The 115,343-nt window shown below is 39.1% G+C and carries 122 protein-coding genes, 3 pseudogenes and 1 riboswitch (1 of these 126 running past the window's edge); of the genes and pseudogenes, 94 read left to right on the forward strand and 31 right to left on the reverse strand.

The annotated features are described in order from the left end of the window. Positions 1–107 precede the first annotated feature (107 nt). Together CVD27_RS15565 and CVD27_RS15570 are read left to right on the forward strand one after the other, a co-directional pair. Positions 108–995: an NAD-dependent epimerase/dehydratase family protein gene (locus tag CVD27_RS15565; RefSeq protein ID WP_101648818.1), complete on the forward strand. Its 888-nt coding sequence runs from the start codon at positions 108–110 to the stop codon at positions 993–995. Next, entirely contained in the window at positions 996–1,976 is a 981-nt protein-coding gene (locus CVD27_RS15570) for a hypothetical protein (RefSeq protein ID WP_101648819.1), read from the forward strand. It abuts the gene before it with no gap. A gap of 133 nt (positions 1,977–2,109) precedes the next feature. On the opposite strand, the gene CVD27_RS15575 is transcribed toward CVD27_RS15570, so the two are convergent. The 7 genes from CVD27_RS15575 to CVD27_RS15605 all read right to left on the reverse strand — a co-directional run bounded on the left by CVD27_RS15575 (position 2,110) and on the right by CVD27_RS15605 (position 8,883). Further along, positions 2,110–2,589 carry a GyrI-like domain-containing protein gene (locus CVD27_RS15575; protein ID WP_101648820.1) on the reverse strand — a complete coding sequence of 160 codons (480 nt, stop codon included), beginning with the start codon at positions 2,587–2,589 and terminating at the stop codon, positions 2,110–2,112. Positions 2,590–2,685: 96 nt separating this feature from the next. Further along, the gene (locus CVD27_RS15580; protein ID WP_101648821.1) at positions 2,686–3,336 is read right to left on the reverse strand and encodes a TetR/AcrR family transcriptional regulator; all 651 of its coding nucleotides are present in this window, start codon (positions 3,334–3,336) and stop codon (positions 2,686–2,688) included. Positions 3,337–3,347: 11 nt separating this feature from the next. Beyond that, positions 3,348–4,454 carry an ABC transporter permease gene (locus CVD27_RS15585; protein ID WP_101648822.1) on the reverse strand — a complete coding sequence of 369 codons (1,107 nt, stop codon included), beginning with the start codon at positions 4,452–4,454 and terminating at the stop codon, positions 3,348–3,350. Further along, a complete protein-coding gene (locus CVD27_RS15590; RefSeq protein ID WP_101648823.1) occupies positions 4,451–5,173 on the reverse strand; it encodes an ABC transporter ATP-binding protein in 723 nt (240 codons plus the stop codon). The genes CVD27_RS15585 and CVD27_RS15590 overlap by 4 nt, the downstream gene beginning before the upstream one ends. A 159-nt stretch (positions 5,174–5,332) precedes the next feature. Then, a complete protein-coding gene (locus CVD27_RS15595) occupies positions 5,333–7,207 on the reverse strand; it encodes a PTS fructose transporter subunit IIABC (RefSeq protein ID WP_101648824.1) in 1,875 nt (624 codons plus the stop codon). Between the two features lie 12 nt (positions 7,208–7,219). Continuing rightward, positions 7,220–8,137 (reverse strand): 1-phosphofructokinase, encoded by a 918-nt coding sequence (pfkB, locus tag CVD27_RS15600; protein ID WP_101648825.1) that lies wholly within the window; start codon positions 8,135–8,137, stop codon positions 7,220–7,222. Next, the gene (locus CVD27_RS15605) at positions 8,134–8,883 is read right to left on the reverse strand and encodes a DeoR/GlpR family DNA-binding transcription regulator (RefSeq protein ID WP_101648826.1); all 750 of its coding nucleotides are present in this window, start codon (positions 8,881–8,883) and stop codon (positions 8,134–8,136) included. The genes pfkB and CVD27_RS15605 overlap by 4 nt, the downstream gene beginning before the upstream one ends. 306 nt (positions 8,884–9,189) lie before the next feature. Between CVD27_RS15605 and CVD27_RS15610 the strand changes: the two genes are divergently transcribed. The 4 genes from CVD27_RS15610 to CVD27_RS15625 all read left to right on the forward strand — a co-directional run bounded on the left by CVD27_RS15610 (position 9,190) and on the right by CVD27_RS15625 (position 12,486). Continuing rightward, entirely contained in the window at positions 9,190–9,810 is a 621-nt protein-coding gene (locus tag CVD27_RS15610; RefSeq protein ID WP_101648827.1) for a hypothetical protein, read from the forward strand. A gap of 531 nt (positions 9,811–10,341) precedes the next feature. Further along, positions 10,342–11,184 carry a pentapeptide repeat-containing protein gene (locus CVD27_RS15615; RefSeq protein ID WP_101648828.1) on the forward strand — a complete coding sequence of 281 codons (843 nt, stop codon included), beginning with the start codon at positions 10,342–10,344 and terminating at the stop codon, positions 11,182–11,184. A 105-nt stretch (positions 11,185–11,289) separates the two neighbouring features. Next, positions 11,290–11,781 carry an HIT family protein gene (locus CVD27_RS15620; RefSeq protein ID WP_101648829.1) on the forward strand — a complete coding sequence of 164 codons (492 nt, stop codon included), beginning with the start codon at positions 11,290–11,292 and terminating at the stop codon, positions 11,779–11,781. Between the two features lie 3 nt (positions 11,782–11,784). Next, a complete protein-coding gene (locus tag CVD27_RS15625) occupies positions 11,785–12,486 on the forward strand; it encodes an MOSC domain-containing protein (RefSeq protein ID WP_101648830.1) in 702 nt (233 codons plus the stop codon). A 119-nt stretch (positions 12,487–12,605) separates the two neighbouring features. Here CVD27_RS15625 and CVD27_RS15630 read toward each other — a convergent pair whose 3' ends face one another. Beyond that, on the reverse strand, positions 12,606–12,899 hold the full coding sequence (locus CVD27_RS15630; protein WP_257984395.1) for a YqzG/YhdC family protein: 294 nt from the start codon (positions 12,897–12,899) through the stop codon (positions 12,606–12,608). Between the two features lie 128 nt (positions 12,900–13,027). On the opposite strand from CVD27_RS15630, the gene CVD27_RS15635 reads away from it, so the two are divergent. The 14 genes from CVD27_RS15635 to CVD27_RS15700 all read left to right on the forward strand — a co-directional run bounded on the left by CVD27_RS15635 (position 13,028) and on the right by CVD27_RS15700 (position 24,351). Next, positions 13,028–13,705, forward strand: coding sequence for an alpha/beta family hydrolase (locus CVD27_RS15635; RefSeq protein ID WP_101648831.1), 678 nt, complete (start codon positions 13,028–13,030; stop codon positions 13,703–13,705). A gap of 1 nt (position 13,706) precedes the next feature. Then, positions 13,707–14,240: a GNAT family N-acetyltransferase gene (locus CVD27_RS15640; RefSeq protein WP_101648832.1), complete on the forward strand. Its 534-nt coding sequence runs from the start codon at positions 13,707–13,709 to the stop codon at positions 14,238–14,240. Between the two features lie 147 nt (positions 14,241–14,387). Next, positions 14,388–14,570: a hypothetical protein gene (locus tag CVD27_RS15645; RefSeq protein ID WP_101648833.1), complete on the forward strand. Its 183-nt coding sequence runs from the start codon at positions 14,388–14,390 to the stop codon at positions 14,568–14,570. Positions 14,571–14,834: 264 nt separating this feature from the next. After that, complete coding sequence (locus CVD27_RS15650) at positions 14,835–16,082, forward strand: MFS transporter (RefSeq protein WP_101648834.1); 1,248 nt, start codon at positions 14,835–14,837, stop codon at positions 16,080–16,082. Between the two features lie 85 nt (positions 16,083–16,167). Then, positions 16,168–16,707: an HD domain-containing protein gene (locus CVD27_RS15655; RefSeq protein ID WP_101648835.1), complete on the forward strand. Its 540-nt coding sequence runs from the start codon at positions 16,168–16,170 to the stop codon at positions 16,705–16,707. Between the two features lie 71 nt (positions 16,708–16,778). Continuing rightward, complete coding sequence (locus CVD27_RS15660; protein ID WP_101648836.1) at positions 16,779–17,234, forward strand: DUF2269 family protein; 456 nt, start codon at positions 16,779–16,781, stop codon at positions 17,232–17,234. 329 nt (positions 17,235–17,563) lie between these two features. Then, positions 17,564–17,998 carry a DUF4395 domain-containing protein gene (locus tag CVD27_RS15665; RefSeq protein WP_101648837.1) on the forward strand — a complete coding sequence of 145 codons (435 nt, stop codon included), beginning with the start codon at positions 17,564–17,566 and terminating at the stop codon, positions 17,996–17,998. Between the two features lie 147 nt (positions 17,999–18,145). Next, a complete protein-coding gene (locus CVD27_RS15670; RefSeq protein ID WP_101648838.1) occupies positions 18,146–19,144 on the forward strand; it encodes a glutathione S-transferase family protein in 999 nt (332 codons plus the stop codon). A 14-nt stretch (positions 19,145–19,158) separates the two neighbouring features. After that, positions 19,159–19,671, forward strand: a complete 513-nt coding sequence (locus CVD27_RS15675; protein ID WP_101648839.1) for a GNAT family N-acetyltransferase — start codon at positions 19,159–19,161, stop codon at positions 19,669–19,671. Between the two features lie 331 nt (positions 19,672–20,002). Beyond that, positions 20,003–20,173, forward strand: a complete 171-nt coding sequence (locus tag CVD27_RS15680) for a YezD family protein (RefSeq protein ID WP_180960312.1) — start codon at positions 20,003–20,005, stop codon at positions 20,171–20,173. Positions 20,174–20,312: 139 nt separating this feature from the next. Further along, positions 20,313–21,395 carry a sulfate ABC transporter substrate-binding protein gene (locus CVD27_RS15685; protein ID WP_101648840.1) on the forward strand — a complete coding sequence of 361 codons (1,083 nt, stop codon included), beginning with the start codon at positions 20,313–20,315 and terminating at the stop codon, positions 21,393–21,395. A 158-nt stretch (positions 21,396–21,553) separates the two neighbouring features. Beyond that, positions 21,554–22,375, forward strand: coding sequence for a sulfate ABC transporter permease subunit CysT (gene cysT, locus CVD27_RS15690; protein WP_101648841.1), 822 nt, complete (start codon positions 21,554–21,556; stop codon positions 22,373–22,375). 16 nt (positions 22,376–22,391) lie between these two features. Continuing rightward, positions 22,392–23,279, forward strand: a complete 888-nt coding sequence (cysW, locus tag CVD27_RS15695) for a sulfate ABC transporter permease subunit CysW (RefSeq protein WP_101648842.1) — start codon at positions 22,392–22,394, stop codon at positions 23,277–23,279. Position 23,280: 1 nt separating this feature from the next. Further along, the gene (locus CVD27_RS15700; RefSeq protein WP_101648843.1) at positions 23,281–24,351 is read left to right on the forward strand and encodes a sulfate/molybdate ABC transporter ATP-binding protein; all 1,071 of its coding nucleotides are present in this window, start codon (positions 23,281–23,283) and stop codon (positions 24,349–24,351) included. Between the two features lie 70 nt (positions 24,352–24,421). Here the strand turns inward: CVD27_RS15700 and CVD27_RS15705 are convergent, their stop codons facing one another. Further along, entirely contained in the window at positions 24,422–25,198 is a 777-nt protein-coding gene (locus tag CVD27_RS15705; RefSeq protein ID WP_101648844.1) for an alpha/beta hydrolase, read from the reverse strand. A gap of 239 nt (positions 25,199–25,437) precedes the next feature. On the opposite strand from CVD27_RS15705, the gene CVD27_RS15710 reads away from it, so the two are divergent. Beyond that, entirely contained in the window at positions 25,438–26,046 is a 609-nt protein-coding gene (locus CVD27_RS15710) for a flavin reductase family protein (protein WP_101648845.1), read from the forward strand. Positions 26,047–26,105: 59 nt separating this feature from the next. Here CVD27_RS15710 and CVD27_RS15715 read toward each other — a convergent pair whose 3' ends face one another. Continuing rightward, complete coding sequence (locus CVD27_RS15715; protein ID WP_101648846.1) at positions 26,106–27,617, reverse strand: ATP-binding protein; 1,512 nt, start codon at positions 27,615–27,617, stop codon at positions 26,106–26,108. 272 nt (positions 27,618–27,889) lie between these two features. Between CVD27_RS15715 and CVD27_RS28520 the strand changes: the two genes are divergently transcribed. From CVD27_RS28520 to CVD27_RS15775, 11 genes are all read left to right on the forward strand, one after another. Next, complete coding sequence (locus CVD27_RS28520) at positions 27,890–28,186, forward strand: phospholipase (protein WP_101648847.1); 297 nt, start codon at positions 27,890–27,892, stop codon at positions 28,184–28,186. A gap of 554 nt (positions 28,187–28,740) precedes the next feature. Next, the gene (locus CVD27_RS15730; RefSeq protein ID WP_101648849.1) at positions 28,741–30,384 is read left to right on the forward strand and encodes a M4 family metallopeptidase; all 1,644 of its coding nucleotides are present in this window, start codon (positions 28,741–28,743) and stop codon (positions 30,382–30,384) included. Positions 30,385–30,617: 233 nt separating this feature from the next. Then, a complete protein-coding gene (lepB, locus tag CVD27_RS15735) occupies positions 30,618–31,160 on the forward strand; it encodes a signal peptidase I (protein ID WP_101648850.1) in 543 nt (180 codons plus the stop codon). Between the two features lie 45 nt (positions 31,161–31,205). After that, positions 31,206–31,673 (forward strand): DinB family protein, encoded by a 468-nt coding sequence (locus tag CVD27_RS15740; RefSeq protein WP_101648851.1) that lies wholly within the window; start codon positions 31,206–31,208, stop codon positions 31,671–31,673. A gap of 331 nt (positions 31,674–32,004) precedes the next feature. Beyond that, complete coding sequence (locus CVD27_RS15745) at positions 32,005–32,289, forward strand: hypothetical protein (RefSeq protein ID WP_101648852.1); 285 nt, start codon at positions 32,005–32,007, stop codon at positions 32,287–32,289. Between the two features lie 197 nt (positions 32,290–32,486). Continuing rightward, positions 32,487–32,708 (forward strand): hypothetical protein, encoded by a 222-nt coding sequence (locus CVD27_RS15750; RefSeq protein ID WP_101648853.1) that lies wholly within the window; start codon positions 32,487–32,489, stop codon positions 32,706–32,708. A gap of 163 nt (positions 32,709–32,871) precedes the next feature. After that, a complete protein-coding gene (locus CVD27_RS15755) occupies positions 32,872–33,579 on the forward strand; it encodes an MBL fold metallo-hydrolase (RefSeq protein WP_101648854.1) in 708 nt (235 codons plus the stop codon). Between the two features lie 14 nt (positions 33,580–33,593). Continuing rightward, entirely contained in the window at positions 33,594–34,163 is a 570-nt protein-coding gene (locus tag CVD27_RS15760; RefSeq protein ID WP_101648855.1) for a TetR/AcrR family transcriptional regulator, read from the forward strand. Positions 34,164–34,284: 121 nt separating this feature from the next. Beyond that, positions 34,285–34,731 (forward strand): Rrf2 family transcriptional regulator, encoded by a 447-nt coding sequence (locus tag CVD27_RS15765; RefSeq protein ID WP_101648856.1) that lies wholly within the window; start codon positions 34,285–34,287, stop codon positions 34,729–34,731. Positions 34,732–34,859: 128 nt separating this feature from the next. Then, positions 34,860–35,468 carry an exonuclease domain-containing protein gene (locus CVD27_RS15770; protein ID WP_101648857.1) on the forward strand — a complete coding sequence of 203 codons (609 nt, stop codon included), beginning with the start codon at positions 34,860–34,862 and terminating at the stop codon, positions 35,466–35,468. Positions 35,469–35,668: 200 nt separating this feature from the next. Beyond that, complete coding sequence (locus CVD27_RS15775; protein ID WP_101648858.1) at positions 35,669–36,466, forward strand: endonuclease/exonuclease/phosphatase family protein; 798 nt, start codon at positions 35,669–35,671, stop codon at positions 36,464–36,466. Positions 36,467–36,635: 169 nt separating this feature from the next. Here the strand turns inward: CVD27_RS15775 and CVD27_RS15780 are convergent, their stop codons facing one another. From CVD27_RS15780 to CVD27_RS15795, 4 genes are all read right to left on the reverse strand, one after another. Then, on the reverse strand, positions 36,636–37,061 hold the full coding sequence (locus tag CVD27_RS15780) for a VOC family protein (RefSeq protein WP_101648859.1): 426 nt from the start codon (positions 37,059–37,061) through the stop codon (positions 36,636–36,638). Between the two features lie 246 nt (positions 37,062–37,307). Next, positions 37,308–37,820: a DinB family protein gene (locus tag CVD27_RS15785; RefSeq protein WP_101648860.1), complete on the reverse strand. Its 513-nt coding sequence runs from the start codon at positions 37,818–37,820 to the stop codon at positions 37,308–37,310. 55 nt (positions 37,821–37,875) lie between these two features. Next, a complete protein-coding gene (locus tag CVD27_RS15790; protein ID WP_101648861.1) occupies positions 37,876–38,322 on the reverse strand; it encodes a VOC family protein in 447 nt (148 codons plus the stop codon). Between the two features lie 155 nt (positions 38,323–38,477). Next, positions 38,478–39,017, reverse strand: coding sequence for a QueT transporter family protein (locus CVD27_RS15795; RefSeq protein ID WP_101648862.1), 540 nt, complete (start codon positions 39,015–39,017; stop codon positions 38,478–38,480). 6 nt (positions 39,018–39,023) lie between these two features. Beyond that, positions 39,024–39,068: riboswitch (PreQ1 riboswitch) on the reverse strand. A 145-nt stretch (positions 39,069–39,213) separates the two neighbouring features. Between CVD27_RS15795 and CVD27_RS15800 the strand changes: the two genes are divergently transcribed. The 9 genes and pseudogenes from CVD27_RS15800 (at position 39,214) to CVD27_RS15835 (ending at position 47,123) form a co-directional block, all read left to right on the forward strand. Then, positions 39,214–39,702 (forward strand): hypothetical protein, encoded by a 489-nt coding sequence (locus CVD27_RS15800; RefSeq protein WP_101648863.1) that lies wholly within the window; start codon positions 39,214–39,216, stop codon positions 39,700–39,702. A 183-nt stretch (positions 39,703–39,885) separates the two neighbouring features. Further along, entirely contained in the window at positions 39,886–40,719 is an 834-nt protein-coding gene (licT, locus tag CVD27_RS15805; RefSeq protein WP_101648864.1) for a BglG family transcription antiterminator LicT, read from the forward strand. A 353-nt stretch (positions 40,720–41,072) separates the two neighbouring features. After that, the gene (locus tag CVD27_RS15810; protein ID WP_101648865.1) at positions 41,073–42,938 is read left to right on the forward strand and encodes a beta-glucoside-specific PTS transporter subunit IIABC; all 1,866 of its coding nucleotides are present in this window, start codon (positions 41,073–41,075) and stop codon (positions 42,936–42,938) included. An 85-nt stretch (positions 42,939–43,023) separates the two neighbouring features. Then, positions 43,024–44,457: a glycoside hydrolase family 1 protein gene (locus CVD27_RS15815; RefSeq protein WP_101648866.1), complete on the forward strand. Its 1,434-nt coding sequence runs from the start codon at positions 43,024–43,026 to the stop codon at positions 44,455–44,457. A gap of 100 nt (positions 44,458–44,557) precedes the next feature. After that, positions 44,558–44,764, forward strand: coding sequence for a family 1 glycosylhydrolase (locus CVD27_RS29150; RefSeq protein ID WP_445375984.1), 207 nt, complete (start codon positions 44,558–44,560; stop codon positions 44,762–44,764). Further along, a pseudogene (locus CVD27_RS29155) lies at positions 44,730–45,026 on the forward strand (family 1 glycosylhydrolase); the annotation flags it as partial. The gene CVD27_RS29150 and the pseudogene CVD27_RS29155, both read left to right, overlap by 35 nt. A gap of 287 nt (positions 45,027–45,313) precedes the next feature. Further along, on the forward strand, positions 45,314–45,652 hold the full coding sequence (locus tag CVD27_RS15825) for a DUF5655 domain-containing protein (RefSeq protein WP_101648867.1): 339 nt from the start codon (positions 45,314–45,316) through the stop codon (positions 45,650–45,652). Positions 45,653–45,676: 24 nt separating this feature from the next. Then, positions 45,677–45,865 (forward strand): hypothetical protein, encoded by a 189-nt coding sequence (locus tag CVD27_RS15830; protein WP_101648868.1) that lies wholly within the window; start codon positions 45,677–45,679, stop codon positions 45,863–45,865. 160 nt (positions 45,866–46,025) lie between these two features. Continuing rightward, on the forward strand, positions 46,026–47,123 hold the full coding sequence (locus tag CVD27_RS15835; protein ID WP_101648869.1) for an L-dopachrome tautomerase-related protein: 1,098 nt from the start codon (positions 46,026–46,028) through the stop codon (positions 47,121–47,123). 153 nt (positions 47,124–47,276) lie between these two features. Here the strand turns inward: CVD27_RS15835 and CVD27_RS15840 are convergent, their stop codons facing one another. The 6 genes from CVD27_RS15840 to CVD27_RS28205 form a co-directional block, all read right to left on the reverse strand. Beyond that, complete coding sequence (locus CVD27_RS15840) at positions 47,277–47,576, reverse strand: spore coat protein (protein ID WP_101648870.1); 300 nt, start codon at positions 47,574–47,576, stop codon at positions 47,277–47,279. Positions 47,577–47,594: 18 nt separating this feature from the next. Beyond that, complete coding sequence (locus CVD27_RS15845) at positions 47,595–47,789, reverse strand: hypothetical protein (protein ID WP_007083743.1); 195 nt, start codon at positions 47,787–47,789, stop codon at positions 47,595–47,597. Between the two features lie 17 nt (positions 47,790–47,806). Next, positions 47,807–48,943: a zinc-dependent alcohol dehydrogenase gene (locus tag CVD27_RS15850; protein WP_101648871.1), complete on the reverse strand. Its 1,137-nt coding sequence runs from the start codon at positions 48,941–48,943 to the stop codon at positions 47,807–47,809. Positions 48,944–48,961: 18 nt separating this feature from the next. Continuing rightward, positions 48,962–49,330, reverse strand: a complete 369-nt coding sequence (locus CVD27_RS15855) for a spore coat protein (protein ID WP_101648872.1) — start codon at positions 49,328–49,330, stop codon at positions 48,962–48,964. 16 nt (positions 49,331–49,346) lie between these two features. Next, positions 49,347–49,592, reverse strand: a complete 246-nt coding sequence (locus CVD27_RS15860; RefSeq protein WP_101648873.1) for a spore gernimation protein GerQ — start codon at positions 49,590–49,592, stop codon at positions 49,347–49,349. 127 nt (positions 49,593–49,719) lie between these two features. After that, a complete protein-coding gene (locus CVD27_RS28205) occupies positions 49,720–49,866 on the reverse strand; it encodes a hypothetical protein (RefSeq protein ID WP_180960314.1) in 147 nt (48 codons plus the stop codon). 328 nt (positions 49,867–50,194) lie between these two features. Between CVD27_RS28205 and CVD27_RS29095 the strand changes: the two genes are divergently transcribed. From CVD27_RS29095 to tnpB, 15 genes are all read left to right on the forward strand, one after another. Next, positions 50,195–50,305 carry a 3,4-dihydroxy-2-butanone-4-phosphate synthase gene (locus CVD27_RS29095; RefSeq protein WP_101648991.1) on the forward strand — a complete coding sequence of 37 codons (111 nt, stop codon included), beginning with the start codon at positions 50,195–50,197 and terminating at the stop codon, positions 50,303–50,305. A 167-nt stretch (positions 50,306–50,472) separates the two neighbouring features. Beyond that, positions 50,473–50,964 (forward strand): riboflavin kinase, encoded by a 492-nt coding sequence (locus CVD27_RS15875; protein ID WP_101648874.1) that lies wholly within the window; start codon positions 50,473–50,475, stop codon positions 50,962–50,964. Between the two features lie 738 nt (positions 50,965–51,702). After that, positions 51,703–52,350, forward strand: a complete 648-nt coding sequence (locus CVD27_RS15880) for a GntR family transcriptional regulator (protein ID WP_257984396.1) — start codon at positions 51,703–51,705, stop codon at positions 52,348–52,350. 4 nt (positions 52,351–52,354) lie between these two features. Continuing rightward, positions 52,355–53,659: an MFS transporter gene (locus CVD27_RS15885; RefSeq protein WP_101648876.1), complete on the forward strand. Its 1,305-nt coding sequence runs from the start codon at positions 52,355–52,357 to the stop codon at positions 53,657–53,659. A gap of 105 nt (positions 53,660–53,764) precedes the next feature. Then, entirely contained in the window at positions 53,765–54,964 is a 1,200-nt protein-coding gene (locus tag CVD27_RS15890; protein ID WP_257984384.1) for a CaiB/BaiF CoA transferase family protein, read from the forward strand. Positions 54,965–54,992: 28 nt separating this feature from the next. Then, entirely contained in the window at positions 54,993–56,255 is a 1,263-nt protein-coding gene (locus CVD27_RS15895) for a 3-isopropylmalate dehydratase large subunit (RefSeq protein ID WP_219621317.1), read from the forward strand. Beyond that, positions 56,256–56,753: a LeuD/DmdB family oxidoreductase small subunit gene (locus tag CVD27_RS15900; protein ID WP_101648879.1), complete on the forward strand. Its 498-nt coding sequence runs from the start codon at positions 56,256–56,258 to the stop codon at positions 56,751–56,753. It abuts the gene before it with no gap. A 24-nt stretch (positions 56,754–56,777) separates the two neighbouring features. Continuing rightward, a complete protein-coding gene (locus CVD27_RS15905; protein ID WP_101648880.1) occupies positions 56,778–57,680 on the forward strand; it encodes a hydroxymethylglutaryl-CoA lyase in 903 nt (300 codons plus the stop codon). Between the two features lie 26 nt (positions 57,681–57,706). Beyond that, positions 57,707–58,462: a maleate cis-trans isomerase family protein gene (locus CVD27_RS15910; RefSeq protein WP_101648881.1), complete on the forward strand. Its 756-nt coding sequence runs from the start codon at positions 57,707–57,709 to the stop codon at positions 58,460–58,462. 96 nt (positions 58,463–58,558) lie between these two features. After that, positions 58,559–59,638 (forward strand): tartrate dehydrogenase, encoded by a 1,080-nt coding sequence (locus tag CVD27_RS15915; protein WP_101648882.1) that lies wholly within the window; start codon positions 58,559–58,561, stop codon positions 59,636–59,638. A 285-nt stretch (positions 59,639–59,923) separates the two neighbouring features. Then, complete coding sequence (locus tag CVD27_RS15920; RefSeq protein WP_101648883.1) at positions 59,924–60,220, forward strand: putative quinol monooxygenase; 297 nt, start codon at positions 59,924–59,926, stop codon at positions 60,218–60,220. A 208-nt stretch (positions 60,221–60,428) separates the two neighbouring features. Then, positions 60,429–60,542, forward strand: coding sequence for a hypothetical protein (locus tag CVD27_RS28790; protein ID WP_257984385.1), 114 nt, complete (start codon positions 60,429–60,431; stop codon positions 60,540–60,542). Between the two features lie 62 nt (positions 60,543–60,604). Next, on the forward strand, positions 60,605–60,739 hold the full coding sequence (locus CVD27_RS28795) for an aldehyde dehydrogenase family protein (RefSeq protein ID WP_257984386.1): 135 nt from the start codon (positions 60,605–60,607) through the stop codon (positions 60,737–60,739). Between the two features lie 537 nt (positions 60,740–61,276). Further along, entirely contained in the window at positions 61,277–61,468 is a 192-nt protein-coding gene (locus CVD27_RS15930) for a hypothetical protein (protein ID WP_101648884.1), read from the forward strand. 253 nt (positions 61,469–61,721) lie between these two features. After that, positions 61,722–61,859, forward strand: a complete 138-nt coding sequence (tnpB, locus tag CVD27_RS29100; protein WP_142384110.1) for an IS66 family insertion sequence element accessory protein TnpB — start codon at positions 61,722–61,724, stop codon at positions 61,857–61,859. A 154-nt stretch (positions 61,860–62,013) separates the two neighbouring features. Here the strand turns inward: tnpB and CVD27_RS15940 are convergent, their stop codons facing one another. Further along, on the reverse strand, positions 62,014–64,587 hold the full coding sequence (locus CVD27_RS15940; RefSeq protein ID WP_101648885.1) for a substrate-binding domain-containing protein: 2,574 nt from the start codon (positions 64,585–64,587) through the stop codon (positions 62,014–62,016). Positions 64,588–64,842: 255 nt separating this feature from the next. On the opposite strand from CVD27_RS15940, the gene CVD27_RS15945 reads away from it, so the two are divergent. From CVD27_RS15945 to CVD27_RS15990, 10 genes are all read left to right on the forward strand, one after another. Next, complete coding sequence (locus tag CVD27_RS15945) at positions 64,843–65,556, forward strand: LytR/AlgR family response regulator transcription factor (RefSeq protein WP_101648886.1); 714 nt, start codon at positions 64,843–64,845, stop codon at positions 65,554–65,556. Positions 65,557–65,685: 129 nt separating this feature from the next. Further along, positions 65,686–66,630 carry a substrate-binding domain-containing protein gene (locus tag CVD27_RS15950; protein WP_257984387.1) on the forward strand — a complete coding sequence of 315 codons (945 nt, stop codon included), beginning with the start codon at positions 65,686–65,688 and terminating at the stop codon, positions 66,628–66,630. 198 nt (positions 66,631–66,828) lie between these two features. Then, positions 66,829–67,998, forward strand: a complete 1,170-nt coding sequence (locus tag CVD27_RS15955) for a substrate-binding domain-containing protein (protein ID WP_101648888.1) — start codon at positions 66,829–66,831, stop codon at positions 67,996–67,998. A gap of 65 nt (positions 67,999–68,063) precedes the next feature. Further along, a complete protein-coding gene (locus tag CVD27_RS15960) occupies positions 68,064–69,560 on the forward strand; it encodes a sugar ABC transporter ATP-binding protein (RefSeq protein WP_101648889.1) in 1,497 nt (498 codons plus the stop codon). Beyond that, positions 69,541–70,521: an ABC transporter permease gene (locus CVD27_RS15965; RefSeq protein ID WP_101648890.1), complete on the forward strand. Its 981-nt coding sequence runs from the start codon at positions 69,541–69,543 to the stop codon at positions 70,519–70,521. Before CVD27_RS15960 ends, CVD27_RS15965 begins: the two co-directional genes overlap by 20 nt. A 210-nt stretch (positions 70,522–70,731) precedes the next feature. Further along, positions 70,732–71,949 carry a Gfo/Idh/MocA family protein gene (locus CVD27_RS15970; protein ID WP_101648891.1) on the forward strand — a complete coding sequence of 406 codons (1,218 nt, stop codon included), beginning with the start codon at positions 70,732–70,734 and terminating at the stop codon, positions 71,947–71,949. A 52-nt stretch (positions 71,950–72,001) separates the two neighbouring features. Further along, a complete protein-coding gene (locus CVD27_RS15975) occupies positions 72,002–73,036 on the forward strand; it encodes a zinc-dependent alcohol dehydrogenase family protein (protein WP_257984388.1) in 1,035 nt (344 codons plus the stop codon). Positions 73,037–73,188: 152 nt separating this feature from the next. After that, positions 73,189–74,034: a sugar phosphate isomerase/epimerase family protein gene (locus CVD27_RS15980; RefSeq protein WP_101648892.1), complete on the forward strand. Its 846-nt coding sequence runs from the start codon at positions 73,189–73,191 to the stop codon at positions 74,032–74,034. A 116-nt stretch (positions 74,035–74,150) separates the two neighbouring features. Continuing rightward, entirely contained in the window at positions 74,151–74,966 is an 816-nt protein-coding gene (locus tag CVD27_RS15985; RefSeq protein ID WP_101648893.1) for an AraC family transcriptional regulator, read from the forward strand. 290 nt (positions 74,967–75,256) lie between these two features. Then, positions 75,257–76,432, forward strand: coding sequence for a substrate-binding domain-containing protein (locus tag CVD27_RS15990; protein ID WP_101648894.1), 1,176 nt, complete (start codon positions 75,257–75,259; stop codon positions 76,430–76,432). 450 nt (positions 76,433–76,882) lie between these two features. On the opposite strand, the gene CVD27_RS15995 is transcribed toward CVD27_RS15990, so the two are convergent. Further along, positions 76,883–77,692: an AraC family transcriptional regulator gene (locus CVD27_RS15995; protein WP_101648895.1), complete on the reverse strand. Its 810-nt coding sequence runs from the start codon at positions 77,690–77,692 to the stop codon at positions 76,883–76,885. A 220-nt stretch (positions 77,693–77,912) separates the two neighbouring features. Between CVD27_RS15995 and CVD27_RS16000 the strand changes: the two genes are divergently transcribed. From CVD27_RS16000 to CVD27_RS16045, 10 genes are all read left to right on the forward strand, one after another. Then, positions 77,913–79,430, forward strand: a complete 1,518-nt coding sequence (locus tag CVD27_RS16000; protein ID WP_101648896.1) for a sugar ABC transporter ATP-binding protein — start codon at positions 77,913–77,915, stop codon at positions 79,428–79,430. A 293-nt stretch (positions 79,431–79,723) separates the two neighbouring features. Next, on the forward strand, positions 79,724–81,226 hold the full coding sequence (locus tag CVD27_RS16005) for a sugar ABC transporter ATP-binding protein (protein ID WP_101648897.1): 1,503 nt from the start codon (positions 79,724–79,726) through the stop codon (positions 81,224–81,226). Positions 81,227–81,228: 2 nt separating this feature from the next. After that, a complete protein-coding gene (locus CVD27_RS16010) occupies positions 81,229–82,254 on the forward strand; it encodes an ABC transporter permease (protein WP_101648898.1) in 1,026 nt (341 codons plus the stop codon). A gap of 81 nt (positions 82,255–82,335) precedes the next feature. Beyond that, positions 82,336–83,385 carry a substrate-binding domain-containing protein gene (locus CVD27_RS16015; RefSeq protein WP_101648899.1) on the forward strand — a complete coding sequence of 350 codons (1,050 nt, stop codon included), beginning with the start codon at positions 82,336–82,338 and terminating at the stop codon, positions 83,383–83,385. Positions 83,386–83,410: 25 nt separating this feature from the next. Then, positions 83,411–84,280, forward strand: a complete 870-nt coding sequence (locus tag CVD27_RS16020; protein WP_101648900.1) for a sugar phosphate isomerase/epimerase family protein — start codon at positions 83,411–83,413, stop codon at positions 84,278–84,280. Between the two features lie 91 nt (positions 84,281–84,371). Further along, a complete protein-coding gene (locus CVD27_RS16025) occupies positions 84,372–84,797 on the forward strand; it encodes a cupin domain-containing protein (RefSeq protein ID WP_101648901.1) in 426 nt (141 codons plus the stop codon). Between the two features lie 27 nt (positions 84,798–84,824). Next, positions 84,825–86,069, forward strand: coding sequence for a Tm-1-like ATP-binding domain-containing protein (locus CVD27_RS16030; RefSeq protein WP_101648902.1), 1,245 nt, complete (start codon positions 84,825–84,827; stop codon positions 86,067–86,069). Then, positions 86,062–86,898 (forward strand): phosphoenolpyruvate hydrolase family protein, encoded by an 837-nt coding sequence (locus CVD27_RS16035; RefSeq protein ID WP_101648903.1) that lies wholly within the window; start codon positions 86,062–86,064, stop codon positions 86,896–86,898. Before CVD27_RS16030 ends, CVD27_RS16035 begins: the two co-directional genes overlap by 8 nt. Before the next feature lie 84 nt (positions 86,899–86,982). Beyond that, positions 86,983–87,570: a gluconate 2-dehydrogenase subunit 3 family protein gene (locus CVD27_RS16040; RefSeq protein WP_180960315.1), complete on the forward strand. Its 588-nt coding sequence runs from the start codon at positions 86,983–86,985 to the stop codon at positions 87,568–87,570. Further along, positions 87,567–89,309 (forward strand): GMC family oxidoreductase, encoded by a 1,743-nt coding sequence (locus tag CVD27_RS16045; RefSeq protein ID WP_101648905.1) that lies wholly within the window; start codon positions 87,567–87,569, stop codon positions 89,307–89,309. Before CVD27_RS16040 ends, CVD27_RS16045 begins: the two co-directional genes overlap by 4 nt. Positions 89,310–89,465: 156 nt before the next feature. Here CVD27_RS16045 and CVD27_RS16055 read toward each other — a convergent pair. Further along, positions 89,466–90,391 (reverse strand): annotated as a pseudogene (locus CVD27_RS16055) (IS3 family transposase). After that, positions 90,292–90,855: a helix-turn-helix domain-containing protein gene (locus CVD27_RS16060; protein WP_101648907.1), complete on the reverse strand. Its 564-nt coding sequence runs from the start codon at positions 90,853–90,855 to the stop codon at positions 90,292–90,294. The pseudogene CVD27_RS16055 and the gene CVD27_RS16060 overlap by 100 nt, the downstream one beginning before the upstream one ends. A gap of 73 nt (positions 90,856–90,928) precedes the next feature. On the opposite strand from CVD27_RS16060, the gene CVD27_RS28210 reads away from it, so the two are divergent. The 15 genes and pseudogenes from CVD27_RS28210 to CVD27_RS16140 form a co-directional block, all read left to right on the forward strand. Continuing rightward, a complete protein-coding gene (locus CVD27_RS28210; RefSeq protein ID WP_101648908.1) occupies positions 90,929–91,153 on the forward strand; it encodes a hypothetical protein in 225 nt (74 codons plus the stop codon). Between the two features lie 544 nt (positions 91,154–91,697). Then, positions 91,698–92,705: a LacI family DNA-binding transcriptional regulator gene (locus CVD27_RS16075; RefSeq protein ID WP_101648910.1), complete on the forward strand. Its 1,008-nt coding sequence runs from the start codon at positions 91,698–91,700 to the stop codon at positions 92,703–92,705. A gap of 403 nt (positions 92,706–93,108) precedes the next feature. Next, the gene (locus CVD27_RS16080) at positions 93,109–94,344 is read left to right on the forward strand and encodes a Gfo/Idh/MocA family protein (protein ID WP_142384109.1); all 1,236 of its coding nucleotides are present in this window, start codon (positions 93,109–93,111) and stop codon (positions 94,342–94,344) included. Next, the gene (locus CVD27_RS16085) at positions 94,341–95,312 is read left to right on the forward strand and encodes a sugar phosphate isomerase/epimerase family protein (protein WP_101648912.1); all 972 of its coding nucleotides are present in this window, start codon (positions 94,341–94,343) and stop codon (positions 95,310–95,312) included. The genes CVD27_RS16080 and CVD27_RS16085 overlap by 4 nt, the downstream gene beginning before the upstream one ends. An 86-nt stretch (positions 95,313–95,398) precedes the next feature. Then, entirely contained in the window at positions 95,399–96,676 is a 1,278-nt protein-coding gene (locus CVD27_RS16090) for an MFS transporter (protein ID WP_101648913.1), read from the forward strand. 39 nt (positions 96,677–96,715) lie between these two features. After that, a complete protein-coding gene (locus tag CVD27_RS16095) occupies positions 96,716–97,009 on the forward strand; it encodes a putative quinol monooxygenase (RefSeq protein WP_098530977.1) in 294 nt (97 codons plus the stop codon). Between the two features lie 108 nt (positions 97,010–97,117). Next, a complete protein-coding gene (locus CVD27_RS16100; RefSeq protein WP_180960316.1) occupies positions 97,118–97,918 on the forward strand; it encodes an SDR family NAD(P)-dependent oxidoreductase in 801 nt (266 codons plus the stop codon). 1 nt (position 97,919) lies between these two features. Then, positions 97,920–98,603, forward strand: a complete 684-nt coding sequence (locus CVD27_RS16105) for an ATP-binding protein (protein ID WP_180960317.1) — start codon at positions 97,920–97,922, stop codon at positions 98,601–98,603. A 354-nt stretch (positions 98,604–98,957) separates the two neighbouring features. Beyond that, on the forward strand, positions 98,958–99,779 hold the full coding sequence (locus CVD27_RS16110) for a sugar phosphate isomerase/epimerase family protein (RefSeq protein WP_101648916.1): 822 nt from the start codon (positions 98,958–98,960) through the stop codon (positions 99,777–99,779). Between the two features lie 65 nt (positions 99,780–99,844). Then, positions 99,845–101,032: a Gfo/Idh/MocA family protein gene (locus CVD27_RS16115; protein WP_101648917.1), complete on the forward strand. Its 1,188-nt coding sequence runs from the start codon at positions 99,845–99,847 to the stop codon at positions 101,030–101,032. A gap of 148 nt (positions 101,033–101,180) precedes the next feature. Next, the gene (locus CVD27_RS16120) at positions 101,181–102,164 is read left to right on the forward strand and encodes an ROK family glucokinase (RefSeq protein WP_101648994.1); all 984 of its coding nucleotides are present in this window, start codon (positions 101,181–101,183) and stop codon (positions 102,162–102,164) included. Between the two features lie 279 nt (positions 102,165–102,443). Beyond that, on the forward strand, positions 102,444–104,309 hold the full coding sequence (locus tag CVD27_RS16125; RefSeq protein ID WP_101648918.1) for a sigma-54-dependent Fis family transcriptional regulator: 1,866 nt from the start codon (positions 102,444–102,446) through the stop codon (positions 104,307–104,309). A 233-nt stretch (positions 104,310–104,542) separates the two neighbouring features. Continuing rightward, a complete protein-coding gene (locus CVD27_RS16130) occupies positions 104,543–104,911 on the forward strand; it encodes a hypothetical protein (RefSeq protein WP_180960318.1) in 369 nt (122 codons plus the stop codon). A gap of 15 nt (positions 104,912–104,926) precedes the next feature. After that, on the forward strand, positions 104,927–105,796 hold the full coding sequence (locus CVD27_RS16135; protein WP_101648920.1) for an alpha/beta fold hydrolase: 870 nt from the start codon (positions 104,927–104,929) through the stop codon (positions 105,794–105,796). An 85-nt stretch (positions 105,797–105,881) separates the two neighbouring features. Beyond that, positions 105,882–106,076 (forward strand): annotated as a pseudogene (locus tag CVD27_RS16140) (aldehyde dehydrogenase family protein); the annotation flags it as partial. 896 nt (positions 106,077–106,972) lie between these two features. Here CVD27_RS16140 and CVD27_RS16145 read toward each other — a convergent pair. Further along, positions 106,973–107,755 (reverse strand): SDR family NAD(P)-dependent oxidoreductase, encoded by a 783-nt coding sequence (locus CVD27_RS16145; protein ID WP_101648922.1) that lies wholly within the window; start codon positions 107,753–107,755, stop codon positions 106,973–106,975. A 335-nt stretch (positions 107,756–108,090) separates the two neighbouring features. Further along, on the reverse strand, positions 108,091–108,222 hold the full coding sequence (locus CVD27_RS28800) for a hypothetical protein (protein ID WP_257984389.1): 132 nt from the start codon (positions 108,220–108,222) through the stop codon (positions 108,091–108,093). A 429-nt stretch (positions 108,223–108,651) separates the two neighbouring features. Here CVD27_RS28800 and mgrA point away from each other — a divergent pair, with 429 nt between their 5' ends. Next, positions 108,652–109,641 (forward strand): L-glyceraldehyde 3-phosphate reductase, encoded by a 990-nt coding sequence (gene mgrA / locus CVD27_RS16150; RefSeq protein ID WP_101648923.1) that lies wholly within the window; start codon positions 108,652–108,654, stop codon positions 109,639–109,641. A gap of 37 nt (positions 109,642–109,678) precedes the next feature. Here mgrA and CVD27_RS16155 read toward each other — a convergent pair whose 3' ends face one another. Both CVD27_RS16155 and CVD27_RS16160 read right to left on the reverse strand, forming a co-directional pair. Beyond that, a complete protein-coding gene (locus CVD27_RS16155) occupies positions 109,679–109,993 on the reverse strand; it encodes a DMT family transporter (protein ID WP_101648924.1) in 315 nt (104 codons plus the stop codon). 1 nt (position 109,994) lies between these two features. After that, entirely contained in the window at positions 109,995–110,342 is a 348-nt protein-coding gene (locus tag CVD27_RS16160; protein ID WP_101648925.1) for a DMT family transporter, read from the reverse strand. A 138-nt stretch (positions 110,343–110,480) separates the two neighbouring features. Here CVD27_RS16160 and CVD27_RS16165 point away from each other — a divergent pair, with 138 nt between their 5' ends. Next, positions 110,481–110,873: a globin domain-containing protein gene (locus tag CVD27_RS16165; RefSeq protein WP_101648926.1), complete on the forward strand. Its 393-nt coding sequence runs from the start codon at positions 110,481–110,483 to the stop codon at positions 110,871–110,873. Positions 110,874–110,924: 51 nt separating this feature from the next. Here CVD27_RS16165 and CVD27_RS16170 read toward each other — a convergent pair whose 3' ends face one another. From CVD27_RS16170 to CVD27_RS16180, 3 genes are all read right to left on the reverse strand, one after another. Further along, on the reverse strand, positions 110,925–112,223 hold the full coding sequence (locus CVD27_RS16170) for an ABC transporter substrate-binding protein (RefSeq protein ID WP_101648927.1): 1,299 nt from the start codon (positions 112,221–112,223) through the stop codon (positions 110,925–110,927). A 239-nt stretch (positions 112,224–112,462) separates the two neighbouring features. After that, complete coding sequence (locus CVD27_RS16175) at positions 112,463–113,290, reverse strand: carbohydrate ABC transporter permease (protein WP_101648928.1); 828 nt, start codon at positions 113,288–113,290, stop codon at positions 112,463–112,465. Further along, positions 113,290–114,249: a carbohydrate ABC transporter permease gene (locus tag CVD27_RS16180; RefSeq protein WP_101648929.1), complete on the reverse strand. Its 960-nt coding sequence runs from the start codon at positions 114,247–114,249 to the stop codon at positions 113,290–113,292. The genes CVD27_RS16175 and CVD27_RS16180 overlap by 1 nt, the downstream gene beginning before the upstream one ends. A gap of 217 nt (positions 114,250–114,466) precedes the next feature. Here CVD27_RS16180 and CVD27_RS16185 point away from each other — a divergent pair, with 217 nt between their 5' ends. Continuing rightward, positions 114,467–115,343, forward strand: the beginning of a protein-coding gene (locus CVD27_RS16185) for a cache domain-containing sensor histidine kinase (RefSeq protein ID WP_101648930.1). Its footprint extends 941 nt past the window's final position; the window shows 877 of its 1,818 coding nt (coding positions 1–877); the start codon lies at positions 114,467–114,469; its stop codon lies beyond the right edge, outside the window.

Here is a 115,343-nt window from a genome sequence, read left to right on the forward strand (position 1 = left end):
AAGTCGCCTTGAGAACAAAATACAAGAAGGAAATCCAAAAAGTGTCTTCAAAAAGGTTCTTGGAGGACAAAACAAATAAAAGAGCTAAAAATAAGGAGGGGAATGCGATGAAATCAGCCTTAATCCTCGGAGGTACCCAGTTTGTCGGAAAAAGATTGGTTCAGCTGCTCTTAGACCAAGGTATTGAAGTGACGATTGCAACCAGAGGAAAAACTCCTGATCCCTTTGGAAACCAGATTACTAGACTGAAAATAAACCGTGAAGATGCAGGTTCCCTGGATCATGCCTTTCGGGGCCAAAAATGGGATGTTATCTTTGATCAAACCTGTTATTCCTCACAGGAAGCGCTAGCTGCCCTTAAGGCATTAGAAGGGAAAGCCGGGCAATACGTGTTTACCTCCAGCCAGGCAGTCTATGACTTTGGCACAAACCATAAGGAAGGAAACTTTAACCCATTAAATTTCACTCCCAAGCTAAAACACAGAGCAGAGTATATGGGGTATGTCGGCTATCAGGAAGCCAAGCGGTCGGCAGAAGCCATACTTTTTCAAAAAGCACCAATCACTGTGGCCGCCATCCGCTTTCCCATTATTATTGGCAAGGATGACTATACGAATCGCTTAAAATTCCATGTCGACCATGTGAATAGTGGAGAGGCGATGTACATCGCAAATCCAGAATTGCGATATAGTTTTATAGATTCAACAGAAGCAGCAAAGTTTTTGTTGGATATTGCGACTTCTGGTTACCATGGGGCAATAAATCCAGGCTCTAGCAAGGATTTAAGTTTAAGAGAATTAGTAACGCTAATTGAGGAAATGACAGGTAAAAAGGCAAAATTAGATGTTGATGGTGCTCCATCACCCTACAATCTCCCAGGACCATGGTCGGTTAATACCAATTTAGCACAAGCCTTAGGCTACTCCTTCACACCTTTGGATAAATTGCTAAACCAATTAATCCATTTTTACATAGAGCAGGAGGTGGTTGGATAAATGATCGGCGGAATTATAATTGCTGGTATTATGTTGGCGGGGTTAGCTGCAGGAGTGATTACTCTCGTGGTAAAAAATCAACCCAAACTATCAAAAGAAAATATCCCTTCTCGGCTGGGAATTCTTGACCATGTCCCGTTTGAGCCTGTACTTAATAAATTAAATGCATCATTGGATGAGGACTATATTCAACAAGTAAAAGGGCGGTTTCTTCAGGAGAACCCTAAACTAACGGAACATGACTTTGAATGGTGGTTGTTTGAATTAAAACGCTATTTCTTGTTATCCAATATCTTAAAGATAACTCCGATGTTTAGCAAAGAGGTTGATGAGGTCTGGCATACGATGATTCTTTTTACGCAAAAATATCAAATCTTTTCCGAGCGGTTTCTCGGACAGATGCTTCATCATACACCGAACATTCATCCCGAACCTGCACCACAAGAACGGGCATTTTTTGACTGGGCATTTTCGCAATTGTTTCAAGTAACCAAGTTCAGCTGGAAAACATGGGGGAGTTTTTTCAAATATCCAGTTGATACTAAACTGTTAAAAGAATTTAACGAAAGTTCGATTGAAGCTTTGAAGGAAAAATATTTCAAGGTAAACGAGGATAACAAGGAATTAATTGAATATCTGGTTTCGAAAATGAAAAAACAATTGAGTGAAGCCGAAGTGATGTATCAAGTTGATAAAAAGGGCAGGTTTACCAGAATTTCAACATATGGTGAAATGACCTCTCTTTCCCTTGTGATGGTCTTTTTCTCTTACTATTATTTTGATGAATATTGGAACTACGCCAAGCTATATGCCTTTGCAAATCCAGGTCATTACACAAGCGGCTGTACAACCGCTGTTTTTTGCGGGAGTTCCTCTACGGACCATCATCATGGTGATGGGGGAAGCAGTCACTCAAGCTGCTCAAGCTCTAGTTGCTCTAGTTCAAACTGTTCGAGTTGTGGCAGCGGTTGTTCGTCCTAATTTTATTAGATATTCTTATGGGAATTGTTTACTATAGGGCAAAGAAAGTAGAATTAAAACAATTTTGGAAAAAGGTATAAGTATGGATGAAAAAAGCGATGCACTTAGGCGGCATCGCATTATATAGATCGATTTATTTTAGCGGTATCCATATTTCAGAGTAATAGTCTGAGCTCCAAGGATCGCCTGCTGGATAAACTTCTAATTCAGGTCCTGCGGCATGTTCATAATGGCTAGATGGAAACCATTCCGAGAAGATTTGTTTCCAGGCATTCTGCATGGAGTCGGGCATGGCGCCGTGGACTTCAAATACCCCCCATTTCGATGCCGGAATATCAAGTATCTCTACGCCTTCTGGCTGGGGACCTTCGTATTCTGCTGCAATCCAGTAATCCATTAAGCCAGGCTGCTGGGAACGTTTGTCTACACAGACGCCTACCACTCCGTTAATTTTTCCATTATTAAGCTCAACTAATAAGTCATTCGTGCCATCAGCATGAACATCGTCCCACATTTTAGGAATTTCTTTTAGATTTTCGCCATTCATGCAGGAAAACTCACGCTTGATGCCGGCTACTTGAAAACTTCCCCGTTCGACAATTCTATAATTCATCAGATCTACTCCTTGGGTTAAGATAATTGGATTTTACCATCTTTCCCCATAAAAATAACCTGTATCTGTTCGACACGATACAGGTTAATTCATGAATTACTCTCTTTTTCCCAGCCCATTCATAATAAATTGAATCGTGCGCTCTGTTTCCAATTCATCATCCCATAGGGCATCCGGAAACAGAATATACCGAGAAAACAAGTAGCCCATGACACTGGTAATCATGAGACGAGCGACACTTGCGGGTGGAATATCAATAATCTGCCCTTTTTTTTGGTAGTCTTCAATGATATTGGATACACGGCCAAACAAGTTTTTGGCGATTAGGTCAATAAACTGTTCTCTTAATTCCGGTTGAAAGGGGATCTCTTGAAGCATAATCTTAACAACCGGGAGAAGTTTCTTTATTACATTTCTTCGGTTATCGATGGCGGCTCTGAGAAAATCTTCAATCCGGTCATACTGTTGGTTTAGGACCTTATCAAAATCATTTACGATATATGGGCCAATCACCTTTGCCATAATTGGGGTAACAATGGCCATTAATAAATCCTTTTTTGTTTTATAATGGCGAAAAATAGTCCCTTCGGCAACACCTGCTTTTTTAGCTATTTCACTAGTCGAGGTAGAGGCGTATCCTTTTTCGGAAAAGGATTCTATTGCTGCAAGGAGTATTTTCCCTTGCTTTTCCGTTAGTTTTTCCTCATCAAACAACTGCTGAATCAGCATTTCTTCTTGTTCAAACATGGTAAGCTCCTTTAAATTTTTCGATACTTCTTCAAAGCTACTATATTAAGAATGATAAAAACAAGAGCAAATCCTAACAAGACAAGAAGGTCCTTCGTAATATCACTGAAACCTAACCCTTTATACATAACCGAAACTAAAGCATCCCCCCCATAATAGAGGGGCATGATTTTTGCAATTACTTGCATCCAATCTGCCATCCCTTCAAACGGGAAAATACCTGCAAAAAAGACCTGAGGAACTATCGCAATCGGAATAAATTGCATCATTTGGAATTCGGAATTGGCAAAAGCCGATAAAAGAATCCCAAGCGATAAGGCTACGAGTGCTAAGCACAGATTGATAAGGACCACAATCCAAAAAGAGCCAACAAGCATAATATCTAATACTTTGACCGCATAAATGACAACAATTAGTGTTTGAATGATGGCAAATAAACCGTAGCCAGATAGATAACCAAAAACAATGTCTCTTCTTTGAATCGGTGTCGCTAATAATCGGTCCAGTGTTCCTGTTGTCCGTTCCCGAAGCAAAGCAATGCCTGAAATGAGAAAAACAAAGAAGAAGACAAAGAAACCAACTAAAATAGGGCTTAATTGATCAAAAAAGATCGTATCCTCATCACCATAAATATAGGTTGTATGGATGTTTGGTGCCTTAGCCTGCTCGATGTTTAATGGTGCCCCTTGAAGTTTCTTCTGAACCTCTTGAAGGAATTGGGTCATTTTAGCAGATTGCTTTTTGGCATTTTCCGCAGAGACCGACTGTTGAACCTTGATTAACAATGCCTTAGTGGCGGAAGGCTGGTCATTTACCAGCGTTATATTAATTTCATTCTCTTGAACTTGAAGAATGGCATCTAAGTCGTCTGTATCGATGACTTTACTCCAGTTGGAACGATCCTGGTATTCTATAACCTCGATATCCTTACTTTTCAATTGCTTTACAAGGGAAGCGTCGGCTCCAGTAACCCCAAGCCTTGGGTCAACGGTATTACTTCCTAGCAGATAATGAAGCAGGGTAAGGATTAATAAGGGTGCGACCATCATTAGGGCAAGTGCGCGCCTGTCGCGGAGCATTTGATGGATAATCCGTTTAACTAAGGCAAGAATCCTCATTTTTTACCGCCCCCAGCCTTTAAAAATACTTCTTCTAATGTTGCTATTCCGTACTGTTTCTTTAGTTCCTGCGGTGAGCCGCTTGTGATGATTTCTCCATCACGGACCATGGCTAAATAGTCACACTTTTCTGCCTCGTCCATGACGTGGGTCGTGATTAAAATCGTTTTTCCGGTCAGCTTTAACCGCTGGATTTCAGCCCAGATGGAAAGCCGGAGCTCCGGGTCAATCCCAACTGTAGGTTCATCTAATACTAAAACTTGCGGGTCCTGAATAAGGGCTACTGCTAGTGACAGTCTTCGTTTCATTCCACCAGAGTAATCTTGAACTTTCTTTTTTAAATCGGAAGTGAGATTAACTAAATTAGCCGCATAGGCAATTCGTTCTTTTTGAACATTCTTTTTTAGCTTAAAAAGAGAAGCGAAGAAGGCTAAATTTTCCTCTCCAGTCAAGTCAGTGTATAGAGCGTCCGCTTGGGCCATATAGCCAATTTTCTGCAAGAGGTTTAAGTTTGGAACCTTTGTATCCAAGACTTGTACATCACCTTTGGTGGGGCGGTCCATACCTACGATGATTTTGACCATGGTTGTTTTTCCAGAGCCTGAGGGACCAATGAGGCCATAGATTTGTCCAGGTTCGACTGATAAATTGACATGATGCAAAACTTCCTTTTTTCTAAAACTTTTACTAACATCTTTTAAGACGATGGAAGCTGACATAAATAAACCCCCTTTTGGGAATAAAAGTGAGTGATTACTCACTTTTATTATATAGCGGCTTAAGGAAAATCGTCAATTTAGTTTTGAAAAATTTCAATAATTGAACGGTGGATATGAAAAAAGCCCGATTTCCAATGTGGAAATCGGGCTTTGAAACTTTTACTCAGTTACAGGCTTTTTTAAGATTCCAAGTAGGACAGCTGAAACAATTGCTCCAATGACAACCGATAAAAGGTACAATAACCAGTTGCCGCTAACAAGTGGCATGACGAATACTCCGCCGTGAGGAGCGCGCAGGCCGATATGGAACATCATTGAAAGTGCACCAGCTACAGCTGAACCAGCCATTACAGAAGGGATCACACGAAGCGGGTCTGCTGCTGCAAACGGAATCGCACCTTCAGTGATAAAAGATAATCCCATAATGTAGTTTACTTTTCCAGCTTCACGCTCTTGCTGGCTGAATTTCTTTTTAAATAAAGTTGTTGCGATGGCGATACCTAGTGGAGGAACCATTCCAGCAGCCATAATCGCAGCCATTGGCTCATACACACCATTTGCTAACAATCCAGTACCGAATACATATGCTGCTTTATTGATTGGTCCACCCATATCAAAGGACATCATCGCACCTAAGATAATTCCAAGTAACACGGCATTTCCAGTTCCAAGATTTGATAACCAGTGCGAAATTCCATGGTTCAAGGCACCAACAGGTTTATTGACAACGAATAACATGATGAATCCAGTTAATGCAATACCTAATAGTGGGTATAAAAGAATCGTTTTAATACCTTCAAGAGATGCCGGCATAAACGTTAATACTTTTTTCAGACCTACTACTAAATAACCAGCAAGGAAACCAGCGATCAGTCCGCCTAGGAAACCAGCGCCGCCGGCATTAGCAAGCATTCCGCCAACCATACCTGCAGCAAATCCAGGACGGTCTGCAATACTCATCGCGATGAAACCAGCAAGTACAGGAACCATTAGAGCAAAGGCATTACCGCCGCCGATGGTCATTAGGGCTTCAGCAATCGGATTATACGTTGGATCATCCGGTTTGAAGGCATTAAAACCAAACATGAAACAGATTGCGATTAAGATACCACCGCCGACAACGAATGGAAGCATATTGGATACACCATTCATTAAGTGCTTGTATATCGTTGCACCAACGCCTCTGCCTTGTTTTCCGTTATCATTGCTGCCAGCAGCGCTAGTACCATGATAAATTGGAGCATCCTGATTTAGGGCTTTTTCAATTAATTCCTTTGGCTTGCGGATTCCGTTCGCTACCGCTGTTTCAATCACGTGCTTTCCGTTAAAACGGGCCATTTCTACCGTTTTATCAGCAGCGACGATAACTGCCACAGCGTTTTCAATTTCTTCCGCTGTCAGAACGTTTTTCGCTCCTCCGGAACCATTGGTTTCGACTTTAATGTCAACACCCATTTCCTTCGCTTTCGCCTTTAAGGAATCAGCTGCCATATAAGTATGGGCGATTCCAGTTGGGCATGCAGTAACCGCAACAATAAACTGACTCTTCCCAGCCATAGATTGTGTTTCTTCTTTATCTTCTTGATCATACTTGTTGATGATTGCTAAGACTTCATCTTCCGTTTTCGCTGAAAGAAGCTGTTTGCGGACATCTTCATTTAATAAAATCGTTGATAATCTTGACAACGCTTCAAGGTGAGTGTTGTTCGCACCTTCTGTAGCTGCAATCATAAAGAAAAGATGAGCAGGCTGGCCATCAAGAGATTCATAGTTTACACCGTCTATTGATCTTCCAAAAGCAATAGCTGCTTCTTTAACAGCTTTTGTTTTGGCATGGGGAATAGCAATTCCTTCGCCGATACCAGTTGTGCTTTGCTCTTCTCTTGCTATAATTGCTTTTTTATATTCAGCTTTATCAGCTAATTTACCTGCATTATCTAAAACAGTAACTAACTCTTCTACTACATCTAATTTTTGTGTGCCGTTTATGTTTAGCTTGATTGTATTTTTGGTTAAAAGCTCTGTTATCTTCATAGACCTTCTCCTTTAGAATAATTTCGTTTCGAGCTTTACTTGCGGTAGTAAACCTTCAATTTTTTCAGGTGTACATAGGCCGATTGAAAAAGCAGTTGCACTTCCTGAGGCAACACTGAAGCGGAAAGCCTCTTCAATGGATTGTGTTTTTTCATAGGTTGCTAGAAAACCTGCTACCATTGAATCCCCGGCACCAACAGAGCTTTTTACTTCTCCTTTTGGAACGGTGGCAATGATGGCTTGATCTTTGTTAATAAGGACTGCACCTTCACCTGCAAGTGAGACAATTACATTTTGTGCACCTTGTTTAATAAGTTCTCTTCCATATGGAATAACTTCTTCACAAGTGGAGAGGGTTGTATCAAATAAGTCACCAAGTTCATGATGATTAGGCTTGATTAAGAAAGGCTGCAATGGGATTACTTTTTTTAACAAGTCTCCCTCGGCATCAACAACAAATTTAATACCTTTTTCTTTACATATTTGAGCGAGCTGCTCGTATGTTGTTGTTGGCATAGTAGAAGGAATACTTCCAGCGAGAACAAGCGTATCTTCGCTAGTTAGATCATAAATTTTTTGTTTCAATGCTTCGAAGTCTTCTTTCGTAAGGTTAGGACCGGATGCATTGATTTCCGTTTCTGAATCAGACTTTACTTTTACATTGATTCTGGTATCACCATCAACCTTGACAAAATCAGTGTTAATTTCAAGTGACATTAAGTAGCTATCAAGATAATCACCTGTAAATCCGCCGATAAATCCAAGGGCTTTGTTAGTAATGTCAAGTCTCTTTAAGACTTGGGATACGTTAATCCCTTTCCCACCAGGCAATTTAGTCTCTTTTTTCGTTCTGTTTAATCCACCTAATGTGACTTGTTCTAGCTCTACGATATAATCGAGTGATGGATTTAGTGTTAATGTATAAATCATGAGGTAACCACCTTTATTTTTGTCTTACTCGAATACTGCTCCTTTGTTTCGAGGTCTAACTCATTTGTTAGGATCGTCGCTTCGTGAAGGTCCGCTATTTTTGCAAATGCGATCTCTGAGAATTTAGTTTCATCTGCTAAAACATAGACTTCACGAGATAGATTAATAGCGCTCTGTTTAATCATAGCCTCTTCTTGGTCCGGAGTTGTATACCCCAATTGGGTGTGAATCCCATTTACGCCCATAAAGCATTTATCAAAACGATACTGTTCGAGGCTCTCAAGTGCACCGCGGCCGATCATGGCTTTGGTGGTTGACTTAATCTGGCCTCCAAGTAAAAATGTTTTTATATTTTTGTCGAGAAGCTCGTTTGTGTGCATAAGTCCGTTTGTTACAACGACAATATTAGCAGGAAGGAAAGGAATCATTTCAAATATGGTGGAACCTGCATCTAAATAGATGCAATCTCCTTCTTCCACTATGCTTCCGGCATATTGAGCGATTTCTCGTTTAGCTTGAAGGTTTTTGGATGATTTCTCGGACATGCTTGGTTCTTGCAACTTTCCTTGAAGTCTAGCTGCACCGCCATGGACCCGTTTTAGAAATTTCCCTTCTTCTAACTGAGTGAGATCCCTGCGAATCGTTGATTCTGATGAATTCGTAAGCTCTACTAGTTCTTGCAGCTTAACAGTATTCTTTTTCTTTAATGCTTCTAAAATAATTTGATGGCGTTCAGGCTCTAACATGGTAACCGCCTCCTAAAAACGCTTTCATAATTTACCTGGTGCTTTTATCATACTTATTTTTTTTATAAAAATCAACCATAAACTATCATAAACATTCCGTAACAATCAAAAACGGTCACATGCCATTCATATTTTTTGGCTATAGTATTGTAGAAAAATAACGATTAATACAGTCCCATTGTTATTAATCTGATATAATAAACTTAATATTGGTAATTTTTACTTGGAGTTTGATGACTGTTTCTTTACTAGTTTTACCTGTTTTTTAAAATAAAATTATAGGTATTTTGGAAAGGAGTCATTGGAGTGTTATCTTTTGAGGAAAAAAAGGCTATTTTTCAATCATTTAAGTTAAAGGAAAAGCAATATGGTAATGGAAAGGTGAGCTTTGTTTATCCTGAAAGCATTCAAAAAGGGCAGGTTTTGGCCACCCAATTACATCCAAGTGGAAATGGGTACGTGATCGGGAAGTATATGTCAGACGAAACGATAAGGAAGCACGGTTATCAGGTGGATCCGCGCGGTTGGATTTCTATTAAGGTTTTCTCAAAAGAAGAAATCGCGAAGGTGATAACAGAGGCGATAAATTCGATGTCTGGCGGGGAAATTGAGGCGTTGCTTCCAGTTATTGAAACTGAAGAAAAGATAGTTCCTCAAGCAGTTAATGAAGAAATGGTTTCAAAGGTAGATGAAGAGTCATTGGAGGTAGAGTCTTCGGAGATTCTTGAAAAGGATGGATCTGAAAAAGCTAAAAATGCGGAGGAGCCTGCCAAACAAGGTACATATGAGTTTTACCCTGGTTCCTATCTATCTGCCTGGATGGGTCTGACGTTATCGACCATGGAGTATGGATATTTGGTATGGAGGAAGGCTTTTAGGAAATATGTTGGTTTTGTGCCTTCGGATGTGCAGAAAAATGAGAAGTAACTGAGTGAATACACAAGTTTAGCTTGTGTATTTTTGTTTGAAAGGCTATTAAGCTGCTTGGAGGATGAAGTGTGGTTTGGATTATTAGGGGCAGAATTATGAAGGACAAATTAGAAGAGGAAAATGTCTTTAATAGGGGTTCTTGAAGACAAAAGTGCCTCTGAAAAGGAGAAAATTGTCTTTAATAAGGGTTCTTGAAGACAAAAGTGTAGCTGAAAAGGAGAAAATTGTCTTCAATAGGGGTTCTTGAAGACAAAAGTGTAGCTGAAAAGGAGAAAATTGTCTTCAATAGGGGTTCTTGAAGACAAAAGTGCAGCTGAAAAGGAGAAAATTGTCTTCAATAGGGGTTCTTGAAGACAAAAGTCCTTCTGAAAGGAAGAAAAGTGTCTTCAACTAAGAAATCACTATTTAGAAGTACTCCAATTTCTATTCAAAGCTCCTTTATTTTCGACAAGGACCCAAAGAATAACCCCCCTCCCATACCGTTCCAAATTGTTTTATAGTAATAGATATAGAAAGGAAGTGAAATGAATGCCTACTCAGTTGGATTTATCCCACGATGACCGCAGTCGGGAGCATTTTCGTCCGAAGTGTGAAGATTGCTTTGGTTTGTGCTGTGTTGCCCTTCCGTTCGCAGCTTCAGCAGATTTTGCAATAAACAAAGATGGTGGCACACCTTGCCCGAATCTACAATTAGACTTTCGCTGTGGAATCCATCAGAAGCTTAGACAAAAAGGTTTTAAAGGCTGTACCGTCTATGAATGCTTTGGGGCCGGACAAAAAGTTTCACAAGTCACGTTCAACGGAAAAGATTGGCGTCAACATCCCCACTCAGCGAAAGAAATGTTTGCCGTATTCCCGATTATCCAGCAACTCCATGAGATGCTCTGGTATTTAACAGAAGCTCTTTCCTTACAAGCGACAGAATCCATTCATGCTGACCTCCGTGAGACAATCGAACAAACTGAAAAGCTGACACTGCTCCCTTCCGATAAACTCAAGGAACTTGATGTTCCGGCACACAGAGCAGAAGTTAATACGTTACTTTTAAAAACAAGCGAATTAGTGCGTGCTGGATCACAGCCAAAGCAAAAGAAAGGCCGTCACGCTGACCTTATCGGAGCCAAATTAAAAAAAGCCAACCTGAAAGGAGCTAATCTCAGAGGGGCGTATCTGATTGCGGCAGACCTAAGGGAAGCGGATCTTAGAAACGCCGATTTTATTGGAGCTGACCTCAGGGATGCCAATCTTAGTGGAGCCGACTTAACAGGAAGTATTTTTCTCACTCAAGCTCAGATCAATGCCGCAAAGGGAGACGCCAGTACACAGCTGCCCCCATTACTTTCACATCCAGCTCACTGGGCCGCCGAATAGTCCATCAAAAAAGAGCTGGTTGCAGGTCCTTTTATTTACCTATTTATTCCTTTTTATCTTTATTCTTTACTAAAAAAAGAGAGCTGACAGCAAAGGGGAAAAGCAATGCGGAAAATAACATTATCTAACGGAACAATGGTTGAGGTTGAATGTTTAAGCTGTGCTTTAACGAGTGGAATGGTTGAACCAGATGGGGGAGTGGTGGTTGAGACGGAGCACTTCCACGCGCATCAGGATGTGGCCTACCCAATAAAGGGGCTAATTATTTTAGCCTCGAAGCGGCATATCTATTGTTTTGATGAATTAACAGAAGAAGAAAAAATAGATTATATTAACCTGTTAACGAAGATCAGGAAAGCGCAACGTGAGGTTCTAGGAATCGAGCACGTTTATTATTTTTATAATGAAGATACCACTCATCATTTTCACATGTGGATGGTTCCCCGCTATGACTGGATGAATGAGTTTGGCCGCTCCGTTGAATCCCTAAGACCGGTTTTGCGCCATGCTAGGAATCAAATGAGTGACAAAGAGAATGTGAAAGAAGTATTGGATGCCATAAACAGGCTGAAAAATGCTTTTCGGGAGGCAAGATAAGAGATGTTATTAAAAAAGGTTTACGCAGGCTTGCCAAAAACAGTCGGTACAAAGGACGCGAAACAGCCAATGGATCGTGAATGGACTAGTGCCATATTTAAAGAGTCAGTAGAAGGACCAGTTTGGGTTGGTAAAATCGGTTTAACTGGTGATGGGCAATTTGACCAGGAAAATCACGGTGGTCCGGAGAAGGCTGTCTTCGCATATTCATCTGAGCATTATACATATTGGAAAAATGAATATGATATTACTGATATTTCAATCGGCGGTATGGGTGAGAATTTCGTTTTGGAGCAGTTAACTGAAGACATGGTCTCGATAGGAGATACCTTTCAAATTGGCGATTGCGTTGTCCAGGTGTCCCAGCCAAGGAAGCCATGCTGGAAACCTGCCCGCCGTTTTAAAACGAAAAACCTTGCGTTATTAATACAAAGCACTGGGCGCACTGGCTGGTATTTTCGTGTCTTAAAAGAAGGCCTAGTAGAGGAAGGTCAAGCGTTAACCTTGTTGGAGAGACCTTATCCACAGTGGACTATTCAAAAATGCAATGAAATCATTCATGGCCAAAAACAAGATTTTGGGGAAATGAAGGAACTGGCAGCCTGCGAGCTTCTGGCTCCAAGTATGAAAGAATCTTTATTGCAAAGGGCAATGAAACAAGAAAAGCCAGACATTCAAAACCGAGTGCTTGGACCGAATGATTGACCGATTGGGCAGATGGTGATTGAGAGCGGGTCCTAAATCAAGTCATTGAACTATCATGACCTTGCATATATTTGTGAATGCAGAACAATTAAGGAGGACATATACAATGCCCTCCTTTGTTACCTAGTTGTTTCTCTAAAGGTAATGTTAATGACTTGGTTGGTGGCTGGGTTAAATTCTATATCTACAAAAACCCCGAACTCTTTCTGGGCACTTTTTAACCAAAGTTTGAATTTTTCAGTGGTGGATTTTGGACCTGTCACTCGCCCAATATGAAGATAATCGATTATGTTAGCATTGGGATACCTTTCTTTGGTTTTTTCCATAGCCATAGTACCCCATTTCGCATACGGAGGAACAGGTTTCTGCTGTGCAGCAGTCTCATCAGGAAACTGTAAGAGACCTATATTCAAATTAACGAACGTAAAAATTAAGCTGAATAAAAGTTTTTTCACAACATGACCTCCACTTGCTTTTAAGTTTAGCATTGCATACCAAGTCATAACTTATGTAGGGAAAAAATGACGGAGGTGAATACCACGTGTATCAAATTCATGAAGGGCAAGTAATGAGAAATAAATATTCATCGATTCCATATAAGTGGATTCAGAATGAATACTCTAATCGTACGATTTGTATTATGCTTCCCGGCCTTGGCTACACGACAGAAAGGCCTTTGTTTCACTATGCAACAGGACTTTGTTTAGAACGAAATATAGATGTTCTTCATATTAATTATACTTTTGCAAAAAATGAACAGTTTAGGAAGCTCTCTAAGCAAGAACAACCACAGTGGATGTACGAAGACGTAAAAGCTGTTGTTGAAGAAGTATTAAAGGAAACAGAATATGAGTGCTGTATCTTATTGAGTAAATCAATTGGAACCATTCCGATGTCGATGGAATGGTCGAAAAGGTATTTTATTCGTAATGCGATTGGCATATGGTTAACCCCTTTGTTAAAAGAACAGAGTGTGTACGAGGCCCTTTTACATACCAATTTGCCATCGCTATGTGTCATTGGTGATCAAGATCATCACTTTATCGAGGAGCGTATTCATTCATTAAAAGCAAATAACCTAATTTCTACCGTTGTTGTTCCAAATGCCGATCACAGTTTAGAGATAAAAGAGGATACTATAGCCTCCATTGATGCTGTTAAAACGGTGATGCTAAACGCCAAAAAATTTTTAGTGAAGCACAGGAAAGGAGCGAACTAATGTGGAAATTCGTTTATTAACTCCCGCCGATGCCAAACAATATTGGGAATTAAGACTGGAAGCATTAAAGAATGATCCTTCGGCCTTTTTATCCAGTTATGAAGAAGCAGTCACAAGGGAAAATGCCATTGAGCAGACTGCACGAAACTTTACCGCAGAAGGAAACTACACATTTGGTGCATTTGATCATGATGAGCTCATTGGAGTTGTCACACTTCTTCAAGAAGATCGAGTGAAAATAGGGCATCGGGCAAATATATTTGCCATGTATGTAACCCAAAGCAAACGAGGACTAGGTATTGGGAAAGAATTAATGACAGCAGCCATCAATAAAGCGAAGGATATCGATGTCATTGAACAAATCAATCTAAATGTAACCGCCAGAAATCAAAGAGCGAAACAGCTTTATACAAAGCTAGGCTTTCAGGAGTTTGGATTAGAGAAGCATGCTCTTAAAGTCGATGGTATATATTATGATGATTTTTATATGGTTTTACATCTAAACAAGGATAGGGAATTAAATTCCAACGACTAACAGCGATTCTTCTTTAGAAAGGGGAACGTTGTTTTTTTCATTATTAAAATCAAATGAAAGCGCTATCAAAAATAGTTTAATAATGTTATAATTAACCAGAGGAGCAGTATGTCACATCTTAATGATCATGAAAGGGGTCGTTTGAGTATGACGGATAGTATTTATTCACACTTGAAAAAAAGAGGGGTAGTTGTACCAGAACATTACATTCAACCTTTAAAAGCACAGTGGGATGTGTACCAGCTCTTAAATAATAGTCCTAATCTTAATAACTTTACCAATCATAATCTTAGTTCAAAGAATTCACAAGAAGAGCTTGGGCACGAGTAGTGAGATTACCATAAAGTTACAAAAATTCCTTGAATAACAAATTAAAATAAAGTAAGATAAAAATACGTTGTAAATGAAAGGGTGTTTTAAGTCCGATGTTTGCCTAATCCTCTTTTTGGAGAAAATTCAGATAATATGGATATGCTCTGGATAGGATAGGATTAGTACGGGCTTTTTTATGATATAGTGAAGCTAAACGGATTTCTTTGCCGTTTTGTGTCCTGTATTGCCTCCTGTCCAGATGTTGGAACAGGAGGTTTTTTAATGGAACAAACAAATGTAAAGTCAAATGTGACGATGGGAGCTTTATTTCGAAATAAAGTCATCCAAACGTTACTTCTCTCCACGTTTTTCCTGCAAATTGGAGTTTGGGTGCGAAATTATTCCATTCTGTTATACGTGGTAGAAAAAACACATGAGGATCCTGTTGCTGTTTCGCTAATTTCGGTAGCAGAGTTTGCCCCTATTTTTCTATTTTCTTTTATCGGAGGGACCTTTGCTGACCGCTGGAAACCGAAACTGACAATGGTTTGGTGTGATTTTTTGAGTGCTGTATCTATTTTTGTGGTACTTCTTGCACTCTTCTTTGGCGGGTGGAAGGTAATCTTTTTTGCCACGCTTGTATCATCTATTTTATCGCAGTTTTCACAGCCGGCGGGAATGAAGCTATTTAAAATTCATGTTAAAGAAGAACTCATTCAAATGGGGATGTCGATTTACCAAACGATCTTTGCTTTGTTTATGATTATTGGTCCTGTACTAGGTACGTTTGTATATCAGCATTTTGGGATTAATGTAGCGATTGGGGTTATGGGTATAGCCTTTTTACTCTCGGCCGGAATCTTATTCTTTCTCCCGAGAGATCTTGAATTAGAGGAAAAAGCTGAAGAAACGACAGTACTACAGGAAATGAAAGCAGGTTTCAGTTATGTATGGCAGAGCCGGGCATTAACGTTGCTTGGGGGATGTTTTGCTGCAGCTGGCCTGGGGTTAGGTCTTACGCAGCCGTTAGCTGTTTTTCTTATTACTGAAAAGCTTGGTTTGCCAAAAGAACAGCTGCAATGGCTAATGGCGGCATTTGGAATCGGTATGATTCTAGGCGGTGGTCTTACCGTAGGTATGGCGAAAAAGACTCCGCCGCAGATATTGCTTGCGATTGGTATGGGAGTTAGTGCGCTAGGGTTTATGGTAATGGGTCTTTCTGATTTGTTTTGGTTGACTCTAACCGCTCAATTCATTAGTGGATTGTTTATGCCGTGTATCCATATTGGAATCAACACAATGATCCTAAAAAATACCGATGCAGCCTTTATAGGCCGGGTAAATGGCATATTAAACCCAATTTTCATGGGGTGCATGGTTATTACAATGACAACAAGCGGCTGGCTGAAAAAGACATTTTCTCTTGTATCGATTTATGAATCAACAGCCTTGCTTTTTATTGTTGGGGTACTTTTTCTAGTTCCATTATTCAAGGGGCCTGCAGTAATGGAAAAAAGTGAAGAAGCATAGCTTAAAAGTAAAGGGAGCTTGGCCATCCGAGCTCCTTTTACTTTTCTCTTTCGTAAAATCAGATGGTGAAAAGGAGGCAATACAAATGGATATTATTGAAAAAGCATTGCAAATGGCAGCGAAAGCACATTCGAAGCAGCAAAGAAAGGGAAGCGATATTCCTTATATTGTGCATCCGGTAGCTGTGGGAATGATTTTAATGAAGGCAGGATATGACGAATCCTTTATTGCAGCGGGAATCCTTCATGATACAGTGGAAGACACTGAGATATCATTAAATGATATACATCGCGAATTTGGCCTTGAGATTGCTAGAATTGTGGATGGCTGCTCCGAACCGGATAAATCACTTTCATGGGAGGAGCGTAAAACACATACGATCGAATATTTGAAGGATGCACCTATGGAAATCCGCGCAGTGGCATGTGCTGACAAACTACATAATGTTCGTTCTATTAAGAACGATTATGAACAGGTGGGAGAGGCAATCTGGAGTAAGTTTAATGCTGGCAAAGAAAAGCAGGAATGGTACTATACCCAGATAGTTGAAAGTTTACAGTATCAAAACTCCTTTCCTTTAGTGAGGGAATTGGAAGAAGCGGTTCGGCGCTTATTTAACAGATAAATTTTGCAGGTCAGACTTTAATTGAAAATATGGTAGAATAGGGGTATGGAACTGATAATGGGGGTTACATAGTGACTACATTCTACAAAATCGTCGTGTTTATTCATATTTTTTCTGCCATTATTGGCATGGGACCGGGATTTATTTTAACAACTGTTGTTAAATCAGGAAATAATATGACGGAATTGCGACATTCTTATAGGCTCAGACATAAGCTTCATATTTTTGTAATGGTCGGCGGTACGCTGCTTTTAGTTACGGGTTTAATAATGGGTTTTTTAAATCCGAGTCTTTTTCGAATGGGATGGTATGTGACAAGTCTGATTCTTTTTTTAGCTGCGCTTGCAATCGGACCTCTGGTCTTATCTCCAAGATCTAAACCCGTAAAAGCCTTGTTGGCTGCACATCAAGGCGAGGAGATTCCAGAAGAGTACTGGCGTTTATCTAGAATTTTATTTCGTTTTGAAGACGTTGAAAATATCATTTTCATCGTCATCATCTCTCTTATGATATTAAAACCCTTTTAATTCAGAAAGGTTTGGCAAAGTTAAAACTTCGCCAGCCTTTCTTTTTTTAGGCTCTTTTCGTAACATTGTTGCTTTTTGGACCATGTAAAGGGATACTTACTAAGCTTCAGGGCAATTTTCGCAAATGTTCTTACGAAAAGATGCCACGATGCATATAGTTATACGAGCCGATGAACTTTTACGAAAAACAACAATCAATGCGAAAATAGCCTTTTTTATTTAGGAAATAATAAAGTCATTAAGGCATTTAACTATACAAAAAATTATATTTAAGGTACACTATATTAACATTAAGCATACAATTCCAATGTGAAAGGTAGGTTTTTCAGATGGCTAACAATATACGTTCTATTCCACGTCCTCTTGTAAAAACAAACCAGTGGGTTATTGTGCTAAGTGTGGTATTAACCTGGGCATCTGGTATAGAGTGGCTTTTATTAATACCGCTTCTTTCTGGTTTAAGTGGACTATTTTTTGGATTTAATCCGATTATGCAGTTTGCCAAAATATTTTTAAAGAAGGAGCCTAAGGCTTATATTCCTGAAGATTGGGATCAGCAGCAATTTAATCAAAAAATTGCCGTCTTGTGTTTGGCAATAGGTTTTATAAGCTTCTTGGCGGGATGGAATGCATTGGGATATATCTTTACGATTTTAGTTGCGGCAGCAGCATTTGTAGCTATTCTTGGCTTTTGTATCGGCTGCTTTATTCATTATCAATGGAGACAATTTAAATATAGACGATCCATTCAAAAATCTTCATAAGGCTCTTGCGAAGCGCAAGAGCTTTTTTATTTGGCAGGAAACTTAAAAAATTTCTAAAAATTATGTATAATTAGTTATTTTTGTTGACTAGAAAAAGTAGTAACCTCTAAAATGAATTAAGTTTAAGAATAGGAGAGGGTGTAGATAATGTCGGAAAATGTAAAAGAAATAAAGGCTGATGGCTCTTTTAACCGTCAAAAAAATAGATTTACAACCCCATTTGGACACGATGAGGGGGAACTGCCAATAGAGTCTGGGAGATACCGGCTGTTATGGTCTGCGGTCTGCCCCTGGGCCCATCGGTCTGTCATTGTACGGAGCCTGCTTGGATTGGAAGAAGTCATCAGTCTAGGAACGGCAAGTCCGATGAGACCAAAATTGCCACATGTAGATTGGGAATTTTCGTTAGACAAGGATGGTGTTGACCCTGTACTGGGAATTCGCTATATGAGTGAAATTTACTTAAATACGGACCCTGATTACGAGGGCCGGCCCACAGTCCCCGTTATCGTCGATATTAAGGAGAAAAAAGTTGTCAATAATGATTATTTTAAGCTAACTAATTATCTTGAAACGGCTTGGGCACCGTTTCATCGTAAAAATGCCCCGGATTTATATCCTGAACATTTACGAGAGGAGATTGACCGGTTGAATGATGTCATTTTCCAGGAAGTAAATAATGGAGTTTATAAGTGCGGATTCGCTCAGTCACAAGAAGCATATGAACAGGCCTATGATACCTTATTTGCAAGATTAGATGAAATAGACGAACGGCTCTCTAAACAACGATTCTTATTTGGCGATTATATTACTGATGCAGATGTCAGGCTGTATGCTACGCTCATTCGTTTTGATGCTGCCTATTACTCCGCCTTTAAGGCCAATCGAAATCGAATCGTTGATTTTCCAAATTTATGGGGATATTTAAGGGATTTATATCAAACACCTGGTTTTGGAGATACCACTGATTTTGATGCGATTAAAAGGCATTATCACTTATCCAATCATATCGCTAGCAATGATCAAAAAAGTTATCATATTTTACCCAAAGGACCCGATCTTTCAGGACTAAATTCTCCGCATAACCGTCAGACTTTAAGTAACAAGCCAGAAAAATTTTTATTAAAATGTGAGAAAGAAGAATAGGAGTATATGGGAAGATGATCATTCGTAATGCTGTAGTAGAAGAATTGTCATTGATTCGAGAACAAAGACTGCTTGCATATCAAGTCCATGCCAAACTGATTCCTAAAGACCACTGGAATGCTCTAAAAAAGGCTATCACATCAGATACGGATACAAACCCGGATATAGAACGAATCGTGGCAGAATTAGACGGAAATATTGTAGGCAGTGTGGTTTTATATCCACCTAAGACGGATGCCTATGAAGGAAAGGTTGAACGGGTGGAATATCCTGAAATTCGCATGCTCGCTGTTGCCTCCGAAGCCCAGGGAAAAGGGATTGCAACGGCGTTAATTATGGAATGCATCGACAGAGCCAAAGCAAAAGGCTGCGGGTCGATTGGTTTGCATACTGGAGAATTCATGAAAGATGCTAGGAGATTATACGAACGGCTTGGTTTTAAACATATCCCACAATATGACTTTGAACCTGCCAATGATGGCATTATTGTAAAAGCCTATCTACTTACCTTTGATAAAAATATTTGAAATGAGAAATCTAAAAATTTAATAAATTATTAAAATATTTTTAAAACCTACTTGACACCTCGGAAAAGTCAGAATAAAATAAAACTAATTCAAGCCCATATTTAAATACAAACAAATAAGGTAAAGCTGATTGGACCACCAAAGGCTTATACTCCCCACTCAATGAATGGGGGTATAAGCCTTTTTTAATAGAAAGGAGTGTTTGTGAGTGGCTTATCCTATTAGTAAGTGTAGTCCACATTGTAGTCAGTCTAATCGAACCTTAAAATTTTTTATCTATAAAACCAAGTATTCTGATGTGATATTAATAAATTAAAAGGAGAGTGGAACAATGGCATTGGTGGATCAAGAAAGAACTAAGGTGATTTTAGAAGCATTGAAGAATATCGAGTATGGTTCTCTTACGATAACCATTCATGATGGAGCTATCACGCAAATTGATAGGACGGAAAAAACTCGTTTTGAATTAAGACGATCTTCTGCAAAAAATCAAAGAGTATAAGACTAGCCGATCAGTCAACTGAAGGCTGCTTAATTTTACATAGCTTAAGGACTTTGCTGCCTCTACTTCATGGCGGATTCATTCTTAAGTGTGCTGAAAATTAGGCAGCTTTTTTATTTACTAAAAGGGGGAAAATGGTATGAAAAAATATATATACAAAATAACACTGGTACTAACGTTACTGACGCTTGTTTTAGCAGGCTGCAGCAGTACGGAAAAATCAAGTTCCCAAACATCTACGAAAAAAGAGAATAATGCAAGCCAGGAAACAACGAAAAAGAAAGATCCTGTACAGTTATTAAACGTATCGTACGATCCAACAAGAGAGCTATATGAACAATATAATAAGGAATTCGCTCAATATTGGGAAAAGAAAACCGGCCAGCAGGTGACGGTTCAGCAGTCACATGGCGGTTCAGGAAAACAGGGTCGTGCAGTTATTGATGGATTAGAAGCTGATGTTGTGACCTTGGCGTTAGCGTATGATATCGATGAAATTGCTGACAAAGGACAATTACTTCCTACAGATTGGCAAAAGAAACTAGAAGATAATTCTACTCCTTATACGTCTACAATTGTTTTCCTAGTGAGAAAAGGGAATCCAAAAGGAATAAAAGATTGGGATGATTTAACGAAAAAAGGAGTATCCGTTATAACTCCTAACCCGAAAACGTCTGGCGGGGCAAGATGGAATTACTTAGCGGCTTGGGCCTATGCACAGGAAAAATTCGGCGGCGATGAAAAGAAAATCAAAAACTGTATGAGCCAATTATATAAAAATGTGGAAGTGTTAGATTCAGGTGCACGCGGAGCTACCACCACCTTTGTTGAACGCGGCATTGGTGATGTGTTGATTGCTTGGGAAAATGAAGCATACTTAACTCTAAATGAATTAGGTAAAGATAAGTTTGAAGTTGTGAATCCGTCACTTAGTATTCTTGCAGAACCGCCTGTAGCTGTCGTTGATAAAGTAGTAGATAAAAAGGGTACGAGAGAAGTAGCTGAGGCCTATCTGAAGTATCTATACTCTGATAAAGGGCAGGAAATTATTGCGAAGAATTACTACCGCCCGCGTAACGAAGAAATCTTGAAAAAATATGCGAATGTCTTCCCGGAAATTAAGATGGTCACCATTGATGATTATTTTGGCGGCTGGAAAAAGGCGCAAGAAAAACATTTTAATGATGGAGGGACATTCGATCAAATCTATCAGCCTAAATAAGAAGAGCGCAAGGTGCTCGGTTATCGGCTTGTGACCGTGAGCCGATGGCGCCTGGATCTGGACATGATATTTCTCAAAGCAAATTTTATACTTTCTTATCTTCTAGAATAGGGAGCATTCGTGCTCCCTATGTATCTAAATCGGAAGGGGTCAACCTCATGGGTCTTTTTAAAAAGAGAACAGGCGTATTGCCTGGATTCGGACTATCGCTAGGGTTTACGATGACCTACATTAGCATTCTCGTCATCTTACCTTTATCGATGATTTTTATCAATTCGGCAACTGCCCCTTGGGAGAAAATTTGGCAGACCATTTCGGAGCCAAGAGTGGTTGCATCCTATAAGTTAAGTATCGGTGCCTCTTTAATGGCGGCAGCGATTAATGTTATTTTTGGAGTCTTAATCGCATGGGTACTTGTACGCTACAGATTTCCGGGCAGGCGTATCATTGATGGCCTTGTTGATTTGCCATTTGCCTTACCAACAGCAATTGCAGGGATTGCCTTAACTACCTTGTATACACCAAATGGCTGGGTTGGGCAATTCTTAAGTTTTAAAGTGGCATTTACATCGCTTGGGATAACAGTCGCCTTAATGTTTATCGGTTTACCCTTTGTGGTACGAACGGTACAGCCAGTTTTACAGAACGTGGATAAAGAAGTGGAAGAGGCATCCGCCAGCTTAGGGGCAAATCGGCTTCAGACCTTTGTTAAAGTCGTCTTCCCTGAATTGCTTCCTGCCGCTCTGACGGGCTTTGCATTAGCCTTTGCCAGGTCGCTCGGTGAATATGGATCTGTGGTGTTTATTGCTGGAAATATGCCGATGAAAACAGAAATAACCCCTCTGTTAATAATGACGAAGCTTGAACAATATGACTATGCAGGGGCTACGGCCATCGCTGCCGTCATGCTTGTTTTTTCCTTTTTCATGCTTTTAGTCATTAACCTTTTACAATGGTGGACCAATCGAAAATTTATTTAATAATGGGGTGTAGAAAATGTCTGGACATGTTTCTTTGCAATTCTCAAGTCCACAGCTGCAGCAATCGAAAAAGGAGGCTGAACCGCGCTGGGTTCGCTTTTTATTAATTACTTTAGCCATTGGATTTTTAGGATTGTTTCTTGTTTTACCGCTAGCAGCCATTTTTATCAAAGCCTTTGATAAAGGCAGTGAGGTATTTTTTGAAGCAATCAGCAGTCCAGATGCAGTAGCTGCCATCAAATTAACCTTGATCGTGGCTCTAATTGCCGTTCCGCTTAATGCGATTTTTGGTGTTGCGGCTGCCTGGGTAATTACTAAGTTTAAATTTAAGGGTAAAAGTCTGTTAATCACGATTATTGATCTGCCGTTTGCGATTTCACCCGTTATTGCAGGACTTGTATTTGTTTTATTATTCAGCAGTCATGGATTATTTGGTCCATGGCTTCAGGAGCATAATATCAAGATTATCTTTGCCGTTCCTGGCATTGTGATGGCCACTTTGTTAATTACCTTGCCATTTGTTGCAAGAGAGTTAATCCCATTAATGCAGACACAAGGGACCTCAGATGAAGAAGCTTCCATGACGCTTGGTGCAAGCGGCTGGAAGACATTTTGGCTGGTCACTTTGCCGAATATTAAATGGGGTCTTTTATACGGAGTCATTTTATGTACAGCCCGTGCGATTGGTGAATTCGGTGCCGTGTCGGTTGTTTCTGGTCATATTCGGGGTATGACTAATACCATGCCGCTTCATATTGAAATTTTATACAATGAATATCAATTCTCGGCAGCTTTTGCCGTTGCATCTTTAATGTCACTGTTCGCCATAATTACCTTAGTTGTTAAAAATGTCATTGAATGGAAAACACATAAGTCTTTCGGATCTGAAAAGGAGGAGGCATAATATGAGCATTCAAATTCAAAATATCTCTAAATCGTTTGGAAGCTTTCAAGCCTTGGAACGTATCAATTTAGATATTCAAACCGGAGAACTGGTTGCGCTCCTTGGCCCCTCCGGATCAGGGAAGACCTCGCTTTTAAGGATTATCGCAGGGCTGGAAGAGGCAAGTCAGGGAGTCATTTTGTTTGGTGATGAAGATATCACTCTGTTAAGTGCAAAAGAGCGAAAGGTGGGCTTCGTTTTCCAACATTATGCCTTATTTCGCCACATGACGGTTTTTGATAATATTGCTTATGGTTTAAAGGTCCGTCCGCGGAAAAACCGCCCCACTAAAAGTGAGATAAAAGAAAAGGTTTATGAATTATTAAAACTGGTCAAACTCGAGGCCTTTGCCCATCGCTATCCATCCCATTTATCAGGAGGACAGCGGCAGCGGGTAGCCCTTGCACGAGCTTTAGCCGTAGAACCAAAGGTTCTTTTATTGGATGAACCATTTGGAGCTTTGGATGCGAAGGTACGAAAAGACCTGCGCCGCTGGCTAAGAAGGCTGCATGATGATTACCAGATTACGAGCATCTTTGTAACCCATGATCAGGAGGAAGCACTTGATGTGGCGGACCGGATTGTAGTGATGAACGAGGGGAAGATAGAGCAGATTGGCACGCCGGAGGAAGTTTACGAACATCCGAACAGCCCTTTTGTTTATCACTTCTTAGGGAATGTGAATCTATTTAAGGGGCGCTTGCATAATGGGAAGTTGCAGCATGGAGAGTTCGAGGTAGAGGCTCCCGAATTTGATGAGACGGTAAGTACTGATGCAGTTGGTTATGCAAGACCTCATGATATTAGTATCAAACGGGAATATAGGCAGGATTACGCTGCGGCAAAAATCAGTTATATCCATCAGATTGGGGCAGTAGTCCAAGTTGAACTTATTCGAAAGGATACAGGCGATTTTTTAGAGGCAGAAATAACGAAGGAATATTTTCGGAGTCTTGATCTTAAAACGGGTGAAGATGTGTATATAAAGCCAAAGCAGTTGAAGGTGTTTGTCCCGGAGGATTATTCAATATAGGTATATATACTAGCTAGGTTTAACGATTAAAGAAAAGAAGGTGTCTTTACCTCGTACAGACACCTTTTTTCTATAGGTCAGAATATAGGTATGATAGCATTCCAGTTACCCTTTTTTGAAAAAACGGATAAGCATGTTCGGCTTTTTCAATCAGCTCAAAATGCAGGTTAGGGGTTTTGGTATGTAAAATATCTACTACTCTATTGGTTAAATTAAGTAAAAACTTGTTCATCTTTTCATCAGCACCAACCTCTGTGGTTCCAAAGTCTAAATAAAACTTTTCTATGGAAGTGAGGTCTGAGATTTTTAACAGATTCTCGATTTCCTCTTGGTTTCGATAGTAACCAGGAGAAATCGCAGCGACTCGTTTAAAAATTTTAGGGTAACGGCAGGCCGCATATGTTGAAATTAAGCCGCCTAAAGAGATTCCGGCAATGGATGTATGGTCTTTTCGTGTCCAGTATTTTTTATCAATCGTTGGCTTCAATTCAGTGACGATAAAATTAAGGTATTCTTCGCCTCTTCCGCCTGTAGGGCTCGCAAAACCCAAAATCTCTTCACTAATCTTGCCATTCACCCAAGGGCAATATTCGTTAACGCGCTCTTCTCCCTCCGGATTTAAGTCAATCGCAACAACAATAATCTCAAGCCCGCTCCGGTTTAAGTAATCTTTCAAACCCAAGGAAACACCTTTAATCGCATGATCATCTTCAAAGACATTTTGCCCATCTTGCATATATAAAACTGGATAGTCTTTCGTTTGGTTAGAATAGCTCTCTGGGAGGTATACCCTAATGGTTCTTTCTTGATTGAAAGAGGACATGAATAAAGGGAAGTTTTCAATCATAAATGTTCATCTCATTTCCACACATCTTTTCTACCAATTTACCATATTTTATATATGTTTCAATATTATTATATAAAATAAGCCCCCGCCAATAATATAATATATAGTGCTAGCTGCCATTTCTGGCCGCTTATTTGTATAGTGTCTAAATTTGTTTTAATTATATTCAGAATTAGGAAATACTGTAATAATAGTAAGTTTTTTTACAATAGACCATTTAGTGAGGAGAGGAATTAAACATGATTTCTATAGACCCATCTAAAAGTACCGAACGAGAAAATTATAAGTTTTTAATAGGAAGTATTATACCTAGACCCATTGCTTTCGTGACATCTCAGTCGAAAGAGGGGGTTTTAAATGGGGCACCGTTTAGTTACTTTAATATTGTATCGGCCAATCCACCGATGATATCCTTAGCTATTCAACGCTCGGGAGGGAGACAAAAGGATACAGCGAGTAATATTATTAACTCTAAAGAATTTGTCGTTCATATTGTTGATGAACAAAATGTTGAGCAAGTCAATAAAACAGCTGCCAGCCTGCCTCCGGATGAGAGCGAAATAGAATTAGCACAACTTACTCCAGTAGAAAGCCTAAAGATCTCCACACCTGGGGTAAAAGAAGCCAAAATTAGAATGGAGTGTTTATTAGAGCATTCATTGGAAGTGGGAGGTTTGGATTCCCCAGGGTGTGATTTAATCATTGGAAGGATTGTTCAATATCATATTAAAAATGATATATATGAAAGTGGAAAAATTGACCCTCAAGGGCTGGCAGCGGTAAGCCGTTTGGCAGGTAATAATTACGCGAAAATCGGAGAGATATTTGAAATTGAAAGACCAAAATAGTTCACAAACAAACGCTCAGAACATTTAGCTCTGAGCGTTTGTTTTGATCATAAAGTAACCTATGATTGTGATGCTAATGGCAGCACAATTTCGACTTGTGTCCCTTGATTAGGAGTACTTGCAATATTAATCTTTCCTCCGTAGGAATCAATGATTCGTTTGCAAACAGTTAAACCAAGGCCAGAACCATCTTTTTTTAAGGTATAAAACGGATTAAAGGCCTGTGAAATTTGATCCTTACTCATACCAATACCGTTATCGGTAACCGTTATCCGACAGCTGTCTGATTGTTTGTCTAAACGAACTGCTAATTTACCTCCATAAGGCATCGCCTGTAAAGCATTTTTCGTTAGGTTAAGAATCACTTGCTTTAATTGATCTTTCACACAAGATACAGGGAGCTTTTCCGGATGAAAGTTAAAGGATACATCCACATCTGTATAATTAGCTTCGGATGAGATAATAGGTGCAATTTCAGAAACAATTTCATTTGCATCACAAATCTTGAATATGTTGGCAGTTGGTTTACCAAGGATAAGTAGTTCACTGACAATAGAATTGATCCGGTCTATTTCTGATTGGATGACTTTGAAATAGGTTTGTGCTTTCTCGTCCTTGTTTTCTTCGCTTAATAGTTTAACCAAACCCTTAATACCTGTAAGTGGATTTCTAATTTCATGCGCTGTACTGGCAGCGAGATTGCCAATCAGCTCTAATTTGTGCCGCTCTGTTTGTTCCTTCTCCTTTTGGAGTTTTCTTTTTAAAATAAGGTATTGTAGTAATAAAAATAGAATACTTAAAATGGTTAAGAAAATAATGAGATTGGTGAAAAAGCTATTCCAGAATACTTTTTTGGTATTAGGGTCCACAAAAGCTGTAATCGACCAGGGCACTCTAGAAACGTTTATTACGGATTTTACGTCGTAATTCTTTGTAATGGGACCAGTTTGAATCAATGGTTTTCCAGTCTCATCTTTTATCAAGATTCGTTCACCATTTACTACCCTAGTTATTTCTTTTTTTATTTCATCCATTCGCAAACTGGCAACGAATACTCCTTTTACCTTGCTATTTTCTACGATTGGAGTTGCAATCGAGATAATATACCTGCCTGTTACCCTTCCATAATGAGCTTCTGATATACTGGTTTGTCCTGTATGTAGTGCCTGTTGAAAGTAAGGGCGGTCACTAACATTAACTGGGCTCGTGATTTGGTTTGTATCTATTACAATGTCTCCTTTTGTAGTAGCCCAATAAAAACCAGAAAAGCGCGGGTCTTTTCCCCTAGTTTCTCGGAGTATTTTTCCAATATCATTTAAATTATTGTGCTGAACATTGATGGAGGTGGAGAGCATTTCTAATCGTCCGACTGTCTCTCCGACAAACTTCTCAATATTTATGGCATGAAAGTTAGCGTACTTTTGTGCCTTCAGTTGGTATTCACTATCCACTACCCTCACTTTGTGATGGGCTCGGGTCATACTGACTGCTACAGATGGAATCAGAGCAATTAGCAGATAGATAATTAATTTTTTATGTAGAACGGCCTTAAGCAGGCGAATAAGTACCAAATGGATCTACCCCTCTATGTATAGTACTATTTTTCCATTTATTTGCTCTTTTGATACAACTTATGAGGGAAAAATTGGGAAAAATAATATGAAACTGCGGTACTTTTAATGTTTTTTTAGGTATGTTCGTTGTTATGTTAGTTATATCAAATAAATTATTATCTGAAAATAGAAAAGTTATTTATTTTCCTACTAACTGAATAGGGATTTTGGCTATTTCATCCAAATCTAATTTTCATATCCTAATAGAAAGAGATTAGGGAGGTGTAATGATGCAATATAAGAGGAGAAGGAATCCATTTTCTTTGTGTATTTTTCCTGGGTATAAGTGGTGTGGACCGGGCTGCAGCGGACCAGGTGCACCAATAAATGATGTTGACGCTTGCTGCCAGAAACATGATTACTGCCTTAGTCAAGGCATTTCACCTTGCCAATGTGATACAGAATTCATGGAGTGTCTCCGTCCAATAATGAATCTGAATACGGATAAGGGCAGGAAGGCGGCACTGATGTATGATTTTATGAGAATTAGGACCAATTTTACATGCAGTCGTAAGAATTGGTTGTGAATAATAAAAAAACGGGGGAAGTTTTGGAACCATTTGATTGTAAATTTAAGGAATATCAAGGAAGATAGAGATAAAGCATTTCCGAAAGGATGGAGTTCATGTACTTCCTCTATTGGTTTTTTAAATGCGGATGGCTGCTGTTGATTATTTTTATTGGAAATATATATTTAAGCAGATTAGGATTATGGTCTGTTATGATTTGTATTGCGATCTTTTTAGTAGGAAATTATTTAATAAATAAAGGCATGGAAAAGATATTATTTACGAAAAAGAAAAATTCTTAATAAAAGGGTGTGTTTATTTTAATTCGAAGGATCGGAAGAATTCTCACACCATGATTTACCAGTATTTTCTTTTTGCTGTATTTACAAGATAGAATCTTTTAATTTTCCCAACACTAGTAAATAGAAGTGTTGGGATTTTTAATAGTTTTTTTAAAAACAATAGGTAAGATCCCTTTTTTTCATCACTTTTTTCCCAATTATGCGGATGGTTAGACCATGATATGATGTTTTTGCAACAAAACAAATAGATCATTAGGAGGCTGGGAAAAGATGAAGAAGAGAACATCTATCATGCTAGCATTAGGATTAACGGTTGGGTCAGTGCTTCCGATTACGGCTGCCGCCAATACTATTCCGTATAATGTGACGGTTACAAAGGATGCAAGCCAGTTTGGCAAAGATGCCAAGGTAACTTGGAAAAAGGGGCAAACCGTTCCCTCCTTCGTGCACGGTAAACTATCTACTAAGGCTTATAAAGACCAAGCATCCATAAAGCAATTTTTAAAAGAAAATAAACAACTATATCAACTAGATACCGATAAAGACTTAACTCTACTTGACGTTCAAACCGATGAGCTGGGCAGTAAGCATTATAATTTTATTCAATCAGTTCAGGGGATTCCTGTCGATGGGGCAAAATTCAAGGTGCATACTGATAAGAATGGGATCATTACAGCTATTAATGGAGATGTTTTTCCAGCGGCATCCTCCTATTTTAAGGGGAACCTGAAAGCTCAGCTTTCTAAGGAGCAGGCACTTACTAAAGCCTGGGAATCTATCCATTTATCGAAAACGGATACACTGACAAATGCAGAGGCAGGGCCTACAGGTTCAAAATTCGAGGATACGGTTGAAAAGGCAGAATTAGTCGTTTATAAAAAAGCAAATGATTTTTATCTTGCCTATAAAATCAACCTTCAATTTATCCAGCCATATGGCGCAAATTGGGTAGTATATGTTGATGCGGTAAATGGAAATGTGTTAGATTCCTATAATGCTGTTGCTGACGGTGCTACTACAGGTTCTGGTTATGGTGTATTAGGAGACTATAAAACTCTTAATACCTATTATTCAAACGGAACTTACTATCTATATGATGTAACGAAGCCGATGTCAGGTGTTATTGAAACTAGAACGGCACAAAGCCGGTCTGTTTTACCAGGTAATTACTCAGTCGACGCTGATAATAAATTTAATGCTGTATCACAAGGCGCCGATGTTGATGCGAATTACTATGCAGGTAAGGTCTATGACTATTACAAAAATACGTTTAATCGGAATAGTTTTGATAACAACGGTGCGACGATTCGTTCGACGGTCCACTATAGCCGTAATTACAATAATGCTTTCTGGAATGGGTCGCAAATGGTATATGGGGATGGTGATGGAGTAACCTTTATTCCTTTATCAGGCGCTTTAGATGTAGTTGCCCATGAATTAACTCATGCTGTTACGGAAAGAACTGCAGGGTTGGATTACGTAGATCAATCTGGGGCACTGAATGAGTCCATTTCCGATACGTTTGGGGTCTTCCTTGATAAAGGAGATTATTTGGTTGGTGAAGATGTGTATACACCAAATAAATCAGGTGATGCACTCCGAAGTCTGTCAAACCCACCACTCTATGGGCAGCCTGATAATATGAACAATTATGTCTATACGACTTCTGATAATGGCGGGGTCCATACGAATAGTGGAATTCCTAACAAAGCCGCCTATCTAACTATGTCTAGTTTAGGTATGTCTGTTGCCGAGAAAATCTACTATCGTGCTCTTACCGTATATTTAAACCCGCAAAGTAACTTCAGTGATGCTCGGGCATCCTTGCTTGCAGCCGCTGCAGATTTATACGGCACAGGCAGCACCCAGTACAATGCCGTTGCCTCAGCCTGGAACCAAGTAGGAGTACAATAAAACAAAAAGAGTCAGCCATCGCGATGGCTGACTCTTTTTGTGTATGCAGAAAGTAGAAATGGTGACAGGCACCCTTTGGGATTTATTTGGTCGGGTTAGAGGTCTTAACGGTTGGTTGTAGAATATTATTATTACGAATGGATTAAGTTATGGCAGCGATTTGTTTGTTGAGTTTGATACATCTCATGTTGTCCGGACTGATCAGATTTAACAGTGAAGGGTGTTGTATATTGATGGTAAGCTCTAATTCTAAGAAGGAGTTCGTAGGATGGGGTAAATCTTTAGTGATTGCTGCGGGAATGGCCGCATTGATCCGAACATTTTTATTTTCCCCTTATATCGTGGAAGGGGCATCAATGGAGCCCACTCTACATAATCAAGAGAAAATCTTTGTAAACAAAGTATACTATTCTTCCCAATTCACTAGAGGGGACATTGTTATTATTAAAGGATCGACTGAAAACTATGTGAAAAGGGTTATCGGTAAGCCAGGTGACACAATTGAAATGAAAGATGATCAGCTGTTAATTAATGGGGAGCCTTACAAAGAGGCCTATCTATCAGAAAACCGAAAGGAAGCCAAAAGTATTGGTAGTAAATTAACAGGTGACTTTGGACCGATTGTTGTTCCAGCTGCAAATTATTTTGTCATGGGGGATAACCGTCTAAAGAGTATGGATAGCCGAAATGGGTTAGGCTTTATTAAGCAATCCGAAATAATTGGGAAAAGTGAATTTGTGATTTATCCATTCTCAGATATTCGAACTGTTAAGTAGGAATTGATCTGGTAAATTTACAATTCAAAAGGCGGAGAGAAAAAGATGGATAAGCAGCACATAATTGAAGAAAATTTGAAATTAGTGGTTTGGTGTGAATCACTAAAAGAGTTAACGGATGAAGTCTGGTTTAGCTGTTTCAGTGAAGGCAGCTGGGGAATAGCAGATGTTATTTCACATTTCATATCATGGGACCAGTTTTTATTGAACTATCGATTACCCGCAATAATCCATGGTGAAGAGTTCCTTGAGGTTCAGGTGGATGTAGAAACGATCAATGCAAAAGCATCACAGTATGCACGTTCAGGAATAAGCAAATTTGACTTGATTGAGAAATGTATGGCAAAAAGAAATGAACTTGTTTCACAAGTGGAGAGTATTCCTGCCGAAAAATTTGCTGAACAATTTATTTTCGGTAGGACCCGATTAACCTTGAAAGAATATTTCTCGGATTTTATTGATCATGATAAGCATCATATGGACCAAATTCATGACTTTTTAATGAGACAATAAGTAAGAATTTTTTATAGGATTTGAAAGATAAGGACTGCCATCGTGTAGTCCTTTTCTTTTTGGGCAAAAAAATAGATTGGTGCCGGCACCAATCCAAAATGGGAAGTTTTAAGAAATGAGCTCTTTGAACTTATTTCTTAATTAAGTTATTTCAATAATAGTAGAAACTTGTGAAGAAAATAGGGGGAAGTTATGTGGAAGTTGTGAAGATTACAGATTGATTAGGACGGTTTACTTTTAACATGTTCGGAGGGAAATGGGCTATTATCTATGCCGATTTTGATATGTAGACATACACTGTATACAGCCAGTTATAAAGGAGGTTTTGGGAATGGAAAGACAATATGGAACTCCGGGTCAACCATATCATCACGGCCAGGGCGGTTATCATCCAGGTCAAGGTTATCAACATGGTCATGGCGGATATTATCCTCCTCCAGGATATCCGGGCCATGGATACCATCACGGCCACGGCGGCTATTATCCAGGTCACGGATACCATCACGGCCACGGCGGTTATTATCCGGGTTACGGTTATCATCATGGTCATGGCACCTACTATCCAGGTCATGGGTATCACCACGGACATGGCACTTATCAGCCAGGTCCAAGATAAAAACGCCTGTTTCAATTTAGGTAGTTTCCAAGGTAAAAAAAGTGCTTGACACCCTTACGGTGTCAGGCACCTTTTTTACTTTTGAGTAGTTGTGTTTATGGGAAAATGCCATATAATAGTATTAACAGTGTTCACAAAATTGTCGAAATTATTATTCGAAGTGTTTAAATAGGATAAAAAATTGGAGGGGTTGGCTAATGTTAAAAGCAGCGGTTGCTGGAGTAATTGGTTTTGTACTCATTTTCATCGAAGCAATGATCGTAATGAAACTAAAAGGCTATGAGACTATTGAATTTGGCGGCCTTTCACCATTTATCAATGTCTGGGCAATGAATTTCTTTTTTATCTATGCCATTCTTACACAAGTTACAAATTGGTACATAAACAAACAAGAATTAAATGAGGATAATAGCTATTAACAAACCAATTAATTCCCATTGAAATGTGATCTAACAAGCGTCTCCACCCCAAAGAAGCAGGAGGTGCTTTTTTTATTGAAAAAAATGGAAATTTCCATTGATTTAACTAACGGTATTAGTTAAAATAAAACTAACGATATTAGTTAAAAGGGGATAGGGGAAAGTGAGATTAATTAAAAAAGGGTATGTTTATCAAGTGACATTTATGGCCCGTGTGTTTCCGGTAAACTGCTATTTGGTTGAAGAAGACGATGGATTAACATTAATTGATGCTGCCCTTGGATTCTGTGCAACGGGTATTTTAAAGGCAGCTAGAACGATTGGAAAACCGATTACCAAGATTGTTCTGACACATGCTCATGAGGATCATGTGGGAGCGCTTGATACTCTCAAAGCAGAGCTGCCCGAGGTACCTGTTTATATCTCTACCCGTGATTACAGACTAATGAATAATGACCGCTCACTTGAGCCTCATGAAGATCAAACACCGATAAAAGGGGGAGTCCCGAAAACATTAAAAACCCGGGCGAACGTTCTACTCAAAGAAGGCGATTTAGTAGGTTCATTAACCGCTATTGAAACACCGGGGCATACACCTGGTTCCATGTCATTTCTTGATTTGCGGACCAAAGCTCTTATTGCCGGTGATGCCTTTCAAACAAGAGGCGGCATTGCTGTAGCTGGGGATTTGAAGCCATGGTTCCCATTCCCTGCGTTCGGTACTTGGAGTAGGAACACCGCGTTAGCTAGTGCAAGAAAAATGTTAAGTTATGAACCTAAGCTGCTGGCGGTTGGCCACGGAGAAATGATAGAGAATCCTATCGAAGTAATGGAAAAAGCAGTGGAAGATTTTAAGCGAAAAATCGGATAGAGGGAGTAAAATACATGTCACCAAGACCAAAAGTTGGACTTGAGTTGTCCACCATACTAGAGGCTGCAGGGGACATTGCAGACCAGCAGGGAATGGCCGAAGTTACACTAGCTAACCTTGCGAAGAAATTAGGGATTCGTCCTCCTTCCTTGTATAATCATTTTGATGGATTGCCAGGATTAAGAAAAAAACTTGCAATCCATGCGATTAACCAATTATATGAGAATCTGTCGGATGCTGCTAAAGGGAAAGAGGGAACGGAAGCTGTTCTTGCTATGAGTATGGCCTATGTTAATTTTTCCAGAATACATCCAGGTCTTTATGAGGCAACCCTTATCGCACCAAATCCGGAAGATATGGATGTACAACGAGCAGGGGGAAAAATTGTTGATCTTACCGTCCGTGTCTTACAGGCATATCAATTAGAGGGAGAGCGGGCTTTTCATACTGTCAGGGGCTTACGCAGTATATTGCACGGCTTTTCTGCTTTAGAGCTAAAAGGCGGTTTTAAGATGAATTTGGATTTGGACGATAGCCTGACAATTATTATTCAAGCATTTCTAAAGGGAATGGAGAAAGCCTAATACGTCATCGGGTGTTTGTAGTTGCTTTTTGTTTGATACACCATTTTTAAGGTATAATATACTTGTAATTATATTAATTACATTTTGAAAAGACATTTTAGTGAGGAAGGTGACTGATAAAATGTCTATAAGCAGTCGATTTGCTGTTGGCATTCATATATTAACTTTGATTGAGGTCAATAAAGGTGGTGTAAGCACATCCGAGTTTTTAGCAGGAAGTGTAAACACGAACCCAGCGGTTATTAGAAAAATTATGGGGATGCTAAAGGGAGCAGGCTTGGTCAATGTCCGCCCAGGGGTTGCAGGTGCAGAATTGGCCAAAGACCTATCTGAAATTACATTATTAGATGTTTATAAAGCTGTTGATGTGGTAAAAGAAGATGAATTATTTAGTATCCACGAACACCCAAATCCTGCTTGTCTCGTCGGAAGAAATATTCAAGAGGCAATCGTCCCGTTATTTTCAATTGCTCAAAATGCATTGGAAAAGGCTCTTGGCAGTGTGACGATTGAAGATGTGGTAAAGGATATTATTGAAAAAGAGAAATTAGCTATAGTCGAAGAATAAGAATAAAATGTGGCATTCTGCTCTGGAGAATGTCTTTTTTTTTCTATTTTTTATCCAAAGAATGGCTGTGTTTTAATAACAAGAGCTTTGATATAATGGGGATAACTTTATTTTAAGGAATGATCAGTATGCAAAGATCGGAACAATATGGATTATTATTGGACGTCGAGACGACCGGTTTGGGACCAATTAAAGATGAAGTGATTGAACTAGCCCTCAAATTATTCACTTATCAGAAGGAAACAGGCGAAATCATTGAGATTATTGAAGAGGATTCTTTCTTACGCGAGCCAATTTCTAGTACAGCCAGGAATAATTATGATACGGCCTTTCGAGTTCACGGGATTCCTTATGATTTAGTAAAAGGGAAGAGCTTTTATGATGTGAAAATTAAAACTTATTTTCACCGTGCAGATGCAGTGTTTGCTCATAACGCTTCTTTTGACCGTAGTTTCCTCTACCATATGTATCCTGAAGTCAATGATTTAAAATGGTATTGCACGATGAGAAATATCCCTTGGAAGAACTATGGATTTCCAAATGGAAAACTACTTACACTTTTACAGGCCCATAATATCACAGATTACCAAACACATAGAGCGCTTGATGATATTACATATTTAATGGACCTGCTAAAGAAGACGAGCCCAAAAGGTAACCTCTATCTCCAAGAAGTTCTCGAAAAAGGCCCAATGAGAAAATACCAGCCAGCCCCTGCCCGCACCAAGTTAGGCTAGGCGTAAGCGGGTTGGAATTTTGCAATAAATGGAAAAAACTTCTACCCCTAACACATTACCCTGTGTTGGGGGTATTTTTGGTGCCTGTCACCATAAGTGATATTAACAACATACGTATGTTGGAGGCTCTTTGTTTTTATTACGACAAACTAGTATGATAAAATACTCACTATGTTAAACTACAGCGGGGTATGGTGAATATGAAACTCTTAACATTAAATTGCCATTCTTGGCAAGAGGAACATCAGCTTGATAAGATTGCGCATTTGGCGGAAACCATCATCGAAAATTCCTATGATGTCATCACCTTGCAAGAGGTTAGTCAAGCAATAGCTGAAGTGGTTGTGGATGGGAAAGTTAAGAAAAACAATTACGGATACATATTGTTGCAGGAACTAAACAAACGTGGCAGCAACGAATATTCAATGGTGTGGGAATTGACTCATTATATCAAGAATAGAACCTATGAAGAAGGTGTAGCCATCCTAACCAAACATCCTATCATTCAGCAGCAATCCTTTTTTGTCTCGCAAAGTGAAGAATATGCTGTTAACTGGAAAACTAGAAGAATTATCGGAGCAACGATTAAGTACGAGGGAACACCTTATACTTTTTATTCTTGCCATATGGGCTGGTGGTATGATGAAACCGAACCTTTTAAAGCTCAGGCGGACAAACTGCTCCAGCGGATGAACTGGGATGAGCATTTCTTTCTAATGGGGGATTTTAACAACGATACCTCACTACAGGGAGAGGGTTATGAGTATTTGTTAAGTCATGGCCTTCATGATACATATCATTTGGCTGAGGAAAAAGATGAAGGAGTTACTGTTAAAGGGAAAATTGCAGGTTGGAGCAATAATAAGCAAGACCTGAGAATTGACCTAATCCTAACCAGTAAGCCTGTACAGGTAGAATTTTCGAAAGTAATCTTTAATAATCTTAATAAAATGGTTGTATCTGACCACTTTGGGGTAGAGGCAAAAGTTCACTTATAAACCGGTCCAAACTATCCTAGCGTTAAATGCTCTTTTCTATAAAAAGAAAAACCGGCTTTGCGGCATAATGTTAATGCACGCAATGCCGGTGTTTTTGTTTTTGTTTCCTTCCCTTATGTATGGATAACCAGAAGCTGAATAAAGCGTTTCGGGAAGTTAGGGAAGTAAGTTATTGTCTGCCTTCAGTGAAAATCTGGAAATTTACACCGAATTTATCCGTCAGATTGCCGTATGCTGGGCTGAAGAAGGTCTCTTGAAGAGGCATCCCCACATGACCGCCATCACTTAATGCTTCAAAGAACTTTCGAGCCTGTTCCGCATCATCAGTAGAGATACAAATGGTTACCTGATTTCCACTCTGATGTGGTGCGCCAGGAAAGTTATCTGAGAACATTACTTCTGTCTCGCCAACTTTAATCGTTGCGTGACTAACAAGGTCTTTTGCCTCTGCAGGTAAAGGAAATTCAGGGTTCTCCGGCATTTCACCAAATGATTGGGTGAATAAAACCTGGGCATCCAAGGCCTTCTGATAAAATTCAATTGCTTCTTTTGCGTTCCCATCCATCACTAAATACGGAATCAGACGTAATGTCATAAAAACTTCAGCTCCTTAAGGTTATAAATGTCTATCGTTTAATACACGATAATACAAAGAAACAAAGAGTTATTAAGCGAATATCACCTCGCCAATAACCAACCCCATGAATCCCATTTCCTAGTATTACCGATATTCCAATTATAAGACAAAGAACAAACGTTCGCAATATAAAAAGGAAACCAAAAATAGTTTCCCCTATTATGCCAATGTGAAATTATGTAATGGTGCCTGACACCATTATTACTATAGATAGCGTTCGTTTATTATTTTTAGGTGGTGGATTGCATGACCGGCTATGATGTAGGCTAGGGCACGGGTGGTGGTTTCGCTGTTGTTGGCAATCCCGATTTTCTCCCAGGCCTGTTTTGGCATATTGTTGATGAGCGTAGAGGTAGCTTTTCGTACCGCGGTAAAGTCTTCAAGAAGTTGTTTATTCGAAAGCTCATCAAAGTTTGATTCAGCTATATAGTCGTTTTCGTTAAAGCCAGCTAAAGGTGTCTGATCACCGCGCCCAACTCGCAGCAGGCGGTAGCTCATAATCCTTTCTGTGTCAGTCATGTGGCCAAGGACTTCTTTAATACTCCACTTCCCAGGGTCATAGCGGTGCAGAGCGTTTTCTTCAGACAAGCTCTCAAAAAGTTCTGTGGTTTTCTCTAATTGCTCTTTCAAAATCTCCAACAAGTCACCCTCTGGAACTAAATTTACATACGGTACATAATACTCTGGAAATTCACTTGCTTTTGGACGTTGAACCATTTCTTTTTCCCCCTTTTAAATTTAGATAACTAGGAGCTTTTATTATGTTAAGAAATTATAAATTTAATTTCTCCCATTCACTTAAATAAATCTTTTCTATAGAATTCATTTCCTTTGGCAGTCTCGTTATAAATTCTAAACGATTCCCATCAGGGTCATCAAAGAAAATCATCGCATGTGCTTGGTTGGGGACTACTATCGGTTCTAATGGCTGTATTCCAAATTCTGCCCTTACCTCAATCCCACGCCCCTCCAGCCAGGACTTGGCTTTTTTCATATCTTCTAATTCGACATAAAAAGCAATATGCCGTAAGGATGGATGATAAGGTATCTCTGCTTCAGGTCCTTCCCACAACCCAATCCAACTCTTGCCTTCTTCAATCCAAAAGAAAGCAACCTTATCATATTGTTTATATAACTTCAGACCTAACTTTTGATAAAAGAAAATCGATTGTTGTAAATCACTAACCGGTAGATGTGCTTCATAGAGTCCTTTTATCATTCTATTTCCCCCTCTGAAGCTTTAAAAGTCTCACTCCATTATTATAATTTTTTGAAAATTGAAATGCCATCTATCTGCTTCATTTTGTATAGGCGGACCTTTCTTCCATGCCCAAATAAAAAAAGAGGTGCCGCAAAAGCAGCAACTCTCTGTTATTAAACCATTTTTTCAAAATGGACACGTTTATTGAGGACATACATAATCGGTATACCAACAGCCATAACAACAAATTCCCCAACTGCAGTTGTCAACCATGTGAATAAGAAAGGCAGATCAAAGGCTAAATGCAATTCAAGTGCAATTAAGAACATCGTGATCGTGAAAACAACGGTATTAACAATCATTCTAGTCCAGATGCCTTTAATAAATCGTGAGCAAAGAATTGTAATTACAAGAGCAATCACTGATTGTCCTACTCCGAAAACGAGGTCATAAGCCTTCATAGGTGAGAAAAACAGATTCGTTAAAAATACACCTAAAACAATTCCATAAATATACTTTTTGTTAAAAACAACTAGGTGATTAAACATCTCCGATACACGGAATTGGACTTGGGTAAAACCGAATGGCTGAATCAACGCCGAAACTGCGATGTAAAGCGCGGCAATAATTCCATTAACCACGATACCCTGCACCTTGCTGTACACTTTGCCTGATGGAGCATTCGTACTGGCTGGCTGAGCAAATTTTTCCATATTCATTTCCCCTTAGTTTTTTTTCGTGGGAGGTTCTCGAACCACGTTCATTTAGAAATACTTGCAAACTAATATATTATTATAAAAAGAATTACCGGTCAATGACATTATTTTTAAATAAAGAATTATTTTCCATAAAAGTAAATAATACCATTAAATCTGGTGCATATTAAAAATAAAAAAGGAATGGCTATAAATGAAATATAATAAAATGTTTTTACTTGTCTTGATGCTGGTACCCTGGTTGTCTGTGCCGATGTTAGGAAAAAGAAACTTTAAACGTTTTTTGCCTGCTGCCTTTTTTATTACCTGCTGGATTTCTGTTGAAAGCCTATTGGCTAAAAGGCGGGTTTGGTGGAGATTTTACGATCGACTGATTCCTAATGTTATGGGGGAAGTGCCTTTTCTTTTTGGTCCTTTTATTATAGGCTCTATCTGGATTTTAAAATTTACCTTTGGAAACTTTTTTCGCTATTTAATCGTGAACTTAGTCACGGACTTTCTATTTTCTTATCCAGGAATGTTTGTTCTAAAAAGAATGGGGATCGTTTCTCTCGTAAGATTGAAACATTACCAAATGGGGATCTTATTTATGGCCAAATCCATCCTCATGTACGGATGCCAATTCATGGTTGAGAAATTTCGTAAAAAGCCCAAATCACTAATTCAAAGACTCCTTCCTTAAAACGAACAAGGGCCGAATTTCCTATCTGTCGTTCTTTTAATTATTGATTGTCTTTTTATTTGATGTTAAGATTTTATTAATTTAACTTTTATATTATAGGATTGTTACTGTTAAATCAGGCAAAACCTAAGACTAATGCCATTATGTTAGTTTTAGGTTTTTATTTTTTTAGAGGTGATTGACATGAAAATCGCAAAAGTAATCAATAACAATGTCATCAGTGTGATCGATTCCCATAATAAAGAACTTGTGGTTATGGGAAGAGGGATTGCGTTCCAAAAAAGACCGGGTGACCTTGTCGACGAATCGAAAATTGAAAAGATTTTCAAATTAGATAATAAGGATGTTTCTGAAAGATTTAAAACCTTATTGTATGATGTTCCAATGGAATACATGGATATTTCTGAACGGATTATTTCCTACGCGAAAGAAAAACTTGGAAAAAAATTAAATGATAGTATCTATGTATCATTAACCGATCATATTAACTTTGCAATTGAGAGAGAACAAAAGGGCTTAAAGATTTCAAATCCCTTACTTTGGGAAATTAAACGAATTTATGCTGACGAATATTCCATCGGTTTAAAAGCGTTAACAAAGATAAAAGAGATGCTTGGAATTACACTTCCAGAGGATGAAGCGGGCTTTATTGCCATGCATATAGTCAATGCCGAGTTAAACGAAGAAATGCCTAACGTCGTTAATATGACTAAATTAATTCAAGATATTTTAAATATCGTCAAATACCATTTTAAAATTGAACTCGATGAGGAGTCATTGAACTATTTCCGTTTTCTTACCCATCTTAAATTTTTTGCGCAGCGATTATATACGGATTCTCCTTACAACAATGAAGATGATTTTCTCTATGATATGGTCAAAGAAAAACAAAAAGAAGCTTTTGCCTGTGTGGAGAAAATCCGCGAATTTATTCAAAAAACACATAACCATCAGCTGACAAAAGAGGAAATGGCTTACCTTACCATCCATATTGAACGGGTAGTAAATAGATCCTAAAAACCTTTTTAAGAGAAAGCGTTGACAGGAAATGAAAGCGTGTGCTACTATGAATTTACAAATTAATATTAATTTATTAGGATTGTTACTGATTAAGCAGGCAAAACCTAAATTGTAGTGCCATAACCTTTTATAGGTTTGGTGTACAATTTAGGTTTTTTTTATTCCTTAAGTCGAAGTTCAGTTGAAGGGATAGGCCAGAACTTACAAATGGCTTCGGCAAATTTTATATTTTTTAACAGGATTGTTACTGGTAAAGCAGGCAAAACCTGAGGAACACGAGTGGGACCATTGTGTCATGTCCATCTCTAGTTACTCAGGTTATTTTTTTACAAAAAATCAGGAGGTATCCCATGGACTACAAAAAAACAGCCATAAGCATCCTTGAATTAGTCGGTGGAGAAGAAAATGTTCAAAATGTTATTCACTGTATGACAAGACTACGTTTCAATTTACATGATCAAAGTAAGGTAGATCGTAAAAGGTTAGAAAAAGTTCCTGGAATCATGGGCACAAATGTAAGCGGTGACCAGTTCCAAATCATTATCGGAAATGATGTTCCGAAAGTATATAACGCAATTTTAGATAACAGCGCAATTAAAATCGATAGCAAGACTAAGCAATCTGCGAAAAAACAAAATCCAATTAATGCAATATTTGATGTGATTTCAGGTGCGTTTACACCACTTCTCCCTGCCATTGCCGGTGCCGGTATGATCAAAGGGATCTTAGCCATTGCGATTGCCTTTGGCTGGCTGACTAATCAGAGTCAAGTCTATACCATCTTAAACGCTATTGGTGATGGTGCATTTTACTTCTTGCCGATTCTTTTAGCAGTAAGTGCAGCTAGAAAGTTTGGCAGCAACGTTTATGTAGCAGCAACTATTGCAGCAGCTCTTTTACATCCAACCATAACAGCTTTATTAGGTGCAGGTAAACCGGTTCATTTCCTTGGATTACCAGTAACCGCAGTTACTTATTCATCAACCGTTATTCCAATTTTACTAGCGGTTTGGATTGCGTCATATGTTGAAAAATGGGTTGACCGAATTATTCCTAGCATGTTTAAGCTGATTTTAGTTCCAACTATCACTTTGCTTATCATCGTGCCACTTACATTAATCGCAGTTGGTCCACTTGGTGCTATTCTTGGAAACTGGCTTTCTTTAGCGATTGGGGCATTATTTAAATATGGATGGATCTTTGCAGGGTTAATCTTAGGAGGTACATTCTCATTAATTATTATGACAGGTATGCACTATGCATTTACTCCGATTGTAATGAACAATCTTGCAACAAAAGGATATGACTTTATCTTACCTTCTATGTTCGCAGCAAACATGGGTCAAGCTGGAGCAACATTTGCTGTATCTTTACGTTCAAAAAATAAATCTTTTAAATCACTAGCGATGACAACCAGTTTAACTGCTCTTATGGGTATTACAGAGCCAGCTATGTACGGTGTAAACATGCGTCTTAAGAAACCATTTATCGGCGGCTTAATTGGTGGTGCCGTTGGCGGCGCTTACTATAGTGCAGTAGGTGTAAAATATTTCATTCTAGGCGGTAACGTTGGTTTACCAGGCATTGCTTCCTTTATCGGATCGACATTTGTACTAGCGATTATTGGATTACCAATCGCCTTCGCAGCAGGTGCTATTGCAACATTTATTATGGGATTTGAAGAAGTAGAAAGTGAAGAAGAGCAAGAAACAACACCAGCAGAAGAACCTAACACAGTTGATACTAAGTCAGAATTAGTTGTCGCAGCTGAAAAAGTATTCAGCCCTCTAAAGGGTGAAGTTAAAGCATTAAGCGAAGTAAATGATCCGACGTTCTCTACTGGAATCATGGGTAAAGGTTTAGCCATTCAGCCGCAGGAAGGAAAAGTAGTTTCTCCTGTTACTGGGAGAATAACGACTATTTTTAAAACAAAGCATGCCATTGGCATTACAAGTGATAATGGAGCAGAAATTTTAATCCATGTTGGTTTAGAGACAGTAAGGCTTGAAGGAAAGCATTTCACAGCACATGTGAAAGACGGCGACTATGTTGAAGTAGGCCAAACTCTTGTAACCTTTGATATGGATGCCATTAAAGCGGAGGGATATGACTTAATCACTCCGGTCATTATTACAAATCCTGACCGCTATCAAACAATCGAGCCAGTTAAACAGGGAAGAATCAATGCACGTGAAGCATTCCTAGCATTGCAGTAAGTAGTATTAAGGTCAGGGGAATCCCAAATTCCCCTGACTTTCTAGAAAAACTAATGACTTATAAAAAAACTAGAGGTGAATGAAAATGAATCGCAAATTTCCAGAAGGTTTTCTATGGGGCGGAGCAACCGCTGCTAATCAATTAGAAGGAGCATATCAAGAAGGAGGAAAAGGTTTAAATCTTGCCGACGTGCTTCCTGGTGGAAAAGTACGCTTAGAACTTCTTATGAAACCTGGTTTCAATTATGAGATTGATCAAGATAAGTATCACTATCCAAACCATGAAGGAATTGATTTTTACCATCGCTATAAAGAAGATATTGCTCTTTTTGCGGAAATGGGTTTTAAAGTATTCCGTCTATCTATTGCTTGGTCACGTATTTTTCCAAGAGGGGACGAGGAAACTCCTAATGAAGAAGGCTTAGCTTTTTACGACCGGGTATTTGATGAATTACACAAACATGGGATTGAACCAGTCGTGACCATTTCACACTATGAAACACCTTTACACCTAATAAAAGAATATGGTGCTTGGAAAAATCGAAAACTCATTGGCTTTTTTGAGCGTTATGTAAGAACCATTTTTGATCGTTATAAAAATAAAGTGAAATATTGGATGACATTTAATGAAATCAATGGAGCGACACACTTCCCACTTTTCGGACTAGGTTTTTCTGCCTCAAGCGAAGAAGCACGTTTACAAGAAAGCTTCCAAGGCTTGCATCATCAATTTGTGGCTAGTGCGTTAGCAGTTAAAATCGGACATGAAATCATTCCTGGTTCCCAAATTGGATGTATGCTTGTTTATGCTCCAGTGTATGCTTACGATAGCAACCCTGAAAATGTCATGTATGCTTTAAAAGAGGAACAAATTTTTAACTACTATTGTGGAGATGTCCAAGTTCGTGGCGAGTATCCTGCTTTTGCCAAACGTTACTTTAAGGAAAATGGTATTAAATTAGACATTCAAGAGGGCGATTTGGAGATTATTAAAGAGGGTACTGTTGATTATATTGGATTTAGTTATTATATGTCCCGTACTGAAAAGAAAGAAAAAACGAACGAAGAAAATGCTTCTGGTAACATTATCGGCGGTGTAAAAAATCCTTTCCTGAAAGCCAGTGATTGGGGCTGGGAGATTGACCCTGAAGGTCTTCGAATCTCATTAAACAAACTCTATGATCGCTATCAAGTCCCTTTATTCATTGTAGAAAATGGTCTAGGGGCAAAAGATAAAGTAGAAGAAGATGGCTCAATCAACGATGATTATCGAATTGATTATTTACGAGACCACATTAAAGCGATGGGTGAAGCGATCGAAGATGGTGTTAACCTAATAGGATACACTCCTTGGGGCTGTATTGATCTAGTGAGTGCCTCTACTGGTGAAATGTCTAAGCGTTATGGATTTATTTATGTTGATAGGCACGATGACGGCAGCGGAACATTAGAACGAAGCAGGAAAAAATCTTTTTACTGGTATAAAGACGTTATTGCCACTAACGGCGAACAACTTTAATACTGCAGCTTGCCGGTAAGCCGTAATTGGCTTCCGGCTTTTCTTTTGTAGAGGCTTTTTGTAAAAAAACAAGTGGAGGTTCTGAATATGAAACAAAATCATTAAACCATTCCCAGCGGACTTTTTCTGGGGCGGTTCAACATCAGCTTATCAATTCGAAGGGGCATGGAATGAAGATGGAAAATGCCCGTCTGTTATTGATATGGCCAAATACCCTGAGGGAACAACTTACTTTAAAGTAGCCAGCGATCACTATCATCATTACAAAGAAGCTCTATTTAGATATGGCTGTTTTTGGCCGCTATAATACAACAGCATGGAATTACTTCGAAGAAAAAGGCTATGTTCCTACCATTCTTGATGGCGATATGGAGGTTTTAGCGAGCGCGAAGCCTGACTTTATTGCTTTCAACTATTATACTTCTCAAATTGTAGCGGCAAGTGAAGAAGAAGACGGTTCTGAAGTAGATCATCCCGGAGATCAGCATATCACGATTGGGGAGTCAGGCGTTTATAAAGGAGCAACCAATCCAAACTTAAAAAAGAATGAGTTTGGCTGGGAAATTGAACATAAATATGGGCTAAAATTTGTATTAATTGTACATAAATGATAGTTTCGTCAATTTAAATTCTTAAGATTTAATTTATACACCCAAACACAGTTCTTCATAAAAATATCTTCAGTTTTTCCTTGCATTATGTTGAAAGGAGTAGCTACCAAGTTTATATTGTGAAGAATTTCACTTAAAGTAAAGTGGGAGCTTAGTTGAATAAAGAAATGGTAAAATGATGTAAAAAGAAGAGAAATAAAGGTAATAAAGTTTAATATGTTAGAGTGAAATTAGGAGATGGTGATATGTCAGAACATGAATTATTCTCAAATAAGGCATCTAATGTTTATGAAATATATTCAAAAATACTCGATTTATTGAAAGAAATTGGACCTTTTGAAATTGAGTTTAAAAAGACTTCTATACATCTTTTGAATAAATCTGCCTTCGGAGGAGTTCATCCAAAAAAGAAATGGTTAGATTTTAATTTAGTAACAAACCATCAAATTGAACACGAGAAGATTACTAAAATTGAACAAGTTTCAAAAAACAGATTTCACAATAACTTTAGATTTCATAGTGAAGACGAACTAAATCAAGAGTTTTTAGTTCTTTTAAAAGAATCATATCAATTAATGAGTTAGTTAGAGAAAGGATATTTATTACCAATGAACAGCATTTTCTTGGGAATTATATCTGGTATAATATTTGGTTTACTCTCTGTACTACTAATGCTCCCCATGAAATTTGAAGATAAACGTATTGCTATTATTGGTTCTTTTATTAATCGTTTTACGATTGGTTTCTTACTATCAGTAACTGTTCTTCCGATGTATGGTTGGACAGGAGACCTTTAAATTAAAATGTTTCCTTTCTTCTTACAGACTTATTAAATTTCGAAAACAATCCATCCATTCAATCATCTTTTTGTATAGAAAAACTTATTAAGAAACATGCACTAGAAAAAATATAAATCATATATAGGTGATATCCCGTTTGAAGCTTGAGGAGGATATTATGAAACCTATGTTACCTAGTGAAAAATATTTTGGTAATTTAGAACTAGTTTATGCTTTTTATGGGGCTATGCCTACAGGAGTTACTGTTTCAGAAACCGGTCGTATTTTCATTTGCTTTCCGAAATGGGGAGACGATGTTAAATTTACGGTGGGGGAAATTGTTGAGGATAAATTGCAGCCATATCCTAATTTACAAACCAATTTGGTTAACCCCGAGAATATCACAATGACTTTCATCAGTGTCCAAAGTGTAGTTGCTGATGGAAGGGGAACACTTTGGATATTAGATACAGCGGCACCTAATTTTTCTGAACCTATTAAAGGTGGGGCAAAATTAGTCGCTGTTGATTTAGAAACTGATACAATAAGAAAAGTATATACCTTTACAGAAGATGTTGTCCTGCCCACAACTTATCTGAATGATGTCCGTTTTGATTTTCGTGTTGGAAAAGCAGGTTATGCCTATATAACGGATTCTTCTTCAAGAGGACCAGGAGCTATTATCGTCGTAGATTTATCAAATGGAAACGCGTTTAGACGGTTAAATGGGGCAAATTCAACTTCACCCGATCCCTATTTTTTACCGAAAGTAGAAGGTCAAATTTTAATGAATCGAAACAAAGACGGTTCAACTTCTCCATTTAGATTGGCGTCTGATAGTCTTGCGATTTCTCCCGATGGAAAGATATTATTTTTTGCTCCACTAACCAGTCGTCATTTGTTCTCGATCTCAACAGAAGCCCTAAGAGACAGATTGATACCGGACATGGATTTACCTTATCATGTGGAGTATTGGGGAGAAAAAGGTGCGTCTGATGGAATGATCACCGATGCAAAGGGAACTGTTTATGCTGGAGATTATGAAAACAACAGTATCCGTAAGATATTGCCAAATGGCATAATGGAAACTATCGCACATGATCCGAGAATTTTGTGGCCGGATACTTTTTCAATTGGTCCGGATCAATATTTGTATGTCATTGTGAACCAATTACATCGACAGCCTAGATTTCATTATGGAAAAGACTTACGACAGAAACCTTATAGTTTACTTCGTATCAAAATTGATGAATTTCCTGCTCCGACCTTTTCATAATAAAAATAGTCAATTAATTGTTTTCAATTATATAGTGTAAAACAAACTCGAGTAAGCAAAAAGTATTAACTTTATTTACTTCTGCCAAATAAACTCAAAATGGTTTAATGGGAACAGTTTATTTGGTGAGTGTTAAACTGTTCCTGGAAATCTTTATAATGTCGGTAAGTTCAATGCTGTATTGATATTATCTAAATCCAAACTGATCTGTTCGTTTGTATCCCAAGCATGATACCATCCTTTTTCTACCATATATGCGGATATTTGTTCATGCATATCAAGAGCTTCCACTAAATGGCGAGTGAGCATTTCTTTAATATCCGGTGTTCCTGCCTCCGTAACTGCCATGGCATAATTTCTAATTCCACTTTTAGCTGAAATGAGTAGATCCATTGCAACGACTTGATCCGATAGTCCGTCCATGCCCGTTAAATTTTCAATGATTGGATTCATGTTCATTCATCTCCTAATTTACTGCTTAGCGTTGGAAAGGATAGAAGCATATTCTTGTAATTGTCTGGTAGATACATCAATGTCTTGCTGCATAATATCTTTTAATAGCTGATCTGTAACTAACGCTTTCATCGTTTTGGATTTAGTTAAACAAGTGGTCTTAAATGCAGCCATCTCATGGACCTCAAGAACTTCATGTAAGGCGTAATTCATTTTTTATACCTCCTTCCTCAAGGTTTCAACACGACTTTTATACAATCATCCATTTTTGTGTCAAAAATCTCATAGCCACGCTTTGCTTCACTAAGTGGAAGTACATGACTTACGACATCTCCTGGATCAATTTTTCCGGTCGTAACTAATTCAAACATATATGGCATATAGTGGATGACAGGTGCTTGACCGGAGCGGATATTGATATTTCGCTGCATAATATCTCCAAGAGGGAAACCATTATATCTGCCGCCGTAAACGCCAGTAACTTGAATTGTCCCGCCTTTACGCACTGCTTGTGAAGCCATGATAAACGCACTTAATGCTCCGCCTTGAAGCTTCATTCCGCTCGCAAGGAACTCCATATCAGTCATTTTACCGTCCATACCAACTGCATCAATGACAACATCTGCACCGCCTTTGGTGATTTCCTTAAGGTAGTTTCCTACATTCTCATGGTCCTCAAAGTTAACAATTTCTACTTTGTTGGTGCGCTTGGCGTGCTGCAGGCGATAATTGACATAATCAACGGCAATGACTCGCTTTGCCCCTTTTAACCAACAGAATTTTTGAGCAAAAAGACCAACTGGACCACAGCCAAGAACAATAACTGTATCTCCATCCTTTACACCTGCATTGTCAACACTCCAAAAACCAGTAGACATCGCATCGGCAATAACTGCTAACTTTTCATCTGGCTCTTCACAAGTCTCTGGAATTTTGAAATGAGTAAAGTTGGCAAATGGCACTCTTAAATATTCAGCTTGCCCACCTGGATAGCCACCCGTCGTACCAGAATATCCGAAATAGGCACCCATATCACCATTATCATTTGAATTATCACATTGGCTTTCCAAATGGTTTTTACAGTAAATGCATTCACCGCATGCTATATTAAAGGGGATAATTACTCGATCTCCCTTTTTTAGCTTAGTCACACCTGGACCAACTTCTTCGACGATTCCCATTGGTTCATGGCCAATAACATAGTTTTCTTGCAGGTTAGGAATCATGCCATGAATTAAATGTAAATCAGACCCACATATAGCTGTACTCGTTACTTTAATAATCATGTCATCTGGCTTTTCAATCTTTGGATCTGGAACTTCTTTGACTACAACATTTTTAATACCTTGATACGTTACCGCCTTCATTGGTTACAGCCTCCAGTGTTAGTGTTCATCAGGTGTCCGGTCAAACATACCTTTTCTATTGGTCTCAACAGGAAATAGATTCATTTTGCCAATCATCAAAGTATTGTTGGCAGAGAGTTGGTCTAATTGATATTGTTCACTTAATTCGTATGGATGGAACCATTTTTTACTAATCATTAATTCAGTAATTTCTTGGTGCATGGCAATCCCTTGCATTAACTGGTTTCGTAAGAGGGTTCTAACATCAGGTGATGCGGACTCCGTTAATGCAACCGCAATATTGCGCACACCTTCTTTTGCACGAAGAAGTAAATCCATCGCAAATGTGGTATCTGCTAGCTCTGGTACGTGTAGCGAGTTTATAGGGTCTAAATAGTCATTGTTCAATGAATTTGCCTTCCTTTCAATTTATTATTGGTGTTGGCCGGTTTTGAGGAACAGGCGCTTGAAAAGGTGCACGTTGATAAATTGCCTGTAATTCTCCGAGCGCTTGCATGGATTGTTCAACATCTTTTTGCATTAATGCTCTCAAATCATGATCAAATACCAGTCCTTGCATTAGTTTTGATTTCGCTAAGCATAGGGTTTTAAAATTAATAACTTCATGTAGATCCAATGATTCATGATCGGCTAATCTTTGATTATCCATTTCTAATTCCCTCCTTTTACGTAAAATACAATAGTATTGTTCCAAGTAAGGGAGGAAACATTCTGTAATTATTGTTGGATAGTTAAATTATTATTGAATGAATTGAATATTGGTAAAATTGGGAAAATTAATTTGTTGGTGATGGCAAGGGATGACAACTGCGGCGGTCTTTTCTTGTAGCTAAATCAGCTAATAGTTTTTCAACATTTTTCACTAAAAAACTTAAATTACCTTCATCTTTAACATCGGTCTTGCGAACTGGGAGTGCCTTCATGTGTAGTGCGTTTACAACTAAAAACTCAAGTCCTTCTCGTTTTAGCAGGTTTACAATAGGTTTCCAATAAACGCTTGTGCTTCCCATTGCTTACATGAGTACATTGATGTTCTTTAATCCAGTCAATTAACTTGAAAAATACTGTCATAGTAGGTTTGAATCTCCTTTCCATCAAGTGTCATAATACACGCAGTGATATTATCCTTATGAACATCCATATCACATGATCTTTCAACATACCAATGAAATTCTTCCCTTCAGGCTTGTAAATTGGAGGCTGGTGCAAAGGTTTTGACAAGGCCATTGATCAGGGAGTACGAGCACCCAAATAAAAAACTTTACCATTTCTATTGATCTTCATTCCACAACTACAGGCATATCGGCATTCGATCGTGCAGATACGATATTAGCCGTTGTAAAGGAGGATTCAAAACCCTAGGAATTTAGAAAACCAGGGCATGTATTCCCGCTTGTATACTCAGACAATGGAATACTGGCCCATATGGGAGTAGTTGAGGCTTCGGCCCTTCGGCCGACTTAGCGAAAATATCTTCAAGCTCCTCAAATATTACCTATGTATGTGAAATTCTTAATGAAAAAGGAGATATGGCCACTATAAAAGAGGCGGTAGACATATCTAAAGAGTTTAACATTCCAGCCAATAAAATAACTGAAGTATTTAAATTATTGGATGCAGTTTCTATTTGTACCTTGGATGGAACAATAGTACATGGGCAAAAAATTGGAGGAAAACTTGGATTCCCTACAGCCAACTTGAATTTGTACACTTCAAAAGATTGTTTGAAAAATGGTGTCTATGGCGTGAAGGTGAATTTGAGAGGGCTAACCTATTATGGAGTAATGAATGCAGGAGTGAAACCAACTCTTAATACTAATATACAAAAAACGTATGAAATTCACCTATTTGATTTTAATCAATCTATTTATGGAGAGGAAATCAACGTAGAGGTGAAATTTTTTATAAGAGAAGAAATCAAGTTTAGCTCAATTAACCAGCTCATTCAACAGATTGAAAATGATATTATGCATGTTAAGTATAAATTTGAGTTACAACAAATGGGTAAAATTGGGCTGTAAAGATTTTTAGTTTTCACCTTAAGATTGATTCGTAGTAAATAAGTTTTTTTTAGTAGGTTTACAAGAGATAAAATTATAATATAAAAGTTTATAAAGGAAGTTATGTCATTGATTAATTACCTGTGGCATTTTTTAAATTACCCATTGTTATACTATCTTTGTTTTTTTGGAAGTTTAAGGTGCATGATTGAGGCTCAATTTTTATAAATTACAACTCACAAGAAAACACTAGCAAGAAGAAAGCTTGATTTATTAAGACGTGAAGGTACCAAGATACTAGAATAACAGGTGCCAGCAAACTTCAAAAAAGCTTGAGATCCTTGAAATTGGTGGGCACATGTAAATGTAGGTAACTGAAAGTCTCGAATTGTAATTTTCGAGACTTTTTATTTTTGTGTTTGATTTCCTGCTATCACAGGTTTTACTCAAAATGAATTGAGTCTAGCAAGTGTGCGTTTATGGATGGATACAAATAAGCCCCCAATCATTCTTCATCGACGTACAGGAAAAGCTTGGGTGAAAAAATTACACCAATCACAAGGTGATAAATCGAAGGGAAAATGCTGGATACTAAAGATAATTGGCTACTAAATTTTTTCAACTAGTATATAAAATTCAGAAAATATTCTATTTTTTGCATGTTGACCGTTGACCGTCGACACAAAATAGAATAATATACAATTAAAGAGTTGAAAACGTTTTCTGATAAACTTGAAAGGAGTTGATGAATTGTTAACAGTGGTTAAAACTGAGCCATTGCATGCTCAGCTCTATCAATTAATAAAAAAGAGATTGATAGATGGATTTTATCAGCCTGGTGAAAGATTGGTAGAAGTTCGTTTAGCAGAGGAATTTAGTGTCAGCCGGGCACCAGTAAGAGAGGCCTTGAGGATGTTAATGCAGGATGGGCTCCTACTTCAAAAAGGCAATGCTCTCCATGTATTTGATCCAACCTTGCAAGATATGATCGATATCTATCAATGCAGGCAACGGTTGGAGGCGCTTGGAGCGAATCTTGCTGCGGCCAATATGAAAGAAGAAAAACTAAATCATCTTAAGGAAATCATGATAGAAACAAAAGTGGCGTGGGAAACAGGGGACATGGTAAAAGTAGTTTCACTAAACATTAGTTTCCACGAGATAGTTCTTGAGTCTTCAGGGAATCAGCAACTGATTTCCTTGACCAGTATGATAAGAGACAAGGTAACATATCTCAGAAATTGTAGCTTCAAGGGGAATGTTAGAAATAAAAGTTTTTTAGAGGAACATGAACAAATTGTTAAGGCCCTTGGGGAAAGGGATGGGGAGAAAGCAGAAAGAGAAATGCACAATCATATTGAAAATGATTTGCAGGCATTAATTTCATTATACAAAAACAGGGGGTAACACAATGGGAGTACCATTAAAGGCTACGTCTATTACTCAACCAGCGGTTGCACAAAAGGGTGCTTTAAGTACATTATTTGGTTCATGGCTTGGATGGCTTTTTGATGCTCTTGATGCAGGTGTTTTTGGATTTGTCATACTTGCTATTGCCGGCTCCTTCAAGGTAGAAATCAGCTCAGTTGTTTCAACTGTTGCCTGGTTTCTATTAGCTACCGGGGTTGGAGGATATTTCTTAGGTAACATATCTGACCATATTGGCAGAAAGAAAACCCTCGTAATTTCCGTTTTAGCTTATGGAATTGGAACCTTGCTCTGTGGAATGGCTGACAGTGTGGTTCAATTAAACATTTATCGTTTTATCGTTGGTGTTGCAGTAGGCGGTCTCTGGTCAGCAGCTGCTGCTCTTATTTCAGAAGTATGGGCACCTGAAAAACGTGCAAAAGCTATTGCCTTTATGCAAACGGGCTGGGCGGGAGGAAATCTCTTGGCGGCAATCTTTGCTTGGTCTATTCTTAATCCTGCTGATCCTGAATCATGGAGAAATCTTTTTATGATTGCCAGCATACCTGCTTTTGGAACCGTTTTATATATCTTGTTTTTTGTTAAGGAATCACCTGTCTGGCTAGCAAACAGAGAATATATCAAAAACAATGCAAAAAAGGCTGGCATTGGAGCAATTTTTAAGCGTGAACATTTAAAAGTTACTATTCTTGCACTGGCAGTCTCTATGCTTGGGATGATTGGCTACTGGATTATCTTCACATTTGTACCAACTTATCTACAAAAGGTTCTTGGTATCCGAATCGATCAGGCTCCTGTATTCCTAATCTGGACAGGTATTGGGGCAATGGTTGGTTATATTGTATACGGTTACATGGCTGATAAAATTGGTAGACGACTTTCTTTTACATTCTTTTTCCTTGGCATGACTATCATTGTTCCTATATTTACATACGTTTCAAGTCATATGCCATTAACTGACGGAAAATTGCTGCTAAACGGGCATAATGTATTGGTCCTTGGTATCATTTCAGCTCTGCTTGGTTTCTTTACTGGCTATTTCAGTGGATTTGGCGCGTGGTATTCAGAGTTATTTCCAACGAGTATTCGTGCTACAGCAGCAGGATTCTGTTTTAACTTTGGACGAGTAGGTGCAATTGGAGGAATCGTTGTAGTTCCAATGCTTCTTGCATCAGGATTTTCATATCCAGTTGTGATCACTCTTGCCGCAGTTTCCTACTTTATCGCTGCGTTCCTCGTTTTGGCCATTCCTGAAACCAAGGGTGTTGAGCTTACTAGCGGCAACTAATTTAATTCTTTGACCTAGTTAGGTACTTCGCTTCCTTCATGTAAATGAGGGAAGCGAAGTTTTCTTTATTTTAAACTACATACAAAATTTTGGGAGATGATTGTAATGGGAAGAAAAGCACTCGAAGGTTTAAGAGTGTTGGAAATGGGTCAGCTCATTGCAGGGCCATTTGCTTCTCGGCTACTGGCGGAGTTTGGCGCAGACGTAATAAAGGTGGAGTCACCTACAACAGGAGATCCTATACGAACATGGCGTATAGTCGAGAACGGTACCAGCCTCTGGTGGTATGTACAATCAAGGAATAAGAAGTCTATAACAGTAGATTTACGGCAGGAGGAAGGCCAGGAAATTATCCGCCGCCTTGTAAAAGAAATTGATATTTTAATAGAGAACTTCCGTCCTGGTACGATGGAAAAATGGGGTCTCAGCTTTGAAGAATTAAAGAAGATTAATCCAAGATTGATTATGCTTCGAGTTTCTGGTTATGGACAGGATGGGCCTTATCGAGATAAGCCAGGATTTGGCTCGATCGGTGAAGCAATGGGAGGCCTTCGTTATATCACCGGTTATCCTGACCGTCCGCCAACAAGGGTAGGAATCAGTATCGGGGACTCCCTGTCAGCTCTTTATGCAGTAATCGGGGCATTGATGGCAGTTTATCACCGCGATGTAAACGGAACAGGTGAGGGGCAAGTAATTGACGTTGCACTTTATGAATCAGTGTTCAGTCTGATGGAAAGCACTATTCCGGAATACGACCGGGCAGGGGTGATCAGGGAAAGAACAGGCAGCACTTTACCGGGAATTACTCCTTCGAACACGTACGCTTGTGCCGATGGCAAGTATGTAGTAATTGGAGCAAACGGCGATGCCATTTTTAAACGTTTGATGAATGCTATTGGCCGTGAAGATATTGCAGAAGATCCACAATTCGAGAACAATGCAAAACGTTCAGAACATGCTGAATACCTGGACAGAATTATTGAAGATTGGACTAAGAGCATGCCTTTTAGCGAGGTTATTAAGTATCTCGATGCTGCTAAGGTTCCAGCTGGATCCATTTACTCTGCTGAAGATATATTGAATGATCCTCACTACCAGGCTCGTCAAATGATACAGGACGTGGAAGTAGAGGGACTCGGAAATCTTAAAATGCCTGGTATAGTTCCTAAAATGAGCGCTACACCTGGCGGTATTGAATGGGCAGGTCCTAAACTTGGACAACACACAGAGGATGTTCTTAAAGAAAAGTTACAATTAACAAAAGAGCAAATTGTGGAATTAAAGGACAAGGGAATTATTTAAGAAGGGACTGATAGTCATGGGAATGACCATGTCAGAAAAAATACTAGCCAAAGCATCTTGTCAGCCAAGTGTAAAAGCGGGAGATATCGTGTGGGCTCAAGTTGATATCGCTCTTATGCACGACTTATTAGGCCCTTGGCTTGTAGATGGAGGTTTTAAACGCCTTGGCGGTAAACTATATGATAAAGAAAAAGTAGTAATCGTTTCAGACCACTGTACACCACCTGCAACAGTCCAGCAGGCAGATATTTTAAAATTCACGCGCGACTGGGCAAAAGAGCAGGACCTTTCTTATTACTATGAATTTGAAGGTCCATGTCATCAGGTAATAGCAGAACACGGCCATGTCCGTCCAGGCAGAGTCATCCTCGGTACAGATTCCCATACCTGTATGGCTGGTGGGTTAGGCGCTTTTGCTACAGGTATTGGTTCCACCGAAATGATTGGTGTTCTCTTAACTGGAGAAACCTGGCTGAAGGTTCCTGAAACCATTAAGATCGTTTGGGAGGGGGAACTTCCTGAAGGTGTTTATGCAAAAGACATGGTATTAAAAACAATTAAAGATTTGGGACATGCTGGGGCGACTTATCAGGCGCTAGAGTTTTCCGGGTCTGCTATTCAGAATCTATCCATCGATGAGCGCCTCGTTCTGTCTAATATGGCTGTTGAAGCAGGCGCTAAAACAGGATTGATTGAACCAGATGAAAAGGTTATGGAATACCTTCGAGCTAGAGGTGTAACAGACGATATTGAATTCTTTAAAAGTGATGAAGATGCTGAATATATCCGCACCCTCCACTATAATGCCTCCGAGCTTGAACCACAGGTTGCTTGTCCGCACGAAGTGGATAATGTTCATCCAGTGAGCTCAGTTCAAGGGGTTAAAGTAGACCAGGTGTATCTGGGGTCCTGTACTAACGGAAGAATCAATGATTTACGAATCGCAGCTAAAATCTTAAAGGGTAAGAAAATAGCGAAAGGCATCCGCTGCCTCGTTGTACCTGCTTCCCAGCATATCTGGATGCAGGCTAGCAAAGAAGGGATTTTGGATATCTTGACCGAAGCCGGCTGTATTGTAAATATGCCTTCCTGCGGAGCGTGCGGCGGATTTACAAGCGGGGTTATAGGTGCAGGCGAAGTCGTAATGTCCTCCTCTAACCGGAATTTCCGAGGAAGAATGGGGAGTCCAAAAGGAGAGGTGTATTTAGGCTCACCAGCATCAGTTGCGGCAACAGCTCTTGAGGGGAAAATAACTGATCCTCGAAAATATTTATTGGAGGGAGTCTTGTAAATGTCTTTTGTTATCCGTGGACAAGTGTGGAAATACGGTGACAATATCAATACCGATATTATTTCACCAGGTCAATATATGAGCCTGCCAGTTGATAAACAGGCAGAACATGCAATGGAAGCGGTCGACCCTGCCTTCCATGAAAAAGTAAAACCCGGAGATATTTTGGTAGCAGGCAACAATTTTGGGTCCGGTTCAAGCCGCGAAACAGCACAAATGGTATTAAAACATCACAAAATCGGTGCAATCATTGCGAACTCCTTTGCCCGAATTTTTTACAGAAATTCGATTAACGTGGGGCTGCCGGTTGTAGAAATGACAGACACATCTTTAATTGAAGAGGGCGATGATATTGAAATCGACCTCTTGGCAGGAAAAATAATTAATCACACAAAACAGACTGAGTATAAAGGTACTAAACTCCCTGAACATTTAATCGAAATGGTTGAACTCGGCGGTTTGGAACCTTATTTAGCTAAGAAATTGGGAATTTCCTAAACTAGAGAAAAGGAGGGTCCCCCAATGAAAACTCCAGAAAAAGTAGACATTATCGAGGTAGGACCGAGGGACGGAATTCAAAACGAGTCAAATTTTATATCTACGGATAAAAAAATCGAATTGATTAATGCGTTAAATAAAACCGGAATTAAAAGAATGGAAGCCACTTCCTTTGTACATCCAAAATATGTTCCACAAATGAGGGATGCCAAAGATGTTCTCGAAGGAATTGAACTAGATCCTTCTATTCAGTACATGGCACTGATTCCAAATGAAAAGGGCTATGACCGTGCCATTGCTAGCGGCATTAAAGCTCTCTCTCTTGTTGTTGGAGCAAGTGACAGCTTCAATTTAAAAAATGTCAAAATGACAAGAGAGAAATCCATTGAAAGTTTTGAAACTGTAATTAAAAAAGCGAAAGATCAGGATATTTTTATCCGTTATAATATTGCCACTTCCTTCTGGTGTCCATTTGAAGGTAAAGTAGATTCTAGCATAGTTTTAGATATAGTAGAAAAAGCTGAACAGCTCGGCGTCGATGAAATTGTTATTTGTGATACAATTGGCAGGGCAAACCCTTTACAAGTTTTTCATGTATTAGAAAAAACTATATCGTTAAAAACAAAGGCAGTACTTACTGCCCACTTCCATGATACATATGGAATGGCACTAGCCAATGTAACTGCAGCTCTTGAGGCGGGTGTGACACGTTTTGACGCTTCAATTGGTGGTCTTGGCGGATGTCCTTTCGCTCCAGGTGCGGCAGGAAATGCCGCTACAGAAGATATTGTTTTTATGTTGCATGAAATGGGAATTGAAACAGGAATTGACTTAAATCAGCTTCTAGCATGTGTTGAATTGGTCAAGCCTTTAACAAATCGGAATTTAACCGGCCATCTCAATAAAGTAGAGGAATGCAGATTATAGATTCATATTTTAGGAGGATTACTACCATGACTAAAAACTTCCGAGTAGGACTTATCGTACCAAGTTCAAATACAACAATGGAAACAGAAATACCAGCGATGCTAAATTCTAGAGTGCAACTGTTCCCTGAGGAAACTTTTACTTTCCATTCTTCCAGGATGAGAATGATGCATGTAAATCCAGAGGAATTAAAACAGATGGATGTAGAAAGTGATCGCTGTGCTGTAGAACTTTCTGATGCACGCTGTGATGTTCTTGCCTATGCATGCCTCATTGCAATTATGTGTCAGGGCCCTGGATATCATCAGGTTTCTGAAGAAAGACTTGGCCAAGCAACGGCAGACAATGGGGCGGCCACCCCGATTGTCAGTAGTGCTGGCGCGCTAATTGATGGTATTAAAACCATTGGTGCTAAAAAAGTATCCATAATCACACCTTATATGAAGCCTTTAACTAATATGGTAATTGAGTATTTGAATACTGCCGGGATTGAAGTAATTGACAGCATTAGCCTTGAAGTTGCAGATAACCTTGAAGTAGGAAGACTCGATCCGATGAATCTTCTTGAACATGCTGAGAGACTGAATATTGAAGGAGCTGACGCAGTTGTTCTTTCTGCCTGCGTCCAGATGCCGTCATTACCTGCAATTCAAAAGGTGCAGGACAAATTGGGATTGCCTGTTCTTTCAGCGGCAACTTCAACTGTTTACAAAATCTTAAAAGGGTTAAATCTTAAAGCGGAAGTTCCAAATGCTGGACACCTACTTTCAGGTAAATTCTAAGTTCCCGGAATTGAATTATTTATTCAAAAGAAGGGATGGCAGACAAAAGCCATCCCTTTTGTCTAAGAGGCAACAAAACTGGTGAGGAGAGTATTTATGAAGAAGACATATAAGATCGCTGTTATAGCGGGAGATGGAATCGGGCCAGAGGTATTAACGGAAGGAATTAAAGTTTTAAATAGAGTGGCTGAACTCGATGGCAGCTTTGAATTTGAATTTACTCATTTTCCTTGGGGCTGTGAATATTATTTAAGTAATGGAAAAATGATGGACGACGATGGCCTTGAACAGCTAAAGGCTTTTGATGCTATTTATCTGGGTGCAGTTGGTTTTCCAGGGGTGCCAGACCACATTTCCCTTTGGGATCTGCTTCTCAAGATTCGCAAAGGCTTTGACCAGTATGTAAATATTCGCCCAATTAAGTTGCTTGAAGGTGCACCTTGTCCTCTAAAAGATATTAGCCGCGATCAAATTGACATGTTGGTGATTAGGGAAAACAGTGAAGGGGAGTACGCAGGTGCTGGAGATTGGCTTTTCAAGGGACAACCTCATGAAGTGGTACTTCAAACAGGCGTGTTTTCCAGAAATGGTGTAGAAAGAATTATTCGCTATGCATATGAAGAAGCAAGAAAACAAGGAAAATCGCTTACAAGCATAAGTAAAGGTAATGCATTGAATTACTCGATGGTTTTTTGGGATCAGGTCTTTGATGAGGTTGGGAGAGAATACCCGGATGTAAAGACCCATTCCTATTTGGTTGATGCAGCGGCAATGTTTTTTGTAAAACAGCCTTGGCGCTTTGAAATTGTCGTAACAAGCAACTTGTTTGGGGATATCATTACCGATTTAGGAGCTGCTATTGCCGGAGGATTGGGACTTGCTGCAGGTGCAAATATTAACCCAACACGTGAGTTCCCATCTATGTTCGAACCAATCCACGGATCAGCACCTGACATCGCAGGAAAAGGCATTGCAAACCCATTAGCCACCATCTGGTCAGCTAGTCAAATTCTTGATTTCTTTGGCCATGATGATTGGGGAAAAGAAGTATTAAACTCCATTGAAAAGGTTATGTTAGAAGGCGAAGTACTGACTCCTGACATGGGAGGTCAGTCATCTACTCAGGAAGTAGGGCAAGCGGTAACAGGCAAACTTAACATATTCTTGAAAAAATAAAAGTGTAATGAGATTTAGGTTCAAACAACCATACGCTTAAGGAAAATAAGGGCAATTGTCATTGAGAAAGCTGTCTATTCCCTGGCCGGGCATGTCATATTGTTCGGCCTTATTAATTTATGTAACTCAGTTTTATGACAACTGCTAATAGTCTTTTTGACCCAGTCACTTTATTTATTAACTCCTATAAGATATGAGTTTTTAAGGGCTGCCGGAATTCGAGTCATTACACTTATACTTATCAAGTATACTGCATTTTAATTTCATTAAAGGAGATTACATGACATGATAGTTCTCACAGCAAAATACCATTGTAAGGCTGGTATGGGAGATACGGTAGAACAAGCATTGAGAGAAATGATCTTGTTAGTCAAGGAGGAGAAAGGATGTATTCACTACCTAGTGAACCGCTCGAAAGACGACCCAGACGCTTTTTTACTGTTTGAGCAGTATCAAGACGAACAAGCACTTGCAAGCCACTCAGAAACGCCTTACTTTAAGAGAATTGTTTTAGATACAATCGTCCCCTTACTCGAAAATCGGGAACGCACTTTTTATACACCTGTAACGAATCTTTCTTAACTAAAATACCTATCAACTCGTTCAAGCCTTCAGCAGTATTCAACTGTATTTGAACTTATGCTTTAGTAGGAATTCACAAGAAAAAAAATGGTGAAATAAGCAGAAATTGAAATGGCTCTAGACAATTATATAGTAGAAATAGAAAAAGGTATAAGAATCAAAATTCCGAAATGCCGGTCAAACATGTATTTGTACAAATCGTATTTATTTGCAAGAAGGCATTGCTGCATCATTTATACAAGAGTTCGCTGCAGCAGCTGCGTTATTAAAATTAGGTAGCGGCTTTGAAGAAGGTACTGACATAGGTCCGCTCATTAACTAGAATGCAATAGTAAAAGTATAAAGCATATCTCTGATGCAGTCGATAAAGGCGCTAAAATATTAGTGGGGGGCAACCAGCTTATTGCAAAGAACGGCTATTATTTTGAACCAACGATGTTAAGTGGGGTAACAGATGAAATGGTTTGTATGAAAGAAGAAACATTTGGACCGGTTGCACCAAGCTTCTTCGGAAGCTAAGTCTGATGCAGTGACATTAAGAGTTGGTTGGTTGCGAATTGGTTGATATGAAGCGCTAACATATCGATTTTAAAAGGATGTCTATTCGCTTGAAAGCTGTAGATACTAAAACAAGGGTAAGTGGGGTCGTTACCTATTTCCGCTAGTACTGCTAAATTATTAACTGAGTATTTGCAGGAAACCGAGGAATTCGGCAATGAGTACGATTCTTAACGTATGAAGGAGAAAAGATCGGAGAGGCTACGGTCCGTGATAATCTGAGGATCTGCGGCCAAGTTGGGAAGATTAATAATAAACGTGTAGTTTCTCATGCTTTACTACATACAGGTCCGTTATTATATATCCTTAACGATAGGGATCAGTTTAGTTTGCAACGGATGCTTGGGCATTAGCATATGAACTTAGTCGGTCTTATTCTAATGAAGAACATGGACGTACAGAATCAGTATAGAACCCATTCTCCGCTTAATTAGTATTAATAAAAAAGGATATTTGATTGAAAAAATTAAGCAAAATATTAATTTGAAGGTGGTTCCTATGTCTTTCCAAGAAGATATTATGTTAATGGTAAAAAATATGGAAGTGGATGAAGCGAAAAAGTTACTTGCTTCTATATTTTTGAAATTACAAAAGGTAAATAACTATGATTACTCAAAAGAAAATGCATACGAAGATATAAAAGAGTTATACCGAGAAGCAGTTGTTGGTAAAATGATGTTTGGTGAATAATACGTGTTCTCCGCCACTTTAAACGTGGCGTTTTATTTTTTTCCATAAGGAACATTTGTTTGTGTATAATAATAGTAAGGTGATGATTTTTGGCGATACGTGATCGCGGAATGGTAAAGTGGCAACCTGCGTTTCAACTGCCGGAACTGGTGAAGTTTTATCTCATGAGGAAGTTGAAAGATCAGTGAAACACGATTTTACAAGTGTGAAAAATATTTATATCTTTTGCGGTAAAACAGACATGTGAAAAGCAATTCATGGCCTCGCAACACTGATTCAAGATTCTTTCAAACTTGACCCATATGGCGATTCCATTTTCTTATTTTCAGGTTGGAGTAAAGATCGATATAAATGTTTATATTTTGACGGAGATTGCTTCGCCATGCTTTAAAAATGTTACAACAAATATTCGATGAAATAAACAGGAGACTATATACGAAAGCTGGATATATGGTAAGCTTCATCTAGTAACAAATATAAAGAAAAAACCAACCTAGTTCTAATTATTAATGAAAGTTGGTTTTTTCTTTGACTGCTTCAGGGGTTTATTTAAGAAGATTTATGTACCTATTTAATTCAGAGGGATCTTGGTTATACACAAGTTTCCATGCTTCAAGGAGATTTTCTTTCGTTACTTTTAGAGCCGGTACAGCTACATAAGCTGGTGCTGGTTTGCCGAGCAGTGCATAACCGGCCAAGATCGCCTCGGCCACTCCTTGATGGTAAGGCATCTGCGAACCCGAGCCCTTGATAAGTCCATCTTTTGCGATTTCTACGGCAGCATTGGTACCCAAATCCATTGTCGTAATAACTAAATCATGTTTTCCTGCGGCACGGGCGGAGGCCATAGCACCTTCCGCCACCAAATCCCAGACAACAAAGATTCCTTTCAAATCGAGGTGTTGAGAAAGCATAGCGTCTGTAATCTCTTTCCCATCATTCGGACTAGTAAAACCGCTGCGGGTTATGATTTGAATGTCAGGATAACTTTCTTTAATCGTCTTTTCAAAAGCCGTTAATCTTTGTTTCATTACAAAAAAATCAGCATCGTAGTATATGACCCCAATCTTGCCTTTAAAACCTATTTTCTCTGCCATGATGTCGGCGGCATAGGCCCCGTTTCCATAGTTGTCGGCTGAAACGACGCTTACATAATCCTCACCCGGTTCCAACCCATTTGGTGTATTGTCCATAAAAACCAGCTTAACACCTGATTGAGCTGCGGTTTGAAAGGCACCCGCGGTTGATAACGGATCGATGGGAAGACTAACAATAATGTCTGGTTTTTTTACTAATATCTTTTGAATGTCTGAAACTTGCTTTTCCCAGTTAAATTCAGCATCAGTTACAGCCACGACCCTAATCCCCATTTTATTAAAAGTTGTCTTCAATCCTTCAATTTGTGCTCTTGCCCAATTATTCCCGGTATAGTGCATGGCAATAGCAGCTGTATAGTTCTTTTCTCTAAGCTTTTTTAAATCTTTCAAAGACAACTGAAGTGTTTTGGCAGATACAGCTTCCTCTCCATTGGGTCCAGTACTTAAAATTTTATGTTCGGGTATATTTTGATTAATTGTACTAGTTAAAGTTTCGTATATAGTGGTTAAGAACTCCTTTACATTAACAGGTTTCGTCACATAATTATCAAACCCCTTGCCTAATGTCTGCTGGATGTCCTGAGGCATGGCATTGGCACTGACAGCAATAATCGCTATATCCTTCGTTTTTTCATCCTGTTTTATAAGGTCAAACACCTCATAGCCATGCATATCTGGGAGGTTAAGATCTAGTAGAATTAAATCTACTTTTTCAGTCCTAGCCAGTGCCAATCCTTCTTTTCCGGAACGAGCAGTTAAGATCGTATAGGATGGCTGGGATTTCAGGATGTTCTTCACCAGGTGTAAGTTAGATTCATTATCTTCCACATACAGCAAACCATAGTGATCTGACTTAGGATTCTTTGTTGGTAAATCCATCACTTCTTCCCCCCATTGCATCGCGGTCGTTAAATCATAGGGAAGGGGGAGGCTAAAGTGAAAATCGCTGCCGATTCCTTTTTGGCTCGCTACACTAATTTTTCCACTCATAAGTTGTACAAGTTGCTTTACTAAAGATAATCCAATGCCCGTACCTTCCTCATGTGTTCCTTCAATCCGATAAAATGGGACAAACACTTTCTGATATTCTTCAACAGAAAGCCCGACTCCTGTATCCGCGATATGAATAACAGCCTCGTTTTGTTTCATATACGAGAAAATCATGACTTTTCCGTCTTCCCGGTTATATTTAATGGAATTATCGAGAAGATTAAGGAGGATTTGTTTCAGGCGAATCGGATCGGCAAGAACGGTTACAGTTTGCGAATGGTCCATTTGATTAAGAATGGTAATTCTTTTTTTCATAGCAAGCGGCTGCACGATCTTGATACATTCATTGATAATAGTCTGAAGTTCTACCTCCTCTATGGAAACTTTTAAATGGCCTGTATCAATTCTTGAAAGATCTAAGATATCATTAATTAAGCTTAATAGATGTTTTCCTCCGCTTAAGATCTCTTGGACAAAATCCTGCTGCTCCTCATTTAAGGTTTCATCTATTTCTAATAGCTGGGCGAAACCAAGGATTCCGTTCAATGGTGTCCTGAGTTCATGGCTCATTTTGGAAAGAAAGTCCGATTTGATTAGGTTTGCTTTTTCCGCTGCTTCTTTTGCCTGAATAATCGTTTGTTCCATCTTTTTTCGTTCGGTAATATCCGATATGGTCACAAGCGCAGCTTGTTCCCCGTCTTCATGTAATTTAAGTGGTTTTGAAGTTATGGAAAGCCATTTAGTCCCATTATTTCGATCGCTTACTCCCAAGACATAATCATGGAAAGGAATCCCCTGTTCGAGGGTGATAATTCCAGGCAATTCCGAATAGGGTAGGGAGGATCCGTCCTCTTTTACATAATCTAATTGGCGTATATTTGCTTCCGTTAATAATTCGGATTTAACACCTAGCACTTTTTCAACATTTTCATTAAGCGCAATCATTCTACCGGACCTTTTATGAATAATGACGCATTCCGACATGGTTTGTAAAACTTCTTTATATAAATTTTCGTTAGGGGTGGTTTCCATTTTATCCTCTGCCTTCCGAAAGAATAGTCATGCATTTTCCTGATGCTGTAGCTTTAGTATAGTCCACAGTATTTCTTCTTTAAAACTGCAAAAATCATCAAACCTAATTTAATATTAAAATACTTCCTATCCTGCTTAAACTGCCTTATACTGAGAGTAGTTAGTTTGACAGCGATTTCAAATAGTAGTATGTTATCAATTAATTTTTATATTAATGTTCCACTTAGATAGAAGCTTTTAATATGAGGTGATTTTTTGAGAGTTTTAATTGCAGAGGACCATGCACCATCCAGAAAACTATTGAAGCATCTCATTAAACCTTTGCAGAGTTATGAAATGGTTGGAGAAGCCGTTAATGGTGAGGATTTAATTTGCAAAGTGATGATAGAAAAGCCAGACATCATTTTGGTGGATATTAATATGCCATTCTTGAATGGGATGGAAGCAGTGAAATCTTGTAAAAAAGTAGTCCCGTCAGTACAAGTTATCTTTATCACCGGACATGATGAGTTTGCTCTAGAGGCCTTTGATGTAAATGCAATCGATTACATTGTTAAACCTATTGACCGTGACCGTCTTTATGCAGCCTTAGAACGAGCAGCTGCACTTGCTAAGACTCCATCCAAAAGCGAGCGCCCAACCGTTAAGAAGGATTTAATGGTTAAACAGTCCAATCAGTTTTCTTTTATACCGTTAGATGACATTATTTTTATTGAACGAGCGGACCGAAAGGCCGTGATCCATACAATTGATCAAAAACTAGAGGTAAATGAGGCGTTAACGAATCTTGAAGAACTCCTTGATTCCCGTTTTGTAGCCTCCCACCGTTCCTATATTATTAATTTGCAATATTTAAAGAGGATTGAAACGGCAGGGCAAACGTACAAAGCATATTTTAAAAATTATGAGGAGACAGCAAAAGTTTCCAAGAATAAGTTAGCAGAATTACAAAAAAATAAATCGTTGTGAGGTCCGGGTTTACCGGACCTCAATTTTTTTTGTTTTTTTAAAAAATTATGATTTTATTGTCCGAATGAACGATGATTGTGTCCGAAAGGATAGAAAACGATTTCATTTGAAAAAAAACCTTGTCGGAAGATGATTAGACGACAATTTTGTAATCGATTACAATCCAAATATAGAAACAAGAAAGGACAAATAACAAAGATGGTAGGGATTGTAGATGTAGCAAAGAAGGAAATTGTTTCAGCTAAAACCATTCTAGTTGTTGTGCCTGACATTACAAATCCGTTTTTTTCAAAGGTGTTTAGGGGGATTGAAGCAGTAGCAGTTACAAATGGATATCAAGTTATACTCGGTGATACAGGCAATGATCTGGAACGAGAAAAGTGGTTTTTAAACCTTTTGCATCAAAAAAAAGTAGATGGAATGGCTTTATTAACTGCCCAAACGGATGCAGCAACCGTTGAAGAGGCGGCCCAAAGGTTTCCGTTGGTCCTTGCGTGTGAGTATATAGAAGGTTCCAACATCACAACTGTTTCGCTTGATAACATAAGCGGTGCCAGAAAAGCAACGGAATATTTAATCGATTTGGGACACGAAAGAATTGGCTGCATTATTGGGCCTCTCAATAGTGTCTTGAACCGAGACCGTCTCAAGGGATTTTATCAAGCAATGTCATGCAACAACCTTATCGTGGATCCTGTGTTAGTCCAGGAGGGTGATTTCTCTTTTGAAAGCGGTTTTAACCTTATGATGAAGTTTTTTGCCATTGGTCAACTCCCATCTGCGATTTTCGCTGCCAATGATGAAATGGCAATGGGAGTCATTAAAGCCATTAAATCTAAGGGGCTTAAGGTGCCAGAGGATATTTCGGTTCTCGGTTTTGATAATCTGAAATTCTCGTCCATATTCGACCCAGGTCTGACAACGATTGCACAGCCCGCATTTGAATATGGTGAGAAAGTGGCGGAATTTCTAATAAGGCTCATCAACAAAGAGGAAATTAAACACGAGCATATGTTTTTAGCTAACCAGTTGATTGTAAGACAGTCTTGTCAGCAGTATGTGAAAAATTTTTAGAAAAAAATGTAATCAATTACATTTTTTGAAGCCTATAGAAGCCTGGTTTTATAACTTAAATGAATGTAATCCATTACTAGTAATATTCTAGTAAGCTTACATTTATAAAAAGGGGGTGGTGCCACACTTATAGATTGTAAGGTGGTACCGACAAATAACGAGCTTCAACTAAATAACTACTATAGTGGGGGTAATCCAATGAAAAAGAGTTTTTCTATTACAGTTTTACTGTTACTTGTTTTAAGTGTTTTTCTTGCAGGGTGTGGCGGAAAAAAATCTACATCTGAACAAGCGAGCACGAAAAAGAATGAAAACTACACAGAAACAGCTTCAGGACCTTTAACGATCAATCCAAAGATTCCGGATTTAGCGGTACAAGATAAAGGGCCGAACGGAGAACAGGCCGTTTCAGCTAAGACATTGCAGCTTACGGAAGATGAGCTAAAAAAGATTAAAGAAGGTCATTATAAAGCGGCGATTGTTATGCACTACTCTGGTACTGACTATATGAATGCCGCAGTTGGTGCGATGAAGGATACATTTAAGAAGATGGGCATCAAGATCGTTGCAGTAACAGATGCACAGTTCAAAGCGGAAAAGCAAGTAAATGATATCGAAACCGTTTTAGCGAAAAAGCCGGACATTATGATTTCTGTTCCAGTTGATGCCGTATCTACGGCACCAGCTTATAAAAAGGCTGTTGCCCAAGGCGTAAAGTTAGTATTCATGGATGGAGCTGCACAAGGTTTAGTTGCAGGTAAAGATTACATCAGTATTGTGTCTGGTGACAACATGGGTAACGGAGCAACCGCAGCAGACATTATGGCTGAAAAACTTGGCGGAAAGGGTAAAGTCGGCATTGTGTATCACGATGTAAACTTTTTTGTAACCAAAAACCGTTCTGATGCTTTTGAAAAAAGAATCAAAGAAAAGTATCCAAATATTGAGATTGTCGCAAAAAGTGGGATTACTGGTCCAAATCAGGCAGAAGAAGTAGCATCTGCTATGTTGACAAGACACCATGATATTGATGGTATCTTTGCTCCCTGGGATGTACCCGCTGAAGGTGTTATGGCTGCAGCAAGAACGGCTGGCAGGGATGACCTAGTTGTAACAACAGTTGACTTAGGTACAAACGTAGCAATCTCCATTGCACAAGATGGAATTGTTAAAGGTCTTGGAGCACAGCTGCCATATGACCAAGGTGTAGCACAAGCGATCCTTGCCGGCTATGCCCTATTAGGAAAAGAAGCACCAGCGTATGTTGCTTCACCATCCATCAAAGTTACGAAAGAGAATGTATTAGATGAATGGAAGTTAATTTACGGAACAGAGGCACCTGACACAGTAAAAAATGCGATGAAATAATTTTAAAAAAAGAATAGAGGCTGCTTTTGTAAGCAGCCTCTAACATAAAAAGAAGGTGAACTTGGATGGAACAACCGATTCTCGAAATGAGAGGTATTAATAAAGCTTTTAATGGGATTACCGTTTTAAACGATGTCCATTTTTCCGTCAAAAAAGGTGAAGTTCACGCCTTGATGGGGGGAAATGGTGCAGGAAAATCGACGTTAATGAAAATCCTTACAGGCGTATACTCCGCAGACAGTGGCGAAATTTTAATTGAAGGAAAACCGGTAAGCATCAAAAGTTATGATGATGCTCAAAAGAATAATATATCGATGATTTTCCAAGAGTTTAGTTTAATTCCGACTCTTACCGTTGCCCAAAACATCTATCTTACTCGTGAGAAGAAAACATCATTAGGGCTGCTTAATGATAAGGATTGTGAGAAGAAAACAGAAAAATTGCTAGAAGAATTAGGCGTAGATATTAGACCAAATGATGTAGTTCAAAATTTGGGGGTTGGCTATTGGCAGATGACGGAAATTGCCAAAGCGCTTTCCCAAGAAGCAAAGATTCTGATTATGGATGAGCCAACCTCGTCCTTAACCAAAAATGAAACGGAAGTACTCTTTAGTTTTATTAACAAATTGAAAGCAAAAGGTTATTCTATCATCTATATTTCTCACCGGATGGATGAAATCTTTGAAATATGTGACCGAATCACGATTATGCGTGATGGCCGATATATCACAACAGAAAAATGCAGTGAAACCGATCTTGATACTGTAATTTCACATATAGTCGGTATGCAATTTGACCAAGCATTTGAATGGAAAGAACGTTCCTACGCAACGGACGTGCCGCCGATTTTTGAAGTAAGAAGCTTAAATGCCGAACATGTTCAGGATATTAATCTTAAAATTCAGCCGGGTGAAATCGTCGGAATCGCCGGGTTGATGGGAAGCGGAAGAACGGAATTACTTCGAAATCTCTTTGGGATTGATCCCATTGAGAGTGGAGACATCTACATCAATGGTCAAAAACAATCCATTAAGAATCCTAAGAATGCCATAGAAGCCGGACTTGCACTGATTCCGGAGGACCGCCGGATGCAAGGATTGGTCCTTGAACATAGTGTCAAGGATAATATGATTCTTCCAATTCTTTCGAAGGTGAAAAAAGGAGCTTTTATTGATAGTAAGAAATCCAATGAGATTAGTAATGAATTTGTAAGGAAGTTAAATATTAAAACGGATAATATTTTTAAAAAGGCCGGGTTGTTATCAGGCGGTAATCAGCAAAAAATCGTTCTAGCTAAATGGCTGGCGAACGACCCTACTGTCTTGATGTTGGATGAACCAACGATTGGTGTGGATATTGGTGCAAAAACGGAAATTGTGGAGATTATTAGAGCCATGGCCGAAAACGGCAAGGCAATCCTTGTGGTCTCTTCCGAACTTCCAGAACTGCTTGCTTTGAGTGATCGTGTCATCGTTATGCATGATGGGAAAATTAAAAAGGAAATGACCCGCAGGGAGATTAAATCAGAGGAGGAATTACAATATGCAATCCAAGGTTTCTAGTATTCAAAAGCCAGCAACTCCTTCATTGAAAGGATTCGAGTGGCGTAATTATATTGTCTATTTTGCCTTCGTGGGCGTATTAATCTATTTTTCTATCAGCTTAAGTGATGAAGGTTTCTTAACTTCAGGGAACTTATTAAACATTGTTAGACAAACAGCGACGATTTCTTTGATGGCGTTGGCCATGACATTTGTTATTAGTACAGGGGAGATTGACCTTTCTGTGGGTTCCATTGCTGCCCTTTCTTCTCTAGTCGGTGCATTAGCCATCCAAGCGGGTTATGGCATTATTGGTGGACTCATCGGCGGTGTAGGTACTGGACTTGTGGTTGGATTAATCAATGGTTTGCTTGTTACAAAAGTAGCGATTCCTTCCTTCTTGGTAACACTGGGAACAATGGGAGCCATTAAAGGTGCTGCGATGTGGGTTACAGATACTGCTCCAGTTCCGATTGTAGACGCAAATTTCAATTTCATCTTTGGTTCAGGAGACATTGGTCCAATTCCAGTTTTACTTATTTGGACTCTAGTATTTACAGTGATTGCCCATATATTACTTCGTAAGACATCATTTGGCCGCCAGGTATTGGCAACAGGCGGTAACGAAAATGCGGCTAGATTCTCTGGTGTAAAGACAATGAAAATCAAGCTAATAGTTTTCCTTGCAACGGGTTTAATGGCTGGTTTAGCTGGTCTTCTCTATGCGGGCCGTATGAATGCCGGACGTTTCTCCTTCGGTGAAGGCGATGAGCTTTCTGTTATCGCTGCGGTTATTCTTGGTGGAACAAGCTTGTTTGGCGGTGTAGGAACAATCATCGGAACGATTGTGGGCTCCTTAATGATTGGTACGATCAACAATGGTTTGATTATTATGGGTCTTGATGTCAGCCAGCAAATGATTATCAAAGGAATTATCATTATCTTGGCGGTGGCTTTCGGTAAGAAAGCGATGAAACGATAATTTTAATAGAGATTTCCGCGGAATAATAGCAGAATTCTGCGGAATTCCCCCGGAAATTGACGGTATTAATGAGAAAACTGGCGGAATTTCCTCGGAAATTGGCGGAATTAATGATAAAAGCGGCGGAATTCTTTTCAAAAAAAGCGGAATAAGGTCTATAAATTTGTATCCTTGAACAACACGATCAACTTTTGAACAGGAGGAAGAAAGGTGGAGAAGATTAAAGTTGGTATCATCGGTACTGGTTTTATCGGGCCGACTCACATAGAAGCCATCAGAAGGCTTGGTTTTGTAGAAGTAGCTGGTTTGGCGGAAACCAGTCAAGAAATGGCTGAAAAAAAGGCAGCTGAGCTTGGAATTCCGAAGGCCTTTGGTGATTACCGAGAAATGCTGAGAGACAGCGAAATCCAGGTCGTGCACAATTGCACACCAAATCATCTTCATTTTGCCATTAATAAAGAGATTATTTTAGCTGGAAAGCATGTTGTCTCAGAGAAACCACTGGCTATGAACAGTGATGAATCAGCAGAATTGTTGGAGTTAGCAGAAAAACTAGGCGTCATCCATGCGGTCAACTTTAATTACCGACAGCATGCGAGTGTACAAAACTTAAAAGCGAAAATCACTGAAGGTGATCTTGGGAAAGTGAACTTGGTTCACGGAAGCTACTTGCAGGACTGGTTATTATATGAAACAGACTACAACTGGCGTTTGGCGCCGGAAGTGGGCGGAAAGTCACGCGCAGTAGCGGACATTGGTTCCCATTGGTGTGATACCGTCCAATTTGTAACGGGCAAAAAGATTGTCGAAGTTTTTGCCGATTTAGCAACTGTTGTTCCAGTAAGAAAGAAACCGACAGGAAACGTAGCTACTTTTGGGGCACAGACAGCAGAAGATATGAAATATGAAGATGTACCAATTAATACAGAAGATTATGCATCTGTTCTTGTCCGGTTTGAGGATGGATCAAGAGGAGTCTTTACGGTATCTCAAGTAAGTGCGGGACGGAAAAATAGATTAAGCTTTGAGATTAATGGAAGTCAAGCTTCAGTATTTTGGAATCAGGAAGAGCCTGAGAAGCTATGGATTGGGCATCGGGATAAAGCAAATGAAGTTCTATTAGCGGATCCGGCGTTGTTTTTGCCGGAGGCAAGGTCTGCTATTCATCATCCTGGAGGGCATAATGAAGGCTGGCCGGATGCATTGAAAAATATGATGTTCAATTTCTACACATTTGTCCGCGACGGCAAAAGTCTGAAAACAGACAAGCCAAATTTTGCGACATTTGCTGATGGACACCTTTCGATGTGTATCACAGACGCAATCTTAGAAAGTAACCAGCAGCAGAAATGGGTGAAGGTTCTGAAGCATGGGGACGGTTCTCTTGCTTCCAAAGGGCCGGCGGGTCCATTTACTGCCCAATTATAGGAAAAAATGATAGGGTAATTGTTTTTAAGAATAAGTGATTGGAGGAAGTATCATGACAACAATGAATGCAGTGTTTTTTCCAGGAGATAAAAAGGTAGAAATTCGTCAGGTGGAGATACCAACACCAGGCCAAGGAGAGGTACTAGTTCAATTAAAAGCTTCAGCGATTTGCCGAAGCGATATGAGCTTATATTATGGAACTTCCGTTTTTGAAGGAACAAAATGCGGATGCACGGTACCTGGGCATGAACCTGCAGGAGTTATCACGGAAGTAGGAGTGGGCGTTTCCAATTACAAAGCGGGTGACCGAGTTGCTGTTTACTTAGCTCTTGGCTGTGGGGAATGTGCTCATTGTAAGAGCGGCTACAAAATGTTCTGCAAAGAATTTAAATGTATCGGCTTTGACTCTCACGGCGGTGATGCAGAGTACATGGTCGTTCCAGCTGAAAACTGTATGAGATTGCCAGATAGCATGAGTTTCGTAACGGCTGCTGTTTCGACTGACGCTGTTGGAACCCTTTACCATGCGCAAAAGAGATTAGGGATTTCCGGAAGAGACTACCTGGTTATTTTTGGAATGGGACCTATGGGCGGCGCTGGTGTGATGATCGCCAAAGGATTAGGAGCAACCGTTATTGCTGTTGATATGCTGGATGAGCGCTTGGAGCTTGCGAAGGAATTAGGTGCGGATTATACGATCAATGGTAAAACAATGAACGTTAAAGAAGAAATCGCCCGTATTACAAAGGGTCTTGGTGCAGATGCTGCGATAGATTGTTCCGGAAGCCCTTACGGTGAGAATGATGCATTAGATTGCGTGAGAGCACATGGACGTGTCGCTTTTATCGGGGAAAGTAAAGAGACAACAATCAAACCAAGTGCGCAATTAATTCGAAAACAGATTTCTGTAATGGGTTCTTGGTACTTCCCAATTCAAGAATTTGATGAGATTGCGGAGTTTATTGTTAGAAAGAATCTGCCTGTAGAAAAGTTGGTTACTCACCAATTTAAATTGGAAGAAGCGGAAACAGCTTTCCGTTTGTTTGACGAAAGAAAGACGGAAAAAGCTGTGTTTGTTTGGGAATAAGTAAATAAGCGCCTGGGAGGATGGCTTTACTGGCGGATAAAGTAGCTTAACTGGCGCAAAGGCTGCCTTTACTGTCGTATAAGGTGGTTTAACTGGCGGATAAGCCTCTCATTGACCAAAAGTAACAAATTTATTATAAGGAGCTGTTCACAATGAAAGGTATTTCATTCAATACATGGGTATATAGTAGTTTTCCAAACTGGCTTTCTTCTTATCCGTTAGAAGAAGTCATCAACCGTCTTTCCTCTTTTGGTTACGATGCAATAGAAATCGGCTGTGCTGCCCCACATGCATGGCCAGATTATTTGTCATCTGAAAGACGACAAGAAATCAAAAAATTGCTCAAAGAAAAGAACTTAAAGGTTTCATCCATGCTCCCAGCACCAGGCGGCGGCCCGGGAATGAACCCAAGCTCTCCATTAAAGGAAGAAAGAGAATTTACGATTAAACATTATAAGGAAGTCGTTCGCTTAGCACATGAATGGGAATGCCCAACAGTCATGTGGATTGCAGGCTGGGTTGTTTTTGGAACTTCACAGCAAGAAGCATGGAACTACAGTCTAGAAGGCTTAATTGAAGTTGCTAAATATGCAAAGGATCTTGGTGTAACACTTGTAGTTGAGCCAACTCCTGCAGATAGCAATTTAATTGAAACCGCTGATGACGCTCTTCTTTTAGCAGAGCAATCAGGTATGGATAATGTTAAGGTCATGTTTGATACATTCCATGCATTGTACAGAAATGAAGTGGCCAGTGATTATGTATACCGCATGAAAGACAAGCTTCATCATGTTCATGTCGCGGACAGCGACCGTCTGCCTCCTGGTAAAGGCAAATGTGATTATGATGCGGTATTAAGGGCATTAAAAGATATTAATTATGATGGATATCTAGCAATGGAAGTTGGATTCAATTCTAGAGCCTCTGAACCGGATTGGTTTGCAAAAGAATCGATTGCTTACTTGAAAGACAAATTGAAGGAAATTGGCTGGGAGTAAGTGATTAATTTACTAATTGTATAGGCAAGTGATTTCGCGGTGAACCACAGGAGGTAAGTGCTGCTGGTTCACCCTGTATTTGTAAGGTGATAATTAAGTAAAAGGGGAGATACAATATGGGAAAGTCCTCTATTTTATTAAATACTCTTCAGTTTATCTCTGCCAAAGAAATCAATGAAACTAGTCCTAATTGGTTTAAAGAACATCGAGAAACAAATTATATAGAGATTCTTTATATGCAAGAGGGGTGTGGAGAATTTATTTTTGAAGATAAACCTTTTATCGGACAAGAAGGGGATATGATCATTTTTAATCCATTTAGTATCGTGGTAGTGAGGACATGTACGGGAAGCCCTTTAAAGGCTATTTCCATTTGTTTATTAAATGTTCCTATTAACGGAAACCAGCGTTTAATTGATTCCAGTAATCACACTATTATACGTTTACAGGAGGAAAAAGACGAGATTAAGCATTATTTTCAAACCATTTTACGTGAATATGACAAGAAACATTCCGGGTATCAAGATGTGATTACCTCCATATTGCAAACCGTTATTATTAAAATCACTCGACTGCTAAAAACTGCTGGTGAGCCATCCATTTCTGAGATGAGCCTTAAAATAAGAAAATATATCGAACAAAATTTTAGTCAAGAGTTGACTCTAAATATACTAGCAAACTTGGTTTATGTTAGTCCTTATCATTTGGCCCATGTATTTAAAGAAGAGGTAGGACTGCCGCCCATACAATACCTAATCCAGTGCCGTATTCAGGAAGCAAAACGATTACTGAAGCATTCGGATCTTTCTGTGAGAGATATTGCCGCGATCATTGGATATGAGAATCCTAATTATTTTAATTTACTTTTTAAAAAAATTACAGGAAGTCCGCCGGGGAAATATAGAAAGAATAGAATAGTAGGTAGAGTATAATTCTTTTTTAAAAAAAGTACATTTTCAAAAAACCGCAAGAATATATAGTTTTATCCGCAAAATTATTAATTTTTATCCTATTAATTTGATGTAGAATAACAACTAAGAATATTTTATGTAATGGATTACATTTTCATGTATGTAAAACAGAGGTAATTCCAATTCTTAATAAGAAAATGTAATCGATTACATTCAAATGAGGTGATGAATTTCTCATAAAACCATTTAAGATTGAGGTAATTTTTAAAAGTATAAAGTCAAAAATTCCAAGAAATATAAGGGGGCAAATTATGAAAAAATTACTATCTATTATGACTATGATTCTGTTTATTACTAGTATTGCACTTGTCGGGTGCGGCAAGCAAGTTGAGACTAGCAGCGGAAGTAACGCAAAAGAGGAAACAAAAACAGAAGAAACAACCGCCAGTTCCGGTCCAATCACTATTAATCAAGAGATCCCTGACCAAGAAATATTAAGTAAAGGTCCTGGGGGAGAAGCAGCTGTTTCAGCAAAAACATTGCAGCTTACGGAAGAAGAAGTACAAAAGATCAAAGAAGGAAATTACAAAGCAGCGATTGTTATGCACTATGCTGGTAATGACTGGGCAACCGCTCAAATCGATGGCTTAAAGGCAACTTTTGCAAAAATGGGAATTCAAGTGGTTGCCGTAACGGATGCCCAGTTCAAAGCTGAAAAACAAGTATCCGATATCGAGACGGTTTTAGCTAAAAAACCAGATATTATCGTTGGTATCCCGGTAGACCCTGTTTCAACTGCCTCTGCTTTTAAGAAAGCGGCAGATGCAGGAGTGAAAGTCGTGTTTATGGATAATAAACCTAACGGATTAGAAGCTGGCAAGGATTATGTAAGCGTAGTGTCTGCTGATAACTATGGCAATGGTGTTCAGGCAGCGGAGATCATGGCGAAAGAGCTTGGTGGAAAAGGAAAAATCGGTGTGATTTATCATGATGCTGATTACTTCGTAACAAAACAGCGAACAGAAGCATTTGAAAAAACAATTAAAGAAAAATATCCTAAAATAAAAATAGTTGAACGAGGCGGCATCATTGGTCCTAACGATGGTGAGAAAGTGGCATCTGGAATGCTGACCAAAAATCGCGATCTTGATGGAATGTTTGTCGTTTGGGACGTTCCAGCTGAAGGTGCTTTGGCAGCAGCGCGTACCGCAGGAAAGAAGGATTTTGTTATTACGACTATTGATTTAGGGACAAACGTTGCTTTGGATATTGCATCAAACGGTTTAATTAAAGGTCTAGGTGCCCAGTTGCCATATGACCAAGGAATTTCAGAAGCGATTTTAGCCGGTTATTCTTTACTTGGTAAAGAAGCGCCAGCCTATGTAGCTGTACCCGCGTTAAATGTAACGAAAGAAAATGTATTAGATGCCTGGAAGCTTGTTTACCATCAAGAGGCACCAAAGTCTATCCAAGGTGCGGCAAAATAACTATACCTGAAAAATTAAGAGGAGGATCAAATTAAATTTCTAGAGCCTCTTTTATTTAAAAAAACTCCTTATTTGTCAAATAAGCAGTCGAAGTCTACCCTTGGTAAAAATTTAACTTTCATATCACAAAAAAAAAGTCCAGTCAGGCATGAGCAATTCTTCATAAAGAAGGATTGCTTTTTTGCGTATGCAAATGGAAGCCACTCATCTAACAACCTGGTTTAACTGCTTCCGTTAAACCAGAGCAGTGCCGAAGCAAAGGGATAGGTTTTTACAGACAATAGACTTAAAGATTTAAAAAAGGTAAGGAATAAAAGTGTTGTGTCTGTGTCTACTAACTATAGACAATATATTAGATGCGAGGATACATTTTTTGCTTTCCAGAATCTAAAAAGGCTGCCAAGAAAATTAAGTGGCGGCCCTTACTATTGCTCGTAAAAAAGTATTTGATTACGATGATTTTTTTCTAAACTTTCCAGGAGAATAACCGGTGTACTTTTTGAATAATAAGTTAAAATAGTTAGCATTTGGATACCCTACCTTGGAAGCAATTTCAACGATAGGTGAGTTTGTGGTAAGCAGCAAGGTTTTGGCAATGTCAATTCTATAAGTAATCAGGTATTGGATTGGTGAAATCCCAGTCTCATCTTTAAAGGTGTGTGCTAGATGATATGGGTTTACAAAAACAATATTCGCTAATTCATTTAGAGAAATATCACGATTATAGTTTTCAGAAATATATTTTTTTACTTTATCAGAAATAGAGACATTTTGACTAGAATTTGCAGAACACGAAATACGAAGGATTTTAATAATTAAAGTTTTTAATAAGGAAGAAATGATTTCTTGAGAACCAGGGTCATTATTTTTATATTCCTCATGAATATCCTCTATGTACTTTTGGATGGTTATATGCTGATTTTGAACATTCAAGATTGGCATTTCATCAGAAGGGATAATAAACCCTACTGGAAGAGGTGATAAATGTAAACCGGAAAAGGTAAGAGAGAATCCTTTTAAACTGCTATCAACACAAGGTACGGTCTCATGTTCAAGATTAGAATTAATAAGGAGTAGATCTCCTCTATTCATCGTTAATGATTGACCGTTTAGGACAACATTCGCATTCCCTTCCTGAATAAACATAATCTCGGTACATTCATGTTTATGTAATGCTTTACATTTTTGCTTGTGGTCTTGGTTGAGTTTCACTACCGAGGTTAAATGAGGAGTTTGTAATAAGGTAGGTAACTGGTTCATAAGACCTCCTCTAGCATTTATTATGGACTTTTTAAATGTATATAAAAATTATAAAATTCAGTAATATTATTGATAAATTAACTATTTAATTCAATATAAATAGTGAAAACCCACAAGAATCTATACTTTTTCAACAATTATTTTAATTTTACAATAGCTAAAATGTATCCTAAACTGGAGGAAACTGTTTCAATTGGTCAACTAGGAAAGTGGTGGGAGGATGCTATTAAGATTAAATCACATAAGCAAATCCTTTTTTGAAAATAGAGTTTTAAACGATATCTGCCTAGAATTAAAGGCAGGAGAAATTCATGCTTTAATTGGTGGGAATGGAGCGGGGAAATCCACCTTAATTAACATCGCTTCTGGTGTGTATAACCCTGATTGTGGAGAAATCAAAGTGAACGAACAATGGGTACACTTTGATTCCCCTTATCATGCTCAACGCCATGGAATAGGTGTTATTCATCAAACACCTAATTTGGTGCCAAGAATGAGTGTCGCAGATAATATTTTCTTTGGAATCGAGCCGAGAATATTAAAGTTTTTTGTGAATTATAAGAAAATGAGATTAGAGGCTGCAAGAGTTCTTAACGAACTTGGTGTCAAAATAAATCCGAAAGAAAAAGTAATGAATATACCGGTTCGCTATCATTATTTAATATCAATCGCAAAAGCGATTGTTCAAAAATCGAAAATTCTCTTTATGGATGAACCGACGGCAAATTTAACTGAACAGGAAAGAGATAACCTTTTTAGAATCATTAAAAAATATAAAGACGAAGGAGTAGGAATCGTCTTTATTACGCATAGATTAAATGAAATTCATGAGATATGTGACAAAGTTACAATTATTCGAGATGGAAAACATGTAGCAACTCATAATGTAAAAGACATCACATTGAAAGAAATGACCAATTTAATGCTGGGGTATAATCTAAATCATTATTATCCTCCTCTTCATAAAACAAAGGGTGAGGAATTACTACGAGTTGAATATTTAACCAAAAAACCCTATTTAGAGAATGTGAACTTAACGCTCCATGAAGGTGAAATCATAGGTATTGCGGGTTTAGCAGGCTCTGGTAAAACAGAACTTGCCCAAATTATTTTTGGGCAACATAAAAAAGACAGTGGCCGCATCTATTGGAAAAATCGTGAAATTAATTTTAAGCATCCTATTCATGCTGTTTATAACCGCTTTGGATATGTCAATGACGATCGCTTATCATCGGGGTTATTCATGAATATGAGTGTTGCAAATAACTTAACCTTTGCAAGTTTGGAGACTCAAAATAGTTTGAGTCTGGTTAATCGAAACGTTGAAGTGGATCAATCCATTGATCAGGTCATTGATCTTAATATTAAGGTCGATCATATTCATCAAAATGTTCGATATTTAAGCGGCGGCAACCAACAAAAGGTAATGTTGGGCAGATGGCTGATGACGGAAAGTGATCTTTATATTTTAGATGAGCCCACCATTGGGGTGGATATAGGCAGCAGGACCGATATCTATCTGAAGATCAATGAGCTTGCAAAACAAGGAAAAGGAATTATTATTATCTCCTCTGATACAGCTGAGCTGCTTGGGTTATGTAACCGTATCCTAGTAATGAATAAGGGAACGATCGTGGCTAATCAACTTAATGGTAATATTACTGAGGAAGATATCGTTCATTTTATGACGGAATATGCTCAAACTCTAAAACATCTTGAATATTGTTTTGAACATTAACCATACTCCCTCTAATGAAAGGGTGTATGGTCTTTTTTGTGACTTTCCAATAAGGATTTGTCCTAGTAGATTGAAAAAGTATAAAAATACTAAATATTTTTAAAAACCGCAAGATTATGAATTTTTAACCCAAGATTATTAATTGTTGGATAGTGTTAATCCAAGTAACATTAAAGACAAGAAATCTTACTAACTAGTTAGGAACAGTAACAAAACTTCACGTCACTTTTTAACTTATTGTAAGCGGTTGCTGATTGTTATTAAAACTCTGACTGTAAAGGAGGCCAAACTACATGAAAATGATTAAGGAGGTTAACGTTATTCCTCCTCTTCTAGAAATGCGTAATATTTCAAAGAACTATTCCGGTATTACAGTTCTCAATAATATTAATTTAAAGATTCATGCCGGGGAAATATTAGCGCTTGTAGGAGAAAATGGGGCCGGTAAATCTACGTTAATCAAAATACTTTCTGGTGCCATTAAATCAAATGCAGGCGAGCTTATCATTAACGGAGAAAAGGTAGAATTTAACACCCCTCTTGATGCGGAGAAAAATGAAATTGTTACGGTATACCAGGAGTTTAATTTGTTCCCTGATCTATCGGTAACGGAAAACCTCTTCTATGGCAATTTTCATAAAACGAAGGGAACCATTAAATGGGCGGCATTACATCAAGAGGCCAAAAAGTTCCTAAATGAATTTGGAGTCGATTTACCTGTTGAAAAGCCTGTTTACAACCTTAGCATCGCTCAAAAGCAGATGTTAGAAATTGCAAAAGCTTTATATAGGAATGCACGACTAATGATATTGGATGAACCAACTGCAGTTTTAGGGGGAGATGATGTCGATCGGCTACTGTCGATCGTGAAAGTGCTGCAAAAACGCGGAGTAGCTGTCATCTTCATTTCCCATCGATTAAATGAAATATTTGGGTTAGCTGACCGATATTTGGTGTTAAAAGATGGTCAGCAAATAGGGGACGGTGAAATTAAAGATACGGATCCTGACCAACTAATTTCCATGATGGTGGGGCGTCATATTAATACTGCTCCTCGTACAAAGATTAATTATGAAGTAAACGAGGTTGTCCTTAAGGTAGAAGGGCTAAACCGAGATGGTATCCTTCATAACATCAATTTTTCACTTCATAAAGGAGAAGTACTGGGGATCGCAGGATTAAGAGGCGCTGGCAGGACAGAGCTGGTGAGAGCCATATTTGGTGCTGATCCCATCGATTCAGGAAACATTTTTGTAGATGGACATCAGGTAATTAATACTTCCCCTCGAGTTGCTATTCAAAATGGTATCGGGTTAGTACCCGAAGATAGAGGAAGACAGGGATTATTCAAGAACCTATCATGCCTGCAAAATATTTTTATGGCCAGCAGTAAAAACAAAGTGATTAAACGCGAAGAGGAACAAAAACAAGCAGACAACTATGTTAAATTACTGAAAATCAAATTACCTCATTTGGATTCACTGGTTGGAAGCCTTTCTGGCGGGAATCAGCAAAAGATTGTACTTGCTAAATGGCTGGAGTCTGGAATTAGGGTCCTTCTTCTTGACGAACCAACTAGAGGGGTTGATGTTGGAGCTAAAGCTCAGATTTATTCAGTGGTAAGGGACCTATGCGAACAAGGAATGTCTGTTGTCCTAATTTCATCAGAATTACCGGAAATCCTTGAAAACAGTCATCGAGTGCTTGTTATGTGTAAAGGTGAAATTACAGGAGAAATGGATCATGAATCAGCCACTGAAGAAGGAATTATGAAATATGCCGTGGGAGGGTTGTAACAATGAAAAATGATATTTCTCTTCATTCTGAAGCAGCCGTTATGGAAAAAGCGCCTAATAACAGAGTAATGAAACAATTTTTAAAGCAATATCGAGTGACGATTCTTCTATTTGTAGTCATCCTAGCTTTAACCACTGTGTTAACACCAGAATTCTTCAATGTAACCAATATTACGAACGTAGTACGGCAGGCCTCCGTAGTGGGAGTGGTTGCCATCGGCATGACCTTTGTCATACTAACTGGAGGGATTGACCTTTCAGTAGGGGCCATTCTAGCTGTCTCTGGAGTATCATTCGCCATGATGTTAAATAGTGGTTTATCCATTCCTCTCGCTATTGCAGTAGTGATCCTAATAGGTATTTTTATTGGAATGATCAACGGAGTTGGTGCAACATTCTTAGGAATTCAACCCTTTATCATGACATTAGCTACCATGGCAGTTGGAAATGGAGTGGCTTTACTTCTATCAAATGGTGCGCCTCAGAGTTTCAATGTAAACAGCAAAATCATCGACTTGTTAGGTAATGGAGGAATAGGTCCTATTCCAGGTCCTGTGCTTTTATTTGTTGTAATCGCTTTGATTTCTTGGCTATTACTAAAATATTTACCTTTTGGCCGATTTGTTTATGGGGTTGGAGGCAGTATCGATGCTGCACGACTTTCCGGTGTTAGAACGACCCGTATCTTACTTTTTGTATATGCCATCAGCGGTCTATGTGCAGCTGTAGCAGGAATAATTAATGCTTCTAGACTCTATGTTGGGCACCCTACCGCAGATAGCAATATCATGCTGGATAGTATCGCAGCGGTTGTTATTGGCGGAACCAGTTTAATGGGGGGCCGAGGCGGAGTTGGCGGAACCATTCTTGGAGCTTTGTTATTGGCAATGGTTGCTAATCTACTAAACTTACTAGGAGTTTCCCCATTCAATCAGCAAATTGCGAAGGGTGTCATTATTGTAGCCGCAGTTCTGTTCACAATGCCGAATTTAAAGCAACATATCAAACAACAGTGGACTGGATTATGATGGTAGATCATCTTTAAGAAAGGAGGAAATGATAAGCATTAAAAGCTAGTACAAAAGGGAATTTAAGGGGGAGATTATTTTATGAATTTAAAAAAAATAAAAAGTTTAGTAGGAGTTTCATTAATCATGTTTCTCGTGACTGCCTGTAATAGTAATTCATCTACGGAGACCACTGCATCTACCAAATCTAAGGGGCCGGTGAAAATCGATTATGGTCTTTACTGTGGGTCTGATTGTCAGGCAGCCTTAACATTAAAAGCTTCCCCTGATTCGATCAAAGGAAAAGTGGGATTAGCGATTGCATCGACAACATTTCCTTATGGAGTAGCCGTTAAGAACAGGTCAGAGGAAGCTGCTAAGAAGTATTTCCCTAATATGGAGTTACTAGTCGGAGATGGCCAAAATGATCCCGTGGTGCAGACAAGACTCGTGGATGATTTTATCGCAAAGGGTATAAAGGTTTTAATCATAAATGCAGTTGAAAAGGATGCGTTGGCTCCGGCTGTTAAAAGAGCGGAAGCTGCAGGGATTAAGGTTATAGCATTTGACCGTACTGTTAATGCTCCTGTTCTCACTACAATAAAAGCCAATGATATAGATTTAGGATTGGCAGCGGGAAAAGACCTCGCGACTCGATTGCATGGTAAAGGTAATGTAGTCGAACTGCAAGGGAGCCCATCCGCCTCTCCTACTATTGATAGACACAAAGGGTTTATGGAAGCACTTAAAGATTCTCCGGGAATTAAAGTGATTGCTAGTCAAAATGCCAACTATGATCAAGCACAGGGTCTGAAAGTAATGGAGGATTTATTGCAAAGATTCCCTAAGGGCAAGATTGATGCCGTATTTACCCATGCTGACATCATGACGCTAGGTGCGATTCAGGCGATTAAAGCTGCAGGAAGAGAAAAGGAAATCAAAGTCATTAGTATTGATGGTCAACAAGCTGCTTTTGACAATATTTCTAAAGGAATTATGGATTCTACTGCAGTTTATCCTGTTGTCGTTCCTATGAGTATTATTGCAGCTGCTAAAGCCTTAGCCGGTGAAGAAATGCCGGAATTCATTAAATTAGATGCACCAGTTGTGACAAAGGAAAATGTATCAAAATATAACGGTACAACCTATTAATTAATAAAATTTAGGAGGAATTACTATGACAATGAAACTATCTTTTAACACTTGGCCTTATGCAAGCTTTCCAGTTTGGTTACCAGCCTATCCACTTGAAGAGGTAATCAAGCGTATTGCCAATATTGGTTATGATGGAATTGAAATCGGTGCTGCCAGCCCTCATTGCTATCCGCCTACAACCACAAAAGAAAGACGCAAAAACATTAAAAGTGTATTAGAGTATTACAATCTTGAAGTATCTAGTATGCTGCCTGGTCTTAGCGGTGGCCCTGGTCATAACGTTGCTTCACCTATACCTGAAGAACGCCGGCATACTATTGAGCATTATAAACAAGTGGTTGAGCTATGTGCTGAGTTAGGAGGAAAAACAGTCCTTTATATTCCAGGTTGGCAAGTTTTCGGAACAACTCGTAAACAGGCTTGGGCTTGGAGCTGTGAGGCACTTAGTGAAATCTCTAAAACGGCAGCCGATTATGGAGTTACGATGGTTATTGAACCTACCCCATTTGATAGTAATCTAGTCGATCGTTGTGACGATGCTATTGAGTTGATGCAAGAAGTGGCGGAACCTAATGTAAAGTTGATGTTTGATACCTTCCATGCCCTTTACCGAAAAGAAGTTTCATCAGATTATGTATACAGCATGGGTGAAAATCTCCACCATATTCATATTTCTGATAATGATCGTTTAGTTCCTGGACAAGGTAGAGGAGATTTCGTTTCTCTCATCAATGCACTTAAGGATATTAATTATGATGGATATCTAGCCATGGAACTTGGGTTTGACCGCCGCGATATTGAGCCGGACAATGTGGCACGTCAAGCATTCGAGTATCTGAAACCATTGGTGGATGAAGCCAATAAGAGCATGTTAATTAAAGCTGAAAGATAAATTTTTCGACACTGGTAAATTCCTATCAATTTGGTATGCATATCGTTGAATATACCAAATTGATAGGTTTTGAGAGAAAGGGGAAGATATTGTGAGTGATAAAAAATTATATGTTACACCGGATGATGTAGAAACATTGATGTTTGACTGGGGCTGCTTTAAGTTAACCTCAACACCGGAAGTTACAGGAGCAAAAAGCTTTAGCACGGGTGTAGTGGTGGTGGATCCAGGTAAAGGGCACGAACGGCATAACCATCCTGGTACGGAAGAAGTCATCTATATCGTTTCCGGTGAGGGTGAACAGATGGTGGAAGATGAAAATGGCAATCCAGTGGTACAGAAAGTGACAGCGGGCTGCACTGTCTATGTTCCTGAAGGCAGATACCATTATACCATCAATACTGGATGGGAACCGATGAAATCATTTGTGATTTACTCCCCAGCAGGTGCCGAGCAGGAGTTAAAGGAATTACCTGATTGCAGAATAGCACCGCCCGGTGAGATACCAAATCGATAGTCCGAATTCATAAGGAGGTAAAGGAACATGGCAACTGTCGTTGTGTTAGGAACACTGGACACGAAAGGGAACGAACACAACTTCGTCAATGAGATCATCCGCAATAAAGGTTGTGATGTCGTACTGATCGATATTGGTGTTCTGGGACAGCCTCAAATCAGACCAGAAATAAGCAGAAAGGAAGTAGCTCGTGCAGGTGGAGTTGAGATTGAAGAACTCGTCCAAAAAAATGATCGCGGATATGCCATGGAGGTCATGGCAGTCGGCGCAACAGAGATTGTTCGTCAATTGCATAAGGACGGAAATCTCGATGGGATTCTTGCCTTAGGGGGTTCCGGCGGTGCTTCCATTGCAACCCACGCCATGCAGGCACTTCCGATCGGGGTGCCGAAGCTTATGGTTTCGACAGTTGCTTCAGGTGATACAAGACCTTATGTGGGTGAATCCGATATCACGATGATGTATTCGGTGGTAGATATAGCAGGGATCAATTCAATATCAGAAAAAATTCTCTTTAATGCCGGGACAGCTATCGCGGAAATGGCCATCGCCAGCAGCACCTTTGTGCCGCGAAAACATAGCAGGCCATTGGTTTCCATCACGATGTTTGGTGTTACAACACCATGTGTTTTACAAGCTAGCAAATGGCTGGAATCAAAAGGATATGAAATAGTGGTATTCTCTGCTAATGGTGTTGGCGGGCGAGCAATGGAGACTCTTATGAGAGATGGATTTATTAAGGCTTCATTGGATGTAACCACTACGGAACTGGCTGATGAGCTGGTTGGAGGAGAACTTTCAGCAGGTCAAGAGCGGTTGGAAATGGCCGGGCGCCTAGGTATTCCACAGGTTGTTTCACTGGGAGCCTTAGATATGGTGAATTTCGGTCCAGCTGACACACTCCCTGCACATTTTCATGGGAGAAAGATATATAAGCATAACCCAAATGTTACACTTATGCGTACGACAGAAGAAGAGTGTAATCAACTTGGAAAGATCATGGCACATAAATTGAATCAAGCAAAAGGACCAGTAAGCGTGTTTATTCCGCTCAAGGGCTTTTCTGCAATTGCCAAAAAAGGCGATGTTTTCTATCATCCTCAGGCGGATAGAGCACTAATTGATTCCCTTAAAGAATCGTTGGAACCACATATTGATTTAGTTGTCATGGATACAGATATTAACGACCCAGCATTTGCTGAGGCAATGGCGAAGAAGTTACACGAGCTATTTTCTAATAATAAAAAAGTCGGGGTGTTGAATTATGAGTAGAAAAGAAATTTTAAGCCGATTAAAAGAACAAGTAGCGAAAGGGATCCCCATCATCGGTGCAGGAGCAGGTACGGGCATTTCTGGTAAGTGTGCCGAAGCCGGAGGGGCTGATCTACTGATTGTTTATAATTCAGGACGTTTTAGAATGGCTGGTAGAAGCTCTATTTCTGGATTGATGCCATATGGAGATGCAAATCAAATTGTAGTAGACATGGCAGCTGAGATATTGCCTGTCGTAAAAAATGCTCCAGTACTTGCTGGTGTATGCGGTACTGATCCTTTTAGAGACATGCGTTCCTTCCTGGAAGAATTAAAAAAGATTGGATATCAAGGCGTTCAAAATTTCCCAACAGTTGGACTTTTCGAGGGACGAATCCGACAGAATATGGAAGAGACAGGTCTTGGATATGATCGGGAAGTGGAGATGATCCGTATAGCGCGTGAACTGGATCTATTAACTACACCTTATGTTTTCAATGAGCAGGAAGCACGGGACATGGCTGCTGCTGGGGCGGACATTATTGTTGCTCATGTTGGTACAACGCTTAGTGGATTAACTGGTGCCCACAGTACTATGGATCTTGATGAAGCTGCCCGAATTATTCAGACTATCCACGATGCTGCCAAAGAAGTAAACCCTGATGTTCTTGTCATTTGCCATGGCGGCCCGATCGCGGGACCAAAAGATGTGGAATATATATTAGAGCATACCAATGGTATCGATGGTTTTTATGGTGCTTCTAGTATGGAACGACTGCCTGTTGAAGTAGCTATTATTGAAAACACACAACGTTTTAAGTCATTACCATTGTCTAAGGCACGGGTTTAATAGAACTCTAATATGATTTGATTATACATTTATAGCGGGCAGGAAGTTCCTCCCGCTATTTCAATAATGGGGGAGGGAAAAGCAATGAACAGAAATGAAGAATTACCCGTTTTGATGTTTTTAAACCAGGAAGAAGCTAGAACGATTGAAGCCATAGCCTCCCGTATCATTCCAAGTGATGAGACTAGACCGGGCGCAAAAGAAGCAGGCGCAGTGATTTATATTGATCAATCACTAGCAGGTTATTTTAGGCATCTTCAAACATTTTACCGTCAAGGAATCATCGAATTCGAATCTTTTTGTAGAGAAAAATTTGGATTAGCTTTTAAAAATCTTACTGAGGAGCAGCAGGATCAACTTCTACTGTCGATAGAAAAAATTGAAATAGTTGATATAACAGATTCCAGTGATGATATAGAGAAAAGAGAAAATTTATTAGCACAATTTTTTGCGGTTGTACACGAGCATACAATGGAAGGAACATTTGGTGACCCATTATATGGTGGAAATCGTGATGCGGTAGGCTGGAACTTGATTGGCTTTCCAGGCGCACAATGGGGCTATACTCCTGAACAAATGACACTAGGCTTTGATGTGAATCAAATCAAAGTAAAAACCCTTTCTGATATTCAAAAGGAATACAAGCCAGTGGTAACAGAGGTGAAATTATGACAAAGAAAATTGACGCAATTGTCGTAGGACTAGGTGCTTCCGGCGGACTTATCGCAGCAGAACTAGCTCGTGCCGGATTGAAGGTAGTCGGACTTGAAAAAGGAGCTTTCTATCAAGATGCCGATTTTTTAACAAAATTTGATGAAATTCGTTATTATACACGAAGTGCCATGGTTCCTCATATGAAAACGGACCCTATTACATGGAGACCCGATGAAAAGACGAAGGCGAAAGTTCTTCCTTGGGCTTCTAACAAGTTGGGGTTGGGAAATCCCTTCCAGATTCCTCCTTCGATTGGAACTGGAGGCGGTACACGTTCATGGGGGGCTGCCGCTTTCCGCTTCCGTGAAAAGGATTTTAGCATGCGCAGTTCCATCATTGAGCGATTTTCGGAGTCAGCATTACCAGAGGGCACCACAGTAGTTGACTGGCCTATTGGCTATCAAGATCTAGAGCCCTATTATGACCGGGTCGAATGGGAATTGGGGATTTCCGGAAAAGCCGGTAATATTAACGGTGAAATACAACCTGACGGTAATCCATATGAGCCTCCTCGCCAAAGAGACTACCCAATGCCGCCTCTTCCACGTGCAGGAGCGGATAAACTTTTTGTAGAATCTTCCAAGCGTTTAGGTTACAGTCCTTTTCCTACTCCAACAGCCATCGCAACAAAAGACTATAAAGGAAGAAATGCTTGTACAAACTGTGGGTTTTGTCATGGGTACCATTGCCATGTAGGAGCTAAGGTCTCGACACATGATTTGGTAAAAACCGCAGCATTAGAAACGAACAATCTCGAAATCCGCCCTCATGTTCGAGTTTTTCGAGTTAATACGGATTCCGCTGGAAGAGTCCGTGGCGTTTCCTACTTTGATCAAGAAGGGCAAGTTGTTGAGATTGAAGCAAAAATTGTTATTTTAGCTACTTATGCACTTGAAAATGCGCGACTCCTGTTAGCTTCAGGAATTAATGGCAATGGTCAGGTGGGTAAACATTTGTCCATTCATAATTATGGCTGGTTCACAGGTGTTTTACCTGAAATTACAAATCCGTTTATGGGCTCCTTGCAATCCGGAAGTGTCATCGACGATTTGACCTCGGAATTAATACCCGATAATGATGAGGGAGTCCTTTGGGGTTCACCAATCACCACATGGACTGGTGATATGCAGCCAATGGAGGTGGTACACAGCCTTCCACCGCATGTTCCACGCTGGGGAAAAGGCTTTAAAGATTGGATGACTGAAAACTATCGAAAGTTATTCAAAATCTATTCACAGCATTCATCTTTACCATCTGAACAATTCTATGTCGATCTTGATCCTACAGTAAAGGATAGATTTGGTCAGCCGGCATTAAGGATTACTCATGACTGGACGGACTACGATCGCAAAACGGTTGAATATTTCATGAAATTTAAACGACAGCTTGCAAAAGAGATGGGCATTACTGAGTATTGGGAAGATATTCCTGCACCTACCTATCATGTATCTGTACATGATACCGGAACACACCGGATGGGCTGGAATCCTGCGACATCGGTTGTGAATCCTTTCGGAGAAGTACATGAATGTAAGGGCCTTTATGCAGTAGGAGGAGGTCAATTTCCAACGCTGCCTTCCTACAACCCTACAGAGACCATTATGGCATTAGCTTATTTAACGGTAGATCATCTACTTGGTAAGGCACAACAAGAGGGAGAAAAAGTTAAAGTTAGAGATCAACATCCGATAGCCTAAAAGCGATTATACCTAATGAGTCTTTTACACTGCTTTTAAGGATTCATTAGGTATAAGTTTCAATCTTGTTTTTGCCAACGTGTGCACCCCTATACTGTGGAAATGGGAAAAAAGAACCTTAAGTGTGAGGTTCCCCCGAAAAGTTCGAGTTTTATATTACGCAGCTATTTGGTTGGTATGGGTACGGTATTGAACCGGACTCATACCAGCCAATTTTTTCTTTATGCGCTTGTTGTTATAATAATCGATATATTCTTCAATTCTTTATTTAATTCCTCAAATGAGCACAGTGCTTCTCCGTAATACATTTCTTGTTTCAGTAACCCAAAAAAATTCTCCATAGGGGAATTATCTAAACAGTATCCTTTTCGCGACATACTTTGGAATACCTTGTTTTCCTTGAGTGTTTTTACCCATTTATTATGTTGATAATGCCAGCCTTGATCTGAATGTATAGTGGTTCTGTACTTTGAAGCTTTTACTATTTTAAGAGCTTCCTCAAGAGGGTTGAGTGCTATTTCTAAGGTCGGGCGCATTCCTATTCCATACGAAAGGATTTCACCGTTAAACATATCCATAATAGGACTAAGATACAGGTTTACACCATCTGAACACTTAAATTCAGTGATATCTGTTGTTAATTTTTGATGACACACATTTGTGCGAAAACGACGATTAATGCGGTTCTTGGCAACCGTTCCCGTAGTTCCTTTGTAAGAACTGTATTTACGTGATTTTCTTCTGAACTTATCTCCTTTTATTCCGAGTTTATTCATAATGCGGTGTACCTTCTTATGATTCACTTTAGTACCGCGTTTTTTCAATTCAAGCTTGATACGTCGATAACCATAATTGCCATTATGTTCATCAAAAATGGTTTGAATAGACTTTTCAAGTTCTAGATCTGGATTTTCCTTCTTCATCACTTTTATATGATAGTGATAGGAGGATTCAGAAATCCCGACTATGTGTAAAACATCTTTTAATTTGAAGGTTTCTTTGAGTTCGAATGATAACGCTGCTTGTGCTTTTCGAGATAGCCTTCTGGATCTATCTGAAAAGCTCGCAACTTTTTTAAGTATTCTACCTCCAAATGAAGAAACTCGTTTTCTCTTTCCAATCTTTGCTCATATGTCATTTCTTTTTCATTAGTAGGTTTGTTTTTTCTGTTCTTTGCTTTATCAGACATGGCTGGTCGTCCTTTCGGTCTATCCAGAGCTTCAGCCCCACCTTCTAGAAAAGACTTTTTCCATGAACTTATCATTGTGGGGTTAGTAAGCCCAAAATGAAGGGCTGTTTCCATTTCTGAAGAACCTGTTCTCTTCATAAAGCTTAATACATCTAGTTTAAATTGAACAGAATAAATCTCCTTACCATTTCTTCGCTTTAATCCTTCTACCCCAAATTCCTCATATAAATTTATCCATAGTCCAAGCTGTGAATGTGCTTTGATACCATGCTTCTTCGCTAAAGATTTAACCCCCCATTTTCCTTCTTTATATTCTCTTACAACCATGAGTTTAAATTCTTCGCTATATTTAGCCATAAATAAACACCCCAAAAGTCAGATTTCACTCTAACTTTTGGGGTGCAGTACATTGTCATTCTTGCATTAATTATTGGCGTTTTTTTTTAAAATCTCGATCTATTGTTTTGCTGCAATCAATGTTGCGGCCCATTTATTTAAAATTGAGAAGCCCAATAAACTTGTATTACCAACAGGGATTACGATCGAACATTTAGAAGAAGGGGCATTTATTATCCGTTACATATTGCCGATTTTTTGTGTGGGTATCCCTGTCATTCTTTTTTTGGTTGATTTGATTCGGAAAAGATTCAGTTAGCAACAAACTGTTATCATAACTAAAAACCGAGCAAGTAAAAATCATGCCTTCCTTGTGTCTCTCTTTTTTTAAAAAAAAGATAAAATGGGCGGAATGATCATGGTAAGTAGAACGGCGAACGAAATGAGGTATTCAGGTAATGTCATAAAAGAAAAGGTTTTTTTATAATTACTCATGACCAGGGAAACTTTTACTCCCATCAGAAGATCAATTAGGAAAGCAAATGCTATACTTAACCCCAAAAATAAGAAAAAGAGCAGGAATTTAGTCATTGTATAACTACCGCCTTTTACAATGTTTTTTTAAAAATAATGAATAAAACCGCCTTACCTTAGTAGGGTCCAATTGCGATTTTTTTATACAATGCAGATGTTTATGTGGTGCAAGCCCAATTTTTATAGACTGATTTACATTTAATTTCAGGTTGTTGGAGAAAAATGTTTTTAAAAGATACCGTTTTATGGCTGATTTACGAAAATTATTGTAATTGTCAATGTAATCGATTACAATAAATGTAAACGAACACTGAAGGGGAAAGCAATACATGGTTAGAATTGCGGATGTTGCAAAAATGGCAAATGTTTCAACGGCCACAGTATCCCGAGTCATAAGTAATGCAGGGACTGTAAAAAAAGAAACAGCTGAAAAAGTTTTAGAAGCCATAAAAGAATTAAATTACCAGCCTAATATGCTGGCAAGACAATTGAGAAGATCTGAAACCAAAACAATTCTTGTGGTGGTTCCTGATATAACCAATACTTTCTTTTCTGCGGTGCTGCGCGGAATTGAATCCGTTGCCATCGAAAACGGATATCAAGTACTTCTAGGAGATGCGCGAAACGATGTCGAAAGCGAAACTAGTTTTTTAACGATATTAGGTCAGAAAAAAGCAGATGGGTTGATATTATTAACGGCAAGGACCGATCAAAAAATATTAGAAGATTTATCCCAGGATTACCCTGTAGTATTGGCGTGTGAATACTATGAGGGTTCCAAGCTGCCTACGGTCTCCATTGATAATGTTAGCAGTGCAAGAAAGGCAACTGAATATTTAATTAGCTTAAACCACAAGAGAATTGGACATATTTCCGGACCCTTGAATATTGTCGTTGGACGAGATCGATGTAGGGGGTTTCATCAAGCAATGGCGCAACACGGCCTGTCTGTGGATCCAAGTTTGGTACAGGAAGGCGAATTCTCTTTTGAAAGTGGATTTAATTTAATGATGAAATTTTTGTCACTAGAGAATCCTCCTACAGCCCTTTTTGCCGGTAATGATGAAATGGCTATGGGTGCCATAAAAGCCGCTAAATCTAAAGGTTTAAGAGTTCCAGAAGATTTATCTGTTGTTGGCTTTGATGATATTCAATTTGCATCGATTTTTGAACCTGCTCTAACAACCGTGGCACAACCAACGTTTGATATGGGTCAAAAAGCGATGCGTTTACTGTTAAAATTAATTAAAGATGAAGAATTAGAGAAAGATCAATTTATTCTTCCTGATCAACTCATTGTTCGTGAATCATGCAAAGAACTTACCATAGAAGAGTAGTTTAGCGTATTCCTGTTAGAATTAAAATAATGAAATATAAAAAGGGGAGTGAACTAATAATGGTTCACTCCCTTTTTATCATTATTAGGGGACCAGCGATTCTATTGGCTCCAGAACAGTTTTTATCATTCTGATTAAAAAAGAATCGAGGAAGTTTTAAAAAAAATATTGAATTCTATACTGTAATCGATTACAATAAGGGTGTCGAAAAAAAGAGTAAAATATTTTAGTGCAAAGTGAGAAGGTATTTTATTCTGAAAGATTATTTCTTGATTTAAAGTAAATTTTTTTCGACGAAAATGTAATCCATTACATTTATAGAAGTTTGAAGGATAGGTAAATTATTTATTTACTAGGACTAAACACATATTTTTTTACAAGGTAGTGTAATCGATTACACCGTATGACTTCTGCTCATTCTTGGGTGAATCGAAAAGTTCGATTGGAGGACGGAAAACAAATGGAAAAAATAAAAGTAGGAATCATCGGGACAGGTTTTATTGGCCCGACACATATTGAAGCAATCAGAAGACTTGGATTCGTGGATGTCGTAGCATTGGCCGAGACGAGTCAAGAACAAGCGGAAAGAAAGGCAGCTGAACTTGGAATTCCGAAAGCGTACGGAGATTACCGTGAAATGCTGCGTGACAGCGAAATTCAGGTAGTTCATAATTGTACCCCAAACCATGTACATTTTGCGATCAATAAAGAAATTATTTTAGCAGGTAAACATGTGATCTCAGAGAAACCGCTTGCGATGAATAGTGAAGAATCAGCGGAATTGTTGGCATTGGCTCAAAAACAGGGTGTTGTACATGGTGTGAACTTTAATTACAGACAGCATGCGAGTGTGCAAAACCTGCGAGCTAAAATTGCTAACGGTGACCTTGGGAAAGTGAATTTGGTTCACGGAAGCTATTTGCAGGATTGGTTACTATATGAAACGGATTTTAACTGGCGTTTAGCACCGGAAGTCGGCGGAAAATCTCGCGCAGTAGCAGATATCGGGTCTCATTGGTGTGACACCGTTCAATTTGTTACCGGTAAAAAGATTGTAGAAGTATTTGCTGATTTAGCAACGGTCATTCCAGTTAGAAAGAAAGCAATTGGAAGTGTGGCCACTTTCAGCACACAAAGTACAGAAGATGTAGAATATGAAGATGTTTCAATCAATACAGAAGACTATGCATCCGTACTAGTTCGTTTTGAAGATGGATCAAGAGGAGTCTTCACTGTTTCACAAGTAAGTGCAGGCCGAAAAAATCGACTAAGCTTTGAAATTGATGGCAGTGAGAGCTCTGCTTACTGGAATCAAGAAGAGCCAGAAAAATTATGGATGGGACACAGGGATAAGCCAAATGAAATTCTTCTTGCCGATCCGGCACTGTTCGCACCTGAAGCAAGATCAGCTATCCATCATCCAGGAGGACATAACGAAGGCTGGCCGGACGCACTGAAAAATATGATGTTAAATTATTATTCGTTTATTCGTGATGGCAAAGATCCTTTAAAGGATCAAGCTAATTTTGCTACATTCGAAGACGGTCACATTTCAATGGCCATTACTGATGCCATTTTAGAAAGCCATGAACAGCAAAAATGGGTCAAAGTTCAGGCGAAAAAGGAGGTTTTAGTATGAAACTAGGTGTGTTTACAGTTCTATATCAAAATCTTCCTTTCGAAGCCATGCTCGATAAATTAGCCGAAATGGGAGTAGAGGCGGTGGAGATAGGGACCGGTAACTATCCCGGAAATAATCATTGTAATCCGGAAGAATTGTTAGGGAATCCGGATAAAATCAGATCGTTCAAACGGGCGATTGAAAGCAGGGGATTAACCATCAGCGGACTAAGCTGTCATGGGAACCCGCTTCATCCAAATGTAAAGGCTGCCAAAGACGCCCATGACGTTTGGAGAAAAACGGTCTTACTGGCTGAGCAGTTAGAGGTGCCGGTTATCAATGGATTTGCCGGATGTCCAGGAGATCATCCGGGTGCCAAGTTTCCAAACTGGGTGACATGCTCTTGGCCTCCTGAATATACAGAAGTTTTAGAGTGGCAATGGAACGATGTGGTTATTCCGTACTGGAAAGAAGAGGCAAAATTCGCTGAACAGCATGGGATTCACCAAATTGCTTTCGAAATGCATCCAGGCTTTGTTGTCTATAATCCGGAAACATTACTAAAACTAAGAGAACATGCAGGACCGAACATCGGAGCTAACTTTGACCCAAGTCATTTGGTGTGGCAAGGAATTGATCCAGTTGAGGCCATTAAAAAATTAGGCCGTGAAAATGCGATCTTCCATTTCCATGCAAAAGATACCTATTTAGACCAAGCGAATATCAAGGTGAATGGTGTTCTCGATACGAAGCATTACAGTCAAGTATTGGATCGCTCATGGACCTTCCGCTCAGTTGGCTATGGCCATAACGAAAAAATGTGGAAAGATATGATCAGTACACTTCGTGCAGTAGGGTATGATTACGTGGTTTCCATTGAACATGAAGACATGTTGGCGTCTATCGATGAAGGCTTAATGAAAGCAATCACACTGTTAAAAGGAACGTTGTTTAAAGAGCAAGTATCGGAAATGTGGTGGGCTTAAGGAAGCACAGGGACGGTTCTCATGCTTCCGAAGCATGAGAACCGTCCCCCCGCACCCAATTATTAATAAAAATAGAGGTGTTAAAAATGAAAACGCTTGTAGGTCAAGAACGTACTTTAGGCGGACTTCCAATGGGAGTCGTTTGGGGATTTGTTGCCACATTAATTTTTATGGCCGGTGACGGTCTCGAGCACGCATGGTTGTCTCCCTATCTGATTGAAAAGGGTTTGACCGTTCAACAATCAGCCACTCTTTTTGCGGTTTATGGAGCCATCTTGGCTATCGCATCTTATTTTTCTGGTGTACTCACCGAGATGTGGGGACCTAGGAAGGTAATGGTTATCGGTCTTGTTACTTGGTTAATCGGTCAGGTTTTATTTATTGAATATGGTTTAAAGTTAAACAATTTTGCTATTATGCTCCCTACTTATGGGATTCGTGGTTTAGGTTATCCTTTATTCTGCTACTCTTTCTTAGTGTGGGTTACTTATCGCAGTCCAGAGCGGATTTTGGCAACAGCTGTAGGATTGTTTTGGGCAGCGTGGAGCGGTGGGCTCTATGTTGTAGGAAGTTATTTCCCTGCTTACATGCTTCCGAAGATTGGATATATTGGTTTGTTGTGGAGTGCAGTAGCATGGGTATTAGTCGGAGGAATTGTTGGTCTTATTGTAGTGAAAGGTGATGTAAAAAAGGAACAAAAGGGAAATCCGAAGGAAAAGCTCAAGAGCTTAATGAGTGGATTCACCATTTGTATCGAACAGCCGAAAGTGGCGATCGGCGGCGTGGTTCGGATTATCAATTCAACGGGGATCGGTTCACTGCCAATCTTTTTCCCGATGTACTTGAAGTCGAATTATGGATTTACCACTGAACAGTTTCTGCAAATGTGGGGAACGATGTGGTTTGCGAATATTATCTTTAACCTAATCATTCCTTACATCAGTGATAAATGGTTAGGCTGGCAAAAAACGATTCAATGGCTTGGCAGCTTCGGTATGGGCGTCATGTTACTTGTCTTGCTTTACACGCCTGAAGTATTTGGCAGCAGTTTCTTGGCCTTGAATATTGCAGGTGTTTTAATGGGAATTGTGCTTTGTGGTTTCGTCCCACTTTCAGCTCTGGTAGCATCGCTTGCCCCGGAGAAAAAAGGATCTGCGATGGCGATTGTAAGCTTTGGTGCAGGAATGTCCTACTTTATCGCCCCAGCAATCGTTGGGTTATTTATTGGACTTATCGGTGCAAAAGGGGTTATTTGGATTTTCGCAGGTACGTATTTCCTTGGTGCTTATCTAATGAAGTTTATGAAGCTTCCTTCCGAAGAAAATAATAAAAACGAAATCGTATTAGAAAAACACGCAGGTTAGTTTTTTAGAAATACCATCAACAATTAAGGGGGATGTTCCATGATTATCATTCATGCAAGCATAAAGGTAAATGCGCCTTATCGTGAAATATTCTTGGAAGAGGCAAGGCTTGTAACAAAACCGTCTCAAGCGGAGTCCGGGAATATTAGTTATCAATATTATGAAAATCCGGAAGAGGCGAACAGCTTTATCTTTGTTGAGAAATGGAAGGATGAAGAAGCCATTCAACTGCATGAGGAAACCCCTCACTTTAAAAGATTCATAAAAGCTGTTGAACCCATCGTTGCTGAACCTATCCATGCAGAATTATTTGAGGCTTCAGTGAAAAATTAATATTGGACAAACATAAGGATTAACTCCGAGCTGGGTATCAGCTAGAGTTAATCCTTATTTGGTAACTACAATCTTATCAGGTTACTATAGAAAGGAATGGATGAAAAAATGAATCTGGAATTAAAAAATAAAACCGCACTTGTGACTGGCAGCAGTAAAGGTATTGGGAAAGCAATTGCCATGGCGTTTGCGGAAGAAGGTGCCAACGTTGTAATTTGTGCACGCGGCGCGGAAGCGTTAAATGAGGCGTCGGCTGAAATCGAAAAAACCGGAGGACGTGTTCTTGCTATTCAAGCCGATTTAACGAAACAAGCAGACGTCGACCATCTTGTTGCTTCTGCTATTGATCGTTTTAAAACCGTCGACATCCTCGTTAATAATGCGGGGATTGCTAGTGGATTTGATGACTTTGAATCATTGGATATAGACGAATGGCAGCATATTTTTGACGTCAATCTTTTTGGAACTGTACGTGTAACTAAAGCAATTATTCCTTTTATGAAAAGAACAGGATTTGGCCGCATTATTAACATTTCATCAGAATCCGGCATTCAACCAGACGCATTCATGCCTCATTACAATGCCTCTAAAGCAGCACTGATTAATTTTACAAAAAGCTTATCCAAGGCATATGCTGCAGAAGGAATACTTGTCAATACGGTATCGCCTGCGTTTATCATGACACCTATGCTTGAGGACCTGTTGAAGGATAATGCCAAAAAGCTGAACATCAGTTATGATGAAGCAATCCAGCAATTCCTTAAGGAAAATCGTCCGCATGTTGAAGTGAAACGGCCAGGGACGGTGGAGGAAGTTGCTTCAGCTGTTGTGTACCTTGCTTCAAACAAGGCTTCTTTTATAAACGGTGTCAACCTTCGGGTTGATGGTGGCTCCGTTGCAAGTCTGTAAGTTGGCAGCGTTAGATATGGACCATCGTCAACATCTTGAAAAGCAGGCAGTTAGTATCGCTCATGAAATCCGTAACCCATTGACGACCATAAAAGGTTTTATTCAGTTGCTAAAGCCCGATTTGAAGGAAATAGGCAAGGAATATTATGTGGATGTGATGATAGAGGAACTTGATCGCGTAAATCAAATCATTAATGAATTTTTGAATGCAGGAAAGCCACAACATCCTTTGGCACAAAAAACATCCCTGAATAAACTGATCAAAGATATGGCCGTGCTCTATGAAGGTGAAGCGATATTAAGGGATATTCGACTCTCTACTTCCACTGCCGGTGATGACGTTGTACAGAATATCCCAACTAACCAATTAAAACAAGTAATCATGAATTTGATGAAGAATGCCATGGAAGCAATTGAGGATCAGTGTGAAAGAGAAATCTATCTATCTGCGTCTGTTCAAAATGAATTTGCCACCATTGTCATCAAGGATAATGGATGTGGGATGTCAGAAGAAGCGAGGGCGTTATTATATATCCCTTTTTTCTCAACCAAAGAAAAGGGGACTGGATTAGGTTTAAGTGTATGTAAAGAAATTATTGATCGATTAGGCGGATCCATACATGTTGATAGTTCGCAAGGAAAGGGAACTATATTTACAATTTCCTTTCCTCTACGCTTATCGTGAACAAATTGTGACAATCGAAATTTAGTTGTTGCAAATTTAGGTGTAATCGATTACAATAATTCATGTAAGCGATACAACATCTATTTTCTTGTCAGATGATAGTGAGGACTAGTAATAGATAGGGATAAATCATTACTTTCTTGTAGGAAACAGCATTTCATCTGCAAACAAAAATGTAATGGATTACATTAAGGTTTTTTTTATTACTTAGCTTAAATATTAATATTATTGAAAGTGAAGAGTAATAATTTTAGCAATAATGTAATCGATTACTAACTTTGAAGGTGAGTTTGCCTCGGTTTTTCTATGATGAAATATGGCACACTAAATTCCAAAAGATATGGAGGTAATCAAATGAAATTAGGTTATCAAACAAATACTTGGGGCGGCGTAGTTGGTCATCCAGCAGGTGTGACTTGTGTGAAGGATAATTACTACCTTGCTTATGGATCAACGGAAGAAGCGTTAAAGGACATTGCGGAAGCTGGCTATGACGGCTTTGAAATCTTCGATGGAAACCTGATGCAATATAAAGATAAAAAAGAAGAATTTTTAAAATTAATGAATGACCATTCTTTATCTTTGGTCGGTGTATATACAGGCGGGAACTTTATTTTCCCTGATATTTTAGAAGAAGAATTAATAAAAATCGAAAGTGTCGCACAATTCGCATCAGAAGTAGGTGCAATCCACCTGGTAATCGGCGGTGGAGCGGTGCGTGCAAACGGCATTCTTGAAAGAGATTATACGGCTCTTGGTAATGCGCTTAATAAAGTAGTTGAAATTGCTGAAAAATATAATCTGATTGCAAGTTATCATCCGCATCTAGGAACGAACGTTCAGGCTTCTGAACAATTAGATAAACTAATGCCATTAACAAAGATTAACCTTTGCCCAGATACAGCTCACATTGAAGCTGGTGGTGGAGATCCAGTGGCTGTCATCAGAAAATATGTGGACCGAATCAAATATGTTCACTTCAAAGATTATGCCAATGGTGAGTTTTTACCATTAGGGGAAGGGCATCAAAAATTTGATGAAATGGTTAAAGTGTTAGAAGAGGCAAACTATGATGGCTGGATTACGGTTGAGTTAGACAGCTACCCAGATCCAAAACAAGGGGCTAAAATCAGCCGCAGCTATTTAAATCAATTTGATAAAGTAAATCAAGCATAAACGTTTCATCTATTAGGAATATCAAACTTTTAAAAATAAGAAGATAATAGTGGGAGGATACTAAAATGAAAAAATTAAACGTAGGTATGATCGGCGGAGGATTTATGGGTAAGGCGCATTCACTTGCATATGCAGGTATGCCAATGTTTTTCTGGCCAGCACCAGCAATTCCTCATCGTCACACAGTAGTAGACGTTAACGAAGGATTAGCTAAAGATGCAGCAGCAAGATTAGGTTTTGACAACTATGCAACTGACTGGAGAGATGTTGTTAACAACCCAGAAATCGATGTCATCGATATTGTTACCCCAAACAATACTCATGCTGAAATCGCGATTGCAGCAGCAAAAGCTGGCAAGCATATTATCTGTGAAAAGCCATTAGCATTAGGTGCTGAACAAGCGAAAGAAATGTTAGAAGCAGTAAAAGCAGCAGGTGTAAAACACGCGGTTGCTTTCAACTACAGAAGAACACCAGCTGTTGCGCTTGCGAAAAAATATATTGAAGAAGGAAGAATTGGTAAAGTTCTAAGCTTCCGTGGAACGTACTTACAAGACTGGTCAGCTGATCCGAACTCTCCATTATCATGGCGCTTCCAAAAGAAAATCGCTGGGTCAGGTGCACTAGGTGATATTGGTACACACGTAGTTGATTATGCTCGTTACCTTGTTGGCGAAATCACAGATGTAAATGCGATCACAAAAACATGGATTCCTGAAAGACCGATTCAAACTGGCGGCATTGACAAGTTAGGTACAGTAAAAGCCGGTGGCGACGATGTACCTAAAGCAGCTGTAGATGTGGATGATGAATTTATTACGATGGTTAAGTTTGATAATGGTGCAATCGGAACGATTGAAGCAACACGTAATGCACATGGCCGCAACAACTTCCTAACTTTTGAAATTCATGGTGAAAAAGGTTCTCTATACTTTAACTATGAGCGCCGTGACGAACTTCAAGTTTGCTTCGCAGATGATCCAAGTGATGCAAAAGGCTTCAGAACCGTTTATACAGGACCTGCTACTCCTTACGGCGAAGGATTATGGCCAATTCCTGCTCTAGGTATTGGTTACGGCGAAACAAAGATCATTGAAACATATGATTTCTTTAAAGCAATCAGTGAGGGTACTGAATTCTCACCTAACTTCCATGATGGATACCAAATTGAATTAATTGCAGATGCAATTCTTGAATCCGCTGAAAAAGGACAATGGGTTAACCTTGAAAAAACAGCGGCAGCTGTAAAATAATGAGAGGGAAGTGAAAGTGCCAGCTAGTCGCTGAGCGCTCCAGCTAGACAATTCTCAAACTTGAAAAGAGGCTTCTCAATCGAGGAGCCTCTTTTGTAAAAATGGCGCTTTTCGGAGGGGAAAACATGAAGGAAATGAGTGAATGGTTATGGAAGAAAGATGGTTAGTTGGTGTTGATATAGGCGGGACCACGATTAAATTGGCTTTTATCAGTTTGCAGGGTGACATCATTTATAGCTGGGAGATCAATACTGATATAAGTAATAAGGGCAAACACATACCTGAATCGATTGCAAGATCGATTGATCAAAAGTTAGAAGAATTAAATCAAACAAAAAATCAGTTAGTTGCAATCGGAGTTGGTGCGCCTGGCCCAGTGAATGAGGAGGACGGCTCCGTTGAAGTGGCGGTGAACCTGGGCTGGGAACGATTCCAATTACAGACTATCCTCGAGAGGGAAACAACACTGCCGGTTGTGGTCGACAACGATGCAAATATAGCAGCAATCGGTGAAATGTGGAAAGGTGCAGGTAAAGGGGCTAAAAACTTAATTTGTGTTACTTTAGGAACAGGTGTTGGTGGCGGAATTATCGTTAATGGCGAGGTTGTACATGGGGTAAATGGAGCCGGTGGTGAAATCGGTCATATAACATTGGTTCCTAGAGATGGTTCACCTTGTAATTGTGGGAAATCAGGATGTCTGGAAACGGTAGCATCCGCAACAGGAGTTGTCCGTTTGGCAATGGAGGAATTAGCTTCTACCAACGAGACTAGTATATTGCGAGATTATTATGATGGACAGCTCCTGTCTGCCAAGCGGGTTTTTGACGCTGCAACCGAAGGGGATGATCTCGCCAACAGAGTCATCGGTGAGGTTGCCTACCGTTTAGGATTGGCCCTAGCTAATTTAGCCAATGGCTTAAATCCTGAAAAAATCGTTATTGGAGGCGGAGTCTCAAAAGCTGGTGTTACATTGTTAAGACCTCTGAAAGAGGAATTTATTCAATTCGCTTTTCCGAGAGTTGCTCATGGTGTCAAGATTGTTATTGCCACACTAGGCAATAACGCAGGGGTCATTGGAGGAGCTTGGCTGGCGAAAGAGAAGCTAATTAATAAGTTAGTGCTTCAATAATGTACAATAGGTTTTTTCTAATTCAAAAAAGATTAAAGGCGAAAAACTACTGTTTTTCGCCTTTGTCCTTTTTAGGCTGTATCATTGTTTCTTAACGTGAGAGATATTATATGAAGTGGTGCGACTCACACAATTATTGAATAGCAAATTATTTGGAGATTAAAAAAAGCAAACAAGAAACTTTTTTATTGAGCCTTATCAAGGCTATTGGGTCTGGTAAAAATATACATTGACTGTAACAGGATATAAAAAAATTCAGTTTTGCGGAGAGGAATATATATGACAATGGCAGATGAGAATTGGACACAGTTTGTTCTTGAGGGAACTACTAATATCAACGTAAGAAAAGAAATTTTAGATTCGTGGAATAGGTGTAAGCAATTGGGCGTTTCCTATGAAAAGGAAGAAATTTTTTCACATATTAAACAAAGTGATTTTGTAAGCAGACAACAAAAAAATTTCGACCTGATTAACGCCGCAGTACCAGTTATGGAGGAATTTTGTAAACGCTTAAAAGGGGGAGGATACCTTCTTTTACTTGCGGATGCAGATGGATATTTATTAGAAGTGATGGGCGATCATAAATCACAAAAATTAGCTAACCAGTGCGGAATATGTCCTGGGGCACGATGGACAGAAGAAAATGTTGGTTCTACAGGATTATCAATTGCGCTTAGAACACGGACTGCTATGGCTACTTCAGGGAATGAGCATTACTGTTTAGCTCTTCGTGGCTGGGATTGTTCTGCATGTCCTATTTTTGTTGATGGAGTTTATATAGGAACATTTGACGTTTGCCGCATAGGTCCCAAAAATGATTTGAAAGAGTTATATACACTGGCAGCTGCCGGTGCTCGTGCCGTTACGGAAAGATACCAGTTTAATAAAACAAAAATCAAAGAACAGGTTTTATCAAGTGTATTAACCGACTACGTTCATAAGTTGAACGGAAAAACAGGTATTATTTCGTTTGATAAAAATGGTATTGAGTTATTCAAAAATAAGCCGGCTCAAGACTTTTTAATGTTGTTTGAAAAAAACAAATTTGATTTGAAATCAAAAGAAAAAAAAATATTTAGTAGTTTTGATAATGGTTCGGTATTGAATGAAATTGAAGTGGATGGGAAGAAATTTGCTATCGATTCAGAAGTAATATTGAGTAAAGACAAACAGTTAGCTACCGTCATATTTATACATCCCAAAACAAAGTTAATTTTACCCAATACTATAGTAACCCCCGATTATTTTGCCTTTAATACTAAAAATGTAGCTTTTGAGAAGACCATACAAATGGCTGTAAAGGTTTCAAAAAGTGATGCAGGCATTCTAATACAAGGGGAAAGTGGAGTAGGAAAGGATTATATGGCTCGTTTTATTCACAATCAAAGCAAAAGAAGGGACTATCCTTATACCGCAATTAATTGTGCAGCATTGCCGCGGGAACTAATTAGTACAGAGCTGTTTGGTTATGAAGCCGGGGCCTTTACAGGTGCTAAACTCAAAGGGAATCAAGGAAAAATTGAAGCGTCTAACAAAGGCACAATATTCTTAGATGAAATAGCAGATTTGCCATTAGATTTACAAGCTACTCTTCTTAGAACTTTGGAAGAGAAACAAGTCATAAGGGTTGGCGGTACTACACCAATTCCAGTTAATGTACGTTTTTTAGCTGCTACAAATAAAAATATGAAAGAACTAGTTGAAAAAGGGGAATTTCGAGAAGATCTTTACTATCGCTTAAACGTGTTTAATATAAAGATCCCTTCTTTAAGAGAACGTATCGAAGATTTAGAAAGTATTTTTAATACCATGTTGTCCAAAGCTTGCGAAAAAGCGCAACGAAAAAAAATCTCCCTCACTGCAAAAGCAATTAGTTTATTTCAACAACATACATGGCCGGGGAATTTAAGGGAACTCAGAAATGTAATTGAACGAATTGTTTATCTACACGATGAAGATACGTTCGATTCATTTCATGTACATGAGTTTTTAAGAGCAGACCAATCAGATGAAAAAACTAGTGAGCGTGAATATATCACATCCATTCTCCACAAAACGAATGGCAATCGTACAGAGGCTGCAAAGGAAATGGGTATATCTCGCAGTGCTTTGTATCGGAAAATTCAAAAATATAGTATCGAATAAATGGTATATATACTGTTCACTCGTCCGAACATAGACCGGTCAAATATACATGATATGAAGTCGGAATCTTGTATTAAAAAATGAACAGGCCTGTTCTAATCTGCGTTTTCCCTCTATTTTGAATACTATAATTAATTGGCATGGTAATTGCATTAATAAAAAGTGTAGCCGCTTACAAGGCTAACGATTTCATAAGGGGGACAAGCAATATGCATGTTGGAACAAAAGAATGGATGGGTCAGTTCCAGAAAATGGTAAACAATGACCAGGAACTCAATGTTATTGGAAAGTACTTCACTACAAAATTCCTTTGGCAGATTGGCCCAGAGAGTTACGTGATTGAAGTTTTAGAAGGAAAAGTTAAGAATATTATTTCAAATCCAACTCCACTGGAACCTTGGAAATTTGCAATCCGTGGAACAGTAGACGCTTGGAGGAAGTTTACTCAGCCGACTCCACCTCCGATGTATCACGAATTATTTGCTGCCATGTTCCAAGGTAACTTACAGATAGATGGCGATATCAAGGAGTTAATGGCAAACCTACGTGCAATGACTCGCCTTCTGGATGTAACAAGAGAAGTTCAACTTACAGTAGCATAAAAAGGAGGATAAAAAATGAGTAAATTATCTACGGTTAAAGGTCGTTATGTTTACGTAAATGTACAAGATGTGGAATACAAGGTTTACTTTGAGGAAAATGGCCAAGGTATCCCTCTTGTTTGTCAACATACGGCAGGTTCTGATAACCGCCAGTGGCGCGGACTTTTAGAGGATGGAAACATAACCAAAAATTTCAGGGTTATTGCTTATGATTTACCACGTCATGGAAAATCAGATCCTCCACATGCTGTTGAGTGGTGGAAGGAAGAATATAAACTTACCACCCAGTGGTTTCTTCAATTTGTTAGAAGTTTTTGTGAGGAGCTTGAACTTGAAAATCCTGTATTCATGGGAAGTTCATTTGGTGGAAATGTAGCCTTGCAACTCGCTCTTGAATATCCGGATTACTTTAGAGCAACCATTCCTGTCGAAGGAGCCGATTATACTCCAGGCTATTTTGTGGATTGGTGGAACCATCCTCATACGCATGGCGGAGAGGTTTGTGCATCTGGGACTTGGGGTCTTATGGCGCCACAAAGCCCTGAAAAAGATCGTCGTCTAACATGGTGGTATTATAGCCAAGGAGCACCAGGTGTTTTTAAGGGGGATCTTTATTTCTATAGTGTTGATCATGACCTTCGTGGAAAACTACACCTAATCAATGCTGAAAAATGCCCTGTATATTTAATGACAGGTGAATATGATTACCTATCAACTCCTGCGGATTCAAAACGTACTGCCGATCAGATCTCTGGAGCAAAATTTGTGGAAATGAAGGGAATCGGGCATTTTCCAATGAGTGAAAATTATGAGGTATTTGTTAAATACTTAGAAGAAGTTCTTCAAGATATCTTAATGAAAGAAAAAGCATTAGTAATAAAATAGACCGTCAAGTTTTGTTTGACATCAAACAGGGGAGGCGCTAAGTCGTCTCGTCTGTTATTTTTTATCCTTGTATAACAGATGACAAGAACGCAGTGAATACTTAAAAAATTGGTTTACTCTCATCGAGTATAATCAAGAAGAAATTGCTAAAACGATGACGATGGAACAAGGAAAACCATTAAAAGAAGCACTAAGTGAAGTGCAGTATGCCAATAGTTTTTTATCATGGTATGCTGAGGAAGCTAAGCGTGTATATGGGGAAACGATTCCAGCTTCTCATTAACATAAACGCCTGCTTATTCAAAAACAGCCAGTTGGCGTTGTCGCAGCGATTACGATAGTAAAATCCGTAGGCTTAATACCCCCTTCTACCTCTGACCAGGTCAGCGGTGTGGCCACATTTGCTTCCGAGCTGGCTCTTGCAGTAACCCCACCGGCATCTTCCGTCCTCTATAGCTGCAAGAAATCAAAATAAAGCTTGTTTCCCCTTTTGGAAACGACTCGTTCAAGGGTTACCTTTTGTGCATTTGCTCTGCAAAATAATTTACCAACAAAGGTATTTATTTTCCTTCTCTTTATAGAAAGTACTGCTAACCCATTCGGGCGTAGTCTCAGGAACAGACCTTTTTTTCGATCTTCTTGCCACTTATTCCATGTGGATAGATCCAAACTATTAATAATCTATTTTTGGCATGCTTGATTAGGTAGGGGTCATATCCAGCAAGTAGTGGATATAATCGATTTTTTTTTGGTTTGATCTTCCCATATGAGTTTATCAGGGTGGGTAGGATCGTATTTTGCGGAAAAACTCTTAACAATTTTTAGTGAAGGAGGTACTCATCAAGGAAGTACCTCTTTTTTATTTATTTTTTAATCAAAATAAGACAAAAAAGTACTTACTGATCTGTGTACAGTTACTGTCCATTTTTTCATTATTTACTAGCGGGTGTATATATTGTGAGAAAGTTCATCTTCTAATTTTTCATTAAGATTGGCTCACTCATTTCTATAAATTATTGGCCCTTTTACCATTTATAACCGATTTATCATCATAAGAAAACCATAGGGACAACCCGTCCTAAAGTCTTTCATAACCCAGCTGAACGAAAAAACCACATAAATAAGTCTCTTTTTCTATTCAATCATATTGCCAAAGAAGAAGTCTCTTCCATCATTTTATTTGGTTCTATTTTTTAACCAGCTGTCAAATTCGGTTGCGACTAGGCGTTCACCTGTTATTCCTTCAGATTGCTCGGAAGCAAGATAAACGATAGGTTTTGCCATGATTTCCGGCTTCAGAAGCTGGGAGTTTCCTTCATGTTCCCTTCTCACTTCATCAGGTATCATTCCGGTTACGGTGGCCCCGCCAGGAAGAAGCATATTTACCGTTACTCCAAATTCACGCAGGTCTTCAGCCATGATAAATGACAGGGACTCGGTTGCAGCACGAGAAGGGCCGTATGGGACAAATCCTTTTCGTTTCATAGTTTCATAATTCATCGATATATTGATGATTTTTCCTCTTCCCTGCTCGACCATCAGAGGTGCGAATCCCCGGGAGGTTAGGAAATAACCTGTCACATTTGTATCGATTAAATTTCGAAACCCTTCAGGAGAGACCTGATAGAAAGGCTGTGGTTCTGTAAGGAATTTTTGGTTTACAGTCCTCATGCCTATCCCGGCATTGTTCACGAGGACATCGATCTTCCCCCATTCCGTTTTTACCCAGTTCACTGCATCTTGTACCGATACCTCTGACCTGACATCCAATGGAAGTTCAAAAACATTCGAATATCCCTTATCTTGAAGGTTTTTTACAGCTTCCGTCATTTTTGCTCCTGGACGGGATGCCACTGCAACCGTTGCTCCTTCATCAAGAAGTGCTTCTACCATTGCATATCCTAAACCGCTTGATCCTCCTGTAACAACGACATGTACGCCAGTTAATTCTTTGGCCATTTTTCCACCTCATTTGGTTAAAATTCAAATCTTCGAAAGGATTATGATAGTATGTCCAGTTTTTATATTTCATTTCCCGTGCAGTTAAAAATTTTATGTGCATCGGAAGCGACTTAGTTTTTCCAAAACTCATTCTTACTTTCTTTCTAATAAAGCCCAGCCAAATAATCCATTATCTTAAAAAACTGGAACGGTTAAAGATCGGGAAAATCCCGACCACTAATTTAACCCTTTTTTTCATAATTCCAGGATATAACGTTTATAAATCTCAAATTCCTCTGAAAATAAAAAACTCACCCTGTAAGTGTTCATAGGAACCTCGGGATCAGCATGACTTATTGATAAATCGATTGGATGATTTTATTTACTAAACCTTCCGCATCTTTTGCTTCTACAGTCGTTAATTGGATGCGGCAGAAGGGTTTTTCCCGGCACTCCAGGTTTAAAGCAATCTGTGACTTTAACATCAACTATACAAAAAGGTCTGTGCCTTAATTAAATCCTATAAAAAGTCCTGTGGGACGATTCAATCTCATCATCTTATTACAGAGTTAAGAGAAAAGCGCAAAAGAAGACCTGCCTTTTTAGAGGAATTAGCTAGAATTAGATAGACAAAAGTAAATCGGAGAAAGAGAATTGCAGAATTTAAACTATTGTTATGAGAAATTGTTTTAAATAATCTGTCTTTCAGGTATGAAGGATGAAGGACAAAGAACTTCAATAAATCATGCAAATTTGTCCTTCAAGGCTTTCTAACAAAATTCTCACTTTTCGACTCAATTCTTTCCCCGTTAAAGAATATTTCTTTTCCAAGTCTCAATCCTTTAAAAAATCTACTCAACTCTATTATAATAGTGAAAGGGTTTACATTACATAAGAGGAGAGAGGGGATTACGATGGTTTATCTAGCTGCAGACAATCGTTACGAAACCATGAAATACAATCGAACTGGACGTTCTGGATTATTGCTTCCGGCTGTTTCCTTGGGTCTTTGGCATAACTTCGGTGGCGTCGATTCATATGAAAATGGACGGGCTATGCTGAGAAGGGCCTTTGATTTAGGAATTACGCATTTTGATTTGGCCAATAATTATGGTCCGCCAGCAGGCTCAGCGGAAGAAATGTTTGGCCGCATGCTTAAAACGGATTTCGCTCCTTACCGAGATGAAATGGTTATATCAACAAAAGCGGGCTATTATATGTGGCCTGGTCCTTACGGAGAATGGGGCTCTAGAAAGTATCTAATCTCAAGCTTAGATCAAAGCCTCAAGCGAATGGGACTTGATTATGTAGATATTTTTTACTCGCACCGTCCAGACCCTGACACTCCGCTTGAGGAGACCATGCTGGCTTTAGATTCCATTGTCCGTCAAGGAAAAGCACTCTATGTGGGAATTTCCAACTACAGTGCGGAACAAACGGCAGAAGCCGTAAAAATCTTGAAGCAACTGGGTACTCCGCTACTTATTCACCAACCTAGTTATTCCATGTTTAACAGATGGATAGAAGATGGGCTGCAGGATATATTACAAGAAAATGGGGTTGGGTCGATTGCCTTTAGTCCGTTAGCCCAAGGCTTGTTGACAAACAAATACTTAACAGGGATTCCCGCAGACTCCCGTGCTGCAGGTGCATCTCAATTCTTGCAGAAGGAACAGATTACACCTCAGGTTGTGGAGCGAATCTCCAAATTAAATGAAATAGCTGTTGAACGTGGTCAAAACCTATCACAGATGGCCCTTTCATGGGTACTCCGTGGAGGCAAAGTGACATCCGTTCTGATCGGTGCCAGCAAAGTGAGTCAAATAGAAGAAAACGTTGCGGCACTAAACAACCTCGAATTTACGAATGAAGAACTAGAAAGAATTGAAGATATCCTAAACTGATAAAATAAAATCTGCCAGCACCCAGCTGGCAGATTTTTTAGGATAAGGCATTTAACCCGATAACCCCAATAATAATTAATACAACACTAAAAATTCGTCCCGAGCTTTTTGACTCTCCTAAAAAGAACATATTGATGAAAACCGCTCCTGCAGTCCCAATCCCGACCCAAACCGCATAAGCGATACTAAGCTGGAGAAATTGGAACGATCCATATAAAAATGCAAGGGAAGCTCCAAACCCTCCAATATAAAGAATTCCATTACGAATGTTTTTCTGCTGACTATATAATTTTAAACCAACAGCTCCCGTAATCTCGCTTGCAGCTGCTAAAAATACTAAGAACCAGCCCATCTTATGCAGCACCTTTCATAGACGCTTTTGCTTCCTTATTGTCAGAAAGGTTTAACCCAATAACGCCTATTACTATGAAGACCATAAAGAATACTTCCCACAAACCAATCTTTCCTCCGAAAAGGAATACATCCATTATAACCGTTCCGATCGTACCGACACCGGCAAATATAGCATAAACCGTCCCAGTTGGAAGAGTTGCACAGGCTTTAGGGAGAATGTGATAATCCCAAAAAATGACGGTTATTACTAAACCCCACTGCCACCAATTGTGAGCAGTATTAAAGCCATATACCCAAATCCATTCAAATAAACAGGTTAAAGCAACATAAAACCAAGATTTATCCATCGTTTGCACCTCTTAGGAGTTGACCAGCATAATGATTTTAGATTTTCGATAATGAAGTGATTTAAATCACTAACCAAGAAGCTTTTTTTCTTTATTATTATTTAAATAGGGGAAATTTAAAAGTGGATGGTGAGATAGATGGATTACAATTTTAAATCACTTTACAGCGAAATAGGCGGACAAGAGACGATTGATAAGCTGGTAGATGCCTTTTATCCGCGTGTTTATGCAGACCCTGTATTAGCTCCATTGTTCCAAGGGGACATGGAAGAAATTAAAAGAAAACAGAGAATGTTCCTGCCCCAATTTTTAGGAGGGCCAGCCCTTTATAGTCAAGAATTCGGACCGCCAGCTATGAGAGCCCGGCATCTTCCATTTGAAGTTACCCCAACAAGGGCCAAGCATTGGCTGCAGTGTATGAAAGAGGCCTTTCATGAGATCGGACTGGATCAGAACCCAGCAGGATTAGCCTTCTATGAACGTTTAACACAAGTTGCTGGAATCATGGTTAACAGTCCGGACAGTGAATAAAAAAACAAAGGCTCTTCTCATGATGAGAGGAGCCTTTGTTTTTTTATTTTCTTATTTCTTTAATTTAGCCCAAGTTTCATCAAGTGCTTTCATGGCTTCAGCTTTAGATTTTTGGCCGCCAACATATGCTTGTAAGGTTGCACCAAATTCTTGTCCAGCGCCATCAGGATACTTCATGAACTGCCAAGAATAAGTTTTTCCTTCTTTTGAGTATTTTTGAAGGTCAGCACCTAGAGGTCCAATGTCTTCAGCTTTTGCTTCAATTGTTTTGAAAGCTGGAACATATTTAAAATCTTTTACTAATGCCGTTTTACCTTCTTCAGAAGTTACCATCCAGTTTAAGAAATCCTTAGCAGCCTTCTTGTCTGCTTCAGGTGCTTTGTTATAAACAACCCAGTTAGTAGGTACGTCAACCATTAGTTTATCTGCTTGTGCAGCATCATCTGTAAGAGCAAGAGGAATAAAGCCAACTTCCATTCCTGGACTTAATTTATCCAGCATTGGCTGAATCCAGTTACCTTGTTGAATCATTGCAGTTTCACCGTTAGCAAATTGAGTTACTTCTGTATTGTAGTCAGTAGTTAACGGATTTTTGTTACCATACTTCACTGTTAAATCAACTAGCTTGAAGTAGTCTTCAAAGTATTTGTTTCCTGCGATTTTTGTTGTACCTTCATTTAAGCCTTTAATGAAATTCTCATTATCTGCTTGCTCGTAAGCGAATGGAACGTTAAGTCCGTGGTTTGCTAATACCCACCATTCCGCATAACCAACAGAGAATGGTGTGATTCCAGCTGCTTTAAGTTTCTTTGCTGCCGCTTCTAACTCTGAATAAGTTTTTGGAAGTTCTGTAATACCTGCTTTTTCAAATAATTTCTTGTTATAGGCAAAGCCGTAACCTTCCATGTTAACTGGCTGGCCATAGATTTTTCCGTCCATTGTCATTGGTTTTAAAGCATCTTCGTAAGCATCTTTTACCCAAGGCTGGTCAGATAGATCTTCGAATTTATCTTTCCATGTAACAGCTTCTTGATATCCACCATTACCAAAAATATCAGGTGCTTTGTTTGAAGCGAATTTTGCTTTAAGGGCTGCAGCACCGTCAGCGCCGCCGCCAACTGATTCGATATTAAATGTTACATTAGGATGCTCTTTTGTATATTTATCTGTTAACGCTTTCAACTGATCTGCGATTTCGACCTTACCATTAAAGATATCAACGACTACTTTTCCATCTTTGCTGCCGCTGTCTTTTTTCGTTCCAGATGCACTGTCACTGTTGCCGCAAGCTCCTAGAAGTAGTGAAGCTGAAAGAATCCCCGCTGCGATTGAATATTTTTTGAATGCCATTTGTTTTCCCTCCTGAAAATATATACTTATATTTATATATCCTTGCAGTAAGTAATTTACTTACTGCAGGGGTTGACCCTAGAGAAAGTTGTCCAGCTCCAGCTCCCAGCGGCTAGTGTACTTCCCACTTCTCCCTACGATAAGTCAACATCGAATCGCTTCCGCTCTTCGTGTTTCCTTTATCTCAGTCGAAGTGCTCCAGTCCATACGCCGCTAAACGGTCGCTTCCGCTTTTCTATTTACTTAATAGAACCACTAGTGATCCCTTTAATAATGTGTCTCTGCATTGCAAAGAAGAAAATTAACAATGGTATAATGCCTAGAACAAGTGCTGCTAATGCTAAGTCCCATTGTTTTGTATATTGGCCAAAGAAGAAGAATGTTGCCAATGGGATGGTTCTATACTCAGGATTTTGCAGGACTAGAGATGGTAGTAAGTAGTCATTCCAAATCCATAAGCTGTTAAGAATAACGATGGTTACAGTAATAGGTTTTAATAATGGAAATACAATCCTCCAGAAGACTCCTAATCGAGAACATCCGTCGATAATGGCTGCTTCTTCTAGTTCGACTGGTATTCCTTTGATGAAACCGTGATATAAGAAGATGGTCATTCCTGAACCAAATCCTAAGTACATTACGACTAGTCCCCAGATGCTGTTCAACATTCCAAGATTTCCAGCCGTTTTGATAAGCGGAATCATGATAGATTGAAAAGGAATAATCATCGCTGCAACGAAGGTCATAAAAATGATATTGCTGATCTTCTTCTTCGTTCTAACCAGCATATACGCAGCCATTGAACAAAAAACCACAAGGACGATATTACTAATTACCGTAATCATTAAGGAATTTGAAAATACTCTTAGATAATCTAGTTTTTCAAAAGCATTAATATAGTTATCTAACATAAATACCTTTGGTAATGCAGAGGTATTTGATAAGATTTCGGCAAATGGTTTTAAGGAGTTTGAAATCAAATAATAAAATGGTACTAAAAAGACAAGTCCAAGCAGGATAGCGAAAATCTCAAGAATAAATGTTTTGCTTGTATACCTGGTTCCCATTATGATTCAACCTCCCTTTTCTTCGAAATCGTTACTTGAAGGACAGTAATAGCTGCCACAACAATGAAGAAAATTAGTGCCTTTGCTTCACCAATACCATAGCGATTGTTGACGAAAGCTTCTGTATAAATGTTTAATGCTAACATCTCTGTTGATTTAAATGGACCGCCGTTTGTTAATGACAGGTTTGCATCAAAGATTTTAAAAGAAGAAGCGGTTGTTAAAAATAAACAGATTGTTACAGCTGGTGCTACTAGCGGCATCGTGATGTGGCGCAGGATTTGAAATCTATTCGCTCCATCAATTTTCGCTGCTTCAATTAATTCTTGAGGAACATTTTGTAAAGCTGCAATATAAATAATCATAATGTAGCCTGCTCCTTGCCATACGCTGACAATCACGATTCCCCAGAATGCTGTATTAGCATCGCCTAACCAAGGCAGTTGGAAAAAAGGGATATGTGTTAACTGTCCAAGGGAAGAAAAGCCCTTGACGAAAATGAACTGCCAGATAAATCCTAGCAGAAGACCGCCCACCATATTAGGCATGAAGAAAACGGTTCGTAAAATATTTCTCGTTTTTAACATTTGGGTAACCAGTAAGGCTAAAGCAAAACCAATAACGTTTGTTAAAATGATCGCTACAACGGTATATTTGGTTGTTAGAATAAAGGATGCCTGAAATTGCTTGTCCTCAGTAAATAGGTATTTAAAGTTATCAAGACCTACCCATTTGATGTCTCCTGTTATTCCGTTCCAATCTGTAAAAGCATAATAAATTCCCGTAAAGAAGGGGATTAGGACAATAACTGTAAACGCTAACAATACTGGACCAACAAATAGGGCGAATAACCCTGCATCCTTTAGCTTCTTCTTTTTACTTAAAGAAGATGACTCTGAAATTTTTACACTACTTTTGCCAGGCAAAGCTGCACTTTCTAGCTCACTTTGATTATTCACTGACGGCACCTCCCATAACTACATTTTAGGGATTTTACAAAAAATATGAAACGGCTTACATTGACCAGTAGGGTGGAAAATATTGAACAGTCCATTCGGACAGATTAAAATAGACACCATGTTATGCAAAGGCATCTTATGCTAAAATGATGGGGAATTCAGATCACAGAAAAGGGGGGGAGGCTAGTTCAAGAGGATTTGACTAGCCCAAGAGCATATGCAATGGGGAATCCGAAAAAAACTAATTGTTACTTTAATGGCTGTAATCATACTCCCTTTTGGAATTGCGATTACTATTACCTATTATCAAACAACAAAATCAATAAATGACCGATTTGTCTCTACGAACCATGATCTAATTGTTAAAGGGGAACAAGAGCTAAGTACCTACTTAGAGGATGTCGCACAAATGTCAACAGTCTTATATCGATATACACCATTTATGTCGGTGATGAGGGTTGGAATATCTGACGACCTTAGTAGTAATCAGGAAGAAGTAAGGAGAATGCTGGCTTATACATTTAATTCCCGGCCCGAAGTTGAACAAATGCATCTTTACATTGATAGAGGAAAAGATTCTTATACCAATTATCATTCACGAATCAGTGGCAGAGGGAAATACGAAAGTATCTTGTCCAATCCCTTCTATGCCCGTTTAAGCAGGTCACATGATTTTTCTGTCATTGAACCGCCTCATGAGATTTATAGTTACAACAATTTATCGGTGATTCCTAAATCCGAAAAAAATCAGGTATTAAGTTTTCATACCATAATTAGAGATGTACCATTAGAAAAAATTTTAGGTTTTGTATCTATAGATATAAATCTTTCCAAGATAAGAGATATTGCTGGAAGGTTATATACGGATGGCGTTGAAGACTTATACATTATGAATGATGAGGGTGTTGTTGTTTACTCCTCAAAAAAAGACGTCATTGGCAAGGAAAATAAAGAGGCATGGTATAAACAAATAAAGAAAGAACCGAAGGATCAAAAAAGTCTAGAATGGAAAGATGAGAAGTTTTCAGGCGTCATTGTCTACCAAAAGTTCTCTGATTCTTTTAAGAATTGGTACATTGTTAAAAGAATTCCAT

Origin of the sequence: Neobacillus cucumis (genome assembly GCF_002860255.1) — a bacterium.
Taxonomy (GTDB): Bacteria; Bacillota; Bacilli; order Bacillales; family Cytobacillaceae; genus Neobacillus; species Neobacillus cucumis_A.

Coding starts and splice junctions, on each gene's coding strand:
- CVD27_RS15565 (WP_101648818.1), top strand. CDS start 108: ATGAAATCAGCCTTAATCCTCGGAGGTACCCAGTTTGTCGGAAAAAGA.
- CVD27_RS15570 (WP_101648819.1), top strand. CDS start 996: ATGATCGGCGGAATTATAATTGCTGGTATTATGTTGGCGGGGTTAGCT.
- CVD27_RS15575 (WP_101648820.1), bottom strand. CDS start 2,589: ATGAATTATAGAATTGTCGAACGGGGAAGTTTTCAAGTAGCCGGCATC.
- CVD27_RS15580 (WP_101648821.1), bottom strand. CDS start 3,336: ATGTTTGAACAAGAAGAAATGCTGATTCAGCAGTTGTTTGATGAGGAA.
- CVD27_RS15585 (WP_101648822.1), bottom strand. CDS start 4,454: ATGAGGATTCTTGCCTTAGTTAAACGGATTATCCATCAAATGCTCCGC.
- CVD27_RS15590 (WP_101648823.1), bottom strand. CDS start 5,173: ATGTCAGCTTCCATCGTCTTAAAAGATGTTAGTAAAAGTTTTAGAAAA.
- CVD27_RS15595 (WP_101648824.1), bottom strand. CDS start 7,207: ATGAAGATAACAGAGCTTTTAACCAAAAATACAATCAAGCTAAACATA.
- pfkB (WP_101648825.1), bottom strand. CDS start 8,137: ATGATTTATACATTAACACTAAATCCATCACTCGATTATATCGTAGAG.
- CVD27_RS15605 (WP_101648826.1), bottom strand. CDS start 8,883: ATGTTAGAGCCTGAACGCCATCAAATTATTTTAGAAGCATTAAAGAAA.
- CVD27_RS15615 (WP_101648828.1), top strand. CDS start 10,342: ATGCCTACTCAGTTGGATTTATCCCACGATGACCGCAGTCGGGAGCAT.
- CVD27_RS15620 (WP_101648829.1), top strand. CDS start 11,290: ATGCGGAAAATAACATTATCTAACGGAACAATGGTTGAGGTTGAATGT.
- CVD27_RS15625 (WP_101648830.1), top strand. CDS start 11,785: ATGTTATTAAAAAAGGTTTACGCAGGCTTGCCAAAAACAGTCGGTACA.
- CVD27_RS15645 (WP_101648833.1), top strand. CDS start 14,388: ATGACGGATAGTATTTATTCACACTTGAAAAAAAGAGGGGTAGTTGTA.
- CVD27_RS15650 (WP_101648834.1), top strand. CDS start 14,835: ATGGAACAAACAAATGTAAAGTCAAATGTGACGATGGGAGCTTTATTT.
- CVD27_RS15655 (WP_101648835.1), top strand. CDS start 16,168: ATGGATATTATTGAAAAAGCATTGCAAATGGCAGCGAAAGCACATTCG.
- CVD27_RS15665 (WP_101648837.1), top strand. CDS start 17,564: ATGGCTAACAATATACGTTCTATTCCACGTCCTCTTGTAAAAACAAAC.
- CVD27_RS15670 (WP_101648838.1), top strand. CDS start 18,146: ATGTCGGAAAATGTAAAAGAAATAAAGGCTGATGGCTCTTTTAACCGT.
- CVD27_RS15675 (WP_101648839.1), top strand. CDS start 19,159: ATGATCATTCGTAATGCTGTAGTAGAAGAATTGTCATTGATTCGAGAA.
- CVD27_RS15680 (WP_180960312.1), top strand. CDS start 20,003: ATGGCATTGGTGGATCAAGAAAGAACTAAGGTGATTTTAGAAGCATTG.
- CVD27_RS15685 (WP_101648840.1), top strand. CDS start 20,313: ATGAAAAAATATATATACAAAATAACACTGGTACTAACGTTACTGACG.
- cysT (WP_101648841.1), top strand. CDS start 21,554: ATGGGTCTTTTTAAAAAGAGAACAGGCGTATTGCCTGGATTCGGACTA.
- cysW (WP_101648842.1), top strand. CDS start 22,392: ATGTCTGGACATGTTTCTTTGCAATTCTCAAGTCCACAGCTGCAGCAA.
- CVD27_RS15700 (WP_101648843.1), top strand. CDS start 23,281: ATGAGCATTCAAATTCAAAATATCTCTAAATCGTTTGGAAGCTTTCAA.
- CVD27_RS15705 (WP_101648844.1), bottom strand. CDS start 25,198: ATGATTGAAAACTTCCCTTTATTCATGTCCTCTTTCAATCAAGAAAGA.
- CVD27_RS15710 (WP_101648845.1), top strand. CDS start 25,438: ATGATTTCTATAGACCCATCTAAAAGTACCGAACGAGAAAATTATAAG.
- CVD27_RS28520 (WP_101648847.1), top strand. CDS start 27,890: ATGCAATATAAGAGGAGAAGGAATCCATTTTCTTTGTGTATTTTTCCT.
- CVD27_RS15730 (WP_101648849.1), top strand. CDS start 28,741: ATGAAGAAGAGAACATCTATCATGCTAGCATTAGGATTAACGGTTGGG.
- lepB (WP_101648850.1), top strand. CDS start 30,618: ATGGTAAGCTCTAATTCTAAGAAGGAGTTCGTAGGATGGGGTAAATCT.
- CVD27_RS15740 (WP_101648851.1), top strand. CDS start 31,206: ATGGATAAGCAGCACATAATTGAAGAAAATTTGAAATTAGTGGTTTGG.
- CVD27_RS15745 (WP_101648852.1), top strand. CDS start 32,005: ATGGAAAGACAATATGGAACTCCGGGTCAACCATATCATCACGGCCAG.
- CVD27_RS15750 (WP_101648853.1), top strand. CDS start 32,487: ATGTTAAAAGCAGCGGTTGCTGGAGTAATTGGTTTTGTACTCATTTTC.
- CVD27_RS15760 (WP_101648855.1), top strand. CDS start 33,594: ATGTCACCAAGACCAAAAGTTGGACTTGAGTTGTCCACCATACTAGAG.
- CVD27_RS15765 (WP_101648856.1), top strand. CDS start 34,285: ATGTCTATAAGCAGTCGATTTGCTGTTGGCATTCATATATTAACTTTG.
- CVD27_RS15770 (WP_101648857.1), top strand. CDS start 34,860: ATGCAAAGATCGGAACAATATGGATTATTATTGGACGTCGAGACGACC.
- CVD27_RS15775 (WP_101648858.1), top strand. CDS start 35,669: ATGAAACTCTTAACATTAAATTGCCATTCTTGGCAAGAGGAACATCAG.
- CVD27_RS15780 (WP_101648859.1), bottom strand. CDS start 37,061: ATGACATTACGTCTGATTCCGTATTTAGTGATGGATGGGAACGCAAAA.
- CVD27_RS15785 (WP_101648860.1), bottom strand. CDS start 37,820: ATGGTTCAACGTCCAAAAGCAAGTGAATTTCCAGAGTATTATGTACCG.
- CVD27_RS15790 (WP_101648861.1), bottom strand. CDS start 38,322: ATGATAAAAGGACTCTATGAAGCACATCTACCGGTTAGTGATTTACAA.
- CVD27_RS15795 (WP_101648862.1), bottom strand. CDS start 39,017: ATGGAAAAATTTGCTCAGCCAGCCAGTACGAATGCTCCATCAGGCAAA.
- CVD27_RS15800 (WP_101648863.1), top strand. CDS start 39,214: ATGAAATATAATAAAATGTTTTTACTTGTCTTGATGCTGGTACCCTGG.
- licT (WP_101648864.1), top strand. CDS start 39,886: ATGAAAATCGCAAAAGTAATCAATAACAATGTCATCAGTGTGATCGAT.
- CVD27_RS15810 (WP_101648865.1), top strand. CDS start 41,073: ATGGACTACAAAAAAACAGCCATAAGCATCCTTGAATTAGTCGGTGGA.
- CVD27_RS15815 (WP_101648866.1), top strand. CDS start 43,024: ATGAATCGCAAATTTCCAGAAGGTTTTCTATGGGGCGGAGCAACCGCT.
- CVD27_RS15825 (WP_101648867.1), top strand. CDS start 45,314: ATGTCAGAACATGAATTATTCTCAAATAAGGCATCTAATGTTTATGAA.
- CVD27_RS15830 (WP_101648868.1), top strand. CDS start 45,677: ATGAACAGCATTTTCTTGGGAATTATATCTGGTATAATATTTGGTTTA.
- CVD27_RS15835 (WP_101648869.1), top strand. CDS start 46,026: ATGAAACCTATGTTACCTAGTGAAAAATATTTTGGTAATTTAGAACTA.
- CVD27_RS15840 (WP_101648870.1), bottom strand. CDS start 47,576: ATGAATCCAATCATTGAAAATTTAACGGGCATGGACGGACTATCGGAT.
- CVD27_RS15845 (WP_007083743.1), bottom strand. CDS start 47,789: ATGAATTACGCCTTACATGAAGTTCTTGAGGTCCATGAGATGGCTGCA.
- CVD27_RS15850 (WP_101648871.1), bottom strand. CDS start 48,943: ATGAAGGCGGTAACGTATCAAGGTATTAAAAATGTTGTAGTCAAAGAA.
- CVD27_RS15860 (WP_101648873.1), bottom strand. CDS start 49,592: ATGGATAATCAAAGATTAGCCGATCATGAATCATTGGATCTACATGAA.
- CVD27_RS28205 (WP_180960314.1), bottom strand. CDS start 49,866: ATGAAGGCACTCCCAGTTCGCAAGACCGATGTTAAAGATGAAGGTAAT.
- CVD27_RS15875 (WP_101648874.1), top strand. CDS start 50,473: ATGGCCACTATAAAAGAGGCGGTAGACATATCTAAAGAGTTTAACATT.
- CVD27_RS15885 (WP_101648876.1), top strand. CDS start 52,355: ATGGGAGTACCATTAAAGGCTACGTCTATTACTCAACCAGCGGTTGCA.
- CVD27_RS15890 (WP_257984384.1), top strand. CDS start 53,765: ATGGGAAGAAAAGCACTCGAAGGTTTAAGAGTGTTGGAAATGGGTCAG.
- CVD27_RS15895 (WP_219621317.1), top strand. CDS start 54,993: ATGTCAGAAAAAATACTAGCCAAAGCATCTTGTCAGCCAAGTGTAAAA.
- CVD27_RS15900 (WP_101648879.1), top strand. CDS start 56,256: ATGTCTTTTGTTATCCGTGGACAAGTGTGGAAATACGGTGACAATATC.
- CVD27_RS15905 (WP_101648880.1), top strand. CDS start 56,778: ATGAAAACTCCAGAAAAAGTAGACATTATCGAGGTAGGACCGAGGGAC.
- CVD27_RS15910 (WP_101648881.1), top strand. CDS start 57,707: ATGACTAAAAACTTCCGAGTAGGACTTATCGTACCAAGTTCAAATACA.
- CVD27_RS15915 (WP_101648882.1), top strand. CDS start 58,559: ATGAAGAAGACATATAAGATCGCTGTTATAGCGGGAGATGGAATCGGG.
- CVD27_RS15920 (WP_101648883.1), top strand. CDS start 59,924: ATGATAGTTCTCACAGCAAAATACCATTGTAAGGCTGGTATGGGAGAT.
- CVD27_RS15930 (WP_101648884.1), top strand. CDS start 61,277: ATGTCTTTCCAAGAAGATATTATGTTAATGGTAAAAAATATGGAAGTG.
- CVD27_RS15940 (WP_101648885.1), bottom strand. CDS start 64,587: ATGGAAACCACCCCTAACGAAAATTTATATAAAGAAGTTTTACAAACC.
- CVD27_RS15950 (WP_257984387.1), top strand. CDS start 65,686: ATGATTAGACGACAATTTTGTAATCGATTACAATCCAAATATAGAAAC.
- CVD27_RS15955 (WP_101648888.1), top strand. CDS start 66,829: ATGAAAAAGAGTTTTTCTATTACAGTTTTACTGTTACTTGTTTTAAGT.
- CVD27_RS15960 (WP_101648889.1), top strand. CDS start 68,064: ATGGAACAACCGATTCTCGAAATGAGAGGTATTAATAAAGCTTTTAAT.
- CVD27_RS15965 (WP_101648890.1), top strand. CDS start 69,541: ATGCAATCCAAGGTTTCTAGTATTCAAAAGCCAGCAACTCCTTCATTG.
- CVD27_RS15975 (WP_257984388.1), top strand. CDS start 72,002: ATGACAACAATGAATGCAGTGTTTTTTCCAGGAGATAAAAAGGTAGAA.
- CVD27_RS15980 (WP_101648892.1), top strand. CDS start 73,189: ATGAAAGGTATTTCATTCAATACATGGGTATATAGTAGTTTTCCAAAC.
- CVD27_RS15985 (WP_101648893.1), top strand. CDS start 74,151: ATGGGAAAGTCCTCTATTTTATTAAATACTCTTCAGTTTATCTCTGCC.
- CVD27_RS15990 (WP_101648894.1), top strand. CDS start 75,257: ATGAAAAAATTACTATCTATTATGACTATGATTCTGTTTATTACTAGT.
- CVD27_RS15995 (WP_101648895.1), bottom strand. CDS start 77,692: ATGAACCAGTTACCTACCTTATTACAAACTCCTCATTTAACCTCGGTA.
- CVD27_RS16000 (WP_101648896.1), top strand. CDS start 77,913: ATGCTATTAAGATTAAATCACATAAGCAAATCCTTTTTTGAAAATAGA.
- CVD27_RS16005 (WP_101648897.1), top strand. CDS start 79,724: ATGAAAATGATTAAGGAGGTTAACGTTATTCCTCCTCTTCTAGAAATG.
- CVD27_RS16010 (WP_101648898.1), top strand. CDS start 81,229: ATGAAAAATGATATTTCTCTTCATTCTGAAGCAGCCGTTATGGAAAAA.
- CVD27_RS16015 (WP_101648899.1), top strand. CDS start 82,336: ATGAATTTAAAAAAAATAAAAAGTTTAGTAGGAGTTTCATTAATCATG.
- CVD27_RS16020 (WP_101648900.1), top strand. CDS start 83,411: ATGACAATGAAACTATCTTTTAACACTTGGCCTTATGCAAGCTTTCCA.
- CVD27_RS16030 (WP_101648902.1), top strand. CDS start 84,825: ATGGCAACTGTCGTTGTGTTAGGAACACTGGACACGAAAGGGAACGAA.
- CVD27_RS16035 (WP_101648903.1), top strand. CDS start 86,062: ATGAGTAGAAAAGAAATTTTAAGCCGATTAAAAGAACAAGTAGCGAAA.
- CVD27_RS16040 (WP_180960315.1), top strand. CDS start 86,983: ATGAACAGAAATGAAGAATTACCCGTTTTGATGTTTTTAAACCAGGAA.
- CVD27_RS16045 (WP_101648905.1), top strand. CDS start 87,567: ATGACAAAGAAAATTGACGCAATTGTCGTAGGACTAGGTGCTTCCGGC.
- CVD27_RS16060 (WP_101648907.1), bottom strand. CDS start 90,855: ATGGCTAAATATAGCGAAGAATTTAAACTCATGGTTGTAAGAGAATAT.
- CVD27_RS16075 (WP_101648910.1), top strand. CDS start 91,698: ATGGTTAGAATTGCGGATGTTGCAAAAATGGCAAATGTTTCAACGGCC.
- CVD27_RS16080 (WP_142384109.1), top strand. CDS start 93,109: ATGACTTCTGCTCATTCTTGGGTGAATCGAAAAGTTCGATTGGAGGAC.
- CVD27_RS16085 (WP_101648912.1), top strand. CDS start 94,341: ATGAAACTAGGTGTGTTTACAGTTCTATATCAAAATCTTCCTTTCGAA.
- CVD27_RS16090 (WP_101648913.1), top strand. CDS start 95,399: ATGAAAACGCTTGTAGGTCAAGAACGTACTTTAGGCGGACTTCCAATG.
- CVD27_RS16095 (WP_098530977.1), top strand. CDS start 96,716: ATGATTATCATTCATGCAAGCATAAAGGTAAATGCGCCTTATCGTGAA.
- CVD27_RS16100 (WP_180960316.1), top strand. CDS start 97,118: ATGAATCTGGAATTAAAAAATAAAACCGCACTTGTGACTGGCAGCAGT.
- CVD27_RS16110 (WP_101648916.1), top strand. CDS start 98,958: ATGAAATTAGGTTATCAAACAAATACTTGGGGCGGCGTAGTTGGTCAT.
- CVD27_RS16115 (WP_101648917.1), top strand. CDS start 99,845: ATGAAAAAATTAAACGTAGGTATGATCGGCGGAGGATTTATGGGTAAG.
- CVD27_RS16120 (WP_101648994.1), top strand. CDS start 101,181: ATGGAAGAAAGATGGTTAGTTGGTGTTGATATAGGCGGGACCACGATT.
- CVD27_RS16125 (WP_101648918.1), top strand. CDS start 102,444: ATGACAATGGCAGATGAGAATTGGACACAGTTTGTTCTTGAGGGAACT.
- CVD27_RS16130 (WP_180960318.1), top strand. CDS start 104,543: ATGGGTCAGTTCCAGAAAATGGTAAACAATGACCAGGAACTCAATGTT.
- CVD27_RS16135 (WP_101648920.1), top strand. CDS start 104,927: ATGAGTAAATTATCTACGGTTAAAGGTCGTTATGTTTACGTAAATGTA.
- CVD27_RS16145 (WP_101648922.1), bottom strand. CDS start 107,755: ATGGCCAAAGAATTAACTGGCGTACATGTCGTTGTTACAGGAGGATCA.
- CVD27_RS28800 (WP_257984389.1), bottom strand. CDS start 108,222: ATGTTAAAGTCACAGATTGCTTTAAACCTGGAGTGCCGGGAAAAACCC.
- mgrA (WP_101648923.1), top strand. CDS start 108,652: ATGGTTTATCTAGCTGCAGACAATCGTTACGAAACCATGAAATACAAT.
- CVD27_RS16155 (WP_101648924.1), bottom strand. CDS start 109,993: ATGGGCTGGTTCTTAGTATTTTTAGCAGCTGCAAGCGAGATTACGGGA.
- CVD27_RS16160 (WP_101648925.1), bottom strand. CDS start 110,342: ATGGATAAATCTTGGTTTTATGTTGCTTTAACCTGTTTATTTGAATGG.
- CVD27_RS16165 (WP_101648926.1), top strand. CDS start 110,481: ATGGATTACAATTTTAAATCACTTTACAGCGAAATAGGCGGACAAGAG.
- CVD27_RS16170 (WP_101648927.1), bottom strand. CDS start 112,223: ATGGCATTCAAAAAATATTCAATCGCAGCGGGGATTCTTTCAGCTTCA.
- CVD27_RS16175 (WP_101648928.1), bottom strand. CDS start 113,290: ATGGGAACCAGGTATACAAGCAAAACATTTATTCTTGAGATTTTCGCT.